We start from the raw sequence: 110,815 nt of genomic DNA, 5'->3' as shown, positions 1-110,815 counted from the left end.
CCGGAGGAGCTTGGCCGCCGCGAGCACCTCGACCGTCGGAGCGTCGCCGGCGCAGCCGAGGACGACGTCGGGGTCGGAGTCCGGATGGGTGCCCGCCCATTCCCAGATCCCGGCGCCGCGTGCGCAGTGCACGGCCGCCTCTTCGCCGTCGAGCCAGACGGGGCTGTCGTTCTTCCCCGCCACGATCACGTTGACGCAGTCCCGGCTGCGAAGGCAGTGCTCGGCGACCCAGAGCAAGGTGTTCGCGTCCGGCGGCAGATAGACCCGGACGACTTCCGGGCTCTTGTTGGCGACATGGTCGACGAATCCCGGGTCCTGGTGGGAGAAACCGTTGTGGTCCTGCCGCCAGACATGCGAGGTCAGCAGATAGGTCAGCGACGCGACCGGCCGCCGCCACGGGATCTCCCGGTGCACCTTGAGCCATTTGACGTGCTGGTTGAGCATCGAGTCGACGATGTGCACGAACGCCTCGTAACAGGAGAAGAGACCGTGCCTGCCGGACAGCAGATAGCCTTCGAGCCAACCCTGGCAAAGGTGTTCCGAGAGTATCTCCATGACCCGGCCGTCCGCGGCGAGATGCTCGTCGACCGGTTCGATCTCGCACAGCCAGGTCTTGCCCGTCACGTCGAACACCGCGTCGAGCCGGTTGGAGGCGGTCTCGTCCGGACCGAACAACCGGAAGTTCGCCGCCTTGCGGTTCAGCGCGAACACGTCCCGCAGCCAGCGGCCGAGCACCCGCGTCGATTCCGCGACCGTACCGCCCGGCCGGACGAGCGGGATCGCGTGCGCGGCCACCTCCGGCAACCGCAGGGGCCGGATGACGAGACCGCCGTTGGCGTGCGGTGACGAACCCATCCGGCGATCACCGTGCGGGATCAGCGCGGTGACCTCGGACGTCGGCCTGCCGTCTTCGTCGAAGAGCAGTTCCGGACGGTAGGAGCGCAGCCATTCCTCCAATTGCCGCCGGTGTTCCGGGTTTTCCCGCGCGTCGGGGATCGGCACCTGGTGCGAGCGCCAGCTTCCTTCGACCTGCTTGCCATCCACAAAGGACGGTCCGGTCCAGCCCTTGGGGCTGCGCAACACGATCATCGGCCAGCTCGCCGGTCCCGCCGGCCCGCTCGCGGCGCGGGCCCGCGTCTGGATTCCGTCGATCTCGTCCAGCGCTCCGTCCAGCGCCGCCGCCATCGCCTGGTGCATGGCCGCCGGGTCGGCACCCTCGACGTAGTGCGGGGCATACCCGTAGCCGCGCAGCAGTTCGTCGAGTTCGGTACCGCTGATCCGCGAGAGCACGGTGGGGTTGGCGATCTTGTGGCCGTTCAGGTGCAGGATCGGCAGCACCGCACCGTCCCGGACGGGATTGAGGAACTTCCCCGAATGCCAGCTGGTGGCCAGCGGGCCGGTTTCCGCTTCGCCGTCGCCGACGACGCAGCCGACGACGAGATGCGGGTTGTCGAACGCGGCTCCGTAGGCGTGCGCGAGGGAGTAGCCGAGTTCGCCGCCCTCGTGAATCGACCCCGGAACCTGCGGCGCGACGTGGCTGGGTACCCCACCGGGGAAAGAGAACTGCCGGAACAGCTCACGCAGACCGCTCTTGTCGTAGGAGACCTCCGGCCAAGCCTCCGAGTAGCTGCCTTCGAGCCAGGTGTTCGCGTACAACGACGGCCCACCGTGACCGGGTCCGGTCACGAACATGACGTCCAGGTTCCGCCGCACGATGGCCCGGTTGAGGTGGACGTACACGAAGTTCAGCCCCGGAGACGTACCCCAGTGACCCAGCAGGCGCGGTTTCACGTGCTCGGGTTCCAGCGGTGTTTCCAGCAGCGGATTGTCCATCAGGTAGATCTGGCAGGCGGCGAGATAGTTCGCCGCCCGCCACTGAGCGTCCACTTGGGACAACTCGGCAGGAGTCAGCACCGCCGGTGCGGCGGGTGCGCCGAGAACGGTCACCGCGACTTCTCCGGCCGGACCACCATCACCGGGCACTCGGCGTGGTGCGCCAGCGCCTGGCTGGTCGAACCGAGCAACTGCCCGGTGAATCCGCCCCGCCCCCGGCTTCCCACGACCACCAGCTGCGCTTTGGCGCTCCACTCCAGCAGGGCGTGCCGAGGCCGGTCCTCGACAAGGACCCGCTCGATCTTGACGTCCGGATATTTCTCCTGCCAGCCCGCGAGACGCTGTGCCAGCAGCCGCCGTTCCTCTTCCTCGATCGACTCCCACTGCACGACGAGCCGCGCCATCCCGTAGGCGTCGTCGTACGTGACGTCCCGCCACGCGTGGACCACGACGAGGTCGGCCTTCCGCCAGGCCGCCTCTTCGAAGCCGATTTCCAGGGCACGCTCGCTCAACGGGCTGCCGTCGAGCCCCACCACGATCGGCCCCTCGGCCGGATAAGCCGTGGTGTTCTTCCGGCCTCGCATGACCACCACGGGGCAATGCGCGTGAGCGACGACCGCCGACGCGGTCGAACCGATCGTCATCTCCCCGAAGAAGCCCTTCCCGGTGCCGCCGACGACCACCATCGCCGCCGACTTCGACGCGTCGATCAAGGTGGGCACCGGCGAGTCCGCGGGCATTCGTGTGTCCACTTCGACCCCGGGCGCCACCGAATGCGCTTGCGCGACGGCCTCCTCCAGAACCCGCTTCCCATCCTCGGCGAGGATGTCGTACCAGGGCGCGGGGCCCGCCAAGCCGGCCCCGTAAGCCAGCTTGTCGACACGCAGGGCGTGCACGATGAGCATCTTCAGCAGTCGTTCTTCGGCGACGGCGGCGGCCCACCGCACGGCCGCCCTGCCCGGCTCGGTTCCGTCCACGCCGACGACGATCTTCCGGTCCGCCGCGTTCATTCTTCGTCCTCCTGGTAGGTCACTTTCGCTTCCACGACACCGGGAACCGCCTCGGCCAGCAGCTTGGCCACGTGACGGTCGGTGTCGTTGTCGTAGGCATCGCCGACCCGCACGACACCGTCGCGCGCTTCGACCGTCCACCTGCCCGGTCCGCCGTAGATCGCCAGGTGATGACGGACGTCCGCCGCGATCGCCTCGTCGGAACGGGCGAAGGCGCGCACGAAGTCGCCTCGCGTGAGGATTCCGACCACCCTGGAACCGTCCACGATGGGCATCGCGCGGATACGTCCGTCGAGCAGCGCCTTGCCGACGTCGGCGGCGTCCGCGCCGGTGCTCATCCCCGTGGCGGGCGTCGTCATCACCTGGGCGACGGTCAGCCCCGGCCTCGGCCGTGCCTCGTGGTCCGGACCCGAGCGGACGTCGTGCGGGAACCGGTTCCTGATGAGGTCGGCCTCGGTCACGATGCCGATCAGCCGATCGTCGTCATCGATCACCGGCAACGCGGTGAATCCCTTCTCCGCCAGCAGCTCGGCCGCGTGCTTGGCCGTGGTACCGGGCGTCACCGTGACGACCGGGGCCGACATCAGATCCCGTGCTCGCATGCTCCCTACTCGCTTCCTCGTCCGGTCGAAGCCGGACGGACGACGGCCACCGGGCATCCCGAGTGCGCGACGAGGGCCTGGCTCGTCGAACCGAGCAACATCCCCTGGAACCCGCCGCGGCCTCGCGATCCGACGACGAGCAGCTGGGCACGTTCGCCGAAACCGAGCAGGGCACGGACCGGTCGGCCGCGCGCGATCACCGTCTCCACGTGCAGGTCCGGGAACTTGGCCAGCCACGGTGCCAGCTGTTCGTCGGCCGCCCGGCGCTCCGAGGACTCGACCGCGTCCGGGTCCACCGTCAAGGCGTGTGCCCGGACCGACTCGTGCTCGGTGACCTCGTTCCACACCCTGACGACGATCAGGTCCGTGCCACGGAGCGACGCTTCTTCGAAGGCGAAAGCCAAGGCGGCGTCACTCGACTCGGAGCCGTCCGTGCCCACGACGACGGGGCCGGTCTCCGGTGGAGCGTCTTCCGGGCGTTTCCCTCTCGCGACGACGATCGGGCAATGACCGTGCTGCGCCAGCGCCACCGCCGTCGAGCCGACCAGCAGACCGGTGAAACCGCCCAGCCCGCGGGAGCCGAGGACGATCATGGTCGCCGCTTGCGACTCGTGGATCAGCGCGGCCACCGGCGCCCATTCCCGCGCCGCGGTCTCGACGACCAGGTCCGGATAGCGCTCGGCCACCGCGTCACAGGCTTCCGCGAGCCATCGCGCCCCCTGTGCCTCGAACGCCGACCGGATCGCGTCGGCGGACGGCACCACGCCGGGCATCCTCACCGGAGGAACCACGTACACGTGGACGAGCCGGAGCCGCTTCCCTCGCTTCTCCGCCTCGCCCGCCGCCCACACCGCGGCCCGCCGGGCGGATCCCGAACCGTCGATTCCCACGACGACCGTGCCTTCAGCCACGCTCGGCATGGCCACTCACCTCTCTCGTCCGAGCAGGCTTCAGAGCGGCCGCGACTTCGCCCGCCCACGCCCGCGCCGCCGACCGATCCCGGTAGTCACCGTCCTTGACCCGGAGCGCCGTCACGACCGCTCGTTCGGCGAACCGCAGCAGACTCCGGTCGATCCGCCCGGGGAACACCCTGTGCTCGCGCGCCCCGGACGACACCATCAGCCGGGCCACGTCCACGGGATCCTCGGCGGGCTTCGGCGGCGTCCCCACCGGGCCGCTGGAGAAGAGCCACACCTTCTTGGCCCGGAGCGCCTCGGCGTGCTTGTCGACGACGTCTTTGGCCGGCTCGAGCCACTGCCCCAGATACACACCGCTGCCCACCAGGACGACGTCGAACTCGTCGACCGTCGTGACGTCCTCGGCCCGCGACACCCGTACGGTCGCGTGGCCGCGCAGCTCCGCGGTGAGGGCGCGGCCGATCTCCTCCGCGATCTCCCAGGTCCCACCGTGGCGGCTGGCCGCCGCTACGAGGATCTTCATTTCGCTCTCCCGTCTGGTCACTTCCCAGCTTCGACCAGCGGAGAGGTGATGAGGAGAGACTGAAGTCCCGTCGGGCCGGGCCCACGGTCCTCGTCGTCACCTGGGAGAGGGCAGCGAGCCATTCCCCGGCGTGGAGGCCGGAACGGTGACGGGTCGCGCGTTCGACGACTGACGGCCCGGCATGAGCACGGCGAAGAAGACCAGCATTCCCAGCGCGACCCAGGGGTAACTCTCCCCGGCGACATGGGTCCACCACGGCGCGTCCGGGCTCGGCGAATAGCGCCAGTGCGGGGCGAGAACCGCGGCTCCACCCGCCACCGTGAGGGCGGGGACGGCCGTCCGTGGCCTGTCCTCCGATTTCAAGGCCAGGGCGAACAGCAGCGGGCACAACCACACCCAATGATGGGACCACGACATCGGGGACAGCAGCGTCCCGGCCGCCGCCGTGGTCAGGAACGCCGGAACGTCGCGGCCCGCACCGCGGTACCGGAAGACGATCACGACGGCGACGGCCACGACGGCCGTGCCCAGTGCGAGCCACCAGAGGGTCACGGACCCGCCGGTGAGGCCGAGCCGGGTCAGCATGCCGCGGAGCGACTGGTTGCCGGCGAGCGAGCCGTTCCCGACTCTGCCCGGCAGCCAAACGGCCGAAGTCCAGTACGTGAAGGAGTCGCGCGGTGCGATCAGCCAGCCGAGCCCGGTACAGACGACGAAGGACGAAACCGCGTTGAGAACCGGTTTGAACTCCTTGCCCAAGAAGAAGAACAGGACGAATACCACCGGGGTCAGCTTGAGCGCGGCGGCGACACCGACCAGGACACCTCGCGGCAGTCGAGGATGGCGGTGCAGGCAGTCGAAGGCGACCAGCCACAGCAGAAGGATGTTGATCTGGCCCCAGAACAACGTCTGCGTGACCGGTTCGAGCTGAACCGCGCACAAGGTGGCGATGGCGGCGATCAGGTGCCGGTGCGGTACGCCCGGTCGCAGCCGGTCGAGCACCAGCAGCATGATGTGGAACAGAAGGCCGACGCTGCCCGCGGTCAGCAGCAGGACACCCAGTGGATACAGGGCGAGAATCGCGCCCAATGGCACCACGGAGAACGGCGGATAAGTGTATCTCGCGGGATTCCCGCCACCATGGAAGTAGCTGTTGTACAGATCTTCACCGTTCCACCAGGCGACCGCTCCGGCCCGATAGATACGGGCATCGGACATCGCGGCGAGACCGCTGTCGGCCGACAAGCCGATTCGCACGGCCACGCCCGCGGCCAGCGCGAGCAGAAGCCATGGTGCGATTCGAGCGATACGTTGCCGCGGCAGAGACACGGAAAAACTCCCGACGAAAACCTGGCTGCTCCCCGCAGCACTTTGAGAAATGTCGAGCGTATAGGCGGAATTCGGCACGTCAGTCCGCCGGCGAGACGAATTGGATTACGCCGAAAGCATGCGCTTTTTCCCGGGCGCTGAAGATCTCGAAGAACGCGAGTCCGCCTGCCACGAAATCCACGGTCAAGGCATGAATGGACGCTTGCACGGCGGTCGTTGGCCTGTGCGAGGGAGGACCTTCGTCTCTACGGCGCGTCCGTCGCCGAGCAGATCATCGACGAATCGATGGACGACGCGGGAGGCGATCATGACGGTACGGCTCGGGATCAACGGCTTCGGCAGGATCGGGCGGGACGTCCTCCGCTGCGTACTGGAGTCGCCGGAAAGCCCGATCCAAGTGGTGGCGGTCAACGACATCACCTCGCCCGGGATGCTGGCGCACCTGCTGGTCCACGATTCCACCTACGGCAGGCTCCGGACACCGGTCGACATCGTCGACGGCGAGGCTCTCCGCGTCGGCGACCACCTCGTCAAGGTGACGGCGGAGGCCGATCCGGCTCGGCTGCCGTGGGGCGAATACGGCGTCGATGTCGTCATCGAGTCCACCGGCAAGTTCCGGACCCGTGAAGCGGCGGGCGTGCACCTGGCCTCCGGCGCCAGGAAGGTCGTGATCTCCGCACCGGGCAAGGACGTCGACGCGACGATCGTGCTGGGGGTCAACGAGGGCGACTACGACGCCGCGAACCATCACATCGTCTCCAACGCCTCATGCACGACCAATTGCGTCGCGCCGATGGTGAAGGTTCTTCACTCGGCGTTCGGTGTCCGGCGTGGACTGCTCACCACCATCCACAGCTACACCGGGGACCAGGCCCTGCTGGATCGCCCCCACAAGGATCCGCGCCGGGCTCGCTCGGCGGCGGTCAACGTGGTGCCCACCAGCACCGGCGCCGCCAAGGCCATCGGACTGGTGATCCCGGAACTGGCGGGCAAACTCGACGGGGTCGCGGTACGTGTACCTGTCGAGGACGGCTCGCTGACCGACCTCACCGTCGAACTCGAACGCCCCGTGACCGCCGGGCAGGTGAACCAGGCGTTCGCCGAGGCCGCAGACGGCGCGCTCAAGGGGATCCTGCGGTACACGGAAGCGCCCGTGGTGTCGCGCGACATCATCGGCGATCCCGCGTCGTGCGTGTTCGACGCCCCCTTGACCAAGGCCGACTCGAATCTGGCGAAGGTCTTCGGCTGGTACGACAATGAATGGGGTTACGCGACCCGCACCGTCGAGCTGGTGGAAATGATCGGACGTAGTCTGTGAAGAAGTCCTGGTGGATCGCGACGACCGCGGGAGCGCTGGTGCTCGCCGCCGTCGTGGTCCTGGTCGTGCGGGAGTCTTCCGGCCCGTCCGGACCGGGTCCGTCCCCTTCGTCCAGTGAAGCCCCCGCGCCGGATCGCCGCGCGATACTGGCCGTCAAGATCGACAACGTGGCGGCCGCCCGCCCGCAGACCGGTCTGGGCACGGCGGACCTCGTGTACGTGGAACCCGTCGAAGGCGGACTGACCCGGCTGCTCGCGCTCTACCGGGGCCGTCCGCCGTCGGTGATCGGCCCGGTGCGCAGCGCGCGAGCCACCGACCTCGGCTTGCTGGCGCAATACGGGAAACCGGCTCTCGCCTATTCGGGCGCCGCGCCCGAGCTGCTGCCGTCCTTGCACTCGGCGCCGCTGGCGAACGCCTCACCGGCGGAGGTGCCGAACGCGTTCTTCCGCGACGAATCCCGTCCGTCACCGCACAATCTCTACCTGCGCCCGAACCTGGTCCCCGACGGTGAGATCGAACCGGAGGGCGCGTTCCCTCCGTCGGGCGCCGCACCCGAATCCGGCCCGCCGTCCGCCACCGCCGCGATCCGCTATCCGGCGGCGGCCTTCACCTTCACCTGGTCCCAGGACATCGGCGAGTACCTGATCGCGGTGGACGGCTCACCGCTGACTTCGGTGGACAGCGGCCAGATCCGCGCCGCGACGATCGTCGAACAACGAGTCGCCGTCCACCTCGGCGAACGCGGGGAAACCGGCACGGTCCCCAACTCCCCCATCGCCCGGACGGTCGGCACCGGGAAGGCGACGGTGTGGCGGGACGGGCAGCGATTCGCGGCGACCTGGGACCGTGCGACCGCGCAGGCGCCGACCCGGTTCAAAACCGCGTCCGGGAAGCCGCTTCCCGTCTCCGAAGGGCCTTTGTGGATCCTGCTCGTCCCCGCATGACACAACGCGGCGGTCAGCTCACCCGCAGCACTGCCGCGCCGTTGACCCGGTCGGCCGCCAGATCCGTGAGCGCCCGGTCCGCCCCGTCCAAGGGGTACGGCACCGTGCTCACCTCGAGGTGATGGGTACCGGCGAACGCCAGGAATTCCCGGGCTTCGGCGCGGGTGTTCGCCGTGACACTGCGCACCTGGCGTTCCTGGAAGAGGTGCCGCTGGTAGTTCAGGGACGGGATGTCGGAGAGATGGATTCCGGCGAGCGCCAGCGTCCCGCCCCGGTCGAGGGCTTCGAGGGCGGGCGGGACCAGTTCTCCGGCCGGCGCGAACAAGATCGCCGAATCCAGCGGCTCCGGCGGCGGATCGGCGGCCGCCACGGCCGAGGCCGCGCCGAGCGCCAAAGCCAGCTTTCTGGTTTCCTCGCTGCGCGTCATCACATGTACGACGGCGCCGCGGGCGATCGCCACCTGTGCGGTCAAGTGGGCACTTCCGCCGAAACCGTAGATCCCGAGGCGGCCGCCCTCGGGGACCTGTGCCCGCTGCAGCGCGTGGTAACCGATCAGCCCCGCGCACAGCAGCGGCGCGAGCTCGTCGTCGGTGTACCCATCGGGCAGCGGCAGGGCATAAGCGGCGGGCACGACGGCGAATTCGGCGTATCCCCCGTCCTCGTCCCACCCCGTGTACCGCGACGCCGGACACAGATTCTCCCGGCCACGACGGCAGTACCGGCACCGGCCGCAGGTTTCGCGCAGCCACGCTATTCCCACGCGGTCACCCACCGCGAAGCCCGAGACACCGCTTCCCACGGCGGCCACTTCGCCGACGACCTCGTGGCCCGGTGTCACCCCGGCCCGGTGCACCGGCAGGTCGCCCTCCGCGACGTGCAGGTCGGTGCGGCAGACCCCGCACACCAGGACCCTGACCAGCAGTTCGCCGTCCGCCGGTCGCGGGACCGGCACCCTCGCCCAGTCGAGCGGGTGCGATGCCATCGGCCCGGGCCGGGAGACCCGCCAGGCGCGCATCTCCATGATCGCCTCCTCCGTCGGAATCTCCTTCCTACACCGATTGTGCGCCTTTCGGCCGTGGGGAAGGACCGAAGGTCACTGCCACCCGGCGAGCCGAAGCGTCACCGTGGAAGCAGAAGGGAGAAGAGAACCATGACCGTGCAGAAGGAAGAGCAGCGAACGCCCGAATCCCCGACACCGCGAGCCGGGCGCGAAATCTTCGCCGAGAAGGTGCAACGACTCGTCCACGAGGGCAACGTCCGGCGCATCGTCGTCAAGGACACCCAGGACCGCGTGATCCTCGACGTCCCGGTGAACGCCGGTGTCGTCGCGGCGGTTCTCGCCCCGGTCGCGACCGCGGCCGGCGCGATCGCCGCACTCGCGGGGCCCTGGTCCATCGCGGTCGAACACCGTGGCGACCCGGCGCCGGAGGAGAAGCCGTCGTGAAACCCGTGCGGTTCTGGGTCGGGCTCGTCTTGGTGGCACTGGGAGTGCTGGGAATCCTCGACGCGACCGGCGTCCTCGAAGCCGGAGGCTTGCTCGCCGCGTGGTGGCCGGCGTCCTTGGTCGGCCTCGGCATCGTCGCGATGCTGTCCCAGCGGCGGGTGTCGATCGGACCGGTCGCCGTGACGGTGATCGGGCTCATCCTGCTCGCGGGCACCCTGGATCTGGCGGAAGGCGGCCTGTGGTGGCCGACCCTGCTGGCCGTGGCGGGTTTCGCCGTGCTCGCCGGACTGCGCCGGGAACACTCTTCCAGGACACCGCTCGTGATGTTCGGTGGAGCGACCACCAGGGAACAGTCCCGCCATCTGCGGCACACCGATGTCTCGGCGATCTTCGGCGGTTCGACGCTCGACCTTCGCCAGGCGAAGATCGACGAAGGCGCGACCGTGGACGCTTTCGCCTTGTTCGGCGGTGTCAAAGTCCTGGTACCGCGGGGCTGGCGGGTCTCACTAGGCGGCCTGCCGTTCATGGGCGGCCTGGAAGACAAGACCAACGGCGCCGGCGATCTCCCGGCGGACGCTCCCGTGCTCGCCGTGAACGGGACCGCGATCTTCGGCGGCGTCGAGGTCACGAACACCGCTGAGAAATGACGAGAGGACTGCGCGGTATCGCCGCGGCCCAAGGGTCGCGCCGGTACCGCGCAGCCGCGTCTTATGGTCGCGGGGTGGATGAAGGGGCCTTTCACCGCATGTGACTCGGTCATGTCGCGAAAGCCACTTTCGGGACATCACACGTCGCGAAAGTGGCTTTCGCGACACACCACCTTTGCCTTACCCGCGACCCCGCGCAGAGCCAGGCAAGTGCTCCGCCTTCACCCGACTCAGGACACCAGTTCGGCGCGTCCGGCGGATGACATCACAGAGCCCTTCGGCCTCGTAGCGCCGGGATGCCAGATGGGACAAAGGGCACGGCGGAGATCGTGCCAGGCGGCCGGCAGCTCGGCCACGCATCGATCCGCGTTGGCCGTCTCCTGTTCCAGCACCACCGCCAAGGTACGGTCCGTGACCTCCAAGGCTCTCACGAGCTCGCGGGCGACGACCGCGTCCTGGAATTCGCCGAGCAGGTCCTGGAAGGCACGCAGTGCGGGCTTGGCGCCGACCGGCAGCACCCCGGCCCCTGCCTCCAGCGCGTACCGCAGCCGCTTGGCCGCTTTCCGCACCCCGTGGACGGCGCGGTCACGTTCCGGGCCGGCGGGGAGCACGGCGACCGCCGCCACGCGGGCGTCGACTTTCTCGGCCACCACACGAGCCAGGTGAGGAAGTACTCGCTTGGCGGGCCGCCGGGCCGCTGTGGGCCACTGCCGCCGGGGTTTCTCGCTCAGCACCACCTCCAGAACGTCCAGCGCGGTGAGCAACTGGAGATACCGGCGGCCGTCGAGCGCGCACCGGACCCGCTCGCGCGCCTCGTCCGACAAGGTGGCGAAGCAGGCGTTCGCCCGCTCTCCGGCCCAAGGCCGTGAACGAGCCCACTGAACTTCGATGTCACGCGCCGGCCCGAGTTCCCCGCCGAGCCAGCGCAATTCGTCGCTCAGCGCCTTGAGCAGCCTCCGCCCGCCCAGCACCCTGGCATACGCGGAGAAGACTCCGCGCAGGCGCCGGGTGGCCACTCGCATCCGATGCACCGCGTCCGGTCCGTCCTGCCGCACGGCGAGGTCCGCGGCGGCGAGGGCCGCGATCTGCGCACGCACGTAATGGAGGGCCACTCCTCGCGCGGAGTCGTCGGGAGGTCGAGACGGTCGCACGATCCGGTGATCGAGCACCGCGTGGAGTTCAGCCGTCCCGCCGTCGCCGATCCGTGCGACGGCAACCAGGTCGTCATCACGGGTATACGCCCGTACCAACCGGGAGAGGGAGGGCGGGACGACCGAGCCTGAACCCGCGAAGCGGACGGGCCCTTCAGGCGTTTCAAGGCACCACTGTCCTTCATGGACACTCAAGGTCAGGTCGTTTCTGAACAAGCGCAGCGAAACAGTGTCGAAGTACACGGTCTCGCTCACGGTTCCGATGGTCGCGCTCATGTACTTTCCTCCCGCAAGGTCGCCGCGTGGTCCGGAACGTAGGTCTGCAACAGCCGATCAGGACGGCGGTAGCCGTTCGACTCCGGGCGCGGCGGGAGTGAAACCGCCTCCTGAGCGACGTCGTGGTAGGGCACGCTCGAAAGGAGATGGGCGATCATGTTGAGCCTGCCGCGCCGTTTCTCCTCGCTTTCGACCACGTACCAAGGCGACTCGACGATGTCGGTATGCACGAACATATCGTCTTTCGCCCGCGAGTAGTCCTCCCATTGCGTCACTGACCGCAGGTCCATCTCGGAGAGCTTCCAGCGGCGCATCGGATCGTCGATCCGGTTACGGAACCGCCGCTCCTGTTCGTCACGGCTGACCGAGAACCAGTACTTGCGCAAGAGGATGCCGTCGCCGACCAGCAGCCGCTCGAAGATCGGACACTGCTGCAGGAACCGCCTGTGCTCTTCGGGGGTACAGAAACCCATCACCCGCTCGACACCGGCACGGTTGTACCAGCTGCGGTCGAACAGCACGATCTCCCCCGCCGCGGGCAGGTGTTCGACGTAGCGCTGGAAGTACCACTGCGTTCGTTCACGGTCGGTAGGTTTCGGCAGTGCCGCGATCCGGACGACGCGTGGATTCAGGTGTTCGGTGACCCGCTTGATCGCGCTGCCCTTCCCGGCCGCGTCCCGTCCCTCGAACACCACGACGAGGCGGATCCCTTCCTGCCGCACCCACTCCTGCAGCTTGACCAGCTCGGCCTGCAACCGCAGCAGTTCGCGTTCGTACACCAGACGCGGGATCCGCGGCTTGTCCTTGGCCATGTCCTCGACGGTACGAATCGAGTCGGAACGGGGATTCGGCCGTACGTCGGCGGCGGAGGGGTCTTTCGTCACCTGCGGCGAGAGCCGTCCGACTCTCGCCGCGCCGCTCCACTATGGATTTCTCCTGCTTCCGTCACCCTGTCCAGCCTCACCCAGGAGGCACCGGCGGCGGAAGGGACCAAAGACCCTCGGCTCCGTCACGCCCAGCGAAGCCGTTCGCCCCTGTGGCCGCGATCCGAAGGAAGCGAGCATGAAGACGACTCGGCCGTTGACCGCGAAGCCGCCAGCGCCGTGCTGCTGACGGCGACCCGGCTGAACCTCGCGTGGGCCGCTACGGGGTCGGCCTGCCGATACCGCTACAGCGCGCGAGAGATGAAATCCGGCAAGGGACCAACCACGAATCCGCATACGGGAGCACATCATGAACGTCGACGAACTGGTGAAGAAGGCCAAAGACGGTCTCGAAAGCAAGATGGTCTACGGCGAGCCGTACCAGGCCGACGGAGTCACGGTGATCGTGGCTGCGTCGGTCGGCACGGGCGGCGGTGGCGGTGACAGCCGTGACGAGAAAGGCCGGTCGGGCGAAGGCGGCGGATTCGGTCTGTCCGCGAAACCGGTGGGAGCGTACGTCATCAAAGACGGCAAGCTGCGCTGGGAACCCGCGGTCGACGTGAACCGGCTCTTGGCCACCTTGGGCATGATCGCGGTGGCGGCGTTGTTCGCGGCCACCCGTTTCGCGAAACTCAAGCACCGCACGCCATCGGTCAGGAGATCTTGCGCCGATAGGTGATCGTGGCGAAGAAGTACGCGACGACGAGGAGACCGGCGCACCAGGCGAGGGCGATCCAGATATCGGTGCCGACCGGCCGGCCGTCGAGCAGGGCGCGGAGGGCGTTCACGATCGAGGTCACCGGTTGGTGTTCGGCGAAGGCACGCACCGGGCCGGGCATGGTGGCGGTGGGCACGAAGGCCGAACTGAGGAAGGGCAGGAAGATGAGCGGGTAGGAGAACGCGCCCGCACCGTCCACGGATTTCGCGGAGAGACCGGGGATGACCGCCAGCCAGGTCAGTGCCAGCGTGAACAGGAGCAGGATGCCGGCCACCGCGAGCCAGGTCGCCGGCCCCGCTCCCGAGCGGAAGCCCATGACGAGGGCGACGCCTATGACGATCACGAGGGAGACCAGGTTGGCGACGAGCGAGGTCAGCACGTGTGCCCACAGCACGCCCGAACGCGCGATCGGCAGGGATTGGAAGCGTTCGAAGATCCCGCTCTTCATGTCGGTGAAGAGTCTGAGCGCGGTATAGGCGACGCCCGACGCGACCGTGATCAGCAGGATGCCGGGCAGCAGGTAGTTCACATACGAATCCGTTCCGGTATCGATCGCGCCCCCGAACACGTAGACGAACATGAGCATCATGGCGACCGGCATCATCGCCGTCGTGATGATGGTGTCCATACTGCGCGTCACATGCTTCACCGATCGTCCCAAAAGGACGGTCGTGTCACCGAAGAAATGCTTGTTCATGGTCTGCCCCTTACTTGTCCGTGCCGACGATGGCCAGGAAGACGTCCTCCAGGGACGGTTGTTTCTCCACGTATTCGACCTCGGCGGGCGGGAGCAGCCGCTTGAGTTCGGCGAGGGTGCCGTTGACGATGATCCGTCCTTTGTGGAGTATCGCGATCCGGTCGGCGAGCTGCTCGGCCTCGTCCAGATATTGCGTCGTCAGCAACACTGTCGTGCCGCGGGCGGCGAGTTCCTTCACCGCGGCCCACACCTCGATTCGCGCCTCGGGGTCGAGCCCTGTGGTCGGCTCGTCGAGGAAGATCACCGGCGGATTCCCGATGAGGCTCATGGCGATGTCCAGCCGCCTGCGCATACCACCCGAGTACGTCGAGACCTTCCGCGCTCCCGCGTCGGTCAGCGAGAACCGCTCCAGCAGGTCGTCCGCGATCTTGCCCGGCCGCTTCAGATGCCTCAGCCTGGCGACGAGCACGAGGTTCTCACGCCCGCTGAGGATCTCGTCGACAGCGGCGAACTGGCCGGTGAGGCTGATGACCTCACGCACGCTCGCCGGGCGCGTGGTGACATCCAAACCATCGACACTCGCCGTCCCCGCGTCCGCCTTGAGCAACGTGGACAGGATTCTCACGACCGTGGTCTTGCCCGCGCCGTTCGACCCGAGGAGAGCGAAGATACTGCCCCTTTCCACGTCGAAATCCACACCCCGCAGGACATGCAGCGTCTTGTACGACTTCTCCAGGCCTCGCACCCGGATCGCCTGAGCTTGTGTCGCCATCAGGGCACCCCCTTCCGCACTACTCATCATCACTGACTACTGGTACATAGTAGCGCTGACTACCGGAACCGCAAGCCTGACGTAGTGGCGCCGTCAAGACAGGGTCGTTCGGCGTGCGAAGGCCGTAAGCGGCTCTTCAGCCGGTGTCATCGGCAGGCTCGGCTATCGGGATGCGTACCGCACGCCGGATCCCGGTGTCCGCTTTGATCAGTTATCCCCTGGGTTTCGCCGGCGCCCTCGCCGCGGCTTTCCTCGCACGGGCGGGCGACGGCTCACCGCAGCCGCTCGTTTCGGTGGTGCTCATGGTCGCGGTGATCGATGCCGTCGCCTTGCTCGGCACCGCACGAGCCGCCTTCGCCACCGCGGCGATCTGCTGGATCCTGCACTCCTGGCTGGTACTGGGGCATCCGTCCGGGCACGACGCCCTCGTGTTCGCGCTCAATGCCCTGGGAGCCACCGGTTTCGCGTGGTTGTCCCGGGACGTCAGGTTGGCATCGGGTTCACCCGGTTCGCTGTCAAGAACCCGTCAACATCCTCGAACCGAAGACCAGGGGAACCCCACGCTGACGGCGTGACCACAACACTCACCCGCCCCGAGAGCGGAACCGACCGCTCCGAACGCCACCGCCTTTCCGTCGTCGGCGGGCTCGCCGCGCTGTCCTTGGACGCGATGGCGTCGGTCGCCTACGGACCCGAGGCGATCGTCATCGTGCTGGCCGTCGCCGGCGGTGCGGGGCTGGGCTTCACCGTGCCGGTCACCCTCGCGATCGCGGTACTGCTGGGCGTGTTGACGCTGTCCTACCGTCAGGTGATCGCCGCGTTCCCCGACGGCGGCGGGGCCTACGGGGTCAGCCGGGCCTACCTCGGACGCCGGGCCTCACTGGTGGCGGCGGCATCGCTGATCGTCGACTACGTGCTCAACGTCGCGGTGTCGGTGGCGGCCGGGGTCGCCGCGCTGACGTCGGCGTTCCCCGGGCTGCTGCCGTACACGCTGTGGTTGTGCCTCGGCGTGCTGGCGCTGGTCACCGGCGTGAACCTGCGCGGCATCGCCGAGAGTGCCCGGGTGTTCGTCGTGCCCACCGTGATCTACGTCGGCGCGATCCTGACCGTGATCGTCGCCGGCCTGTTCCGTTCCGGCCCGGCCGCGGCCGTCGTCGCGCCGGAACACGCGCAGAACCTGCAGGCGGTCGGAATTCTATTGCTGCTCAAGGCTTTCGCGAACGGTTGCGCGGCACTGACCGGAGTCGAGGCGATCGCCAACGCCGTACCGTCGTTCCGCAAGCCTCGTGTCCGGCGCGCACAACACGCGGAGATCGCGCTGGGTGGCCTGCTCGGCGTGATGCTCCTCGGGATCGCCGTGCTGATCGGGAAATTCGGAATCCATCCGGTGGACGGCGTCACCGTGCTCTCGCAGGTGACCACCGCGGCGCTGGGCGACGGCTTCGGTTTCTACCTGGTGCAGTTCTCGACCGTGGTGCTGCTCGCCTTGGCCGCGAACACGTCCTTCGGCGGGCTGCCCGTGCTGGCCCAGTTGCTCGCCAAACACAACAAGCTGCCGCACGTGTTCGCCCTGCGCGCGGAACGCCAGGTGTACCGCTACGGCGTCGGTTTCCTCGCCATCACCGCGGCCCTCCTGCTCGTCATCACCGACGGCGACATGAACACCTTGGTCCCGCTGTTCGCGATCGGGGTGTTCGTCGGGTTCACCCTCTCCCAGGTCGGGATGGTCCGGCACTGGCGGCGGACCCGCCCGGCCGGCTGGCGCGGCAAGGCCACGCTCAACGGCTTCGGCGCGCTGCTCACCGGAGCCGCGGCGATCGTGGTGACGACGACCAAGTTCGGCGAGGGCGGCTGGCTGATCGTCGTCGCGCTGCCGCTGCTGGTGGCGGCCATGGAATGGGTGGAACGCAGCTACCGCCGGATCGGCGAGCGGCTCGGACTCGGCCTGACCCCCGCTCCCCCGCGGCCGCACCGTTCACTCGTCATCGTCCCCGTGCACACCGTCTCCCGCCTGACCCGTGACGCGCTCGCCGCCGCGTTGTCGCTCGGCGACCACGTCGAGGCCGTGCACGTCATCCACCCCGACGACGAACAGGCGGCGCGGGACTTCGTCGCGGACTGGGAGAAGTGGCACCCCGAAGTGACGCTGGTCCAGCTCCACGACGAACGGCGCCGTCTCGGCGAGCCACTGGTGGAGCACCTCCGCACGGTCGGCGACCGGCACGTCTTCGTGCTGATCGCCGAGGTCGAACCGGAACATTGGTGGCAGCGGATCCTGCAGAACCAGCGCGGCGGCGTGCTCGCCCGAGCCCTGCGCCGCCGCTCGGACGCCGTCGTCTGCCGGATGCGTTTCCGGTTGACCGCCCGGTGACCGGCCTCCCCGAACGGCGCCACGGTAGGAATCCGTAAAACCGGATCGGCCTGTCTTGCTCTCCGGTCACGGACACGTTTGGCTGGAGCCATGGGCAGAGGGCACGCGTGGGCCGTTCGCCACGACGACCGTCCACCTCATCCGGCGCCGGTCGGCGATACCTCCGATACCGGCGATTCTCCGGCCGGCCGTTGACCTTTACGGCCCCCGGGCGCCCTCGAACGCGCCCATGAATCCTTTGTGGATGGACCAATGAACGAAAGCCCCACAGTCCTGCTCACCGGAGCGTCGGACGGTATCGGTTTCGAAACCGCCCGCCTGCTGCTCGCTCAAGGTTGCACGGTGATCGCCCATGCCCGCACCCGCGAGGAAAGCGAAGAATCCTGCGACCGGCTGGTGAAATCCGGCGTCGACGCGCGAAGGCTTCGGCCCGCCGTCGCCGACTTCACCGATCTGGGTCAGGTCATCGATCTCGCCGTCACCGTCAGCGAGACCTATCCCCGCCTTGATGTCCTGGTCAACAACGCCGGAATCACCGGGCCGCACGGGCGTGTGCTCACCAAGGACGGCCACGAACAGACCGTCCAGGTCAACTATCTGGCCCCGTACCTCCTGACCCGGCTGCTGGAGGACGCGCTCGATCGCTCCGAGGTGAGCCGCGTGGTGAACGTGTCCTCCTCGCTGCACCGCGGCGGGCGGATCAACTGGAACGACCTCAACTGGAAGCGCCGCTACAACCGCGGGGCCGCCTACGCACAGTCCAAACTCGCTCTCACCATGATGACCACCGCACTGACGGAGTTCCGGCCGAAGGTCCGGGAAGCCGTCAGCGTGCACCCTGGCATCATCGCCACCAGGATGCTTCCGGGATACAGCTACCGCGGCCGTCCGGTCGCCGAAGGAGCCGAACCCGTCGCCCGGCTGGCGAACCCAGGGGCCAAAGTCCTCAACGGCGGCTACTACGACGGGCGGTTGCCCGCGAAAGCCGCGGCCGCCGCCGTCGATCCCAGCGATGTACGGAAGCTGTGGTCCCTCAGCGAACGCCTGACCCTCTTCGACAAGCGACAGCTCTGACAGAGGTGCCCGGGGACGCCGGTCCCCGGGCACCTCCATTTCCGGACTACGCGATCCGCGCGCCGCCCTGTGCGGGCACGACGTCCGTCCACTTCGGACGACCGGTGACGACGAACGTGGTCTGCTTCGCCAGCGAGACCGCGTGATCGGCGAACCGTTCGTAATACCGGCTCAACAAAGCCGCGTCGACCGCTTTCGCGGTGCCGTAGGCCCAGTCCTGGTAGTCGATCACCGTGAAAAGCGTCCGGTGCAGGTCGTCCATGTCGTCGTCGACACTGATCAGCTTCCGGGCCAGCACCGCGTCACGGCTCTGGACGGCCTGCCCGGCCATCACCGCCAGCCACACCGCGATACGGCCCATTTCGACGAACCGCGGCACGAGCACCTGCGGCACCACCCTGGCCGGGTACCTGCGCTGGACGGCCTCGGCGACATGAATCGCCAGCCGTCCCATCCGGTCGAGGTCTCCGACGGCGTGGATCGCCGCCAGCACGACCCGCAGATCGGTCGCCACCGGCGACTGCAACGCCAAGATCGCGTGTGCGTGTTCCTCCGCCTCGGCCTTGGCCCGTTCCAGGGTCGCGCCGTCGGCGATGACCTCGCGCGCCAGCTCACCGTCGGCCTCGACCAACGCCGTTCCGGCTCGGTCCATCATGTCGGCGACCATCCGCGACGTCCGCAGCAGCCGGGCGACGAGCCGGTCGAGTTGTTCGTGGTAGGAGGTACGCATGCACCCGATCCTGGTGCGGCGGGAATCGCTTCTCGGTGACACGAGACCGAATTTCACGGGAACAGTACGCCGATCGCCCCGACGTCGACCTCTCGTTAACGTCCGCCGTCAGCCGACGTGGATTCCCGGCCGGAGTGCCGGATCGCGCTCGCTGGTGCGGATGATCTCGCGGACCACCGGTGCGGTGTCGCCACGGCCGAGGATCAGGTAGCGGAACAGGTGCCCGAGCGGGTTGCCCTCGCTCCATTCGAAATGGCACTGCGGCCGCACCCCGGTGGCGTCGCGCAGCGCGAGCAGGATGGCCGCGATCGCGTTCGGCGCGGCCGGGCTCTCCACACGCAGGACCCGGAATCCTTCGATCTCGACACCGCGGACCTTCAGCACGTCACTGAACCCGGACGGGTCGATGACGTCGATTTCGAGGAACAGGACGTCGGCGGCACCCGGCACCGGGTTCATGCCGCGCTGCTCGGCCTCCTTCGCCCGGTACTCGTCGGCGTCCCCGGCCTGACGACGGTTCGCGATGATGGTCAGCGCGCCGTCGTGAGCGATCGACTCGGTGACGAAGCGGCGGGCGGGCTCGTCGAACTCGATGTGCTCCACCCGCAGTTCCGTGGTGCGGGTGACCCGCGAGATCAGCGACACCACGATGATCCCGAGGACGAAGAACGCGGAGATCGTGAGGCCGTCGGGTTTCTCGATGACGTTCTCCACCAGCGCGTAGATCAGGATCAGGGTCAGCACGGCGAACGCGATCGCGGCCTTGCGCTGCCGCTTCTTCGCCGCGGAGATCGCCACGGCGACCGACGCCGACACCATCATCGCGAGGATCCCGGTGGCGTACGCCCCGGCCTGGGCGTTGACGTCGGCGTTGAAGATGATCGTCACCAGGATGCAGATCGCGGTGTAGACCAGCACCACCGGCCGGACCGCGCGGGCCCAGTCCGGCGCCATCCCGTACGCGGGCAGGTAGCGAGGGACGATGTTGATCAGCCCGGCCATCGCCGACGCGCCGGCGAACCACAGGATCAGGATGCTGCTGATGTCATAGACGGTACCGACCCATTCGCCCATCAGCTCGTGCGCGAGATACGCCAGTGCCCGGCCGTTCGCCTCGCCACCCGGTTTGAACGCGTCGGCAGGGATCAGGACCGTGGTGACGAAACTGGTCGCGATCAAGTAGACCGACATGATCAGCGCGGCGGCGGTGAGCAGCTTGCGGGTGTTGCGGATACGGCTCGCCAGTTTCTGCTCGGCGTTCTCGCCCTTGGCCGCCACCAGCGGCATCATGCTCACGCCGGTCTCGAACCCGGACAACCCGAGCACCAGCAACGGGAACGCCAGGATCGCCGGGCCGATCACCCCGCCGAACCCGCCTCCGCCGGAGGTGAGCGCGTCCAGCCAGCGGTCGAACGCGCCGGGATCGGTGAGCACCTCACCGATCCCGGCGACCACGACGACGGCGTTGAGCACCAGGAAGATCGCGACCAGCGGGATCGCGACCCCGACCGCCTCACTGAACCCGAGCAGGAACACCCCGCCCAGGATCAGCAGCAGGATCACCGTGATCAGCACTTCGTGCCCGTGCAGGAACGACGGGGTGATGGGGTTCTCCAGCGCGTGCACCGTCGCGTCCGCCGAGGACAGCGTGATGGTGATGATCCACGAGGTCGCGACGAAACCCAGCAGTACCAGCACGAAGATCTTGCCGCGCCAGAACGGCAGCAGGTTCTCCAGCATCGCGACCGACCCCTGGCCGTGCGGGCTCTCCTTCGCCACCCGCCGGTACATCGGCAACATGCCCAGCAGGGTCAGCGCGACGATCAGCAACGTCGCCAGCGGTGACAGCGCGCCCGCGGCCAGCGCCGCGATACCGGGCAAATACGACAAGGTGGAGAAATAGTCCACACCGGTCAGGCACATGACCTTCCACCACGACTGCGGCGTCGCGTGGTCCTCCTGGCTCTCCGGCCCCACCGGCTGGACCCGGTGCTCCATCAGCCATCGGCCGAACTTGCCCGTCGGCACCGCCTGCCTGTCCGGACTGTCCACCCGCTCCGGAACAGCGAAATCCGGCACCTCGGTCATACCCCTTGTCCTCCCCGCGTCTCCTGTGCGCCCCTGCACGCCATCTCCACCCGGACGTGGCGGCCGCACATCGACGCGGACACTAACGATCTCGCGTCAAGAATCGCCGATCCGGCCGTAAAGAAAACATCAATGTCGCGCGACAGGCAGAGGCGCCGCTTGCCAAGGCGGCCAGGAAGCCGCTGCTGCTCACGCTGGATCCGGCCGGCCGCTGATGGACTCCTGATAGGCATCCGCGTAGGTGGGCGTGTCCTTGATCAAGTCGTCGCAGAAGGCGGCCACGTCCTCGCCGATGAGTTCCAGCACTCCCTTGCCGGACGCGGCGCCCTCCTCGAAGAAGTCCACGATCCCGGACAGCAGGGGTCCGTCGGCCAGATCGACCGGCCCCACCTTGAACAGGTACTTCTGCATCTCCTTGTAGACGATCTGATAGTCCGGCGGGAGCGCCTTGACCCGCGCCACGTGCGCGCGCCACTGCTTCTTGCCCTCGATGATGTCCTGGATGCCCACGTCAGCCTCCCAGCTGCTTCAGTTTCCTGGCGACGTTCCTGTTCAGCTGCTCACGCCAGCGGTCGCGAAAGCCGCGGCCGCGTTCCTCTCCGGCCAGCGCCGCGCAGAAACCCTCGATGTCGTCGCCTAGCACGTCGTGCACGCTCTGCCCGTCCGCGGCCGTTTCCTCGAGCAGCCCCAAAGCGCCGTCGAGAATCGGCATCAGGTTGCGGCCGGTGAAGTCCGAGTAGAGGGAAAGACGCCCCGTGATCTCTTCCCACGCCGACCGGTAGTCGGCGGGCAATGCCTGCGCCCGGACTTCGAACGCCTTCCATTCCCTGGTGAGATCACTTCCTGTGATGGTCTCCCAGAATTTCATTTCCCGTCCTCCTTGAGCTTGTCGATCCGCGACGTGACGTACTCCCACTTCGCCCAGAACCTCGCGAGTTCCGCGCGCCCCGCGTCGTTGAGCGCGTAGAACTTGCGCGGCGGCCCTTGCTCGGACGGCCGTTTCGTCACCTGGACCAGACCGTTCTTCTCCAGCCGCAGCAGGATGGCGTACACCGTCCCCTCGACCACCTCCGCGAAGCCGAGCTCGTTCAACCGACGCGTGATGGCATACCCATAGGTCTCCTCGCCGCCGACGATCTCCAGCACACAACCCTCGAGCGTGCCCTTCAGCATCTCGGTCAAACCGTCCATCGCACCCCTCCTTGGTACTCAGTGGCACTGGGTACTACTACAAAGTATCACAGAGTACCGGGAGGGTGCGACTCGCTCCTCAAGTACATGAAGGCCCCCTTCCTGTACCTAGGCGCAAGGAAGGGGGCCTTCACGTACTTGGCATGGTGTGAAGGTCGAGTTTCCTCGGCTGAGCCGAGGCAAGGAGGCCTTCATGGACCTGGCCCGCGATCACCCGCCCCCGTAGCCGACCGGGGTGAAGGGAGCCTTCAGCCCAACCACTCCGCTAGCGCGTGAAGGCCCCCTTCCCTCGGCTGAGCCGAGGGAAGGGGGCCTTCACGCGCTTTGAGGGCTCAGGCGACGGCCTTGGACTCGGCCTCCGCGTCCGCCTTCTCGTGCAGGTCGACGCCCCGGGTTTCCGGGAGGGTGAAGACGACCAAGGCGCTGATGGCCATGAGCACCATGCCGTAGACGACGAACAGCGACGGGTGGCCGTTCTTGGCGAAGAGCGTCTGCAGGTACGGCGCGGTACCACCGAAGGCCGCGACCGCGATCGAATACGGCACGCCGACGCCGATGGTGCGGATGCGGGTCGGGAAGATCTCCGCGTAGACCGCGGGGCCGATGGAGGAGAACCCGCCCATGAGGACCAGCGCGATCGACATCGCCACGAACAACTGCCAGGCCTGGTCGCCGACCATCGCGTTCAGCGGGAAGCTCAGCACCAGCAGGCCGATGATCGCGATGAACAGGACCGGCTTCCTGCCGATGCGGTCGGACAGCCTTCCCCACAACGGCAAGGCGATCAGGAAGATCACGTTCGCGAACACACCCGCCCACAGCGCACCGGTCGGGTCGACGCCCCGCACGGTGATCGCGTACGACGGTGCGGCGACGGCCCACATGTAGTAGATGACCGTTGCCCCGACGGTCATCCCGATGACCTGCAGGAGCAGCTTCGGGTTCTGCTTGATCGTCTGCCAGATCCGGCCCTTCTCGGCCTTCTTCCCGGCGGCGTCGTCCTTCGCCGACTCGGCGAGGAACACCCCGGTTTCCCGCATGCGCAGCCGCATGTAGAGCGAGTAGATCCCGAAGACGCCGCCGAGCACGAACGGGATCCGCCAGCCGTAGGAGAGCATTTGCTCGCGGCTCAGCACACCGGAGAGGACCGCGCCCAGCAGTGTCCCGGCGAGCACGCCGCAAGTGCCGGAGAAATAGATCAGGCTCGACCACAGCCCACGCCGGGCGGGCGGGGCGACCTCGGAGATGTAGGTCTGAGCCGAAGGCAGCTCACCGCCGTGCGCGAGGCCCTGTGCCAGCCGCGCCACCACGAGGATCACCGACGCCCACACGCCGATCTGGCCGTAGGTGGGGGAAAAGCCGATGACGAGGCTGCCGCCGGCGGCGATCGCGACCGTCAGCGTCATCGCCAGCTGACGCCCCTTGCGGTCGGCGATCCAGCCGAAGACCAAGCCTCCGAGGGGCCGGGCCGCGAAGCCGACCGCGAAGACCGCCAAGGTGCTCAGTAGCGCCGAAACCTCGTCGTGAGCGTTGAAGAACTGCGCGGCGAAGAACGACGCGAACGTCGCGTAGATGTTCCAGTCGAACCATTCCATCGCGTTGCCCGCGCCGAGCCCGAACAGGGTGCGGCGGCGGTCCGGGATGGTGGCCGTGTCCACGGTCGCGCTCATCGGGTGGCTCCTTCGGCGAAGCGGTCGAGACGGCGGACGGCGAGTTCGGCGTAGACGGTGGCCGCCCTGGACAGCACGGACGGATCGAAGTCGGCGTACGGGCTGTGGTTGTTGGGCGCGGTGTCCGGTTCGAGCCCGGGCATCAGCGCACCGAGACCGAGGAACGTGCCCGGCACCTCGGCCAGCACCCGGGAGAAGTCCTCGGAACCGGCCACCGGATTGGGCAGTTCGGTGTAGTACTGCTCCCCGATCGTTTCGCGGACGACCTCCGCGCCGAACGCGGTCTCGTCGACGTCGGTGACGGTGACCGGGTACTCGCTTTCGAACACGACGTCGGCGGTGACGCCGTGCGCTCGCGCGACGCCCTCGATCGTCTCGCGGATCGCCGTGTCGAGCAGCGCGCCGGTGGCATCCGAGAAACAGCGGACGGTGGCCTCGAAGTCGGCGGTGGCGGGGATGACGTTGCGCTTGGTGCCGCCGCGGATGACGCCGACCGTGAGCACGGCCGGATCGAAGATGTCCAGCCGCCGGGTGACCATCGTCTGCAGCGCGGTGATCATCGCCGCGGTCGCGGAGATCGGGTCCTTGGCGCGGTGCGGCATCGAGCCGTGGCCGCCCTCTCCGTGCACGGTGACGAGCAGCCGGTACGACGCCGACATCAGCGTGCCGGGGCGGCTGGCGAACTGCCCGCTGGGCAGCATGGACGAGAAGACGTGCAGCCCGTAGGCCGCGTCGGCGCGCCTGCCGGCGGCGTCGAGCACACCTTCCCGGAGCATCACGCCTGCGCCGTCCCAGCCCTCCTCGCCGGGCTGGAACATCAAGACGACATCGCCGTTGATGCGGTCGCGGTGGGTGTGCAGCAGCCGCGCCGCGCCGACCAGCGACGTGGTGTGCAGATCATGGCCGCAGGCGTGCATCGCGCCGTTAGTAGCGGCGAAGTCCAGCCCGGTCGCTTCGGCCACCGGGAGTGCGTCCATGTCCGCGCGCAGCAAGACCGTGCGCGGCCGGGCCGAATCCCGGGCCGTACCCTCGCCGCGCAGCACCGCGGTCACCGAGGTCGTGCCGGTCCCGGTGGAGACCTCCAGGCCGAGCCCGTCGAGTTCACGCAGGACCCGCTCCTGGGTGCGGGGCAGGTCGAGACCGATCTCGGGCTCGCGGTGCAGGTCGCGCCGCAACCGGACCAGCTCGTCCTGCAGGCTTCGAGCGTCGTCGTGAAGGTCCACCGGTCGTTCTCCTCTTCGTCGGACGTCCGCGTCTTGGTCGTCGAGTGTGCGAATCCACGTCCGATATCGGGCTAGAATTGTCGGAATCGCTCAACGATCGGCCCCTGGACGTACAAATGGTGATCGATTCGCTGGATGAGGAGGACTTTTCGCTCATCCACGCTCTGCAACTGCGGCCTCGGGCCACCTGGGCGCAGCTGGGCGACGCCCTCGGCTCGTCGCCGGTGACGCTGGCGCGGCGATGGGAGCGGCTGCGCGATGGAGGCGGAGCCTGGGTGACGGCTTATCCGCGCGTGCCCGGGCGGTCCCGGATCCAGGCCGCGTACGTCGAGATCCGCTGCGCGAGCGGCCAGGTGCGGGAACTCATCCGCGAACTGTCCACCTGGCCATCGGTGGTCAGCATCGAGGAGGCTTCGCGCGAGTACAGCCTGGTGCTGACGGTGTTCGGCCTCGGCATGCACGACCTCTCCACCCTGCTGCTGGACGCGATTCCCGGGCTTCCCGGTGTCCTCAATATCCGTTCGCATCTGGTGTCCCGGCTGCACGTCGAAGGCAGCTCATGGCGGGTGGGCGCGCTGGACCGGGGGCGCGTGCAGGCGTTGTCCCAGCTGCCGCCGTCCGGCGGCACGGGCGGACGGCAGACGGCGCTGCAGCCGTGGCGGGAGCCTTACGCCTCGCTGACCGCCGCGCTGGGCGAGGACGGCCGCCGCACCGCCGCGGACCTCGCCCGGCTCACCGGCCGTCCGGTATCGACCGTCCGGCGCCAGTTCGGCCATCTGATCGCCGCCGACGCGCTGACGTTCCGGTGCGAGATCGCGCAGGGGCTCACCCCGTCGCCGATCGTCGTCAACTGGTGGTGCCAGGTGCCCGTCGCGCACGTGCCGACCTGCGTGGACCGGCTGCGGGCGAATCCGGCCATCCGTCAGATCGCGAGCCTGCCCGGACCGGCGAACCTGCTGGTGACCACCTGGATGCGCTCGATCGAGGAATCGATGCGGATGCAGGAACATCTGGAACAGGACCTGGCCCCGCTGTCGATCGTCGACTCGGCACTGATCCTGCGGACGGCCAAACGGATGGGATGGCTGCTGGACGACCTGGGCCGCAGCACGGGCTTCGTCGTCACCATGCCCGCTCGCCGGGAATGAAGCCCCATGGTCTGGGCGCGTGTCGCGAAAGCCACTTTCGGGACATCACACGTCCCGAAAGTGGCTTTCGCGACACGCCCTGGCCACGAGGCTCGCCTGACCACTCACCGCAACAAGCCACATATGCATTACCCCTCAATAACCCGAATCACCACTCACGACCTGTCCGGCCGGGGCGAAGGCTCCTTTCGTCGCATCAGACGCGGCGAAAGGAGCCTTCAGCCCACGCACGACAACGGGGATACCGCGCAGATAGAGGCCTTCGCGACACGCCCTGGCCTGGACGGCGCGGCCTTGCCTTGGCCCTCATGAAAAAGGGGCCACGCGCGACCGGGATTGGCAGCCGGTCGCACGTGGCCTCCGAGGTCCGGCCCGCTGGGGGTTCGAGCCGGAGTTGGTCTCGGCCGCGCACTGCGGCCGAGCGTCTCTAGTTCGGCGTGACGGGCTGGCCGCCGAGGGTCACCTCGATGACCTTGTCCCCGCTGAGCGTGAACTTCACCTTGTCGTTCGGCGCCCGCGTGCGGATCTCGGCGACGAGCGCGTCCGCGTTGGGGATCGACCGGTCGTCCAGCTTCGTCACGACGTCGCCGGATTTGAGGCCCGCCTTCTCCGCGGGGCTGCCCGGCGAGATCTCACCGAGCTGCGCTCCGCCCGTCGGCGCCGTCTGCACTCGCGCGCCGATGAAGGTCTGCGTCGCCTGGCCGGTGTTGATGATGTCGTCGGCCGTGCGGCGCGCCTGGTCGATCGGGATCGCGAAGCCGATGCCGACGTTTCCGCCGCTCTCGCCGCCCTGGCCCTGCGCGGACTTCGGGCTGTAGATCGCCGAGTTGATGCCGATGACCTGACCGGCCATGTTCGCGAGCGGGCCGCCGGAGTTGCCGGGGTTGATCGCCGCGTCGGTCTGCACCGCCGACATCACCGTGGTCTGGTCGCCGTTGCCGCCGGCGCTCACCGGCCGGTTCAGCGCGCTGACGATGCCCGAAGTGACCGTGCCCGTCAGTTCGAACGGCGAACCGATCGCGACCACCGGCTGGCCGACCCGCAGGTCGTCGGAGCGGCCGAGCTCCACCGGGGTCAGGCCGCTGACGCCGCTGACCTTCACCACGGCGATATCCGTCGTGGGGTCGCGGCCGACGACGGTCGCCGTGCCCTTCTTGCCGTCCTGGAACACCGCCTGGATCTGCCCGCCGCCGGCGGCGACCTCGACGACGTGGTTGTTGGTGAGCACGTAACCGTCGGTGCTGAGCACGAAACCGGAGCCCTCGCCCGCACCCGACCGGCCGGACACCTGCAGCTCGACCACGCTCGGCGACAGCTTCTGCGCCACGGATTCGACCGAACCGGCGGGCAGGTTGCCCGTCTGCTGTGCGGGCTTCGGCGCGTCGAGCGCGTTCACGGCGGAGCCGCCGGACCCGTCGCCGGTCAGGTAGCCGACCGTGCCGCCCGCGACACCGCCGACGACGAGCGCGATCGCCGCGACACCGGCGAGCAGTTTGCCCGAGGTGGACTTCTGCGCCTGGCGCTGCTGCGGGACCGCGTAGACCGACGGACCCGGCTGGGTGTACGGCGTCTGCTGGCCGGGGATCTGGTGTCCCTGCGTGTACTGCCCCTGCGTCTGGTGCTCCTGGGTGGGCGCCTGCTGAGTCTGCGTCTGAGCGTGGGGCGACCACGGGTTGTACTGCTGCTGCTCCGCGGGGTAGGCCTGCTGCGCTCCGGTGTGCGGAGTGGCATGGCCGCCGAGGCCGGTCGCGTCCGGCTGCTGCGGCGCGGGCTGAGCCGCCCAGCTCACGCTCTGCTCCGCGTCCGGCCGATCGCCGGCGGGCCGCGCCTTCTCGGCGTCGTGGCCGCTGGGGTCGTTCTCGGTCATGTCTTCACCTTGCGGGATGGTCCTGAGAAGTTCCTGAGCCAAAGCTGTGCATCGCACATGAGTATGGCCCTGTCAGCGGGTGGCGCGCAGCCTGTCCGCGATCTGCTCGGGGGTGGCGTCGTTGATCCACACGGCCATCCCGGACTCCGAACCCGCCAGGTACTTCAGCTTGTCCTTGGACCGCAGGACCGAGAACACCTCCAGGTACAGCCAGCCGAGTTCGCGGTCGCGTTTGGCGGGCGCCTGGTTCCAGGCCGCGATGTAGGGCAGCGGCCGGTCGTAAAGCCCGTCGCAGCGGCGCAGGACTTCGAGGTAGACGTCGGCGAAGTCGTCACGTTCGGCGTCCGACAGCGCGGGGATGTCGGGCACCTGGCGATGCGGCACGATCTGGACCTGCACCGGCCAGCGCGCCGCGGGCGGCACGAACGCCGTCCAATGCTCGCCCGCGACCACGACCCGCTCCCCGGACGCCCGCTCGGCGGCCAGGACGTCCCCCATCACCGGACGGCCGTGCTCGGCCTGGTAGGCGCGGGCGACCTCCAGCAGGCGCTCGGTCTTCGGCGTGACGAACGGGTAGCCGTAGATCTGACCGTGCGGATGGTGCAGGGTCACGCCGATCTCTTCGCCGCGGTTCTCGAACGGGAAGACCTGCTCGACACCGTCCATCGCGGAAAGTTCGGCGGTGCGGTCGGCCCAGGCGTCGACGACCGCACGGACCTGCTTCGCCGTGAGCCCGGCGAAAGACCCGTCGTGGTCGCTGGTGAAGCAGACGACCTCACAACGGCCGACACCCGGCGCGACCGGCACCAGCCCCGCTCCATCCACTGTGGACGAATCACCGAGGACGTTACGGGCGAAGGAAGGGAACCGGTTCTCGAACACCGCGACGTCGTAGTCCGGCTCCGGGATCTCACTGGGCTTCCCGGGCTTCGTGGGGCACAACGGGCACAGATCGGCCGGCGGTTTGTAGGTCCGCGTCTGCCGGTGGGCGGCCATCGCGACCCATTCGCCGGTCAGCGGGTCGCGCCGGATCTCCGAGGCCGCCGCGACCCGAGGCAGGTCACGCGTGTCTTCGGCGGTGCGTTCGGGCGCGCCGGGCGCGTCGAAATAGATGATCTCCCGGCCGTCGGCCAGGTGCCTAACCGTGCGCTTCACGCTTCTTCAGCCTCAGCCGTCTCCGCCGTTTCGGCGATCATCAGCTCACGCGCCTGCTCGGTGAGCGTTTCCCTTGCGTTGTCGGACAAACCGTCGTCCGAGACGACGACGTCGGCCTCTTCGAGCCCGGCGATGGTGGAGATCCCGACGATGCCCCATTTGGTGTGGTCGGCCAGCACGACCAGCTTGCGGCCGGCTTCGACCAGCGCGCGGTCGGTCTCGGATTCGGTGAGGTTCGGCGTGGTGAACCCGGGGCCGTCGGCCATCCCGTGCACGCCGAGGAAGACGACGTCCAGGTGCAGCGAGCGCAGGCTCTGCACGGCGACCGGCCCGACCAGCGCGTCCGACGGGGTGCGGACACCGCCGGTGAGGACGACCGTGCGATCCGGCTGGTTCGCGCCGCGCAGCACGTCGGCGACCTGGATGGAGTTCGTGACGATCGTCAGGCCGGGAACCTCGTCGAGTGCCCTGGCCAGCGTCCAGGTGGTGGTGCCCGCGGAGATGCCGATCGCGGTGCCCGGCCGGACCAGCCCGGCCGCGAGGGCGGCGATGGCCTCCTTCTGCGCGCGCTGGCGCACGGATTTGGCCTCGAAACCGGGTTCGTCGGTGCTCTTGCCGACGATGGAGGTGGCGCCGCCGTAGACCTTCTCGACCAGGCCACGGCTCGCGAGCACGTCGAGGTCGCGGCGCACCGTCATATCGGAAACGCCGAGTCTCACGACGAGATCGCTGACCCGGACCGCCCCGGTCCGGCGCGCCTCTTCGAGGATCACCGCCTGTCGTTGCCGCGCGAGCACGGAGCCTCCGATGACTACACTGGATCAACTACACAAAATCCTACACGATCAAACATGACGCGGCTCAGTGAGCCGCCTGCCACCATGAGGCCATGGCCAGGCTTCGCGACGTCGTCTTCGACTGCCGGCATCCGGCTTCGCTCGCCCGCTTCTGGGCGGCCGCGCTCGACGGCTACGAAGTCGCACCCTACGACGAAGAGGAGCTTGATCGCCTTCGTTCACTGGGGTTTTCCGGTCCCGAAGACGATCCTTCGGTGTTGGTCGAAGCCGCATCGGGGCCTCGGCTCTTCTTCAACCTGGTGCCCGAATCGAAGGTCGTCAAGAACCGCGTGCATCTGGACCTGACCGGAGACGACGTCGAACGGCTCGTCGCCTTGGGCGCGCGTGTACTCGCGCACCCCGAAGACGGATTGGTCGTGCTCGCGGATCCCGAAGGAAACGAGTTCTGTCTCGTTACTTCTTGACGCCTTCGATCGGGACGCCGCGGAAACTCAGCACGAAAAGCGAGACGGCGCCGAAGAACAGCGCGATATCCGCGACGTTCCCGACGAACCAGCCGTTGTAGTCGATGAAGTCGACGACGTGACCGCGCGCGAAACCGGGCTCGCGGAACAGGCGGTCTCCCAGATGTGTCGCCGCGCCGCCGAGCAGCAGCCCGAGCGAGATCGCCCAGCCCGCCGAGCGGACCTTGCGGGAGATCCACAGCAGCGCGACCACCGCGGCCGCGGCCAGGATCGCGAAGATCCAGGTGGAGTTCGCGCCGAGGGAGAACGCCGCGCCCGGGTTGTAGAGCAGCCGGAACCGGATGAAGTCGCCGATCACCGGGATCGGCGCGTGGTCGGTGAGGGCGTCGACGGCCCACCATTTGGTCAGCTGGTCGGCGGCCAGCAGCACCACGGCCACCAGCAGTGTCCACAGCAGACGACGGGGCGGCATCTCAGGCGCGTTCTCGGTGCTCATCACCCGTCAGAGTAATGGCGAGTGCGTTGAGCGCGGCGGGGAAGCCCACGTAGACGGCGAGATGCAGGATGGCCTCGACGGCCTCCCGGAGCTCCCCCGAGTCCCGCGCCTCGCGAAGGACGTCGGCCAGTTCCGGCGCCACGCCGCCCTTCGCCGTGTACACCGCGATCCGCTTGAGCCGGCGGGTCGTTTCGTCGTCCTGCTCCAGGTCACCGCCGACGTTCGCCACGGCGTCGCGGTGGAACCGAAGCTGCGCCTCCGCGTATCCCAAGGCCTCCAGCGCGGCGACCGTCACCAGTTGCCGCTGTGCCGGCGAAAGCCCCGGCCGCTGATAGACACCGCCGTAGACGAAGGCGACGGCTTCCCTGCCGTAGTCCGTCGCCTCGACGGCGTCGAACAGCTCCAGCACGGCGGGGTTCTCGACGCCGCCGAGAAGCCGGAGCAGTTCGAGCCCCTTGTCGTAATCACCCATCAGGCCGGGGCTCCCGGAAGCCGCAAGGTCATCAGCGCGCCGCCGGTGGACGCGCGGCCCGCGTAGACGTCGCCGCCGTGCCGCTGCGCCGCGTGCTGGACGATGGCGAGGCCCAGCCCGGAACCGGGCAGCGTCCGTGCCTCCGACGAGCGATAGAAGCGGTCGAACACCTTCGGCAGATCCTCGTCGGCGATCCCCGGCCCCGAGTCCTCGACTTCGAGCACCGCCGTACCGTCGCCGACCGGGTACAGCCGGACCCCGACCGTCGACCCCTCGGGCGAGAATTTCACCGCGTTGTCCAGCAGGTTCAGCACCGCGCGTTCCAGCGCGCTGGTGTCGCCGGTCAGCACCCACGGCTGGAGCGAGACGTCGAACTCGATCTCGCCCGCGCGGCGGCGTGCCCTGTCCAGCGCGCGCTCGACGACGTCGACCATCTCGACCCGTTCGTGCTCGATCCGCGGCTCGTCCTGGCGCGCGAGTTCGACGAGGTCGCCGATCAGCTGGGTCAGCTCGTCGAGCTGGCCGCGGATGTCGGCCTCGATATCGCTGCGGTCCTCGTCGGACAGCGTCCGCGCACCCGGTCTGCTCGCGGACAGGAGAAGTTCCAGGTTCGTGCGCAACGACGTCAGCGGGGTGCGGAGCTCGTGCCCGGCGTCCGCGACGAGCTGCCGTTGCCGTTCCTGCGATTCGGCGACCGTGCCCAGCATCGTGTTGAAACTCTGGGTGAGGCGGGCGAGTTCGTCGTCGCCGCTGACCGGGATCGGCCGCAGGTCGCCCGTCGTGGCGACGCGTTCCGCCGCCGACGTGAGTCTGTCGACCGGCCTCAGCCCCGCTCTCGCGACGGCCGTTCCCGCGGCCGCGGCGACCAGGATCCCGGCACCGCCGATCAGGAACAGGACCACCGAAAGCTCGTTCAGGGTGCGTTTGGTCGGGCCGAGCGACTGGGCGAGCACCATCGCCTGACCGGCGCCCTGCGGGAGGGCGACGACCCGGCTGTCGGTCTTCGGGTCGGTGCGCAGGGAGAACGCCTTGTCCCCGGAGGCGACGGCGATCTCGTCGTCGCCGTACGGCGGACGGCTGCCGGACTGCGGATAGGTCAGCCGGACCTTCTGCCCCACCGTCAGCTGGCCGATCTGCAGGTCCGCACTGGCCAGGAAGGCGCCGGGGACCTGCTGCAGTTCGGTCTGCACCTGCGGCGAATCGACCGCGGCCTGCGCGCGGGCGAGCAGGTTGTCGTCCACCTGTTGGTAGAGGTTGTCGCGGACGACGAGGTACGCGCCCAGGGACACCAGCGCCACCGCGCCCGCCACCGAAGCGGCCGCGAGCAGCGTCACCCGGCCGCGGAGCGAGAAGCGCCGCGTGCCCCAGCGGTCGCCGCGCGGATCCTTTTCGGATACGTCGACGACCGGGACCGGCTCCGTCACGGCGGGGTTTCCCTCAGGACGTAGCCCACTCCCCGCACCGTGTGGATCAGCCTCGGTTCGTTCCCAGCCTCGGTCTTTCGGCGCAAATAGCCGACGTAGACCTCCAGCGCGTTGCCCGACGTCGGGAAGTCGTATCCCCACACTTCCTCCAGGATCCGGCTGCGGGTCAGAACGTGCTTCGGGTAGGAGAGGAACAGTTCCAGCAGGGCGAATTCGGTCCTGGTGAGACTGATCTCCCGCCCGGCCCGGCGCACCTCGCGCGTCCCCGGGTCCAAGGTGAGGTCCGCGAACGAGAGGACCTCGGCGTTCTGGCCGGCCTGCGGATCCGGGATCGCCCGGCGCAGAAGCGCGCGAAGGCGCGCGAGAAGCTCTTCGAGCGCGAAGGGCTTCGGCAAGTAGTCGTCCGCGCCGGCGTCGAGACCGGACACCCGGTCGGACACGGTGTCCCGCGCGGTCAGCACGAGAATCGGCAGGTCGTCACCGGTGCTTCGCAGGCGTCGAGCGACCTCCAGGCCGTCGAGCCGCGGCATCATCACGTCGAGGACCATCGCGTCGGGTCTGTTGGCGATGATCGCTTCCAGGGCCTGCGCGCCGTCCCCGGCCAGTTCCACCTGGTACCCGTTGAACTCAAGGGATCGCCTGAGTGATTCACGGACGGCCCTGTCGTCGTCCACTACGAGGATGCGCATGGCGACAGTCTTACGCAGAGTGCTGAGACTCGCCTAAGAACACACACAGAACCAACAAAGGAAATCGCGCAGTCCAGAAGACGTTTCAGCCGGTCTCGGGCCCCTTTGCAACAGGTGCGTTCCATCTCCGCCACAAAGCGAGCATCCGGACCCCCACCACGGCGGCGGCTGCTACCACCGTCACCGGCCCCGGCGGTAGTCGCAGAGCGTGACCGATCACGACGAGCACGGCCCCCGCGAGCGCCGCGACCGCGTAGATCTCCTTCCGCAGCACGAGCGGGATTTCCCGCAGGAGAAGATCACGCACCGCACCGCCGCCGATACCCGTCGTCATGCCGACCAAGCACGCCGCGTAGGGAGTGGCGCCCGCGTTCAGCGCGATGGTCGTCCCAGCCGTCGCGAACACCCCGAGCCCGAGCGCGTCCGCGAGCAGCATGGCGCGCCGCAGCTTCGCGATCTGCGGATGGAAGACGAACACGACCAGCGCCGTCCCGCCGCAGACCGCGAGATACGGCCAAGTCCGCAGCGTCGTGGGCGGCGTGATCCCGAGCAGGACGTCGCGGATGACCCCGCCGCCGAGCGCGGTCGTCAACCCGACGACCACGACCCCGAAGACGTCCAACCTGGACCGCACCGCCGCGAGCGCCCCCGAAGCGGCGAACGCGATCAAGCCGAGGAACTCGAGCGCGGTGAGGAGCATTACTGGTCGAGCAGGCCACCGCGGTAGGCCAGCAGCGCGGCCTGCACCCGGTTCGCCGCGCCGATCTTGGACAGGACGGCCGAGACGTAGCCCTTGACCGTGGCCTCGGACAGATGCAGGCGGCCGCCGATCTCGGCGTTGGACAGCCCCTGGCCGATCAGCCCGACGACCTCACGCTCCCGTTCGGACAGCGACGCGAGCAGCTTGCGCGCCGGCTGCGCGGCCCGCTGCTCGTCCCGATGCGACTGCACCATGCGCGCCGCGACCCCCGGATCCAGCACCGCGCCGCCGCGGGCCAGGTCCCTCACCGCCCGCAGGAGAGCCGCCGGGTCGATGTCCTTGAGCAGGAAGCCGTTGGCCCCGAGCCTGAGCGCGAGACTGACGTAGTCGTCGATGTCGAACGTGGTCAACATGGCCACGGTCGGCGGATCCGGCAGGGCCAAAATCGCCCTCAGCGCGCGAATGCCGTCGTCAGGCGCCCGCATCTTGATGTCGAGCAACGCGACGTCGGGGTGGTACCGCCGGGCGACCTCGACCGCTGATCTCCCGTCGCTCGCCTCGCCCACGATCTCGATATCGGCAGCGCCCGACATCATGGCACGCAGGCCCGAACGGACCAGTTCCTCGTCGTCGGCGAACATGAGCTTGATCAACGAAGCCCTCCGGCAGCCGGGGGAGCGGCGTCTCGCGTCCCGTTAACGAAGATTACCTACTGTTGTTCAGGGTTTCGAAACCAGACACGTACGAGTGACCCGCGCGGGTCATCTGTGTCGATCTAGCGCTCGATTCAGACCCTGTTTTCCTGCTGGAGAGTGTGGCCGCTCCTGGACGGATCCGCAGGTCGAGTGTCACTGGACGGCCAATGTCGCTGTCCGGCCGCCGCTCATGAGGCACCTGCCGCGCAACCGCCGTTCGGGGCATTTCGGGCTTTCACCGGGCCGGCCGCTGGGTTGCCCAGGGTGTGACGGCGCCCTCTCGCCTCCTCCGTGTAGCCACACGGTAGGCTGCACCTGGCAGCACATGCCCTCGTAGCTCAGGGGATAGAGCACCGCTCTCCTAAAGCGGGTGTCGCAGGTTCGAATCCTGCCGGGGGCACACTTCTCAACCTCTTGATCCGTCACTGCCTCAACGCTCGCCCTCCGCGATGAGACCAGGATCTTCCTTTACAGCCAAAAGCAGGGTCGATATTCTGCCACGTTCGGGTTCGTTCAACGAGCGAGGGGCACCGTTGAGTACCGCATGGCAAGTTCGCGCAGGCAGGCGCGGTGAACGCGATAAGGAAGCCTTGGAAAGTGGCCTTGTCATAGTCGGCTGGCCGGCCATGACAGACCTTCGCGATTTCACGACGAGATCAGCTCTCAAAGCCGCAGTTGAGAGCAGCTATCCGGACCGTTCGACGTACGTGGTCGGCAACTGGACAGGACAGTTGTGGCGATTTTCAAATGAGATGACCGACGGCGACTTGATTGTCATGCCACTCAAGAGCCGACAGAGATACGCCATCGGCGAGATCACCGGCCCATACGCCTATCGTCGTGATCCTCGCGACGATTTCAGGCATACACGGCCGGTTCGATGGTTGCGAACAGACGTTGCTCGCGATGAATTCGAAGCCGACCTTCGCAGCAGCCTCGGTTCACTACTCACCATATGTCAGCTGGCCCGGCACAACGCCGCACAACGCATTCGCGCGCTCGCCGCCGGAGAGCAGGACCCCGGTTGGCGACATGGCTCGTCGAGCATCGATCCCGACGCTACACGGGCGGACCTCTGGGAGACAGTCGAAACGGGTACGGAACCTGTCCGGCTCACAGTGCGCGAACTGCTGGCGAAATGGGGATTCTCCCGGCGGACCGCTACCTCCCTCGTCTCCGTTCAGTCCGATCTGGCCGAGCGGGGAATTTCGACCAGACCGGCCTTCACCAAGGCCCGGATGGACTCCGTCGTCGAACTGGTGCCGGCCGCGGACGAACCCGAATCGTCGAAGGAACCTTCAGAGAAGGCCGAAGTGGCGGACACGGAGGCACTCGACGAACTTCCGACGAAGTGGCTCGTCCGCGCCGTACTCCCGGACGATCCCAGTATCGAGACCATAAATATGGGAAAGTCGCTCGCAACAGCGATCACCGTCATGCTCGCGAAAGACTATTCTCAGCTGGCTGTCGTGGACGACGACGGCAACTACGCGGGAGCCGTCAGCTGGGAGTCGATCGGACGCGCCCGGCTCGCGAAAGCGGACCCTACGCTGCGTGACGCGACCACGCAGGTCCGGGTGATCGACCATGACGACGAACTGTTCGGCCAGATCGACGAGATCTACCGTCAAGGATTTGTCCTGGTACGTGGCGCCGACCGCCGGACTCTCATCGGCATCGTCACTGCGAACGATTTGGCGAAACAATTCGGCACGCTCGCCCGCCCCTTCTCAATACTCGAAGAGGTCGAACTACGACTGCGGCGCCACACCAAACGATGCCTGCCGGATGCCATATTCGCCAAGTTCGTGCCACGCTGGGCGAAAAGTGGAAACCCGACTTTCGGCGGGTATTCGAGCATGCTCAGAGATCCGGACAATTTCGAGCAGCTGAGCTGGCCACTTGATCACGAAACATTTCGAGAGCTGCTCGACCAGGCTCGTGATATTCGCAACGAACTTATGCATTTCTCGGGTGAAGCCCTACCGGACAACGACCTCGCCTTGATCGAGGGCTTCTGCGCGATCCTGCGAACGGTCGACCAGTCCGGCTAACCCCGGGGACATCGGTATGGGACCGACTACGCGGTCCCATACCGATGAGCGAACCGCGCGAGACGGGTGCGAACCCTGGCGTGACGCCACGCTTCCCGGACCTGGTTGCCTTGGTCAACGCCCCGCGGGACGGCCGTCCGGGTCCGTCATCGTGATGGCACCACCCCGCGCTTGCAGGACCACATCGGCCCGGTACTTGCCGTCGCCGAGGGCGGCGAGGGTACCGAGGCTGACCATCCGTGTGGTGGCACCGTCCCGGTCGAACACCAGCAGATTTCCGTCCTGGACGTAGTCACCGCTGTGAGTGCCATCGCCTTCGACCGTGACGGGCCTGCCGAGTTCGCGTTCGATTCGCGCCCCCGAAGCAGGGCCGGTGAGGATGTGCACCGACGTCCAATCGCCGGGTGCCAGTTCCTTGAGCGGTCGCGAACCGCCCGACTTGGCGAGGTCGCCGATCGTCTTTTCGAGACCTTCGTCGAATTCCACTGTCACTCCTGGGGTGCTCGTGCCACAGCCCATCACGAGGGCGAGCAGGGCGAGCAGAGTCACTATCAAGCGCATGGTCAGTATTGGTCCGGATACGCCGACGGGTCGCCGGGGTCGTGGTCGTCGTTGCGCCCCGGATTGTCCGTGGGCCAAGGCTTGTTCTTGGTTTCGCGGGTCTCGCCAGGAGGCGATTCGTTGGACGATACCAGTGTGTCGTTCTTGTCGATGACCACCATTTTGCCGTCCTTGACCGCCTGTTCGACGAGGTTCGCCATCTCCTCGGGGCTGGCGTCCGGGTTGGCTCGGGCGATCGCGCGGCCGACTTCGTTGTTGTGCAGGTCCATGGCCACCGGAACGTGGTGGCTGCTCGGGTTCCGCTCGTGCGCCGTGGCGAAGTCGCGGGCCCAATCTTCTCCGTACCGCTGGGTCATCATCGCGTTCCAATAGGCGTGGCGGAACGCGTCGGCGTGCCCGTCGGTCAGGCCTTTGCCCTCGAACTTGCCCTCGGCGACATGCAAGGCGTCCTGGCGGATGTCGGCGAACTCCTTGAGCCCCAGCAACCCCTTGCGCATCTGCAGATCGTCGAGCAGTTTTGCTTCGGCTTGGGTGATCTTCTCTTTCGAGAAACCCGCCCGCTCCGCGAGCCAGCCTGTCAGGCCGCTCGGCCACACTGTCGTGCCGTCCGTCTTGACCTGATATTTCGCCAGGAGATCGCGATGCCGCTGTTCATCGGCGATACGATCTTCGCCCGCCGCGGCGGCCGCGGCCAACGTCGTCGCGCCGGCGTCACCGATCTCGCCGGCCATGATGCGCTGAAGCACGGAGTTCAATTCGGTGTCGATCTGGCCGGCGCGGGCCAGGATGGCTTCCATTTCCACTTGCAAGAGCACGCCGGAGAGAAACCCCGCGGCTTCCTCTGTCTCGACGACCTTGCCGTTGTCGATCCGAAAACCGTTCTTGGCGGCGAAGTCCTCGGTCGTCTCGACGCTGCGCACCAGATCGCGCACAGCCTGCTCCGTGTCATCGATGATCTTCACGGCCGCGGACAATCGCGCCGCGAGATCCTCGAGTTCCTGACAGCGGGCGCGGAGGTTTTCGGCCGCCGCGTCCGCCGCTTCCCCGGCCCACCCGGCGGGCTTGGCACCATCGATCTCGTCCTGCAAGCCGAGCACCTGACGGTTCTGCGCGGCCAAGTGGTCACCGATCTGTCCTATCCCGTCAGCCTTCCATTGGCCGACATCGGCCCACGTGACCATCAAGAACCACCCGCCCCGTCGAATCCCTGCTCACCGGCGTCATCTCGAGCGCGGTACGCAGTCGCGGCAGTGGTCAGCGACGCGGCGTAGGAATCCACACCCTTCGCCCAGACGCCGATGGAATTCTCCCAATGCGGACCGAGCTGGGCCGCCGTCTTCGCAGACTCGGTACCGGTCAATGCGCCCGAAAGCGCCGCCACCCGCTCCAGGTCCAGCTCGCGAACAATTCCTGCGGCACGCTTGGCCTGATCGGCCGCGTCCCGCAAGGCTTTCGGATCAGCTTCGAACCCCGCCATAGACCCCTCCCCCTCGGATTGAGGCTACTTGTCCCGTTTGGGAGGTTCAAGCCAACGAGATTGCGCCTCAGGCTTTGTGGAAATCGTCAAGACGACGACCTTCGGCTGACGATTCCGTGGCGGCCAGCCAATGCGGATAGGTGACATAGACAAGTTCCGTGTCTTCCTCGGCCATGTAGACGACCTCGGCACCGGAACGCAGATAGATCACCTCGCCGACCCGAGCCGTCACCGAACCCGAAGGGCCCTCGACGGTGAAGACGCCCGAAGTGATGACGAGAGCTTCGTCGTACGTCATCTTCCAGGGATTCTTCTCGCCTCTGCCGTAGCGGGCGAAGCCGACGGACATGGCCGCGCCGCTGCCTTGCGAGACGACGTCGGCCAGGAAGATCTGCTGGTCGAGTCGCTGGAACCAGGCCGAAGCGTCATCGCTCGTGAAGTGTTCGACGGACATCCCAAGTCTCCTTAAGTGGAACTTCTTCCACTTAGTTAACTGGAAGAAGTTCCACTTGTCCACCGGTTAGGCTCACGAGGTGCTTCCCATCGCAGGGGCCGGGACTCCAGAGCGGGCGGACGCGGCTCGCAACCGGCAGAAGATCGTCCGCGCGGCGGCCAAGCTCGTTGCGGCCAAAGGGATCGACGGGCTCGCGTTGGACGAGGTCGCGGCGGAGGCGGGCGTCGGGATCGGGACCGTGTATCGCCGATTCCCGGACAAGGGCGCGTTGGCGCAGGCATTGCTCGACGAGAACGAGCGCGAGTTCCAGGAGGCGTTCATCAGCGGGCCGCCACCACTGGGGCCCGGAGCACCAGTCGCCCAGAGGCTGAGGGCGTTTCTCGAAAAGTACGTCGACAGGCTCGAGACGCATGGCGAGTTGCTCATGGTCGCGGAGACGGAGACGCCGATGGCTCGGTTCGTGACCGGTGCGTACCGGCTGCACCACAGTCACCTGGTCGCGTTGATCAGCGAGATCGAGCCGGAAGCGGACGCGCATTTCAGGGCCGACGCGCTGCTCGCACCACTGGCAGCCGCGCAGTACGTCTACCAGCGGCAAAGCATGACGCCGGAGCAGATCAAAGCGGGTTTGAGCGACCTGTGCCGGCTCGATGACTAGTGTCGCGGAAAGTCTGGAAGGGGTGGCATGGATCTCGCGGTGAGGTCCGAACTGGTCGAGCAGGTGCGCGCGTTCACCGAATGGGTGGGCGCTGGGCGGAAACTCACCCAGACCGGGCGTATCACCTTGGCCGACGCCAAAACGCTGGTGCCTTTGTTGAGCACCGGTGATGTGCTCGAGCGGACCATCGGCAACCACGTGTACCGGGCCAGGTCGAGCGAGCATCTGCTCGATCTGATGCTCGTCGTGGAGTGCGCCAAAGTGGCGCGGCTGGTCCGGAAGACCGGGCAACGATTGGTTCCGGTGAAGAAGAATCAGGCGCTTCTCGATGACCGGCGGAAGCTGTGGTTCGCGTTGTTCACCGGGTTCGACAAGCTGGGCGAGGCGTTCCTGCACTCGGGATTCGGCGAGTCACTGCTGCGCCCCGAGTTCGAGCACGGCAGCCGCGCCGTGTTGGCGTCGTTGTACAGCGCGGACGGCGCTGTCACCTTCGCGAGTTTGTGTGCGACGGTCTGGAATATCGTGAGCGCACCTTACGTGTTGGAAGATCTCACCGAACTCCAGCTTGAGATGTTGCGGAGCACGAACGACCGTGACACCAAGGAGACGCTCGATGTGCTGCGGCGCTTAGGAGTGGTGGCCCTTGAAGACAAATCGGCCGAGCTGACCGAACTCGGCCGGTCCGGCATGCGACAGCTCTTGGGCGAGCCCGAAGCCGGGGATCCGATCTACCAGGTGAAGATCACTCTGCTGGACAACGAGAGTCTCCCGGTGTGGCGACGGGTGCTGGTTCCGTCGGCCACTCCGCTCGACCGGTTGCACGTCGTAATCCAGGCCGCGATGGGTTGGGAGAACTACCACCTGCACTACTTCCTCGACGGGGAGACGCACTACGGCGAAGCCGAGCCCGAGCTGCAGTACCGCGACGAACGCAAGGTGCGGCTGGACGACCTCGTGAAGCCCGGCGGCCGCCTCGTGTACAACTACGACTTCGGCGACAGCTGGGACCACGAAATCCTCGTCGAGGAAGCCACGGTCGCCACGTCCGATGGGCGTTACCCGAGGTGTATCGGGGGCGAAGCGGCGTGCCCGCCGGAAGACGTCGGCGGAACCGGAGGGTACGCCCGGCTGATCCAGGTCCTCGGGAATCCCGGTCACCCGGAACACCAGGACATCGTCGGCTGGCTTGGCCTCGACGAACCCGGCCAATTCGACCCCGCACGCTTCAGCCTCGAAGAGGCGAATCAGCGCCTCGCCGCGCGTCGATAGGACGGACGCATGCTCGGCTTGGAGAAGTTCGACCTTGGCGACATCGCGATGGCCCTGCAGGACCAGACCGACTACGAGTACTTTCACCTGGTCGATCCACGGACCGGCGAGATGGGTTTCTGGACACAGGACGGCGGGATCGACGGCCGGAACCCCATCGACCTCGATGACGTGGACCTGATGGTCATCGAGCCTTTGCCGTCCTCTGTCTGGTACCAGGACATGGCCGACTTCGCGGCGGGTATCAGTGACGGGCGAGCCGGCGAACGGCTATCGAGGGCCCTCCACGGCAAGGGCGCCTTCCGCCGTTTCAAGAACGAGTTGCACGACCGGTACCCGCACCTTGTTCCCGTCTGGAACGCCTTCAGCGACAACCGCGCGAATCGTCGCGCGGTCGAGTGGCTTGCCGACCATTCCCTTGTCGAGGAAGGCGCCGCTGACCGATTCGCCGCGGAGCATCCGGATCCCGACCTGCCCTGAAAGAGCAGGTCGGGACACGATCAGCGCTCGCCGAGCTGCCATTCCGGCCGCACGTAGTGGCAGGTGTAGCCGTTCGGGATGCGCTCCAGGTAGTCCTGGTGCTCCGGCTCGGCTTCCCAGAAGTCACCGGCCTGGGTCACCTCGGTGACCACCTTGCCCGGCCATTTGCCGGAGGCGTCGACGTCGGCGATCGTCTGTTCGGCGACCTGCTTCTGCGCGTCGTCGGTGTAGTAGATCGCCGACCGGTAGCTCGTGCCGATGTCGTTGCCCTGGCGGTTGCGGGTCGTCGGGTCGTGGATCTGGAAGAAGAACTCCAGGATCTGCCGATACGTGAGCTGCGCCGGGTCGAAGACGATCTCGATGCCTTCGGCGTGGGAGCCGTGGTTGCGGTAGGTCGCGTTCGGCACGTCGCCGCCGGTGTAGCCGACCCTGGTGGAGACGACCCCGGGGTGCCGGCGGAACAGGTCCTGCATGCCCCAGAAGCAGCCGCCCGCGAGAACAGCCTTTTCCGTCACTGTAGATCTCCTTCGGTCGTTGACACCCAGTACAACGTGTCGGCCCCGCCCTGTCATCCCCGTCCAAGTGTGACGGAACGCTTACGTCCACCGTGCGTCTCACGCTAGGTGAAAACCCTTCTCGCGGTCCTCGCAGCCCTCCTCCTCGCCGGCTGCGCGACGCCCCCGCCGAGCCCGACGCCGGAAGACGCCTTCCGCTTCGGCGGCATCTCGATGCCTGCCAGCGGCAAGGTGCTGGAGACGCAGCACGACCGAGGCATCGACTCGCGCTACGTCGTCGTCCTCACCCTTCCGGCGGAGGACGTGCCCAAGCTGCTCGAGGCGTCGAACTTCGCGCCAGGAGTCATGGAGGACGACCGGCTCGTGGACGGCCGCCGCGTGGTCCGCAAGGTCACCGTCGAGGGGACCACGGTGCATATCGAACTGTTCACGACGTGAGCACTCTGCGTGAAAAAGACGGGCCGTTCGGACTCGCCTGGGTGACCCCCTAACGTGTACCTCCACGCACCATCCGCCGGAGGACGCATGGATCCGTTCCGTGTACCGCCCGAGCTGTTCCGTTTCACCGACGGGAGCAGATCCGGGCTCCCCCTGGCGATCCTGCACGCCTTCGGTGAGGCCAACGAGCGGCTGGAGACGGCGCTCGGGATCGACGACGTCCGCACGAGGCTGCGCGAAGTCGGCTGGCTGGAGACGCTGGACGACGAAGACCTCGTCAAAGCACTCGACCAGCTCAAGGGCCAGGGCCACCTCGACGTCGTCCAGAGCCACGTGGGTGACTACCGGACCGCGTCCGAGTACGAGCGCCGCAATCTCCAGTACGCGCTGACCCGGCTGGGTGAAGCGGCGTACGCGGGTGTGGTCCGCGCGAACGAGGTGCTCAACGCGACCGGGGCGCTCCAGACCGCGACGCTCGAAGCGCTGGGCGAGCGGCTCGGTGAGCTCGCGAAGCAGCTCGAAGACGGCACAGACAGGCGCGTGTTCAGCACGCTCGCCGAAGTCGAGGGCCACCTCGAAGCGTTCCGCGACAACACGAAGCGCTTCAACGGCGACCTCCAGCGCCTCCTGCACGCGGAGGCCGACATGGCGACGTTCCACGAGGTCAAGGCGGCCACGGTCGCGTATCTGCAGGAGTTCCTGAACGACCTCGAGCATCACACGCACACCATCGCCACCCGCATCAAGGAGATCGACGACCACGGCATCGAGCGCGTGCACCGGCGGGCGCTCAACGGGGCGGCTCTCCTCAGCCCCGATCAGCGCTGGCTCGACGTCCGCAAGGCGCGATGGGACGGGCTGCGCGCGTGGTTCCTGCCCGAGGACGGGGCGACGCCGCGGGTCGAGGACCTCCACAACCTGGCGCGGCGGGCGATCATCACGCTTCTCCAGGTCCTGGACCGCATCACCGAATCTCGGCGGCGCGCGAGCAGCGCGGTCGCCGATTTCCGTGAGCTGGCGCGATGGTTCACCGTCGTCCCGGCGCAGGAGGACCTGCATCGCCTGTGGTCCACGATGTTCGGGCTGAGCTCCGCGCGGCACGCACATCTCGCCCACGCCGACCCGGAGACCGTCAGCACGACGGCCTCGTGGCTCGACGCGCCGCCGGTCGAGGTGTCGGAGCTGCTCCGCTCCGCGGGCCGCACGGAGCGGTTCACCAGGACCGGGCGGGTCCGCGATGTCACCGCGATCCGGGCGGCGCGGGTCCGGCAGGCCATCGAGGAACGCGCCGAACTCGAAGCGGCGTGGAACATGCTCGACACCGGCGGCGTCGTGCGGCTTTCCGCATTCGAGAAACTGGACCACACCGTTTTCGAGCGGCTGCTGGACCTGCTGGGACAGGCGCTGGGCAGGCCTCCCGGCGCGGAGGGCACCCGGCGGAGCACGACGTCCGACGGGCAGATCGAGATCGTCCTGCGGCCGCCGCGGAACGGCGCGGTCGCCCGCTTGACCACCACGAGCGGCGTCTTCCGCGGCCCCGACTACGAAATCGAGATCAGCACGGCCGGAGGCGGTGCGTGAGCCTCACGAACCAACTGGTCATCGCGGAACGCGAAGAGGTCGCGCGCGGGATCCGGGCCCTGCTGGCCACCCCGCTGATCGGCGAACGCGGCTCCCCCGAGACCTTCGACCTCATCCGGCGCCGCCGGGAACCCATCCGGCAGTGGTTCGACTACTACTGCGGCTGGACGCTCACCGTCGAACCGCGGCTCGGCTACGCCCGGCTGGTCAAGGTCCGCGCGGCCGCCGACCCCACCCGTCCGGCGCGACGGCTGCGCTCCGGGCGCGCCGCGTTCGACCGCCGCCGCTACGTCCTGCTGTGCGTGGTGGCGGCCGAACTGCTGACCGTGCCGGTGACGACGATCGGGCTGCTCGCCGGCCGCGTCGCGCAGGCGAGCGCCGCCGACGACCTCGTCACCACGTTCGACGTCGCCACCAGGGCGGAGCGGCTGGCGTTCGTGGACGTCCTCAAGCTGCTGGAGTCCTTCGGCGTCCTCGAAGCCGCCGACGGCGATCCGGAGTCCTTTGTGGACGATCCGGCGGCGAAGGTGCTGTTCCGGGTCGACGCGACCCTGTTGCTCCGGCTGCTCGCCGCGCCGGTCGGGCCGTCGCAGCTGGCCGTACCCGCCGACGACGTCGCGCTGCGGTTCGAGGAACTGCTGGAAGCGGTGTCGCACGAGCAGCGCTACGGCCTCTCGTCGGGCCGCCACGAGGACACGCCGAGTGCGTCGGACGTCCAGCGGAACCTGTGGCTGCGGCACACGGTCTTCCGCCGTCTCGTCGACGATCCGGTGCTGTACTTCGCCGAGCTGACCGCGGAGGAACGCGCGTATCTCGGCACGCCGACCGGACGCCAGTTGCTGCGGCGAGCCGCGGAGCAGGGCGGATTCGTCCTCGAAGAACGTGCCGAGGGCGTGCTGCTCGTCGACGTCGACGGGCTGGCCACCGACGAGCGGTTCCCGGACGACGGCAGCAACGCCAAGGTCGCCGCGCTCCTGCTGCTCGACGCGCTCGACGAGCCGCGGACCACCGACTACCTGCAGAAGGCGACCGCCAAACTGCTGAAACGCTTCCCGCGCTGGGCCAAGACGTACCGGGGCAAGGACGGGGTGCGGCGGCTGACCGTCGACGCGCTCGCCGTGCTGACCGGCTTCGGCCTGGTCCGCACCGAAGCCGAACTCGTCCGGCCACTCCCGGCCGCCGCGAGGTACACCGACCGCACCGAGGAGGCGCCGTGACCGTGACGAGGTGGATCCCCTCCCGTGCGGGCATCCTCAACATCTGGCGCTACTACGACGAGATCTTCGAGTTCCACGACGGGCGCCTGCTGCTGCGCGGCCCCAACGGGAGCGGGAAGTCGAAGGCGCTGGAGCTGCTGCTGCCGTTCCTGTTCGACGCGAGCCTGCGCGCCAACCGGTTGTCGACCTTCGGCACCAGCGAGCGCAGCATGCACTGGAACCTGATGGGCGAAGGCGCTTCCGGTGCCACGCGCGTCGGGTACGTGTGGCTCGAATTCGGCATGGCGGGCGAAAAGTGGTTCACCTGCGGCGCGCGGCTGCAGGCCAGCACGCACACCAGCACGGTGCACGCCGACTTCTTCACCACCGATCTGCGCGTGGGCGACGGGGTGCCGCTGGTCAACGAGGCGGGTCAGCCGCTGACCAAGAACGCGCTGGAGGAGGCGCTCGGCGAGCACGGGACGGTGCACGACGGCGCGGCCGAGTACCGCGCGGAGATCCGCGCGAAACTGTTCCCCACCTTGAGCGAACAGCGCTACGACGCGCTGATCACCGCGTTGCTCCAGCTGCGGATGCCCAAACTCTCCCAGCGGCTCGACCCGAGCCTGCTGTCCAACCTGCTCTCCCGCGCGCTTCCGCCGTTGGGGCAGCAGGAGATCGCGGATCTCGCCGAGGGTTTCGAGCGGCTCGACGCGCAACGCGAACGGCTGGGCTCGCTGGAGACCGAGGTCGACGCGACCCGCGCGCTCGCCGCGCGGCAGAAGACCTACGCCCAGCGTGTGCTGCGCGCGGGCGCCGCGAACCTCATCAGCGCGACCACGGAACTCGACGAACTCGCCGCGGCCGCCCGCCGTTCGGCCGAGGAGCACGACGAGGTCGCCGCGAAGAAGGAAGCCGCCGAGGAACGGGCGGCGAAGCTCGAGAAGGACGTCGAAGAGACTGAAGCCCGCCTCTCCGGGCTGACCGAATCCGAGTCGTACCGCAAGGGCCAGGAACTCGACAAGCTGCGGCAACGGACCTTGTCCACGCGCGAAAAAGCGGAGGCACTGCGCGCGGACGCGGACCGGCTCCGTGCCGAGGCGGACGCCGACGAGGAGCGCTCGCTGGCGGCGAAGCAGGTCGTGAAACGGCAGGCCGACCTCGTGCGCTCGCTGGAGACCGAGGTCCGCGCCGCCGCGACCCGCGCGAACCTGGCCGGGGTGCACGACGAACTCGTCGCGGGGCTGGACGAACCGGCCCGGCTCCGCCCGTTGCTGCAGGCCGCCGTCCGCGGCAAACGCGACCAGGTCGAGACGCTCGGCCGGGCGCTGGACAAACACGAACGCGCCGTCGGACGGCGTCACCAGGCCGAGGCGGACCTGGATCGCGCGCGAGCGGATTTCTCGCTCGCGCAGGAACGAGTGGACCTCACGACGGCCACGCGGGAACTCGCGCTGAGCGATCTGCGCACCCGGCTCGCCGAATGGGCGATCGGCTGCCGCGAGCTGCGGTTCCCCGACGTGGAAGCGGTCGTCCGGGACGCCGAGGCGGAGGTTTCGCTGCTGGGCAGGCTCGGCGCCGTCGCCGAGACAGTGCTCGAAGACATCATCCGGCGGGAGGCGGCGACCGGTGCCGCGCTGGCCACCGCGCGCGCCGAGCACGACGAACTCCTCGTCGAGGCCGGCGTGCTCGAAACGGAGGACGTCCTCGCGCCCGAGCCGCCGCGCACCCGCACGGCGGACCGGGCCGAGATGAGCGGCGCGCCGCTGTGGCGGCTGGTCGATTTCGCCGGCTCGGTCCCGGAAAGCACGCACGCGGGGATCGAGGCCGCGCTCGAAGGCGCCGGTCTGCTGGACGCCTGGGTGAACTCCCACGGTGTCGTCGACGGGCACGACGTGCTCGCGGAGACCGGGACACTGCCGGTGGCGTCCGGCCGTTCGCTCGCCGACGTCCTCGTGCCGGAACCCGACGCGGAGCTCTCCCCGGCGAAGATCCGCCGGATCCTGGAAGTGATCGCCTTCGACGACACGCTTCCCGCCGGTCCCGCGGCGATCGGCGCGGACGGCGGCTGGCGGATGGGCGGCCTGTCGGGCAGCTGGACGAAGGACGCTCCGGCGTACATCGGTGGTTCCGCCCGGCTGCGCGCCCGCGAACGCCGTATCGCCGGGCTGCGGGACAAGATCTCCCTCCGTGAGAAGACCATCGCCGAGCTGGAGGGCGAACTGGCCGCGCTGCGCGGCAGGCGCGAGCTGATCAAGATCGAACGCGCCGCCCGCCCTGGTCACGACGATCTCCTTGCCGCGACCGGGGAACTGACCACGGCCGAGGCCGAGCTGACCGCCGCCGACGCCGCCGTCCGGCATCTGGAGACCGCCGTCGCCGCGCTGGAGATCGAGGCCAAGACCGCGCTGCACGAGCTGACCGCCCAGGCTTCGGAGTCCGGGTTGCCGACCGAACGCGCGCCGCTGGCCGCACTCGCCACGGCCCTGCGCACCTACTCCGACCAGGGCGAGAACTGGTTGTACGAACACGGGAACCTGCTCACCGCGACGCAGCGGGCCGAGCTGTGCGCCGAACAGGCGGACCGGTCGGAGGCGAACGCGGCCCGGCGCGAGGACGAGGCCGCCGACGCGGAGACCGAGCGGACCAAGCTCACCGCGATGCTCGACGCGATCGACGGGACGGTCGGCACCGGCCAGCGCGAGGTGCTCGCCGAAATCGACGGCCTGCGCACGAAACTGCGTGAGCTCTCGGGCGAACTCCGCGCCGCGAACGCCGACGCCAAGGAGCTCGCGGTGTCGCTGGGCGCACTCGGCGTCCGCCGGACGACCGACGCGCGGGCCCGCGAGGAGGCCGCCAAGAAGCAGGACGCCGCCGCGCTCCGGTTCCGGAAGCTCGCCACGGGGATCTTCCCCGCGGACGGCGGGATCGAGGATCTGCCGAAGTTCCAGGCCACCCTGTCCGCGTCCGAGAGTGTCCGTGCGGCGCTCGACACGGCCCGGCTGGTGGCCGCGGCGTGGCCGTCCGTGCCGCACGCGCCGAGCAATCTCGGCGAGGCGCTGCACCGGCTGTCGGAGGCCGTGCACACCTGCCGGAACACGCTCAGCTCGCGCGCGGAACTCGATCTGGAGACCGACGAGGACGTCCAGATCTTCACCGCGGTCGTCGACGGGCTGCGGGTCGGCGCGGCCGAACTGCTGAAGATCCTTTACGCGGAAGCGGAACAGAGCAGGCACGAGATCACCGATCGCGAGAGCGACCTGTTCGACAAGACACTGACCGGCGACACCCGCCGTCATCTCGCGGCCCGCATCCGGCAGGCCAACGACCTCGTCGACGGGATGAACGCGCGGCTGGAACGCGTGCGGACCGCGTCGAGGGTCGCCGTCCGGCTGGTCTGGCAGGTCTCCCCGGATCTGCCGCCGGGCACCAAGACCGCGCGGGATCTGCTGCTGAAGGATCCGGATCTGCTGACCGCGGAAGACCGGGTGTCCCTGCACAAGTTCTTCCGTGAGCGCGTCGAGCAGGCGAAGGCGGACGACACGGCGACCAGCTGGGAGCAGCAGCTCGCGCAGGTCTTCGACTACACGTCGTGGCACCGGTTCGTGGTCAAGGTGGATCGCGCGAACGGCGCGGGCTGGCAGCTGCTGACCAAGAAGCTGCACGGCGCGCTTTCCGGTGGGGAGAAGGCGATCGCGCTGCACCTGCCGCTGTTCGCCGCCGTCGCCGCGCACTACCAGGCCGCGCCCGAGGCACCGAGGGTGATCCTGCTCGACGAGGTGTTCGTCGGCGTCGACACCACCAACCGGGGGCAGGTGTTCGGCCTGCTGTCCGCGCTCGACCTGGACCTGATGCTGACGTCGGACCACGAATGGTGCACCTACGCCGAACTCGGCGGCGTCGGGATCCACCAGCTCATCACCGGCGGCGACGGCGACGACGCGGTCACCACGGCCCGGTTCACCTGGAACGGCCACGACCTCCAGCCCGCGGGGCATTAGCCTGAGCGGCCCCAAAGCCGGGCGCAGCGGGGGCCTTTCCGCCGTTCTTCCTTGTGCGGCGCGGGAGGGCTCGCTACGTTCCTGCCGGTGGCTGTGCGGATCCAGGTGCTGGGCTCGCTGCGCGTGTGGCTGGACGGCGCGGAAGTCGACCTCGGCCCACCGGCCCGCCGTGCCGTCCTGGGTCTGCTCGTGCTCGCCGGCGGCGAGGCGATGTCCAAGCAGGAACTGGTGGACGCGCTGTGGGGTGAGCGGCCGCCGCGCAGTGCGGTGAACGTCCTCCAGACACACGTCAAACATCTGCGGCGGCTGCTGGAACCCGGCCGTCCGTCGCGGTCCGGGAGCGAGATCCTGCCGCATGTCGGCGGCGGTTACGCGGTGCGCTGGGACGCCGTCGAGATCGACCTGCCGCACGTCCGACGGCTCGTCGCCGAGGCGAACGACGCCCAGCGCGACGGCGAGACCGGCCGTGCCGCGGCGCTGTTCGGCGAGGCTCTGCGCTGGTGGCGTGGCCGGCCGCTGGCCGATGTCCCGTTGCTCGCGACGCATCCGAAGGTCTTGGCCCTGATCGCGGAACGTCGCGCGCTGCTCGCCCGCCACGGCGACGCGATGCTCGCGATCGGTGCCGCCGACGAGGTGCTGACCGAACTGGTCGAAGCCGCCGCGGATCAGCCGCTGGACGAGCCCGCACAGGCCAGGTTGCTCCGCGCGTACCATCTCGCGGGCCAGCGGGCGACGGCTTTCCGCCTCTACCAGGAGGTTCGTGAGCGGCTGCTCGAAGAACTGGGAGTCGAACCCGGACCGGAGCTCGTGGCGGCGCACACCGCGCTGCTCGAAGACGGGGAACCGCTTCCGAGCCCGCGTCCCGCCACCCGGGTCCCCCGGCAGCTGCCCGCCGAACCACCCGGATTCACCGGCCGGGCGACCGAACTGTCCATTTTGGACGAGCTGGTGCCGCGCGGCGGCGGCTCCGGCGGCGCGGTGGCGCTCGCGGCCGTCACGGGGACCGCGGGCGCCGGGAAGACCGCGCTGGCCGTGCACTGGGCGCATCGGGTGAAGGACCGGTTCCCGGACGGGCAGTTCTACGCGAACCTGCGTGGCCATTCCGGCGGCGCGCCCGCGACGGCACTCGAAGTGCTCACCCGGTTCCTGGCCGCGCTGGAGATCCCCGCGGAACGCCTTCCCGCGGACACGGAGACCGCGTCCGCGCTGTACCGGACGCTGATGACCGACCGGAAGGCGCTGGTGGTGCTGGACAACGCCGTCGGCGTCGATCAGGTCCGGCCGCTGCTGCCCGCCGGTCCGGGCTCTCTGGTGCTGGTCACCGCCCGGGACCGGATGGCCGGTCTGGTCGCCTTCCACGGTGCCCGGCGGCTCACCTTGGGCATGCTCGATCCCGGTGAAGCGCTGGAACTGCTCGCGCGGCTGCTCGGCTCCGAGCGGATCCGGGCCGAGTACGAAGCGGCCGCCGAAGTGGCCGGGCTGTGCGCGTATCTGCCGCTGGCGCTGAGGATCGCCGCGGCCAACCTCGCCGACGATCCCGGAAACGGCATCGAGGACTACGCCATCGAGCTGCGCAAGGGCAATCTGCTCGCCGCGCTCTCCGTGCCGGGCGACGAGCAGATCGCCGTCCGGACCGCCTTCGACCTTTCCTACGCGGCCTTGCCCGCGGAAACGCGACGGCTGTTCCGGCTGCTCAGCCTGGTGCCGGGCAACGACATCGGCGTCGAAGCGGTCGAGGTCCTCACCGGTTCGGATCGGGCGGGCCGGATGCTGGACACGCTCGCGGGCGCGCATCTCGTCGAGCAGCACGCGCCGGACCGCTACCACTTCCATGACCTGCTTCGCCGCTATGCCGCCGATCGACTGGCAGCACGGGAATCCCCGGCGGAGCGCGCATCCGCCCGCCGCCGCCTCCACGAGTGGTACCTGCGTGGCGTCGACAGCGCGGCGAAACTGCTGTACCCGCACATGTTCCGCATCCCGCTGTCCGTGCCCGACGGCCCGGTTCCCGCCGCGGCCAAGGAGAACGCGGCGGACTGGCTGGAAACCGAACTGGGCAGCCTCGCCGCCGTCGCCGAGGACGCGTCGCGGACCGGGCCGCTTTCGGTGGCCTGGCTGCTGGCCGACGCCCTGCGCGGTTATTTCTGGATGTCGTTGCGCCAGGTGGAATGGCGGACGACCGCCGGGGCCGCGCTGTCCGCCGCCGAGGAGGACGGCGATCTCCGTGCCCGCGCGTCCGCCCGGTTCAGCCTGGCGGACCTGGGTTTCCGCCAGGGGCGGTATCGGGAGGCCGTCCGGGACTACACCGGCGCGCTCGTGCTCGCCCGGCGGGCCGGGTGGACGGAGGCGCAGGCCGCGGTGCTGGGCAATCTCGGCTGCGTGTACTGGCAATCCGGACGGCTCCCGGCGGCCGCGGCGCGGTTCTCCCGGGGTCTGGAGCTGAGCAGGCGCGCCGGAACACCCGCCGGGGAGGCCGTCGCGCTGGGCAATCTGGGGCTGGTGCAGTGGGAGATGGGCGATCTGCCCGGGGCCGCCGGGCATTACGTCCAGGCACTGCGCCGGTATCGCGGCATCGGCTCGCGCTACGGGGAGGCGATCAACCTGGCCAACCTCGGGCAGACGCAACACGCCCGCGGCCGGGTCACCGAGGCCGCCGGGCTGCTCGCCAAAGCGCTCGCGCTGCATCGCGAGGCCGGAAATCGCGCCGGGGAAGCGGAAACGCTCGGCAGGCTGGCCTCGGTGTACTGCGATCTCGGCCGTCGTGCCGACGCGCTCGACCACGCGCGCGAAGGACTGCGGCTCGCGCGGGAGACCGGCGAACCGCGCGGCGAAGGCGAAGCGCTCGTCGCGCTCGCGAGCGTGCACCAGCGCGCGGGGCACCGGCAGGAGGCCGTCCGCCGGTACCGGCAGGCGCTGGTCCTGTTGCGGGAGACCGGCGACCGGTATCCCGAGGTCGACGCGCTCATCGGGCTCGCCACCGTCACCGGCGACCTCGGGCAGGCCCGCCAAGCGCTCGCCCTCGCCGAGCGAGCGGGCTATCGCGCGTTGCGAAGACGGGCGTCGGCCGCGGTGGATTCGATCCTCGTGACCTAGACCGCTATGTCGCTACTGGTGTCATAGGTGCCCGCCGGGTGGAAGGTCACGACGACCCACGGGTTGACGCCGTCTTCCTTGCCCGCGCCGTCCTGGCAGGAGAACTCGCTCATGTCGAACGCGCTCCACCTCTTGTCCGGCAGTTCCGTCATCGACTCCTCGATGCGGCCGACCCAGCGGCAGGCCGGACTGTGCACCCGCGGCGACACCGACGGTTCCGCCCAGACGATGCTCCCGCCCTCTGCGCACCACGAAAGGCCGAACGTGTAGGTCCACCTCCCCGGATCTTCGAGCACGACCGGCTTGATGGCCTTGACGCCGGAACCACATTCCCGGGCCGCGTCCGCCTCGCCGGGTGTGGCGAACGTGAGACCGGCGCAGAGGATCGTCGAGCAGACAAGGACGTTCATCGCTCCCACTGTTCCGCCGGATTCGCTCGTCCGCAAGCCGCCGGATGCCGGGTCCAATCGACGTCCAATGGCCGTCCAGTGCCGCCGAATAGCTTGTGCTCGCACAGTTTCCGCAGAGGGGAGTACGGATGAGGGCACGACTCAAGAAGGTTTTGACCGCGGCGGCCACCACGGTGACCGTCGCGGCGGCGCTGGTCGTCGGAACCGCGACCGGGAGTTCGGCGCAAGACGCCGGGCTGCGCGCGTTCGCGATCTCGTCGGACGGCAAGCTGATGGCCACCTTCAACACCAACACGCCCCAAGTCCTCGACTGGGTCCAGCTCGTCAAGGGGCTCACCTGCGATGAGACCTACCTGATCGGGATCGACTTCCGGGTGCAGGACGGCCTGCTGTACGGGGTGGGGAACAAGGGCTGCATCTACACGATCAAGGTCCCGCCCGCGGTGCCCAACGTCATCGTCACGAAGGTCTCACAGCTGAGCGTTCCGCTGTACGGCAAGGACTTCGGCGTCGACTTCAACCCGGCCGCCGACCGGCTGCGGGTGATCAGCGACAACGGCCAGAACCTGCGGCACAACCTCGCCGGCAACGCCACGGTCGAAGACGCCTTCCTGACCACACCGCCCGCCCCGGGGCGGACCTACGGCGTCACGGCCGCCGCCTACACGAACAACGATCTCAACCCCGACACCGCGACCACGTTGTTCGACATCGGCACGGCCACCGATCAGGTACTCATCCAATCGCCCGCCAACAACGGGCTCCTGGTCCCGACCGGCGCGCTCGGCGTCGACACCGGCCCGATCGCGGGATTCGACATCTACAGCGATCTGACCAACGGCAAGACGACCTCGGTGAGCGCGTTCGCCGTGCTCAACCCGGCCTCCGGGCCGTCGGGTTTCCACAGCGTCAATTTGCTGACCGGCGCGGCGACCAAGGTCGGCGACTTCCCGTTGCCGATCGCGGATGTCGCGGTGGCGCTCGACACGAACTGAACGGGGAACGCCGCTGTCCGGTGTCCGGTCTTTGGGACTGGGCACCGGATGGTGGCGCGTTGCCGTTTCCGGAAATCGGTAATGCTTCGGTTGTGCGCAGGGTCGGGAATTGTCGGTGGTCGGTCGTATGTTCGCGGGGTGGATACTCATTCCGCGCCTGTGGCGCTCCTGGAAAGCCTCACCGATCCTTCGGTGCTGGCGGCGGTGAATGATGCCGCGAATCTGTTGGACGACAAGGATTCGGTGGCGTTGGCGCAAGCCGCGTCGGCCGGGATCGCGCGACTGGAGGCGGTGCGGTTCCGGGCATTGGCGCAGCTGAACCGGCACCGCGACGGCGCGCGGAGTGTGACGCAGGAGGCCGCGCTTGAGTTGTCCCTTGTAGACAGTCATGCCGGTGCGATGGTCGCCGCGGCCGACGCGTTGACCACTCGTCTGCCTCGCACCCTGAACCTGATGGATGAGGGAAAGCTTGCCGGTTTCAGCGCGATGAAAGTCGCTTCGTCGACCGTATGGCTCTCCGACGAGGACGCCCGTACGGTCGACGCACTGCTGGAGGACCGGATCGCGGACAAGAACCCGGATCAGGTCCGGAAAGCCGCGAACCATGCGGCGAACACCATCGACCCCGACGGGGCCGGTAAACGAGCCGAGCGGCATCGTGAAGGCCGTCGCCTCACTATGCGGCACGGTGAGACCGGGGTCGCCTCGATTGAGGTCGAGGACGGACCGGTGGAGAAGGTCACTGCCGCGTATCAGCGGATCGACCGGGAAGCACGCGCTCTCCGAACCGGTGGCGAGACTCGTACTTTGGAGCAGTTGCGGGCGGATGTCGCGCTGGATCTGCTGCTGGGCGGCCAGGGTGGGGCGGGTGAGCGCAGCGAAGTGTTCCTGTATATGGACTTGTTCACTTACCTCGGTTTGAATGATGATCCGGCGGAGCTGGCGGGGCATGGCACGATCCCCGCAGCGTTGGCCCGGCACATCGGTAGCGGTGAGAACAGTGTGTTGCGGCGGATCATCACCGATCCGTTGTCCGGGCAGGTGCTCGATCTCGGTCGTGATCGTTACCGGCCGACGGCGGGTCTGGGCGAGTTCGTGCGGGTGCGGGACCGGGAATGCCGAAGACCCGGGTGCCATCGCCCGGCTCAAGCGTGCGACCTCGATCATGCGGTGCCGTGGCAGCACGGCGGGCACACCGCTGACACCGAACTCGTCGATCTCTGCCGCCGCGATCATCGGTTGAAAGACGAACCCGGCTGGACCTACCACCTCGCCCCTGACGGCACCCTCACGATCACCACTCCCACCGGGCAGCGCTACGACAGCACACCGCCGCCACTTCACGAACCCCGCCCGGCAGCCGACGAACCACCACCGTTCTGAGGCCGTCGCCAGAATTCGGCGACAAGCAAGTTACGCGCGAAGAGCATCAGCCACGGACAAGTCACACCGTCCAGTGCATCGCCAGAAAACGGCGACAGATGGGCTGTGCGTGAAGGGCTCGGCCTCAGCCGGAAACCGCCGCTGACAACTCTCACCGTTTCGGTCCGTCGCCAGAAAACGGCGACAGGCGAGTAACGCGCGAAGAGCTTCAGCCGCCGACCAACCACACCGATCCTGCGCGTCGCCGGAAACCGGCGACAGGCAGGAGATATGCCCACCGGCAACCGACCAGTTACCGAAAAACGGCCACAACCCGGCACCCCACAGCCACCGCTCAAACCTCCCCCCCGGTCGGACCCGGCAAATCGACCCCTGACCCGATCCCCAAAGCCGCCGCGATCGGCACGCTCACAGGCATGGAAACCGACTACGTCTTCCCGGGCCGCCGCATCGCCGCGCTCTCGATGATCCTCGGCCCGATCCTGCTGCTCACCGGGACCTTGTTGCGGTCACGCTTCAACTTCTTCTTCCCCGACCAGCTGAAAGCGATGAGCGAACATCCCGCGCTCATGACCGCCGCGTACACCTGTTTCCTGGCGGGCAATGTGCTGCTGTGGCCCGCGATCGTCGCGCTCGCCACCAAGATCGGCCGTACCAGGCCGGCCTTGGCCGCCTGGGGTGGCCTGTTCGTCCTTTTCGGACTCTTCGAGCGGACCTTCCACGCCGGGATCGACCAGGCCGCGCAGGGGCTCACCGAACGCCGCGGAGCCGGTTTCGCCGGAACCGTGGTCAGCGAGTCGTACCAGGATCTGCATCTGTTCAGTTTTCTGTCGTTCACGATCATGTTCGGCTGGTACGTGCTCGCGTTCGCCGCCTATCGGGCGAAAGTGCTCGGCGTCGCCGGGTCGATCGGGCTGGCGACGATGGGACTTCTGCCGCTCGGCGTTCTGAAAGGCACCGAAATCGTGTCGATCATCGGCACCACCGGACTTTGTCTCGCGTTGGTTCCGGCCGGTGTCCGCACATTAATGGAAAGTCCCAAACCCGGCCGCCGGACGGTGTTGCTCGCGGCGATCGCCGTTCCGATTCTGGGCGGCCTCGCCCTCGCGAGCGCGCTGGGCTGAACTCAGGCCAGCCGCGCGGGCGCTTTCCCTTTCCTGCCACCGGATTCGTGTTCGCGCCCCGCCGGGAGGCAGCTCATCAGCAGTACGACACCGACAGCGCCGAGAAGCATGTGCCCGGCGAGGATGCACAGCCCACAGAATCCGATCCACAATGAGATCTTCATTCTCAGAGGGTAGGGCCATTCTCGGGGACGGGGCCCGGACTTGGGAAAGACTTAAGGTCTCCTTTGGGAAAAGGGTCTGTCCGGCGTACGCGCGTAATGCACCACCAGCGACACCGTCGCGGTCAGGAAGACCACCTGCATCAGGCTCCGCGGCACCAGTTCGTCCATCGTCGAGACCACCGGACCGTGCAGGGCCTTGTACACGTTCGCCGGGAACATCCCCAGTAACAGCAGAGTCAGCCCGGCGGACGCCCACGGCGCCGTCCGCGACCACAGGACCCCCGCGGCGCCCGCGAGTTCGAGGGCACCGGTGACGGTGACCAGCAGCTCCGGTGCGGGCAGCGCGGGCGGCACCATCGCGACGAGTTCCTCCCGCATGCCGATGAAGTGCGCGAGACCGGTGGTGACGAACAGTGCCGCGACCCCACCGCGCACGGCCACCGGCCAGGGCTTGAGCCGCTGGACGCCGAAGACGCCCAGCAGGGACAACGTCGCCGTGACGGCGATCAGCATCAGTACGGGTACGAGACCGGGATCCATGACCTTGCCTTCCGGGCAGCGAATCTTTCCATTGCCAAGATGCGCTGTTGCAGGCCATCTTGTCAATGACTAGATTCGACGTCATGAGTCCCTATCACCACGGCGACCTCCGCCGGGCCGTGCTCGACGCCGCCGTCGCGGCCATCACCGAACACGGCCCGGCGGGGATCAGCCTCCGCGACCTCGCCCGGCGCGCGGGGGTCTCGCACGCCGGGCCGGTGCACCATTTCGGGGACAAGGCCGGGGTGCTCACCGCGCTGGCCGCCGAGGGGTTCGACCTGCTCGCGGACGCGCTCGCGGCCGAGGGTGACCGGGGCTTCGTCGAGGTAGGGGTGGCGTACGTGCGCTTCGCGATCGAGCATCGCGCGCATTTCGAGGTGATGTTCCGCCCCGAGCTCCACCGTGAGGACGACGAGGCGCTGACCACCGCCCGTGACCGTGCGGGGGCCCTGCTGACCAGCGGCGCGTCGTCGGTCAGCGACGACGCGATGGCGGGGGTCGCCGCGTGGTCGTTGATGCACGGTTTCGCGAATCTGTGGCTCACCGGCGCGCTGCGCGCCGAGCACCTCGAGGATCCGGACGCCGCCGCCCGGTCGATCGCCCGGATCCTGTTCCCCTGATCAAACCTGCGCGGTGGGCATCACGGTGACCTGCTGAAGGTTCACCCGCGCCGGGAGCGCGGTCAGGAACGCCACGGTCTCGGCGATGTCCTCCGGCTTCAGCCAGGTCAGCGTCTCGCGCGCGCCGTCCAGCCACTCCAGCGCGCCGGCGTCGGTGACGTGCCCCTGTAGTTCGGTCTCGACCAGGCCCGGCTCGATCGCCGCGACCCGCACCCCCTTCGGACCGAGGTCGGCGCGAAGGTTCTTCGACAGGTGCGTCACGTATGCCTTCGAAGCGACGTACACGGCGAAGGACGGGAAGACGGCCTGCGCGCCGATGGACGAGGTGTTCACCAGGTCCGCGACACCCTTTTCGGCCGCCGAAGCGACCAGATGCGGGACGAAGGCGCCGATGGCGTTCATCAGGCCGGTCATGTTGACGTCGATCATGCGCTGCCAGTCGCCGGTGGCGAGCTCGTCGATCGGCGCGGCCAGCATCACGCCGGCGTTGTTGAACAGCAGATCCGCACGGCCCAGTTTCGCTTCGACCTCGGCCGCCGCGGCGCGCATCGCCTCGGCGTCGGCGACGTCGGCCGCGAGCACGAGCGCGGTGCCGCCGTCCCGCTCGATCTCCTTCGCCAGTGTTTCCAGCCGGTCGGCCCGGCGGGCGACGAGCGCGACCGCCGCACCGGAGGCGGCGAGCCGCCGCGCGGCCGCTTCGCCGATCCCGCTGGACGCTCCGGTGACGACGGCGACCCTGTTCGCGTGCGGTACCGGGGAGTTCGTCATCTCTGTTTCTCCTAAGTGGACTCGGGTGATGAGTCCAGAAAACCGGGCCACGCGCGGAGATGGCACGGTCTGTTCAGCCTGGGTCCGGCAGTACCAGTCAGGCCGCGCACGGAACTGTTACGTGCTCATCGAGGTCCGCGGACACGGACCGGCCACCGTGATCGGCATGCGAATCCGATCCCTCGCGCTCGCGCTGACCGTGATGACGGCCACCGCTGCCCCCGCGTCGGCCGTCATCGGCGGCACCGAGTCCACCAAGCCCTACGAATTCATGGTCTCGCTTCAGTACGACTCTCCCCGCCCGGACGGGCACCGGTGCGGGGCGGTGCTGATCGCACCCCAGTGGGCGGTCACCGCCGGCCATTGCGCCAACACCCCGAACGGCGCGACGGCCGGCGTCCCCCGCGGCTGGAAGGTCCGCGTCGGCTCGCTGGACACCACCACCGGAGGCGAGGTCGCCGACATCGACAAGTTCTACCGGCGCCACCTCTCCTACAACCCGCCCGGCGAGGACATCGCGCTGCTGCACCTGCGCGAACCGGTGCGAGCCAAACCCATTCGGCTCGCCGCGAGCAGCCCGGCCGTCGGAGCCCCCGTCCGCATCCTCGGCTGGGGCGCGGCTTCGACCGGCTGCGGCGACTTCGCCGACCCGAAATGTTTCCCGAGCAAGCTGCGTGAAGCGGACACCGAGGTCGTGCCGCTCGACCGCTGCTGGGACGACGACGGGAAAACCCTGCCGTTGTGCGTCGGCCGCACCGATCCTCCGGTCGGGCCGGGGACGACGGACTCCGGAGGCCCCGCCCTGGTCCGGTCGGGCGACGGCTGGGCGCTGGCGGGAACGGTCATCGGACCGGGTATCCGGGGCGCCGACTTCCCCGACATGTACACCGATGTCGCGAAGAACGCCGCCTGGATCAACGGCATCGTGACCGGCACCGACGTCCCGCCGGACGACCCCGGCCCGAACGTGGAGGGCACGGCCGCGGTGGGCGACTGCGTGGGCGCGGTGGTGCGCCCCGCCACCGCGCGTGCCGGCGACCCGGCGCTGGTGCTGACCAACGGCCATTGCGTACCGAGCGGGCGGCCCGCACCGGGGAAGGCCCTGGTCGACCGGCCCGCCGACCTGCCCCGCCCGGTCACCATCGCCGGCCGGGACGGCTATCCGAAGAGCAGCGCCGGCGCCACCCGATTGGTGTACGCGACGATGACCGGCACCGACGTCGCGCTGTACCGGCTGGACAAGACCTACGCGCAGCTGGCCAGGGAGGGCGCGAAGGTCTTCCGGCTGGCCACCACCCCGATGCGCGCCGGAGACCGGCTGCTCATGGCCTACTCCGGCGGCCGCCCGCAGTGCACGGTCGAGGCCGTGGTGCCGCATCTGCGAGAGGCCGGATACCAGCAGGACGACGCGGTCCGCTACGCCCAGAGCGACACCTGCTTGAGCAGGCCCGGCCGCTCCGGTTCGGCGCTTTTGGCTCTCGACGCGAATACCGTGATGGGCATCAACAACACCCACAACCGGGACGGTGGGCGATGCACCGAGGGCAACCCGTGCGAGGTCGGCCGGGACGGCACCGTGACCGCGGTGCAGGGCCGCGGCTACGGCCAGCAGGTCCATCGGATCTCGGCCTGCCTGGCCAAGGGCTCACGGCTCGACCTGTCCCGCCCCGGCTGCCGTCTGCCCGCCTGACCTGCGACGAAATGCGCGGAAAGAAAAAAGCCGGAAAGATCGCCGTCGCTGTCGAATCGGCGGGTCGCCCTTCGTATAGGGAGTGAAAGTCCGCACGAACGAGGAGGACGCCATGACCCAGTACCTGATCAGCCTCTACCACCCCGACGGCCCCCTCCCGCCGCCGGAGTTCCTCGAGCCGGTGACGCGCAAGATCCAGGCGCTCAACGACGAGATGAAGACCGCGGGGGTGTGGGTGTTCGCCGCCGGCCTGCACCCGCCGACCACCGCGACCGTGCTGCGGGCCTCGGAGAACGGTCAGATCGCGACGCTCGACGGCCCGTACCTCGAAGGGAAGGAACATCTCGGCGGTTTCACCATCGTCGAGGTGCCGGATCTGGACGCCGCGCTCGACTGGGGCCGCCGGATCGCCGAGATCACCTATCTCCCGGTCGAGGTCCGGCCGTTCCAGGGTGTGGAAGACCCTTCGTGCGTGCCCTGACCTCCGAAGACATCGGCCGCGTCTTCGCACAGGAGTACGGCCGCGCGGTATCCGTGCTGGTCCGCGTCTTCGGCAGCATCGACATCGCCGAAGACGCGGTCCAGGACGCCTTCGCCGAGGCGGTGGACCGGTGGCCGTCCAGCGGTCCACCGCCGAGCCCGGCGGGCTGGATCATCACGACCGCCCGTAACAAGGCCGTCGACCGCCTGCGCCGGGAAGCCGCGCGCGACGACAAGCACGCCCAGGCCGCGCTGCTCAACGCGGACAGCGAACCAGTGGAGGAGGGCCCGGTGCGCGACGACCGCCTACGGCTGATCTTCACCTGCTGTCACCCCGCGCTGGCCGTCCCCGCGCAGGTCGCACTGACACTGAAACTGCTGGGCGGCTTGACCACCGGCGAGATCGCGCACGCGTTCTTCGTCCCCGAGACGACGATGGCCCAGCGGCTGGTCCGGGCGAAGGGCAAGATCCGCGACGCGAAGATCCCGTATCGCGTCCCTGGCGACGCCGACCTGCCGGACCGGCTGCGTTCGGTGCTCGCCGTGATCTACCTCGTGTTCAACGAGGGATACGCGGCCAGCTCGGGTGAGCGGCTGGTGCGGGAGGATCTGTGCGCCGAGGCGATCCTGCTCGGCAGGCTGCTGGCGGGCCTCATGCCCGACGAGCCGGAGGCCACCGGGCTGCTGGCGCTGATGCTGCTCACCGAGTCCCGCCGCGCCGCCCGCACCGGTGAGGACGGCGACGTCGTGCTGCTGGCGGAGCAGGACCGGTCACGGTGGGACCGGTCTTTGATCACCGAAGGGCAGGCGCTGGTCCGTGCCTGCCTGCGCCGGAACCAGCCGGGGCCGTACCAGATCCAGGCCGCGATCAACGCCGTGCACAGCGACGCCGCCGACACGGCGAGCACGGACTGGTCGCAGGTCGTCGAGCTGTACGACCTGCTGCTCGCGATGAATCCGACGCCGGTCGTCGCGCTCAACCGGGCCGTCGCGGTCGCCGAGGTACGCGGCCCGGCGAAGGCGCTCGACGTGATCGACGCCCTCGACCTGGAGGGATACCACCTGTATCACGCCATCCGAGCCGATCTGCTGCACCGCGCGGGCCGCACGGCGGAAGCCGCCCAGGAGTACGAAGAGGCGATCCGGCAGGCGGGGAACAGCGCCGAACGACGGCTGCTGGAACGAAAGCTGGCCGCGCTCAGTCGTTGATCAGCCGCGCCGGGCCGGGCCCCTTGGCGGCGAGGAAGTCACCGGGGTTCACCAGCACGCACTGGTCGAAGGACAGGCAACCGCAGCCGATGCATTCGGTGAACCGGTCCCGCATGCACTCCAGCTGCTCGATGCGCTTGTTCAGCTCGGCGCTCCAGCAAGCGGAAGCCCGCCGCCAGAACGCGTGGTCCGGCGCGGCGCCCTCGGGCAGGAAGTCGAGCACGCCGCCGATCACCTCCAGCGGGATGCCGAGATGGTGCGACGCGCGGATGAACGCGACGACGCGGAGCACGCTGCGGGGGTAGCGGCGCTGGTTTCCGCTGGTCCGCCTGCTGCTGATGAGACCCTGACGTTCGTAGAACCGCAGGGCGGAGGTGGCGACACCGCTGCGCCGCGACAGCTCCCCGATGGTGAGTTCGGCCGGGAGTTCGGACATGCCGATGATCCTAGCTTGACTTGAACCCTTGTTTAAGTTTCATGCTGAAGGCATGACAGTACAGGGGACCTCCGAAATGACCATCCACAAAGTACAGTGGCCGACGCCCGATGACGCGACCGTCGTCGTGGCGCGGGAATGGCCGGACGCCGACGCGGCACGGGCGGCGTACAAGAGCCAGGAAGGGCTCGTTTCCTTCACCGCGTACGAAGGCATCGATCACGACGGCGCCTTCACTTACGAGCAGTGGACCAGCGAAGAAGCCATCCAGAACCTGGACGGCGCGCCCGTGTTCCGCCTCCACCGCGGCCACCGCGGCGAAGGAGTGCCAGGCTGCCTCGTGATCGTCTCGGTCGAGTTCGAAGGGCCCGACGAGCGGCGGCAACGCGACTGGATCGACCTCGTCTTCGAAGCGCTGGCATCCGAACCCGCGCACCCCAAGGGCGGGATCTCGGGGTACTTCCACGTGAGCACCGACGGGACCCGCGTACTGAACTACGCCGAATGGGTCAGCGCCGAAGCCCATCTCGCCGCCCTCGCGGCCCCCGGCGCCGACGGTATCGGGACGACGGACGCGTGGAAGAAGGTGCATACCTTCCCGGGGGTATCGGGCGGGTCGGTCAAGCGGTACCGCCCGATCTTCTCGGCGGTGGCGGCATGAAGCCGATCCTGGTCGCCGGAGCGACGGGCAACGTCGGTTCGCAGGTGGTCGCCAGGTTGCGGGAGCGGGACGTCCCGGCCCGGCCGCTGAGCCGGAATCCGCCGCCGGACGGCGTCCGCGGCGATCTGGCGAAACCGGAAACGATCGCGCCGGCGCTCGACGGCGTCGACACCGTGTTCCTGATGCTCTCCGGCGCCGCCGAGGCCCTGGTCCCCACGGTGTCGTTGCTCGGAGAACGGGTGAAGCGCGTGGTGTTCCTTTCTTCGGGCGCCGTCGACGATTCCTTGGCGGAGCAGGACAACGCCATCGGCGCCTGGCATCGCACCGTCGAGGAGGCGATCGAAGCCACGGGCCTGGAGTGGACCTTCCTGCGGCCGCACGCGTTCGCGACCAACGCACTCGGCTGGGCGCCGTCGATCCGCGCGGACGGCGTCGTCCGCGGCGCGTACGGCGAGGCGTCGATGCCGCTGATCCACGAGAAGGACATCGCCGCGGTGGCCGTCGAAGCACTGACCGGCGACGGGCACGCGGGGGCCAAGTACACGCTCACCGGCACGCGGCCGATCACGCAGGCCGAACAGGTCCGCATCATCGGCGAGGCCGCGGGTCGTCCGGCGCGCTGGGAGGAGATCCCGCTCGACGAAGCACGTGCCGCCATGCTCACCAAGATGCCGGACTTCATCGTCGACACGATGCTGACCGGATTCCGGGGATTGCTGGCGAAACCGGGCGAAGTCACCTCGACCGTCCAGGACGTCACCGGCAGGCCGGGGCTGGAGTTCGAGGTCTGGGCGGCCGATCACGCCGCGTCGTTCCGCTAAACTCGGATTCGTGCCGACACCGGTTCATGCCGCGGTGGTCCACTAACCGCCGTTCCTGAAATCACCCCACGGAGCCCGCGGGGTCTCTTCGCCGCGGGCGAAAACAGGAACGGAAACCATGAACCCCCTGTCCACAAAGGACGGTGGTCGGCGCTGGCTGACCACCGTCGGCACGAAATGCCCCGAACGCCTCGTCGCCGTCGACGATCGCATCACCGCCGACGAGGCGTTCCGGCTGGCCGCGTCCGGCACCGGTCTCGTCTGGTGCGGCGACTTCCCCGGCGCGCGGAACCTCCTCGCCGCGTTGTCCCGCCGTTGCGGTACGGCGGCCGGGAAACCCTTTCCGGACCAGCGGAACCATCGGGCACGCCGGGCGCGGATCCTCGGCAGGCTGCTGGTCCCGCTGGATCCGGGCCATGTCCTGCCGGTGCGCCGCGGGCCGGACGTACGCGAGGCCTGCGCCGCGGTCTACGGGCCGTCCGAAGCCGCGTCTCTGGTGTCCTTGCGCGAGCTGCTCGGCGTCATCGGCGCGCACGAATGGCGCGTGAAGGGTGTCGAGATCCCGGCGCTCGGCGCGAGGATCCACCCGCACCACGGCGTCTTCTCCCCCGTCCGCGGCGAGTACGTCGATCTGGTGGCGAGAACTCCTTTGCCCGCCAAGGAACTGGCGTTCGACATCGGCACCGGGACCGGTGTGCTCGCCGCGGTCCTCGCGCACCGGGGAGTCGAACGCGTGGTGGCGACGGACAACGAACCCCGCGCGCTCGCGTGCGCGCGGGAGAACTTCGCCCGGCTCGGCTTCAGCGGAATCGAAACCCTTGAGGCGGACGTGTTCCCGCCGGGCCGCGCACCGCTGATCGTCTGCAATCCGCCCTGGCTGCCCGCCCGCGCGCGCACCCCGCTCGAACGCGCCGTGTACGACCCGGGAAGCCGGATGCTGAAGGCGTTCCTCGACCGGCTGCCGCGGCACCTCGAACCCGGCGGGGAGGCGTGGCTGATCCTGTCCGACCTCGCCGAACTGCTGGGCCTGCGCCCGCGCGAAGAGCTCCTCGACGCGTTCGAGCGGTCCGGCCTCGAAGTCCTCGGCAGGGAGGACATCCGGCCGAGGCATCCGCGGGCCAACGCGAAGGAGGTGACCTCGCTGTGGCGACTGAAAACGGGGCGGCTCACAACCCGAGCAGCGCCCGTGCCTGACTGATGAACACGCGGGCGGCGGGGCTGACCGGCCCCTCCGTCCGCCAGGCCAGCGCCAGTTTCGCCCGCAGCCCGGCCGGCCGCGTGATCTTCATGGCGTGCAGCTTCGTGTAATGCGTCGCCAGCGACATCGGCACCACGGCGACGCCGAGGCCGCGCCCGACCAGTTCGGCGACGACGTTCGGATCGCCCGCCTCCAGCGTCACCCGCGGCTGGGCGCCGTCGGCGAGGAACGCCGCGTCGACGATCGCGCGCATGCCGGTGCCCTTCGGCAGGCTCACCAGCGACCGGCTCTCCAGCTCCGACAACGTGATCGTGGCCTGCCCGGTGAGCGGATCCTCCGGCCCGGAGATGGCGACCAGCGGCTCGTCGAGGACGACCTCCAGGCCGATCCCCGGCGGCGGTTCGCCGGAGACCCCGATCAGCGCGACGTCGAACCGGCCGTCGGCGACGCCCGCGAGCAGGACGTCGGAGGTCGCCTCGGCGAGCGTGATGTCTACCGCCGGATGACGCTCGTGGAAGCGGGCGAGCAGATCCGGCAGGTTGACCGGGCCACGCGAGGACACCATGCCCATCGCGACCTGGCCGCGGACCAGCCCGGTGAGATCGTCGACCGCCTGCCGCACCCCGGCGACGGCGGCGAGCGCGGCCCGCGCGTGCGGGAGCGCGGCGGCACCGACCTCGGTCAGCCGCACCGCCCTGGCCGACCGGTCGAGCAGCGGCTGCCCGAGTTCGCGTTCGAGGCGGCGGATCTGGGCACTGACGCCGGGCTGCGCGACGTGCAGCCGCTCGGCGGCGCGGGTGAAGTTCGCTTCCTCGGCCACCGCGACGAAGTATTCGAGCTGACGCAGTTCCATAACCAATGATTCTAGTTGCCAGACAAACCAGATCTTGGACTTCTGACCGAATCGGGCTCACGCTGGTCTCATGACCACGATGCTCCGCTCCGGCGACCCGGATTACGACCACGAACTCGCCGGCTTCCAGACCGCGGTGCCCCGCCGTCCCGACGTCATCGTGCCCGCCGCGTCGGCCGCCGACGTCGTCGAGGCCGTCCGTCACGCCGCCGAGCACGATCTCCCGATCGCCGTCCACTCCACCGGGCACGGCGTGGGCGTCCCCTTCGAAGGCGGCGTCCTCGTCACCACCCACCGCATGACCGGGATCCGGATCGAAGACGGCGTCGCACGGGTCGACGCGGGCGTGCGCTGGGGTGCGGTCATCGAGGCCGCCGCGAAGCACGGGCTCGCGCCACTGAGCGGCTCCTTCCCCGGCGTCGGTGTCGTCGGCTACACCCTCGGCGGCGGGTTCAGCCTGCTCGGCCGCAAGTACGGACTGGCCGCCGACCAGGTGACCGCGATCGAGGTCGTGACCGCCGACGGCGAACTCCGCCGCGCCACCCCGGACACCGAAAGCGACCTGTTCTGGGCCCTGCGCGGCGGCCGCGACAATTTCGGGATCGTCACCGCGCTGGAGTTCCGGCTCGTCCCGGTCACCCGGCTGTACGGCGGCAGCCTGCAGTTCGGCACCGAATCGCTGTCCGCGGTGCTCCACGCCTGGCGTGACTGGGCGGCGGACCTGCCGCGCGAGATGACGTCGTCGCTGGGCATGGTCCCGATGCCGGATCTGCCGATGGTGCCCGAGCCGCTGCGCGGGCAGCACGTCGCGCAGATCCGGATCGCCTTCCTCGGCGACGCCGCCGAGGGTGAACGCCTGGTCGCCCCGCTGCGCGCCGCCGCCCCCCTGCTGGGTGACACGCTCGCCGAGATCCCCTTCACCGAATCCGGGAAGATCGCGAACGAGCCGCCGTTCCCGCACGGCTACCGCGCCGACAACGCCACCGTGTCCGAACTCGACGACACGATGCTCGACGCGATCCTCGAACACGCCGGCCCCGGCGCCCCCGTGCCGACCGTCGTCCTGCTGGACCTGCTCGGCGGTGCGCTGTCCGACCTGCCCGAGCACCCCGGGGTCGGCTGGGACCGCGAAGCCCGCTTCACCGTCCGGGCACTGTCCGTAGTGGACGACGCGAGCATGGCGGAGATCAAGGCGGCCCACGGGAAGCTGTTCGACGCGCTGAAGCCCAAGTCGACCGGCAAGCTCCTGACCTTCGTCTACGGCGACAGCGGCGCGGGCGACGAAGCGTCCAAGGTGTACTCACCGGCCGATCTGCGGCGGCTCGCCGAGGTCAAGGCGGCCGTCGACCCGGCGAACCGTTTCCGGCTGACCCATAACGTCGAACCGGCGCGTGACGCTGGGTGATCTCCGAAATCCGCTGGTAGGAGGCCCCGATGCGGGGCGAAGGCGCAGTGTGCGGCACCCGTATACTTCCGGGCCGATACCGCCATTAGGGGGCACTGTGCGCACTTTGGACCATGACGAGTTCCTCGCCATGCGCCGGTTCCCCGCGCTCGACGGGCTGCGCGCGATCGCGGCCACCATCGTGATCCTCTTCCACTTCGCGGGTCCGAAGTGGAGCTGGCTGTCCGGCTGGGTCGGCGTCTACATCTTCTTCGTGCTGTCCGGTTTCCTGATCACGACGCTGCTGCTGCGTGAGCAGGACCGGACCGGCCGGATCTCGCTTTCGGCGTTCTACCTGCGGCGCGTGTTCCGGATCCTGCCGCCGTACCTGGTGATCCTCGGCGGGATCATCGTGTTCGTGTGGCTGCGCGGGGAGTTCTTCACCCGTGAGTTCCCGCACGCGCTGAAGTACTACCTGACCTTCTTCAACGAGTTCTTCCCCGCCAGCAGCCCGAACGGCCCGGACAACTTCTTCAGCGGCTCGTGGACGCTGGGCATCGAGGAGAAGTTCTACCTGTTCTGGCCGTTCCTGCTGGTGGTCGCGGGAGCCGTCGGGCTGGCCGCGGCCTGGCGCAAGCTCGCGCTGGCGTTCGCCGCGTTCGCGCTGATGGCCGGGCTGGTCGGGGTCACCAGCGGCTGGGTGCTCAACGGGCCGCAGGTGCCGATCTACCGGTCGACCGTGCACTACGCGATCCTGCTGATCGGCTGCGTGCTGGCGATCGCGATGCACTACCGCCGGTCCTACGCGGTGATCAAACCGCTGACCCATCCGCTCGCGGCGATCCCGGTGTTCGGCGCGTTCGCCCTGCTGCACGTCAACATGGAAAGCCTGTGGTGGGAGACCGGCAGCAACCTCGGCCTGCTGATCGCCTACGGCCTGCTGTCGGCGATGCTGCTGGTGGTGCTGGTCTCGCCGGGGCCGCTGCGCTGGCTGCTGGCGACGAAGGTGATGCGGTTCGTCGGTGAGCGCTCGTACTCGCTCTACCTGCTGCAGGGCCCGGTGCACTTCGCCGTGGTCGCGGCGATCCCGCCGCTGGGCGAGCACCGGATGATCAGCGCGCTGACCGTGTTCGCGGTCGGGCTCGGGATCGCGGACCTCATCCACCGCTGGGTGGAGCAGCCGATGATCCTCACCGGCAAGAAGCTGATCGCGCGCCGCCAGGAGCGCAAGGCGCTGCGCGCGGCCGAAGCCGAACTCAAGCGGCCGAACGCTGTCGAAGCCCCCAGCGGCGCGCGCTGAATCAGCGCGAGAGGGTGACGATCGGGATCACCCGGTCGGTCTTCTTCTCGTAGTCCGCGAAGCCCGGCATCGTGCTGACCATCTTCGCGTACAGACGGTCGCGCTCGGCGCGGTCTTCGAGCACTACGGTCGCGGTCGCCTCGAACTTCTCCGTGCCGACCTCGATGGTGACCTTCGGGTTCGCGACGATGTTGTGGTACCAGGCCGGGTTCTTGTCCGCCCCGGCGTACGACGCGGCGATGACGTACTTGCCGTCGTCCTCCGCGTACACGAGCGGCGACGTGCGCGGCTCGCCGCTCCTCGCCCCCGTGGTGGTGAGGAGCAGCAGCGAGCCGCCCTCGAACATGCCGCCCACCTTCCCCTCGTTCTCGCGGAACTCCTTGATGATGTTCTTGTTCCAGTCGAGCGTTTCGGACATCGCTTCCTCCAGTGTCGATCTCTCCGCCGAGGCTACTCAGCCTTCACGGGCCTTGCGGCGCTGCTCCTCGGCGCGCTCCCGGCACTTACGAAGGAATTCTTCGTCGTCAGCGGCGCTCGTCGCGGCGAACCTGCCCGGCCGGTCGTACTCCGGGAACGCCGGCGTCTCCCTTTCGTACCGTCCGCGCGGCGCGCGGGCGGCGTGCTGCGGGCGCCCGGCGACCAGCCAGACGATCGAGCCGATCAACGGGACGATCAGCACCAGCAGCAGCCACATCCCCTTGGGCATGTTGCGGCACGATCCCTCGTCCGTGGTGATCACGTCGACGATGCAGAAGATCCACAGACCGAGCGTGAGAACGCCGAATAAACCATTGAAATACAGCATCGAAAGACTCCCCAGTTCCAGATGACCGGGGTAAGTCTTAGCACAGGAGGGCGTCGAGAATTCCCGCGGCCACCTGCCGCGCCCGCGTTTCCCCGGGGCATTGTTTCGGCCCTGCTCCGAACGGGTGCTCCGACAGGTCCACCTCGACCACCTCGCCGCCGACCCACCGCCGCGTGACCCGGACCGGCGGATCCTCGCGCAGGATCCGGTCGAGCAGGCTTTCGGCGTCCTCACCGGGCCGATGGGCGGCCAGCGCCTTGCCGAGCAGCTTGGCCGTCGCGTCGCAGGCCTGCACCAGGAGCCCGATCCGCGCGGCCGTCCGCTCATCGGCGTCACCGCCGCAGACCTCGACCAGCCGCCGCATGGCTTCTTCGGAGTCGGCACCGATTTCCGTATGCGGATGGTAGGCGCCGGAAACCGTCGCGATGTCGCGGGAAACGTCGGGCAGACCGAGTTCCGCGGCCAGTACGGCGACCGGGACCGTCCACAGGATCCGCTCCACCTGCTCGTCCCGCATCGCCTTGGCGAACGCGAAAGCCTTGTCCCGCAAGGACCCCATCGGCGCCAGCTCGGCGAGGACGAGTGCCCGCCGCCGCGCGTGGTCCTCCGGGCGGCTGAACCGGGCGACGTTCGCCCGCAACCACCGGACGCCACCCGGCTCGACGTCCTGGGGCACCGGCGGAACGGGGGCTTCGATCAGTGGATTCTCCATACCGTGACGCTAAGTGCGGAACGCTTCGGTCACGGCCGAAACATGAGCGCATCGTCGTTGTTATGGTGACCGGGTGACGGCCGTGTCGGAGGCAACCGAAGTCGACGGCGCGGGGCGAACGGCGCAACCGCGCCAGTTGATCGTGACCGTGTACGGCCTCTACTCACGCGGCGAGGGCGGCTGGCTCTCCGTCCGCTCCCTGATCGACCTGCTGGCCGGGGTGGACGTCGAGGAACCGGCCGTCCGGTCGTCGATCTCCCGGCTGAAGCGGCGCGGGATCCTGTCCGCGGTGCGCCGGGACGGGGCCGCCGGATACGAGCTTTCCGAAACCGCGCTGGCGATCCTGCGCGAAGGCGACGAGCGGATCTTCCGCCGCGAACGCGCCACCCCCGGCGACGGCTGGCTGCTCGCGGTGTTCTCCGTCCCGGAGGCCGAACGGCACAAAAGGCATGTTCTTCGCACGCAACTGGCCCGGCTCGGCTTCGGGACCGCGTCGTCCGGCGTCTGGATCGCGCCCGCGCACCTGCGTGACGCGACCTCCGACATGCTCCGGCGGCTCGAACTCGAGGAGTACGCCGATCTCTTCCACGCCGAGCACCTCGCGTTCGGCGACGTGCGGGAGAAGATCCGCGACTGGTGGGACCTAGACCAGCTCGAAGCGCTGTACACCGCCTTCGTCGACGAGCACGCGGCCGCGCTCCGGCGGTGGCAGCGGCGCAAGACCACCGACGAGGCCGAAGCGTTCGCCGACTACGTCCGGGTGCTGACCGACTGGCGGCGGCTGCCCTACCTCGACCCGGGCCTGCCCGCCGAACTACTGCCGCCGGGCTGGGCCGGGATCCGGGCAGCGGACCTGTTCTTCACACTGCACGCGCGGTTGGGCGAGGCCGCGGCCGCGCACGTCTCGCGCACACTGCCCTAAACGACCGCGAAGCCCTGCACCTCCACCAGCGCCTCGGCGTCCCAAAGCCGGCTGACACCGATCCCCGCCATCGCGGGGTACTCCTTCCCCGCCAGCCGCTTCCACACCGCGCCGATCTCGCGCGCGTGAGCCCGGTAGTCGTCCATGTCGACGATGTAGACGGTCACGCTGCACAGATCCGACGGCTCCCCGCCCGCCGCGCGCAACGCGGTGAGCAGGTTGGACAGCGCGCGTTCGAACTGCTCGACCACGCCGTCGCCGACGATGCGGTTCTCCTCGTCCAACGCCGTCTGACCGGCGAGGAAGACGAACCGGCCACTCGCCGCGACGGCGTGCGAGAAGCCGGAGGGACGGCCGAGCTCGGGCGGGTTGATGCGCTCCATACGGGTCAGCATATCCCGTATCGTTGACGGTCGTACATACCGCGACATACCCTGAGCGGCGTGCGTATCGCGGTGTTAGGCGGCGGCCCGGCGGGGCTCTACTTCGCCACGCTGGCGAAACAGCTCCATCCCGATCATGAGATCACCGTCTGGGAGCGCAACGCGCCCGACGACACCTTCGGGTTCGGGGTGGTGTTCTCCGACGAGACCCTCGGCGGCATCGAGCACGCCGATCCGGTGATCCACGCCGCCATGCGCCGCGAGTTCGCGCGCTGGGACGATATCGACGTCCACTTCCGCGGCACGGTGCACACCTCCGGCGGGCACGGGTTCGCCGCGATGAGCCGCAAACGGCTGCTCGGCATCCTCCAGGAACGCTGCGCGGAGCTCGGCGTCGACGTCCGTTTCCGCACCGAGGCACCGAGCGCGGCCGAGGCGAGCGCCGAGTACGACCTCGTCGTCGCGGCGGACGGCGTCAACTCGCCGACCCGGAACGCTCTCGCCGAGAGCTTCCGTCCGAGCCTGCAGACCAGGCGCTGCAAGTACATCTGGCTCGGCACGGACCTCGTCTTCGACGCCTTCAAGTTCCACGTCCTGGAAACCCCGCACGGGATCATGCAGATTCACGGCTATCCGTACAGCGACACCGCGAGCACGTTCATCCTCGAACTGCACGAGGACGTCTGGCAGCGCGCGTTCGGCGAGATCGCCGCCACCTCGCTGGCGCCGGGTGAGAGCGACGAGAAGTCGATCGAGGTCATCCGCGAGCTGTGCGCGGACGTCCTCGGCGAGCACCAGGTGTTCGCCAACAACTCGAAGTGGACCGCCTTCGCCACCGTGCGCTGCGCGAGCTGGCGGCACGAGAACGCCGTCCTGCTCGGCGACGCCGCGCATACGGCGCATTTCTCCATCGGTTCCGGCACGAAACTCGCCATGGAGGACGCGCTCGCGCTCGCCGCCTGCCTGCACGAACAGTCCGATATGGACAGTGCGCTCGAAGCCTACGAAGCCGAACGTCGCCCCGTCGTCACCTCGACCCAGCGCGCCGCGCAGGCGAGCCTCGAATGGTTCGAGAACATGGGCCAGTACACCCATCAGGAGCCGGCACAGTTCGCGTTCAACATCCTCACCCGCAGCCGCCGCGTCACCTACGACAACCTCCGGCTGCGCGATCCCGAATTCGCCGCCGAGCTGGACAGCTGGTTCGCGTCCACTTTGGACTCCGATATTCGGCCGCCGATGTTCCAGCCGTTCCGGATCGGGAACCTGGACCTGCCGAACCGCGTCGTCGTCTCGCCGATGGACATGTACTCCTCCGAAGACGGCGTCCCGACCGACTTCCACTTGGTACATCTGGGAAGCAAGGCGCTCGGCGGCGCCGGGCTGGTGATGACGGAGATGGTCTGCGTCTCCGAGACCGGCCGGATCACCCCGGGTTGCGGCGGCCTGTACACCGGGGAACAAGAGCGAGCGTGGAAACGGGTCACCGACTTCGTCCACGGGCACTCGCCCGCGCGGATCGGCGTCCAGCTCGGCCATTCCGGGCGCAAGGGCTCCACGAAACTGATGTGGGACGGCATCGATCAGCCGCTGCCCGAGGGAAACTGGGAGATCTGCGCCCCGTCCGCGATCCCGTACCGCGAAGCGAACCAGACCCCGCGCGAGCTCACGAAGGCCGAGCTGGCCGAGATCCGTGACCAGTTCGCGCACTCCGCGGCCGCCGCCGCGCGCGCCGGATTCGATCTTCTCGAGTTGCACTGCGCGCACGGCTACCTGCTGTCGTCGTTCCTGTCCCCGCTGACCAACCGGCGCACCGACGAATACGGCGGCTCGCCGGAGAACAGGCTGCGTTTCCCGCTCGAAGTCTTCGACGCCGTCCGCGCGGCGTGGCCGGCCGAGCGGCCGATGACGGTCCGCATCTCCGCGACCGACTGGTACGACGGCGGAATCGACGTCGACGACGCCGTCGAGATCGCCCGCGCGTTCGCCGAGCACGGCGCGGACGGTATCGACGTGTCGACCGGCCAGGTCGTCAGCGAGGAGAAACCCGAGTACGGCCGCAGCTACCAGACGCCGTACGCCGACCGGATCCGCAACGAGATCGGGCGCGAGTACGGGATCGCGGTGATCGCCGTCGGCGCGATCTCCTCCTACGACGACGTCAACTCGCTGATCCTCGCGGGCCGCGCGGATCTGTGCGCGCTGGGCCGGACTCACCTTTACGATCCACAGTGGACACTGCACGCCGCCGCCGAGCAGGGCTATCCGATGCCGTGGCCGAAGCAGTTCGCGGCGGGCAGCCGGAAACCGCAGGGCGGCCGCACCGACGGGCCGAAACCACGGCTGGAACTGCTGCGCTCGGGAGAACCCGGCACCGCGCACGCCCGCTGGCGACCTGGGAGCGACCGATGACCGCCTTCGCATTGAGCCCCGATCAGCAGGCCTTCGCCGAAGAAGTCCGGCGGCTGGGCGCCGAAAAGCTCCGCCCGCTGGCCGAATCCGGTACCGAAGGCGCGGTCAACCGGCCGCTGCTCAAGGAAATGGGCGCGCTCGGCCTGCTCGCCCGGCTGTTCCCCGGTGCCGACGGCGGCAGCCCGAGCCGGGAGGCCGCCGCGACGGATCTCTGCATCCTGCGGGAATCGCTCGCGAGCCAGAGCACCGAGGCCGAGACTGCGTTGGCGCTGCAGGGTTTGGGCACGTACCCGGTGTTGCAGTCCGGGCAGGACTCGCAGGTCGCGAAGTGGGTTCCCGCCGTGGCCGCGGGCGACGCCGTCGCCGCTTTCGCGCTCACCGAGCCGAACGCGGGTTCGGACGCGGCGGCGCTGGAGCTCGCCGCCGAACCCGACGGCGACGGCTGGCGTCTCACCGGCGAGAAGATGTGGATCTCCAACGCCCCCGAGGCGGATTTCTACAGCGTTTTCGCCCGCACCACACCGGAAGCGGGATCGCGTGGTGTCTCGGCGTTCGTCGTCCCCGCCGATCGCGCCGGGCTGTCGGGCGAGCACCTCGACCTCGTCAGCCCGCATCCCATCGGCACCCTGGTCTTCGACGGCGTCCGCGTGGAGCGGGACGAACTGCTCGGCGAACAAGACCGCGGCTTCGGCGTGGCGATGCGGACGCTGGACCTGTTCCGCCCGAGTGTCGGCGCGTTCGCCGTCGGGATGGCGCAGGCCGCGCTCGACGCCGCCGTCGCCCACGCCCGGACCCGGGTGGCGTTCGGCGGGCCGTTGCTGAAGCAGCAGACCGTGGCACACACCCTCGCCGAAATGGCGACCCGCACCGAAGCGTCGCGTCTGCTCGTCTACGCCGCGGCCGCCGCGTACGACGCGGGCGAGCGGAACCTCGCCGGCCGGGCCGCGATGGCGAAGCTGTTCGCCACCGAGACCGCCCAGTACGTCGTCGACTCGGCCGTGCAGATCCACGGCGCCCGGGCACTGCGGCGAGGGCATCTGCTCGAACACCTCTACCGCGAGGTCCGGGCGCCGCGGATCTACGAAGGCGCGTCCGAAGTGCAGCGGACGATCATCGCGCGATCGCTGGCTTCTTCTTAGCGGGACGCCGGTCGAGGTACCACTGCGTAGCGAGCAGGACCAGCGTCGGGCTCAGCCAGGCGCTGATCGCGGCGACCGATTGCGAGAAGGCGATCTCGCTGCCGCCGAACGTGGTCTCCAGCCGAGGTTCCAGCGTGATCATCGCGATCGGCGTGACCACCCGGCTGACGATGATCGACATGGTCAGCGCGAAACTGCGGATCATCCAGCGGCGGTGATCGGCGAACCGGCGTTGCCGTGCCGCGCGCCAGCCGGCGAACGTGCACCCCAGCCACAGCACCCCGGCCACGACGTTGGCCACCCTTGTGGCCGGCCCGAACGGGCTCATCGCGCCGACGGTCAGCGCCAGCAGCCCGGCCGGAAGCACCCCGGCGAAGACGTACACCCGGCCGATCTTCCGGTGCACCGCCGGGTACTTCGCCCGGAACCACGGCCAGATCTGGAGCAGCGCGCCCGCCATCGCGATCGAGCCGAACAGCACGTGCGCCGAAAGGAACCAATAGTGCGAGGTGAACCCCGGCGGCTGCGGCACCCGCGACCGCGACGGGTCCAGCGACAGATACGGCGGCATCGAAAAGGCCAGGAACACCACGACGATTACGGCCATCGGCGCGACCCAAGGCCTTCTCCACCACGTTTTCCGTGGCGCCGTCTCCGGCCGGTCACGTCGTTCTAGCCTGACGGTCATCACTGTCCCCCACGTTTCCGGTAGCGGCAAACAACTTTCCGCTGCCGAACCTAGAACGCGGGGCGACCGGGAAGAATGGAGCGAGCCGCCGGTTCGAGGGTGGAGCAGGCCCTACCGCCGGCTGCCGCGCACCCGCTGGACGACGTCGCGGTAGGCCAGCCCGCTCTGCTTGATCGTCCGTACCTGCGTCTCGCGGTCGACCCGGACCAGGCCGAGCCGTTTCGCGTAGCCGTACGCCCATTCGAAACTGTCCAAAAAGGACCAGGCGAAATAGCCCCGGACGTCCGCGCCCGCCTGCCGCGCGGCGGCCGTCGCGGCGATATGCGAGGCCAGGTACGCGGTGCGGTCGTCGTCGCGGACGAAGCCGGTCTCGTCGGGGACGTCGGCGAACGCGGCGCCGTTCTCGGTGACGTAAAGCGGCAGCCCCGGATAATCCCGGCCGATCCGGACGAGCAGTTCGGTGAGCTTGTGCGGCAGGATCTCCCAGCCCAGCGCCGTCGACGGCGCCCCGAACGGGACCTTGCGGAACGCGGGCATCCCGAAGTGCTCCACCGCGTCCCCGTTCTCCTCCACCCCGGAATACCGCGTCCCGAAGTAGTAGTCGATACCGAGGAAATCGAGCGGTGCCGCGATGATCGACGGATCCCACGGCTCGGACGGCAGACGGATGCCCTGGCGCGCGAGGGTCTCCAGGACGTCCTCCGGGTACCTGCAGTGCACGAGCGCGTCGAGGTAGAACCGCGTCCCGAGCCCGTCCTCGAAACGGGCGGCTTCGCGATCGGCCTCGCTGGGCGTGGCCGGGTCGGCGGTGCTCAGGTTGAGCGTGATGCCGAACTTCGTCCCGGACGGCGCGAGTTCCCGCATCCTCCGCACGGCGAGACCGTGGCCGAGCAGCAGGTGATGGGCCGCCGCCATGCCCGCCTTCGCGTCCCGGCGGCCGGGCGCCATCACGCCGTGGACGTAACCGTGCATGGCCGTGCACCACGGTTCACTCAGGGTGGTCCAGTGGCGGACCCGGTCGCTCAGCCGCTCGAACACGAGCATCGCGTAGTCGGCGAACCGGACGGCGGTGTCGCGCGCTGGCCAGCCGCCCGCGTCTTCGAGGTGCTGGGGCAGATCCCAGTGGTACAGCGTCAGCCAGGGATCGATGCCGTTGTTGAGCAGCTCGTCGACCAGCCGGTCGTAGAAGGCGATCCCGGCGGGGTTGACGCCGCCCCGTCCGCGCGGCTGCACGCGGGGCCAGGAGACGGAGAACCGGTAGGTGTCGACGCCGAGTTCCTTGAGCAGCGCGATGTCGGCGGGCATCCGGTGGTAGTGGTCGCAGGCGATCTCGCCGGTGTCACCGTTGTCGACCGACCACGGCGACTGGGCCCAGGTGTCCCAAATGGACGGTGTTCTTCCGTCTTCGGCGACCGCGCCTTCGATCTGGTACGCCGAGCTGCCGACACCCCACCGGAAGTCCGGCGGCAAGCTGCCGATGAGCTCGTCGTCCCCCGTCATGACTCTCTTCCCGCCTTATTTCACCAGTTGATACATGGCGGAGGCTAAGGTCGTGGGGCATCCTGGAAAGGTCCGCCGCCATAAGATGGGTATCCGCATGCCTGCCAAGCGCACCACCGTCCGTGACCTGCGGCGGCACAACCGTTCCCTCCTGCTGTCGAAACTCTACTTCGACGGCCCGCTCAGCCGCCACGAATTGAGCGGTCTGACCGGTTTGAGCGCCGCGACCGTCAGCAACGTGACCGCCGAACTCGGCGAAGAACGCCTCATCATCGAAGCCGGTCTCGTAGAGTCCGACGGCGGCAGGCCGCGCGTCCTGCTCCGCGTCGACCCGGCGTACGGCCATGTCGCGGGCGTCGACATCGGCGAGACCGGGGTGAAGGTCGAGCTGTTCGACCTCACCATGAACCGGCTCGCCACCGTCGAGCACCCACTCGCCTCCCCGCGCCCGGACGCGGCCGCGGCGGTCACCCAGGTGGCGTCCGGACTCCGCGAAGTGATCGCGGAATCGGGTATCGACGAGGCGACCGTGCTCGGTGTCGGCGTCGGCGTCCCCGGCACCGTCCACCAGGGCGAGGCACTCCGCGTGCACGCGCCCACGATCGGCTGGAAAGAGGTCCCGCTCACCGACCTCCTGCGCGCGGAGGGTGTCGAGCTGCCGCTGTTCGTCGACAACGGCGCGAAAACCCAGGGCCAGGGCGAAATGTGGTTCGGTGCCGGCCGCGGCGCCCGGCACGCGGTGATCGCCCTGATCGGCTCCGGGGTCGGCGCGGCCGTGGTCACCGACGGCACCACGTACCGGGGCTCCACCAGCAGCGCGGGCGAATGGGGCCACACGACCATCGTCTACGGCGGGCAGGAATGCCGCTGCGGAGCACGCGGCTGCCTGGAGTCCTACGTCGGCGCGGAGGGCGTCCTCGCCCGCTACCGCAAGGCGCGTGGCGGAAAGACGGCCTCGGACGAGGACGAGCAGACGCAGTTCGCGGCCCTGCTGGAGTCGGCGGGCAAGGCCAAGGCCGCGGCCAAGGTGCTGGAAGAGACCGCCGGCTACCTCGGCGCCGGGATCGGCAACCTGATCAATCTGTTCAACCCCGAGCGGATCGTGCTGGGCGGCTGGGCGGGGCTCGCGCTCGGCGAGCGGTATCTGCCCGAAATCCGGCGCGCGGCGGGCGAGCACGCGCTGGCGCACGTGTTCGACCAGACCGAGATCGAACTCGGGCAGCTCGGGCCGGACGCCGTCGCCATAGGAGCCGCCACCCTCCCGGTCGCCGCCCTCCTCGACCAGGGTGCGGACCCGCGAACGGCCGGGTCGAAGCGGGGCACGGCCGCCTGAGCCTTAATTCGGGCTCGAAAAATAGGTCTTGTCGCAGTGGTAGAGACCATGCATACTTTGTTGTCAGGCACAACAAAGTAGTTTCTGCCTGCGAAGAGAGGCGACAACGATGTCCATCTCCTCCCTCTTTCGCTGGACGGCGCTCCTCGCCGCCGGCGTTCTCCTCGGCTCACTCCCGGCCACCGCGCGGCCCCCGGCCGCCGAGGCCGCGGTCATGGCCGCGACGTTCACCGACGACTTCAACGGGCCCGCCGGCGCGGGTATCGACACCTCGAAGTGGCATTTCGAGACCGGCGACAACGTGAACAACCACGAGCGGCAGTGGTACACGTCCGGGACGAACAACGCGGCGCTCGACGGCCAGGGCAACCTGGTCATCACCGCGAAGAAGGAGAACCCCGGCAACTACAACTGCTGGTACGGGCGCTGCGAGTACACCTCGGCCCGGCTGTCCACGCAGGGCCAGTTCACCCAGACCTACGGCCGGTTCGAAGCGCGGATGAAACTGCCACGCGGCCAGGGGATGTGGCCCGCGTTCTGGATGCTCGGCGCCGACATCGGCAACGTCGGCTGGCCCAACAGCGGCGAGATCGACATCATGGAGAACGTCGGCTTCGAGCCGAACACGGTGCACGGCACCCTCCACGGCCCCGGTTACTCGGGCGCGGGCGGCATCGGCGCGGCCTACAACGGCCCCAACTTCTCCGACGACTTCCACACCTACGCCGTCGACTGGGCACCGAACCAGATCAAGTGGTACGTGGACGGGAACCTCTACCAGACCCGCACCCCCGCCGATCTCAACGGCAACCGCTGGGTCTTCGACCATCCCTTCTACCTGATCCTGAACCTCGCCGTGGGCGGCTACTGGCCGGGTGACCCGAACTCCAGCACCGTCTTCCCGCAGCGGCTCGTGGTCGACTACGTGCACGTCAACTCCAGCGACACGGCCGGGCGGACCGGCCGGATCACCGGGATCGGCGGCAAATGCGTCGATGTCGCCGGGGCGAACACCGCCAACGGCACCCCGATCCAGATCACCGACTGCAACGGGAACGCCGCGCAGAACTGGACCGTCGGCGGCGACGGGACGATCCGCGCGCTCGGCAAGTGCATGGACGTCTCCGGCGGCGGGACCGCGGACGGCACGGCCGTGCAACTGTGGGACTGCAACGGAACCGGCGCGCAGAAATGGGCGATCAGCGGCGCGCGCGACATCGTGAACCCGCAGGCGGGCAAATGCCTCGACGCCACCGGGAACAGTTCCGCGAACGGGACCAGACTCCAGATCTGGACCTGCGGCGGTGGCGCGAACCAGAAGTGGACGACGCCGTGAAACGGCTGCCCTTGCTCGGCGCCGCGGTGATCGCGGCGGCCACGCTCGTCGCCACGCCGGCGCAAGCCGCCGGGGAGACCGTCAACATCTGGCTCACCACCACGAACGACTCGCGCGGCGTGAACGTCACGCGCGGGCTCCAGCAGCAGTCACCGGTCAACTTCGCCGCGGGCACCGGAACGGGCCAGCAGACCATCACCGTCGACGAGAACACCACGTACCAGCAGTTCGAGGGCGCGGGCGCGTCGTTCACCGACACCGCCGCGTGGCTGATGAAGGGTAGCGGCGCGCTGTCACCGGCGACACGCGACGAGACCATGCGGAAGCTGTTCGATCCTGTTTCGGGCATCGGCGTCAACTTCATCCGCAACCCGCTCGGTTCCTCGGATCTGGCGCGATTCAGCTACTCGTTCGACGATCTCCCCGCCGGGCAGACCGATCCGAACCTGACGAAGTTCTCGATCGGCCACGACCTCGACAGCATCCTGCCGCTGACCAAACAGGCCAGGGAGATCAACCCGGCGACCAAGGTGATGGCGTCGCCGTGGAGCGCGCCGCCGTGGATGAAGGACAACGGCGATTTCAAACTGGGCTGGCTGAAGGCCGAGTACTACCCGGCGTACGCCCAGTACTTCGTCAAGTACATCCAGGCGTATCAGGCACAGGGTGTCCCGATTCATTACGTGTCGGTGCAGAACGAGCCGACGTGCTGCGCGAGCTATCCGTCGATGAACTGGAACGGCGCCGGTCTCCAGTACTTCACGAAGACCAACCTGTTACCCGCTTTGAAGGGTGCCGCTCTGTCCACAAAGGTGCTCGCGCTGGACTGGAACTGGGACAAGTACGCGGAATTCGGCGCGCCGACGATGGACGACGCGGCGATCCGCACCGACCCGAACTTCGGCGGGATGGCGTGGCACGGCTACGGCGGCGACGTCGCTCAGCAGACCGCCGTGCACAACCAGTACCCGAACGTGCCCGCGTACAGCACCGAGCATTCCGGCGGGACCTGGGTGAGCCATCAGCAGGCCGAAGACATGGCGAACATCGTCGACTACACCCGGAACTGGAGCAAGAGCTTCATCAAGTGGAGCCTCGCGGTGGACCAGAACATGGGGCCGCACAACGGCGGCTGCGGCACCTGCACCGGGCTGATCACCGTCCACAATGGAGATTCGCGGCACGGGCAGGTCGACTACACCGTCGAGTACTACACGACGGGTCACCTGACGAAGTTCGTGAAGCCGGGCGCGTACCGGATCTCGTCCAACGACAACTCCGCGGTGCGGAACGTCGCGTGGAAGAACCCGGACGGGTCGAAGGTGCTGATCGCGTACAACACCAGTGGCGCGAGCCAGAACGTACGCGTCAACTGGGGCGGGCAGTCCTTCACATACCCGCTGCCCGCGTCGACGTCGGCGACGTTCACCTGGTCGGGGACGCAGTCGGGCGGCGGTGTCCGCACCGGCGCGATCACCGGGCTCGGCGGCAAATGCGTCGACGTCGCCGGGGCGGACAGTGCCAACGGGACGGCGGTGCAGCTCTACGACTGCAACGGCTCCGTCGCGCAGCAGTGGTCGTTCCAGGCCGACGGCACGGTGCGGGCGCTGGGCAAATGCCTCGACGTCACCGGGATGTCCACCGCGGACGGCGCGCGGCTGCAACTGTGGGACTGCGCGGGCGGGGCGAATCAGCGATGGGCGGCCAACACCGCCCGCGACCTGGTGAACTCCGGTTCGGGCAAATGCCTTGACGCGACCGGGAACTCCTCGGCCAACGGCACCCGCCTGCAGATCTGGACCTGTACCGGCGCCGCCAACCAGAAGTGGGTCACCCCCTAGGCACCCCCGCATTCAGTCCTCTGAACGCGATTGGGAACGTTCGGCGTAGGCCTCGACGAGCTGGTTTTCGGCGTCGGTGAGGTACTGCGCGAGGAGCTTTTCGGCGCCGAGGCCGTCGCCGGCCTCGATACGCGCGAGGATCTCCGCGTTGCGCTTGAGGTACGGCTCGTGGAAGCGCCGCGGGTCGGCCATCATGTGGAACACCAGCCGCAGCTCGGCCAGGATGCCGCGCATCAGTTCGTCGATCCGCTCGCTGCCGCTCAGTTCCGCGATCGCCGAATGGAACCGGATGTTCGCGGTGCCGAGGTCCTGCCAGCGCTCACTTCGCTCGGCGATCCTGCCGTCCTCGACCAGGCGCGCGAGCTTCGCGAACGTCGGGGGCTTCTCCGTCACCGCCCGGACCGCCGAGCACTCGACGACCTTGCGCACCTTGTAGAGATCGACGACGTCCTCGACGGGCAGCACCCGCACGAAGACACCGCGGTTGAGCTCATGGGTCAGCAGGCGTTCGTGCGTGAGCAGCCGGAACGCCTCGCGCAGCGTGTTGCGGGAGACGCCGAGCGCCGAGCCGATGTCGTGCTCCGACAGCCGGACGCCGGGCAGGAAGAACCCTTCCGCGATGCGCGTGCGGAGGACGCCCGCGACCCGTTCGGCCGTACTGGTGCGGCTCACCATGCCGCGATCCGCTTCGAGTCCTTGAACCGAGGCAGGACCACCCTCCGCGATCGTCACGTGACCGATCCTAACCGGCTACAAGAGGTCAAGCCAAGGATCCTCTTGTGGAATTGTTGAACAATACCTACAGTGGCTACCCATGTGACCCGTGCCACGATGGATTCACCCTCTGGAGGTGCCGATGGACGCGACAGCCACTACCGAAGACACACGCCCCTTCGCCTGGTTCCGCACGCTCGGTTCGCGAGGCCGCCGGGCCTTCGTCGGCGCGTTCGGCGGATACGGGCTCGACTCGTTCGACTACCAGACCCTTCCGCTGGGTCTGGCCGCGATCACCGCCTACTACGGCCTCTCCGGGGGCGAGGCTGGGCTGCTCGGCACCACGACACTGGTGGTCTCGGCGATCGGCGGGATCGGCGCGGGCGTCCTCGCCGACCGCATCGGCCGGGTCCGCACCCTCCAGATCACCATCGCGATGTACACGGTCTTCACCGTGCTCTGCGGGTTCGCGCCGAACTTCGAGACGCTCCTGGTCTTCCGCGCCCTGCAGGGCCTTGGCTTCGGTGGCGAATGGGCCGCCGGCGCCGCGCTGGTCGCGGAGTACTCGCAGGCGAAGTATCGCGGCCGGACCGTCGCCTTCGTGCAGAGCGCGTGGGCGGTCGGCTGGGCGCTGTCCGTCGTCGTCTACACGGTGGTCTTCAGCATCTGGAGCCCGGACATCGCCTGGCGCGTCATGTTCTGGACCGGGGTCATCCCGGCGCTGCTGGTGCTCTGGGTCCGGCGGAACGTCCAGGACGCGCCCGTCGCGGAAGCGGCCCGCGCCACGAAGAAGGAACGCGGCTCGCTGGCGGGCATCTTCAAACCGGACCTGCTGCGCACGACGTTCTTCGCCGCGCTGCTCGCCACCGGTGTCCAGGGCGGTTACTACACGCTCGCGACCTGGCTGCCGAGCTACCTGAAGACCACCCGCGGCCTCACCGTCATCGGCACCGGCGGCTATCTCGCGTTCCTGATCTCCGGCGCCTTCATCGGATACGTCACCGGCGGCTATCTCACGGATCTCCTGGGCCGCAAGAAGACGTTCCTGCTGTTCTCGGTGCTGTCGGCGGGCCTCATCGTCGCCTACACGCAGATCCCGGCGGGCGCGAACACGCTCGTACTGTTCCTCGGCTTCCCGCTCGGGTTCTCGATGTCCGCGATCTTCAGCGGGTTCGGCGCGTTCCTCGCCGAGCTGTACCCGTCGGCGCTGCGCGGGACCGGGCAGGGCTTCACCTACAACCTCGGCCGGGCCATCGGCGCGACGTTCCCCGCCGTGGTCGGTTTCCTCGGCGCGGGCGGCGCGATGGTGTTCGGCGCGGTCGGCTACGGAATCGCCGTGCTGGCGCTGCTCGGCCTGCCCGAGACTCGCGGCCGCGAACTTCTGTGACCACAATCGGAAGAGGAGGCACCGCGATGACCACCTTCGACGACCCGGCGACGTTGTCCCCCGGCGAGGCCCGCGCCCTGTTCCGCGCGGGCACGGCCCGCCCGACCACCGGCTGGGCGAACGGGTTCACCCAGACCAATCTGATCGCCGTCCCCGAGGACTGGGCGTACGACGTCCTGCTGTTCTGCCAGCGGAACCCGCAGCCCTGTCCGGTGCTCGACGTCAGCGATCCGGGCGACCCGTCGACCCGGCTGGCGCCCGGCGCGGATCTGCGCACCGACCTGCCGCGTTACCGCGTCTGGCAGAACGGCGTGCTGTCCGGCGAGCTCGCGGACGCGAGCGGGTTGTGGCGCAGCGACATGGTCGCCTTCTCGATCGGGTGCAGTTTCACCTTCGAATCGGTGCTGGCCGCGGAGGGAATCCCGCTGCGGCATGTCGATCAGGGCCGCAACGTGGCGATGTACGTGACGAACCGCGAGTGCGTCCCGGCCGGGCGGCTGCACGGGCCGATGGTGGTCTCGATGCGGCAGATCCCCGAAGACCGGGTGGACGACGCCGTGCGCATCACCCGCGGGATGCCCGCCGTGCACGGTGCGCCGGTGCACATCGGCGATCCCTCCGTGCTCGGCATCGCCGACCTCGGCAAGCCCGACTTCGGCGACCCCGTCGACGCGGCACCCGGTGACGTGCCGGTGTTCTGGGCGTGCGGCGTGACCCCGCAGGCGGCGCTGATGGCCTCGCGGCCGCCGTTCGCGATCACGCACGCGCCGGGCTACATGTTCGTGACCGACAAACTCGACAGTGAGTTCAGGGTGGCCTGATGGACTTCAGCCGTATTGACCTCAACAGCGACCTCGGCGAAGGCTTCGGCGCCTGGAAGATGGGTGACGACGACGCCATGCTCGACATCGTCACCAGCGCGAACGTCGCGTGCGGCTTCCACGCCGGCGACCCGTCGGTGATGCGGCGCGTCTGCGAGCGCGCGGCGGAGCGGGGCGTCGTCATCGGCGCCCACGTCGCCTACCGCGATCTGGCAGGCTTCGGGCGGCGGGCGATGGACGTCGCCCCCGACGACCTGGCCGACGACGTGCTCTACCAGATCGGCGCGCTCGACGGATTCGCCCGCGCGGCGGGAACACGGGTGCGGTACGTCAAACCGCACGGGGCGCTGTACAACACGGCGGCGGTCGATCCGGAGCAGGCGGCCGCGGTGGTCGAGGGGATCCGGCGATTCGGTCCCGGGCTCGCGCTGCTGTGCCCGCCGGGATCGGAAATGGCCGAGCAGGCGGAAAAGGCCGGGTTCCCCGCGTACGCCGAGGCGTTCGCGGACCGCGCGTACACCTCCGAAGGCCTTCTCGTCTCCCGGAAACTGCCTGGCGCCGTGCTCCACGACGCCGACGAAGTGGCCGCCCGGGCGGTCGCGATGGCGACCACCGGCAAGGTCGTCGCCGCCGACGGGACCGAGCTGGCGCTTCAGCCGCATTCGCTGTGCGTGCACGGCGACACGCCCGGCGCCGTCGACCTGGCACGGCGGATCCGCGCGGGACTCGGCGCGTCCGGTGTCCACATCGGATCGTTCCTCGAGGCCGCGTGATGCGAGTGCTGCCCTATGGGGCGCGTGCGGCCATGGTCGACTTCGACGATCCGTCGGAGGTGCTCGGGCTGCACGCGTCACTGGAGCAGGACCCGCCGGACGGTGTCCTCGAACTGGTCCCGGCCGCGCGGACCATGCTCATCCGGTTCGACCCCGGCCGCACCCACCACGACCGGCTCGCCGAAGACGTCCTCCATCGGTCCACAGTGGACATCAAACCGCGCGAGACCGCCGAGATCGTCGTGCCGGTGCACTACGACGGCCCGGACCTGGCCGACGTCGCGGCCGCCTCCGGTATGTCCGCGGAAGCCGTCGTCCGGCGGCACGAGGACGGGACCTATGTCTCGGCGTTCTGCGGCTTCGCCCCGGGTTTCGCCTATCTGACCGGGCTCGACCCCACGCTGCACCTGCCGCGCCGGACGAGCCCGCGCACCCGGGTGCCCGCCGGCTCGGTCGCGATCGCGGGCGAGTACACGGCGGTGTACCCGAACGCCTCACCCGGCGGCTGGCAACTGATCGGGCGCACCACGCTGCCGGTGTGGGACGTCGAGCGGGAGCCGCCGAACCTGCTGGCGCCGGGCACGAGGATCCGGTTCACTTCATGACCGCGAAGATCGAAGTGCTCCGGCCCGGCGTTTTCACCACCGTGCAGGATCTCGGGCGACCGGGGCTGGCCGCGATCGGCGTCGGCCGGTCCGGCGCCGCCGACCGCGGTTCGCTGCGGCTGGCGAACCGGCTGGCCGGGAACCCCGAGGGCAACGCGGCCCTGGAATGCGTTCTCGGCGGCCTCGCCCTCCGATTCTCGGCTCCGGCGACCGTCGCCGTCACCGGCGCGCCGTGCTCGATCACCGTCGGCACGCGGGCTTTCGGCCCCGGCTCGCCGATCCCGGTCGGCCCCGGCGAAGAACTCGTCCTCGGAATGGCTTCTCACGGTTTGCGTTGCTATGTCGCCGTGCGCGGCGGCATCGACGTCCCCGCGGTGCTGGGCGCGCGGGCGACCGACACACTGGGCAAACTCGGCCCGCCCGCGCTCTCGGCCGGGATGACCTTGCCGGTGGGACAGCGGGTGCTGCCCCACCCCGGCGTGGATCTCGCTCCCCGCGCTCCCTTGCCGGACGTGCCGGTGCTGCGAGTGACTCCGGGGCCTCGGGTTTCGTGGTTCGTTCCCGGCGCATTGTCCACTTTGGTCTCCACTGGTTACGTCGCCACCGCCGACGTCGATCGGGTGGGTGTACGGCTGGACGGTCCCGTGTTGTCGCGGGCACGTGGTGGCGAATTGCCGCCCGAGGCCGCCGTGCCGGGGGCGTTGCAGGTACCTCCTTCCGGGCAGCCGATCCTGTTCCTGGCCGACCATCCGGTGACCGGCGGCTATCCGGTGATCGCGGTGGTGGAGGAAGCGGATCTGGATCTGGCCGCGCAGGTGCGGCCGGGGCAGCGGGTGCTTTTCCGGCTGGTTTGAGGGGTTTTGGTCCGTGCTGCCGAATCCTGGGCGATGACCTCAGTCGGCTGTTCCGGTGGACGATGTGGCTCATCGGCGGCAGAGCCTGCTGGCTCAGGGCTATGAACGCGTGCATGTCGAGAATGAATACTGGGACGGTCCGGTGTCAGGCGAGGACGAGACAGAGTCAGGTGAGTACCTGATCTGGCCGATCACCCGATCCACGCTCGAAGCGGAGATCGAGCACTATCTGATCTTCGCGGAGTGGCTGCGCGACGGCCAGGTTGGTCCCCACCCCGGTAACCCCGCCGAAGAATGTTCGCTTCGGCGAGCTCGACGAGATTTTGGCTCCGCTGCGCAGAGTTCCGCGGACATATCAGAGGAGGATCGCGTCCTGGGCATCCTTCGACGAACATCGTTACCGTCTCGACGGACCAGGGTATCTGGTCCGGTGGAGTCAGAAATCACGTGAGTGAACTCCACTGGCTCTCAGAACCGGTGAGCGAGTGAAGTGTTGCGGGCTGACTTGTCAGCCCTGATCGGCCGTCGTGGTCGCTTGTGACGGTGCGCGATTCCGTTCGTCCTGTTCCAGGATGGCGTTAACCCGGATCTGCCTCAAGTAGCCACGAGCAGGCCGATGTCCGCCGCTGCCCGGGGCAAGACAAACGCGGCCCAGTCCTCTCAATGCGTGATGTGGCTGGGCGAGTCGGATTTGGAGGCTTCATGGGGGTTCGGCCTATGTCCTGAGGTGCATGGTGTTGCGCCTCGGTGTCCCGGTGGGGTCGAGATAGGCGGGTGGGGTGAATTCCGGTAGTCCGTCTTGGGCGATCTGGACTTTCCATTCGCTGCGGTGGATCAGTCGGTGGTGTTTGGTGCAGAGTAGGACGAGGTTGTCGATTTTCGTTTCGCCGTGGTGTCGCCAGAAAACAATGTGGTGTGCGGTGCACCGGGGTACGGGCATGTCGCAGCCCGGGAAGGCGCAGCCGCCGTCGCGGAGGGTGAGCGCGTATTTCTGGGCCAGGGACACGGTGCGTTTGGAGCGGCCGATGTCCAGCGGTTCGCCCGCTGTCCCGAGAACCCCGGGGCGGACGCGGGCGTCGCAGGCGAGGATGCGGGCGTCGGTCGCGCTGATCGGCCCCACCAGATCCAGGTGGGCTTCACCGATGTCCCGGATCAAATCGTCGTAGGACATGGTGACCAGGATGTGCGTGGCCTCGCCTGCTTGTCCGGGGAGATTCCGGCTGGTGGTCTTCAACCGCACATAGTCGGTGAAGGCATCCCCGTAGCGTTCGTCTTGGGTGCGGGGGTCGCGGACCCCGTCGATGGCCTTGTGGGGTTTGGCCATCGGATCCAAATCCGACTTCAACCGAGCGTAGGTTTCCAGATCAAGCCGCGCCTTGAGACCCAAGGTGCCGTCACGATGTTTCACGAACCGTAGTTCCGGGCGGGTCTCCTTCGGATCCTCATTGCGGGGCTCCTTGCCGTCCGGGTCGAGCTTGTCCAGCAGGCGGCGTCCGGCGCTGGCGATCTGCCGTGGCCCGGCACGCCTAGCCAGCTCGACCAGGATCTTCTCCCCGTTCCGGACGTCTTCCTCAGGCACAGTGGAGGGAATCCGGGCGAGGGTCTTGATGATGGCATCGATCTGACCGCCGCCGATCGCACCCTCCGCCGCCGCCTCGGCCGTCAACGGCGCCAAGGGCGGTTCAGGGTCGCCGCCGATCGAGGGACCGGGATGCAGGGCCAGCACCCGGTCGGCGCGGGCGTCGGCTTCCTTCTCCGACACCAGGAAATCCTCGTAAATCAGCCCCGCCAGCGTCGAATGACCACTACAGCCACGGATCCCGCGGGTATTGATTTCCGCGAGGATCGCGTTCTGCTCGGCATCCAACTGGCGTTTCAACACTTCGAGTTCTTGTTTGCGGGCGTGCAGCGTCGCCGTGTCGACGCGCCACCACTCGGTGGACGTCTTCGGAGAGGCATCGTCGCTGGACACAAGATCAACGCTACGCCGAATCGAACACCTGTGCTATAGCATATTCAGACTATATCGCTCTCCGATAGTGCATAAAAATTCACCGCTCCCAATAAGGAACAACGGTCGCGCCTAATGGCCAAAGGAGACCTAGCGCGCAGGAAGTCCCGAAACCCGCAAAGTGATGTTCAACCGCCCCGCCAAACCCAGCTCCGGATCAGCGGTCCCCGGCAAAACCCGAGGCACCCCATGGAAAGCCAGCCGGGACTCGCCGCCGAACACGAACAGATCCCCCGAGCGCAGATCCACATCCGTATAAGGCCGCCCGCGATCGGTCGTGTTCCCGAACCGGAAGACGCAGGCGTCCCCGAGGCTCAACGACACGACGGGCTCCAGCGAAGCCTCGTCCTTGTCCTGATGCTGCCCCATTTTCGCGGCGGAATCATAGAAGTTCACCAGCGCGATGTCCGGCTCATACGACGAAACCCCGTAGGCGTCGGAGACGGCTCGCCGTCCGAGATCGCCCAGCCAGCCCGGAAAGGGGAGCACCGGGGAGCCGTCTTCGGTCACCTTCGAATACCGGTACGGATGCCAGTGCCAGCCGAGGCACACCGTCCGCACCGACATGACGCCGCCGTTCGGCAGCCGCGTCCGCCGGTAGCCACGCCAGCCGCGGCAGGCTTCGACCAGGCGTCGTTGCTCGGCGAGATCGAGCCAGCCGGGAACGTGCACCGCGCCGGGCGCGACTTCGGTACGCGGGCGAGGGATCAGCGCGTCCACGTGTCGAGTGTGCCAGGACGCGCGCCGATGACCCGGTGGCCCCGCACCATGACGCCGGCCGCGGCGAACCAGCGCAGCACGCGCAGGCCGAATCGTGGCCCCACCGGGGCATCCATGACCGTCACGGCCAAGCAAGCTGCCATAAAGCGGTCGGAAATGCCACCTTTCGGACTACTCCGATCGGCCGGTTGACCACAACGCGTTCACCCGGTCACTGTGCGAATTCGACCACGGTCACCCCGGCCCGCGCGGGCACCGGATCGTTCATCTCCGCGAGCACCGCGGGGACGTCGTCGAGGCCGACCCGTTTGCCGATCATGCCTTCGAGGTCGATCCCGGCCGTCTCCACCACCCGCAGCATCTCGGGGTACTCGTGCGCCTGCAGGCCGTGGATGCCGACGATCTCCAGTTCCCCGCCGATCACCCGGTGCATCGGGATCGGCGCGATGCCCTGCGCGGGCGGCATCAGGCCCGCCTGGACGTGCCGTCCGCGTTTGCGGAGGCTCCCGACCGAGGCGGCGCAGGTGGCCGGCGAGCCGAGGCAGTCGAGCGAGACGTGCGCGCCGCCGCCGGTCAGCTCCCGGACGCGCGCAGAGACCGCCTCGTGGCCGTCGAACGAGGAAGGGTCGACGGCCACAAGAGCGCCCATCCGCGAGGCCAGCGCCCTGGCCTGCGGGGACGGGTCGACGGCGACGACCGACGCACCGGCCGCGACGGCCAGCAGGATCGCCGAGATGCCGACGCCACCACAGCCATGGACCGCGACCCACTGACCCGGCCGGACCGCGCCCTGGCGCAGCACGGCCCGGAACGCCGTCCCGAACCGGCAACCCAGCGCCGCCGCCTCGGCCGACGACAGCGAATCCGGCAGCGCCACGAGGTTGACCTCGGCGTTTTCGATGGCGACGTACTCGGCGAACGAACCCCAGTGGGTCGCGCCCGGCTGGAACTCGCGGTCGCAGATCTGCTGGTCACCGGCGGCGCACTGGGCACAGGTGCCGCAGGCGCAGACGAACGGCACCGTGACCCGGTCACCCGCCGACCAGCCTCGGACGCCCTCGCCGAGCGACGCGATCCGGCCGGCGAGTTCGTGCCCGGCGACGTGCGGCAGCTTCACCGACGTGTCGTGCCCCTGCCAGGAGTGCCAGTCGCTGCGGCACACCCCGGTCGCCTCGACGGCGATCACCACCCCGCCCGGCGGCGCGACCGGATCCGGCACCTCGCGTACCTCGGGCAGCACCCCGAACTCCTCGAAGACGACCGCCCGCACCCGCGCTCCCTACGTGTCCCGGCCTCTCTGCATCATGAGACCCTCGCCGGGCACCGTACACCGGGCCGCCCGACCGCGCGGCGGCCCGAGAAGCCGCGACAGCGACTCCGGCGGCACCCCGAGGACCTCCTCGAGATTCTTGAGCACCAGCAGGGATTCCGGTCGTTCGGGACGGCAACGCCCCGACTGCCAATGGCTCAGTGTCGCGAGGCTGACCGAGCACCCCCGCCCTCTCAGCCGGTACCGGATCCGATCGAGCCCGAGACCCCTCGCCCTGATCGCCGCCCTGAGGGCGTCCGCGAACGGCCCGGTTTCCAAAAGCCGCCTGAGTTCACGTCCTTCCGCCACCCCCCGGTCGATGGTGTGTGTCCGCTGACCGGTCATCTTCATCGCCTTCGCACGCTCGCTAGCCACCCGGAATAGCGCAGCCTAGGCGGGCGAACACATGATCGGAAGGGCCTTAGATCACCTTTCCGCGCGGCATGCGGGTGACGTGCGGGCGTGCCGAATTATGCAGGGACGTAGGGAAAATTCCCACCGTGCGGCCCGGCCTGAACGCGTCCACAGTGGACACGGGGCTCAGCGTAGCGCGACCGACAGGGCCTGCGCGATCTCCTTGCCGATGGCGTGTGTCGCCGCGTCGGGCGGCGAGCCGACCTTGACCACCATCGGGCCGCCGAACGGCTGGCGCTCCACGACCTCGATCCGCTCGCCGAGGCCGATCGAATGCTCGGTCAGGTAGCGCAGGAGTTCCGGATCGGTGTCCCAGACACGGACGATCTCGCCGACCGCGCCGGGCGGGAGGTCGTCGAGGATGCGCATCGGCATCTCCTCGACGCTGCCGTCGGGGGCGGGGATGGGGTCGCCGTGCGGGTCGCGCATCGGGTTGCCGAGCTTCGCGGCGATCCGCTCGACGAGCCGGTCCGACACCGCGTGTTCGAGCGCGTCGGCCTCGGCGTGCACCTCGTCCCAGGTGTAGCCGAGTTCGGACACCAGGTAGGTCTCGATCAGCCGGTGGCGGCGAAGCACCGAGCGGGCCAGCAGCCTGCCCTCGGTGGTCAGCTCGATCCCCCGGTACGGGACGTGCGCGACCAGGCCCAGCTGGGACAGTTTGGTGACCATGCCGGACGCCGAGGACGGGCTGACCTCCAGCCGTCCGGCCAGCGACGTGTTGGTGACGGCCTCACCGCGCTCCACCAGCCCGTAGATCACCCGGACGTAGTCCTCCACGGACGACGACCTGCGACTTGCCCCTTCACCCATGGTTGCGAGTTTACGGCTTGCCGCTTGGCCGCGGCTCACCCAGCGTGCGGCCGCCAGCGGTACCGGATCCAGCCGGGGACGGGGTCGGCGCCGAGCTGGGCGTAGAACGCCTCACCCTTCTCGTTGCCCTCCTGCATGTCCCATTCGACCCGGCCGGGGGTCCGCGCGCTCAGCTCGTCGAGCAGCTCCCGCCCGAGGCCGAAACGACGGTGCTCGGGGCGCACGAAGAGATCGTCGAGCCAGATCCCCGGCCGGGCCTCCCAGGTGGAGAAGTTCCAGCTGCAGAAGGCGAAACCCGCGACCTTGCCCGGCTCACCCGGCGGGGTGGCCAGCAGCACCCAGGCCTTCGGATCGGGCCCGAAGAGGAATCCGGCCATCTCCTGCCGGTCGAGCTTCAGATCGTGTTTGTCCTCGTAGACCGCGTGCTCCTCGATGAGCGCGCAGATCTCCTCGATGTCGTCCGCGACCGCGTCCCGCACCGGCATGGGTCTCAGCTCCGTTCGTAGACGATGTCGCCGCCGACGGCGGTGGCGACGACGTGGATCGAATCCAAAGCGGACTCGTCGGTCGGGTCGGCCGAGAGGACGGCGAAGTCCGCGAGCTTGCCGATCTCCAGCGTGCCCAGGTCCTTCTCGGCGAAAGCGGCGTACGCGGATCCGTAGGTGTACGCGCGCAGGGCTTCGGCGGGGGTGAGCCGCTCATCGGGCCCCAGCACGACACCGGACGCGGTCTTCCGCCGCACCATGTCGGCCAGCGCGAGCAGCGGCGCACCCTCGACGACCGGGCGGTCCGAGCTGGCGGGCAGCACGCATCCCGCGTCGAGCAGGCTCTTGAGCCGGTAGCACCACGGCTCGCGTTCCGGGCCGAGCGCGGCCCGCATACCGTCGCCGATCTCGTTGACGAACCGGCCCTGCGGCGAGGCGATCAGCCCCAGCGACGCCAGCCGCTTCAGCTCCTCCGGCCGCAGCACCGCGCAGTGCTCGATGCGGTGCCGGTGGCCGGGGCGCGGATCGGCCTTCAACGCGGCTTCGTAGGCATCGAGGACGACGGTGATCGCGCGGTCGCCGATGGCGTGCGTCGCGATCTGCCAGCCGGCCTTGTGCGCGGCGGCGATCGTCCGCGCGATCTCGGCTTCGGGCACCTGGAAGTAGCCGACGTTGTCCGTTTCGCCGGCGAACGGCTCGTGCATCGCGCAGGTGCGGCCGATCAGCGAACCGTCGGCGAACAGCTTCATCGCGCCGATCCGCAGCCATTCGTCGCCGAAGCCGGTGCGCATCCCCAGATCGAGCCCGAAGCCGGCACCCGCGTCGAGGTCGTGCAGCACACTCGCCGCGACCATCACCGTGCTCCGCACCCGCAGCACCCCGCGTTCGCGCGCCAGCTGATACGCGGCCAGCTCGGCGGGGGTCTCCCCCACGAGACCCCCGCCGATCCCGGCCTCCTGGACGCTCGTGATCCCTTCGGCCAGGTATCGCCCGCTCGCCCTGTCCAGGCCGCGGACGACCCGCTCGACCGGCGTCGGATAGGTCAGCGGCCGCAGCATGAGCTGGGCCTGTTCTCGCAGAAGCCCCGTCGGCGAACCGTCCTCGTCGCGGACGACGTCACCACCGACGGGCACGTCGCCCAGGTCCAGCCGCTCCAGCACCGCGGAGTTGACCACGGTCATATGCCCGGACGTGTGCTTGAGCCGCACGAGATGCCCGGGAGCGGCGCGGTCGAGGCCCTGCCTGGTCGGATGGCCGCCCACGAGTTTGTTCTGGTCGTAGCCGCTGCCGATGATCCAGCCGCCCGGCGGGGTTTCGGCCGCGCGCCGCGCGACGGCGTCGTACACCTCGTCGACGCTGCGGCAATCCGAAAGGGCGACGTCGTCGAGAGCCATGCCGAACCAGGCCATGTGGTTGTGCGCGTCGTGGAATCCGGGCACCACCACCGAGCCACCCAGATCCACGCGCCTTTTCGCGGAAAGCGCGGCCGCATCGTGACCTAAAGCCACAATTCTGCCGTTCAGCGCGGCAAGCGCTACGGATTCCCCTGTACCGGTGAGGAACCGGGCGTTCTCGTAGACCGTGTCGACCCGCATGGATTCGACCCTATCGATCGATCGATCGGTCGTCTAGGCTCGGCGTATGAGCACCGTGGACTACGCACTCGACGATGGCATCGCAGTGATCTGGTTGAACCGCCCGGAACGGCTCAACGCGGTGGTCGCCGAACTGGTCGACGACCTGCTGGAGGCGCTCGACGCGGCCGCCAAGTCGGACGCGCGCGCCGTCGTGCTGGCCGGACGGGGACGCGCGTTCTGCGCGGGTCACGACCTGAAGGAACCCACCCCGGAGGGTGATTCACGCCCGCGGCTCGACCGGCTACAGGACGTGACACGTCGCCTTCGCGGCCTCCGCCAGCCCGTCATCGCCGCCGTCCACGGCTACGCGATCGGCGCGGGCGCCGAGTTCGCGATGGGCTGCGACCTGATCCTCGCCGCCGAAGACGCGGTGTTCGCCTTCCCCGAGGTCTCCCTGGGCCTGAGCGTCACGGGTGCGGCGTCGCGGTTGCTGCCGCTGCTGGTCGGCCCGCTGAAGGCCAAGGAACTCCTGCTGCTGGGCGAACGGGTGAGCGGCGCCGAGGCGTACGAACTCGGCCTGGTCAACGCCGCCCTGCCGGCCGACGACCTGATGGACACCGCGCTCGCGTGGGCGGCCAAGATCGCCGCGCATCCGGCGGCCGCGGCCACGATGGCCAAACGCGCCCTCGATTCCGGCATCGACAGCTCGCTCGACGCCGCGCTCGAACTCGAAGTCAGCCACGCGCTGATCACCGAACACTCCGCCGAGGTCGCCGCTTCGGCCCAGGCCTTCCGGAGCCGGACATGACCTCGCTCGCCGGGATCGACACCCTGACCGGGCTGACCACGAGGGCCGCCGCGCTCTGGCCGGACAAGACGGCGTGGATCTTCGACTCCACCGGGGAGAGCTTCACCTTCGCCGACGTCGACGCGCGCAGCACGGAGTTCGCCCGCGCGCTGCTCGATCTCGGCGTGGCACCGGGCGACCGGGTCGCGGTGATGCTGCGCAACCAGCCCGAATTCCCGTTGCTGTGGCTGGCCTTGGCCAAGATCGGCGGCGTGCTCGTCCCGGTCAACACCGGGTACCGCGAGTTCGACGGCACGCACGTGCTGCGGCATTCCGGCGCCAGGTTCGCCGTCGCCGCCGAGGAATTCCTGGAGCTGCTGAACAAGATCGCGCCGGAAACCTCGCTGGAACGCGTGCTCACGCCCGGTGAACTCACCGGCTCCGGCGGTGTCCCGGGTTTCGCGAGCGAAGGCGAACGCCCGGTCAACATCCAGTACACATCGGGTACCACAGGCGCGCCCAAGGGCTGTGTATTGCCGAACAGGTATTGGGCGACGCTGGCTACCAGCCTGGCCACGGACTTCCCCGCGGTCGGCGCGGACGACGTCATCCTGACCGCGCAACCGTTCCACTACATCGATCCACAGTGGAACGTGGCGCTGGGGCTCGCGGGCGGCGCGACGCTGGTGGTGCTCGACCGCTTCCACCCGTCGACGTTCTGGGAGAAGATCCGCGAACACGGGGTCACCTGGTTCTACTGCCTCGGCCTGATGCCCACCCTTCTGCTGCGCCAGCCGGAAAGCGAGCTCGACAAGGCGCACCAGGTCCGCGCGATCTGCGCTTCGGCCATCCCGCGCGACCTGCACGCCGCGCTCGAAGCACGCTGGGGCGCGCCGTGGTTCGAGGCCTTCGGCATGACCGAGACCGGCGGCGACATCCGGATGTACCCGGCGGATCACGAGGAGACCGTCGGCACCGGCTGCCTCGGCAGGCCGGCGCCCACCCGCGAGGTGATGATCGCGGACGCGGATGGGAAACCACTGCCACGCGGGGAAACCGGCGAACTGCTGATCCGCGGGGTCGGCCTGATGCACGGCTACCACGACGATCCCGAAGCGACCAGGCGCGCTTTCGACGGCGGCTGGTTCCACACCGGCGATCTGGCCACAATGGACGGCGAAGGCCGCGTGTACTACGTGGGCCGCACCAAGGACATGATCCGCCGCAGCGGCGAGAACATCTCCGCCGACGAGGTCGAACGGGCACTGCAGCTGCATCCCGCGGTCAAACTCGCCGCCGTCATCGCGGTGCCGGACGACATCCGGGGGGAAGAGGTCAAGGCGTACATCGTCCTTGACGAGAACGAGGGGCACCGGTGCGAACCGGCCGAGCTGGCGGAGTTCTGTTCGGCGAAACTGGCGTATTTCAAGGTTCCCCGGTTCTGGGCCATCGCGGCGGAGCTGCCGATGACACCGTCGGAGCGGGTCGCGAAGGGTGAGCTCAAGAAGGCGGAGGACCTCCGCGCCGGTTCGTGGGACAGGACCACCGAGTCATGGTTGTGAACACCCGCGAACGAGTCCGGCAGGCGGCGGTGAAACTGTTCGCCGCCAAGGGGTTCCATGGCACCGGCATCCGGGATCTGGCGCAGGAGGCGGAGCTGTCCTCGGCCAGCCTGTACCACTACATGGGCACCAAAGAGGATCTGCTGGTCGCCATCATGAACGAGTCGTTGCGGCGGCTGCTCGACGCGGCCGAGCTGGCGACCGCCGGGCTCACCGATCCCGTTTCACGGCTCGGATCCCTGGTGGCGCTGCACGTGCTCGCGCACGCCATCCAACCGGATGACACCCGCGTGGTGGACAACGAGGTCCACGCGCTCACCCCCGACGCGAGGGCCGGAGTGGTGGGCCTGCGCGACGCCTACGAAAAGCTGTGGGCGGACGCCATCGAAGACGGTGTCGCGGCAGGTGTCTTCCGCACCGATCAACCTTCGGTCACCCGGCTCGCGCTGGTGGAGATGTGCAGCGGGGTCGCGCGCTGGTATTCGCCGAAGGGGCCGCTCACCCTGGATCAGCTGGCCTCCCATTACGCGGAGCTGGCGCTGCGGGCGCTCGCCTGCGAACGGCAGCTGGACGTCACGGCGTTGCAAAACTGCCGTGAAGTGGTCTCGGGAGTGTGGCGAGTGCCCGTTTAGCGGCGACTTTAGGCCGGTACGCCTTGCTCAGACGGCTTCTCTGGGGGACGCTCGAAGGGTGACTGAGCAAACGATCCAACTCGAACTGGACGACTCGGGTCTCTCGCCGGCGTTGCCGGTGCCTTCGAACCCCCGTGATCAGGTGCAGGACGTCCCCTACCGCCCGGTGGGCTTCCGCGACGACGACCTGCCCACGGCCCTCGAACGGTGCGCGACATGGCTACGCCAGGCTCAGGAGTGGCTCGGGGAACCGGTCGATGTGCTGGCCGTCCATCTCGACTATGACGACCGCAAGGGTTCGCCCTACTACGACGTGAAGCTTCTCTGCAACGAGGAGGACCTGGCCGGGGTCCCGATCGCGATGCGGAACCAGAAGGACGACTAAGGCCAACGCAATGAACGGGCCGTTCCTTGCGAAATTTGCAAGGAACGGCCCGTTCATTGCACGGGCGAGTGTCAGCCCAGCGTGCCGCCGACCTTGACGTGCCCCTTGAGCAGGTTGCGCGCGATGGTCCGGCGCTGGATCTCGTCGGTGCCCTCGTAGATCCGCAGCAGCCGCAGTTCGCGATACCACCGCTCGACCGGCAGTTCCCGCGTGTAGCCCATTCCGCCGTGGATCTGCAGGACGCGGTCGACGATCTCGTTCGCCTTCACCCCGCCGTACAGCTTCGCCATCGACTGCGCGTGCCGCGAGTCCAGCTTCTGGTCGACCTGCCAGGCGGCGTGCAGCACCAGCCAGCGCAGCGCCTCCAGCTCGGTGCCGGAATCCGCGATCATCCACTGGATGGCCTGGCGCTCGGCGATCTTCTGCCCGAACGTCTCCCGCGTGTTGGCGTGCTCGATGGCCATCGAGATCAGCCGCTCGCAGGAGCCGATGGCACGCGCGGGCAGCAGGTAGCGGCCCGCGCCGATCCACTGCATGGCCAGGTCGAACCCGTGCCCGAGCTCGCCGAGGATCTGTGTCTCCGGCACGCGGACGTCCTCGAAGACCAGCGCCGCCGGGCCCCATTCGCCCATGGTGTCGATGTATTCGGACTTCCAGCCCGCGTCGCGGTCGACGAGGAAGCAGGTGACGCCGCCGTTCGCGCCCTTCTCCGGATCGGTGATCGCGAAGACCATCACGAAATCGGCCTCGTTGCCGCCGGTGATGAAGGTCTTCTCGCCGTTGATGACCCAGTCCGTGCCGTCCTTGCGGGCGGAGGTCCGGATGGCCTTGGCGTCCGAGCCCGCGCCGGGTTCGGTGATCGCGAAGCACGACTTGCGCTCACCCGAGATCGTCGGGAGCAGGTAGCGCTCCTTCTGCTCGTCGTTGGCGTAATACAGGATGTTGTCCGCGGCACCGCCGAAGCGGAACGGCACGAACGTGCGGCCGAGTTCGGCCTCCAGCAGCGCGGTCATCACCGCGGACAGGCCCATGCCGCCGTATTCCTCCGGCGTCTGCACACCCCAGAACCCGGACTCCTTGGCCTTCAGCTGCAGCTCGCGCAGCTCTTCACCGGTGAGACCCGGCTGACCGGCGCGTTCACGGCGCAGCACCTCCTGCTCACGCGGCATGAGGTCGCGCTGGACGAACGTGCGGACCCAGTCGCGCACCTCGCGTTCCTCGACGCTCAGAGAGAAATCCATGGTCAGCCCGCTCCTGTTCGACAGTGACTAAGCGCTCGCTTAGTCCAGCGTACCGCTTCGGTTGTCGTTCGCCGAGGAGATGTCATAAGTTTTCGCAACCTGTTCCCGTCTCGTCGAAGGGCACCCATGAGCACGGCAGCACCCGCGACGAAGCGGGATCGCACGCACTACCTCTACATAGCCGTCATCGTGGCGGTGGGGCTCGGCATCGCGGTCGGCATCCTGTTCCCCGAGGTCGGCAAGGAACTGAAGCCGCTCGGGACCGGGTTCGTGAACCTGATCAAGATGATGATCTCGCCGATCATCTTCTGCACGATCGCGCTCGGCGTCGGCTCGGTGGCGAAGGCCGCCAAGGTCGGCCGCGTCGGCGGGCTCGCGATCGGCTACTTCCTGATCATGTCGACGGTCGCGCTGGTCATCGGCCTGGTCGTCGGCAACATCCTGCAGCCCGGCACCGGCCTGCACCTGACGCCCGAGATCGCCGAAAAGGGACAGGACCAGATCGCCAAGAGCGAGGGCACCGTCGAATTCCTGCTCGGCATCATCCCGAAGACGCTGGTCTCGGCGTTCACCGAGGGCGAGGTGCTGCAGACGCTGCTGGTCGCGCTGCTCGCCGGGTTCGCGCTGCAGAAACTGGGTGACAAGGGCGAGCCGATCCGCCGCGGCATCGAGCACATCCAGCGGCTCGTGTTCCGGATCCTGGCGATGATCATGTGGGCGGCTCCGGTCGGCGCGTTCGGCGCGATCGCCGCCGTCGTCGGCGACACCGGCTGGAAGGCTCTGCAGAGCCTCGCGGTGATCATGCTCGGCTTCTACATCACCTGCGCGCTGTTCGTGTTCGTGGTGCTCGGGCTGATCATCGGCCTGTTCGCCAGGGTCAACATCTTCAAACTGCTGCGCTACCTCGGCCGCGAATTCCTGCTGATCCTGTCGACGTCGTCGTCGGAGTCGGCCCTGCCGCGGCTGATCGCGAAGATGGAGCACGCCGGCGTCTCCAAACCGGTCGTCGGCATCACCGTGCCGACCGGGTACTCGTTCAACCTCGACGGCACCGCGATCTACCTCACGATGGCGTCCATCTTCATCGCGGACGCGCTCGACAAACCGCTGACCATCGGCGAGCAGATCTCGTTGCTGGTGTTCATGATCATCGCGTCGAAGGGCGCGGCCGGGGTCACCGGCGCGGGGCTCGCGACACTGGCGGGCGGGCTGTCCTCGCACCGGCCGGAGCTGGTCGACGGCGTCGGGTTCATCGTCGGCATCGACCGGTTCATGTCCGAGGCCCGCGCGCTGACGAACTTCGCGGGCAACGCCGTCGCGACCGTCCTGATCGGCACCTGGACCAACGAGATCGACCGGGAGCAGCTGGACCGTACGCTGAACGGCGAATCACCGTTCGACGAAGCGACCCTGCTCGACGAAAACGGGAGTGACGAGACGGTGGAATCGGGTAAGAAGGAGACGTGATCGAATGCGCGGTCCGCTGGTCGGAGCCCCTCCCCGCTGAACCCCGGTTCCTGGCCCTGCTCGACGAGCTGGAGCAGGGCCGGTACGCGAACTACCGCCAGGACATCGACAAACGCCGGTTCCTGACCGGCCGGGTACTGGCGAAGACCGTCGCCGCCGAGCGGCTGGGCCTGGCCGTCGAGGCCGTGAGCTTCGACGCGACCTGCGAAGACTGCGGCAAACCGCATGGGCGGCCCCGTGTCCCCGGCGCGCCGCTGATGCTGTCGATCTCGCATTCCGGCGACCTCATCGGCGTCGCGGCCACCGCGGGCACCCCCGTCGGCCTCGACGTCGAGACGGCCACCAGGCGGGCCGAGGACTCGCTCATGGAGTACGCGCTGACCCCCACGGAGCTGGCCGCGATCTCCGGACTCTCCGACGACCAGCGCGCGACGGCGTTCTTCACCTACTGGACGCGCAAGGAAGCGGTCATGAAGGCCACCGGGAAGGGCCTCAAGATCCCGCTGCAGAGCATCACGTTCTCCGGATACGACGAGCAGGCCCGGCTGGTCCGGTCGTCCCACCAGGCCCTCGACCCGGACCGGACCCGGCTCGCGGACCTGAAGGCGACCGAGGGCTACCGGGCCGCCGTCGCGCTGATCACCTCGGACGACATCTCGGTCACCGAAGACTTCGCGCCCCTCTGACCGCACGCGAAACGCGTCAGATCTCCAGGCCCATGGCGGCGAGCAGGGTGCGGAACTTCGCCGAGGTCTCGTCGAGTTCGGTCCGCGGGTCGGAGGCGGGCACGATGCCGCCGCCGGCGTACAGCCGCATGGCGGTGTCGGCGATCTCCGCGCACCGGATCCCGACGGCCCATTCGCCGTCCCCGGCCGCGTCGACCCAGCCGACGGTGCCCGCGTAGTACGCGCGATCGAACGGCTCCAGCTCTTGGACCAGCGAGCGCGCGGCATCGGTCGGGGTGCCGCAGATCGCGGGCGTCGGATGCAGCGCGGCGGCGAGGTCGAGCGCGGTGACGTCCTGGTCGTTCAGCTCACCGGTGACGGTGGTCGACAGATGCCAGATCGCCGGAGTCGAGACGAGTTCGGGCCCGCGGACGTCGAGGGTGCGGCAGAACGGCCGCAGGATCTCGACGACGGATTCCACCACCACGGCGTGTTCGACGTGGTCCTTCTCGGACGCCAGCAGCGCCTCACCATTCGCCTTGTCGATCGCCGGGTCGGCCGACCGGGGCATCGACCCGGCATGCGGCCGGGAAACGACGGCGCCGCCGGTGCGGGACAGCAGGAGTTCGGGGGTCGCGCCGACCAGCGTGCGCCCGTCGGGCAGCTGCGCGGCGTAGGTGGTGTGCCGGGGATTCCCGTTCGCCAGGTTCCGGACGACTTCGGCGACCGGCACGGCCTCGGCGAAGTCGAGATCGAGCGCGCGGGCCAGGACGACTTTGCGCAGGTCACGGTCGCTCAGCGCCGCGACGGCCGTGCGGACGGCGGCCAGATGGGCCTCCGGCTCGGGCACGGGAGTGACCTTGACCGGCCGCGGAAGCGAGGTGCGCGGCGGGACGGCCGCGTGGTCGGACGACGCGCGGTGGACCGCGCGCGGGAGCACCAGATGCCCCGGTGTCGACGTGGTGTCACTGGTGTCGAAGGGCAGCACTCCGACCGCGATCGAAGCACCCGAGTCGGTGAACAGCCCGGGGAGCGCCCCGGACAGCCGCGACGGCTCGGTGTCGGTCGCGGTGGCCACGGCCCCGCTCGCGAGGAGCGCGTGCCGTGCCGTGGCCAGGAGGAAGTCGCCCCGCTCGTAGCGGGCGGCCAGGTCTGCCGGGGTCGCCGGTGCGGTACTGGTCGTCACCCCACCAGCGTCCCAGGCTCCGGCTGAGACCAGGGGAAAGTGTTGCCCGGGCAACAGCCTCTCAGACAACACCTTCCCCCGGACAACCTGTGACCTGGGCGGAAGCGTTACTTCAGCGCCTCGAGAAGAGCCTCGCGCTGCCGCTCGCCCAGGCCGGCGGCACGCCGGTCCGGGTCGATCCCGGCCTGCTCCAGCAGGGCGGCGACCTTGACCGCGCCCAGGCCGGGCACGGCCTTCAGCAGCTGCGTGACCTTCGTCTTGCCGATGGTCTTGTTCTCCTTGGCCTGCTTGAGCACCTTGTCGATGCTCTCCTTGCCGGACTTGATCGACGCAAGCAGCTCGGAGCGCGCTTTGCGAGCCTCAGCCGCCTTGGCGAGGGCATCGGCGCGCTGCTCCGGAGTCAACGTGGGCAGAGCCAACGTAGTAGTCCTTTCATCTCAGGTCTCCGCTTTCGCGGCCGACGGCCTTTAACCATGCTTGCAAGAGCAAGCGCTGGCCAGCCGTCTCTGTACCACGGCTCCAGTAAACGCCACCCGTTCCTCGGCCGTGAAACCGACACGCACTTATTACCCCTCGACCACGCCATGGGCAACCCGCCCCAGCCTGCGGAAACACGCCGTTCGAGCGGCGATTCGCCGATGTTCATCACCCTTATGAGCGATGTCGCCACTTCGCACAGTCAGCCATTTTTCGTTTCATGGTAAGAAAAGTACGAATTATTGATGATCTTGGCCCGAACCGGCGAACACCCGTTAGCGCGACACTGTGACCGAACGGTTGCCTGCGATGTTACTGACCGGTTCACCCCTCCCGGATTAGAGTCGGCGCAACCCCAGTTCACCGGAGAACGAGCACCACGGGAGTACGCGATGTTGAGCACGATGCAGGACGGGCAGCTGTCACTGGGCAGGCTGCTCCGCCACGGCACCACGGTGCACTCCGAGAGCGAAGTCATCACCTGGACCGGTTCAGAAGCCCGCCGGGAGACCTACGGCGAACTCGGCAAGCACGCCGCCCGCCTGGCGAACGCCCTCCGGAGCCTCGGCATCACCGGCGACCAGCGCGTCGGCACCTTCATGTGGAACAACGCCGAGCACATGGCCGCGTACCTGGCCATCCCGGCGATGGGCGCGGTACTGCACACCCTGAACATCCGGCTGTTCCCGGAGCAGCTCGTCTTCGTCGCCAACCACGCCGAGGACCAGGTCGTCATCGTCGACGGCACGCTCGTCCCGCTGCTGGCCAAGCAGCTGCCCGAGCTGAAGACCGTGCGTCACGTCATCGTGGCCAACGGCGACGCCTCCACCCTCCCCGCGCCGGACGGTGTCCAGGTGCACTCCTACGGCGAACTGCTGGCCGGACAGCCGGACACCTTCGACTGGCCCGAGGTGGACGAACGGTCGGCGGCCGCGATGTGTTACACCTCGGGCACCACGGGTGACCCGAAGGGGGTCGCGTACTCCCATCGGTCGATCTGGCTGCACTCGATGCAGGTCACGATGTCGGACAGCATGCGGCTGGCCCAGCACGACAAGGCCCTCGCCATCGTCCCGATGTTCCACGCGATGGCGTGGGGCATGCCGTACGCGGCGCTGATGGTCGGCGCCTCGCTGCTGATGCCGGACCGCTTCCTCCAGCCCGCGCCCATCGCCCAGATGCTCGCGGCCGAGAAGCCGACCTTCGCCGGCGCCGTGCCGACGATCTGGCAGGGCCTGCTCTCCCACCTCGACGCGAACCCGCAGGACATCTCGCATCTGCGTGAGGTCGTCGTCGGCGGATCGGCCGCGCCGCCGTCGCTGATGCACGCCGTCGAAGACCGCTACGACGTGCCGATCCTGCACGCGTGGGGCATGACCGAGACGTCGCCGCTGGGCAGCGTCGCGCGTCCGCCCGCCTCCGCGACCGGCGAGAAGGCGTGGGACTACCGCTACACCCAAGGCCGCTTCCCGGCGTCCGTCAGCGCCAGGCTGATCGGCGACAACGGCGAGGAACTGCCGTGGGACAACGAAAGCGTCGGCGAGCTCGAAGTGCAGGGCCCGTGGATCGCCGCGTCGTACTACGGCGGCAAGGCAGGCGACGAACCCGACCCGGAGAAGTTCCACGACGGCTGGCTGCGCACCGGCGACGTCGGCAAGATCAGCCCCGACGGCTACCTGACGCTGACCGACCGCGCGAAGGACGTCATCAAATCCGGCGGCGAGTGGATCTCGTCGGTCGACCTGGAGAATCAGGTGATGGCGCATCCCGCGGTGGCCGAGGCGGCCGTGGTCGGTATCCCGGACGAGAAGTGGGACGAGCGCCCCTTGGTCGCCGTCGTGCTCAAGGAGGGTGAGAACGTCACGGCCGAAGACCTCCGCGAGTTCCTGTCCGACAAGGTCGCGAAGTGGCAGCTTCCGGAGAATTGGACCTTTGTGGACGAAGTCCCGAAGACCAGTGTCGGCAAGTTCGACAAGAAGCGGCTGCGGGCGTTCCACTCCGAAGGCAAACTCGACGTCAGTCAGCTCTAACGGGTTAATCTCCCGCGCGCCTGCGCTTCAGTGAAGGCCATCTTGAGGGACTCTGGTCCCGGAAGATGGCCTTCACGGCGTTCGGCGAAGGGTTTTGTTGGTGCGTAAGACAAGCAGGCGGGCGTTCCTGGCACTGGCGGGGACGACGGCGCTCTCCGCCTGCGGGTCCAACACCGTCCAAACAGGAAACCCGCCGCCCTCGACGGCCTACTCCGCCGGGGTGACCAAGCCGAAACCGAAGCCGGTGGACCTCGCGCAGTGGTACCACCCGTATCCCGAGGCGGGCGTCCAAGAAGCCGTCACGCGCTACGCGGCCGCGTACCAGAAATCCAAGGTCGCGGTGCAGTGGAATCCCGACGACTACGAAACGAAACTGACCGCCGCGCTGCAGGCCGGCCCGGTCCCGGACGTCTTCGAAGGCCAGGTCACCGTCGAGCGCGTCCGGCAGAACCTCCTCGTCCCGCTGGACGACATCGTCGGTCCCGTGCGCGGGGATTTCAATCCCTCGGTGCTCGCCGCACAGTCGGTCGACGGCAAGACGTACGGCATCCCGCAGGCACTGGACACCCAGGTCCTCTTCTACCGCAAGAGTTTCCTGCAGGAGGCCGGAGTGCAGCCGCCGCAGACGCTCGACGAACTCGTCGACGCGGCGAAGAAACTCTCCAAGGACGGCGTCAAAGGACTGTTCGCCGGCAACGACGCGGGTGCGGCGGCGCTCGCCGGGCCGCTGCTGTGGTCGGCCGGGCTCGACTATGTCAAGGACGGGAAATCCGTCGGCTTCGACGATCCGCGCACCGCCACGGCCTTCGCGAAACTCCACGAGCTCAACGGTTCGCTGCTGCTGGGCGCCGCGACGGACTGGCCGGATCCGCTCCCGTTCATCGACGGGCTCACCGCCATGCAGTGGACCTGGCTGTGGAACCTGCCGAAGATCCAGGACACCCTGAAGGACGACTTCGGTGTTCTGGCCTTCCCCCGGCTCGACGCGGCGGGCGCGCCGTCCGTCCCGGTCAGCGGGTTGAGCGCGATGGTGCATTCCAAGAGCCTGAATCCCAATGCCGCCAAGGACTTCGTCAAATGGCTGTGGCTGGAACGCGTCGACTTCCAGCAGGAGTTCGCCACCAGGTTCGGTTTCCATCTGCCCGCGCGGCTGAGTGTGCTCGACAAGGTCGCCACGGCGGCCGACGCCGCGAAGCTGGTCAAGGAGAACGGGCGCGCCGCCGGTCCATTGTGGACATCGGCGGCGAACACCGCGCTCGTCGACGCGCTGGGCCGGATCGCCCGCGACGGCGCCGACCCGGCCACCGAGACCAAGGCCGCCGTCGAGGCCGTCAAAGCCGAACTGGGTCGCCTGTCCGCGTGAGCCGCCGCGAACGGACGTAAGCGACGATCAGCACGATCGACAGGAGCACCGCGCCACCGTCGGTGACCAGTGAGGGCAGCACGCCCGGCCAGCCGTGTTCGGCGATCGCCGCCCGGTGCACTTCGAACGGCACGACGTACACGCCGAAGGCTTGGGCGACGTTGAACGCGAGCACCGGCCAGAACAGCCAGCGCCATTGGAACCACACCAGCAGTCCCAAGGCGTTGCCGGCGATGAAGACGTTCCCCACCAGCCGCAACGCGCTCAGGTACGCGGGCGCGTCAGCCGTGTCCGCCCCCTTGAGCCGCATGCTCGCCTCGATCAGACCCAGATCGATGATCACGTAGTTCTGCAGTGTCGTCCCGAGCACGAAGACGATCGAGCAGAGCACCGTGACCAGGCGGATCTTCGGTGTCCAGAGCATCACTTCCCCCGTTCTCTATCAGTGATAGAGACCAATCTATCACTGATAGAGTCCACGGGTGGCACGCAAAGGCTCGCTCGACCTCGCCAAGATCACCGAGGCGGCCGTCGAACTGCTCGACGAAGCCGGCCTCACGGAGCTGACGACCCGGCGGCTGGCGGCGAAGCTCGGCGTCAGCTCACCGACGCTGTACTGGCATGTGAAGGACAAGGCGGAGCTGCTGGATCTCGTCGCCGAAGCGATCTGCGCCGATGCCTTCGAGATCGATCGATCGCTGCCGTGGCGCGACCAGCTCGCGAGCGGGCTCCGCCAGTTCCGCGCCCTGCTGCTGCGCCACCGGGACGCGGCCGCCCTGTTGCGCGAACGGCCGCCGACCGGGCCGCACCGGCTGGGCCATATCGAGACGACCGCGCGGATCCTGCTGGAGGCGGGCTTCTCCGAAGAGGACACCGCCGGGATTTCGCGGCTGCTCACGGCACACGTACTCGCGTCGGTCGAAACGCTGCCCGCGCGGAAGCCGGACGAAGGATTCCTCGCGCGACTAGAGGCATATCCCCATGCGGGCAGGCTGGGCCCGGCTTTCGCGCGGCAGAGCGGCGAGGACGTCTTCGAGCTGGGTGTCGAGGTGATCCTCGACGGGCTCACGGCCCGGCTCTAGTCGCCGGACACACCCCAGATCGCCAGCTCGACGGCGACGTCGTTCTCGTAGAGCAGCGCGCAGTTCGCGCTCCAGCGCGGCCGGCGCTCGTACGGCAGCCGCCCGGCCTTGTCGAGTTCGTCGAAGTCGGCCACGGACGGCTCCTCGGTGCCGAACGCGGCGACGAGTTCGGCGTCGGCCAAGGGCCGGATCGTGCCGAAGTCGTCCTCACCCGTGGCGCTGATGAACTCGTGGACGTCGAGCACGGAATGGGTCCCGGACTCCTGGACGCTCTCCACCTCGTACAGCTCGTCGATCGAATCCGGGCGGCCGAGTTCGTCCTCTTCCCAGAGGTAGTCGCCCTCCTCGAAGACACGCGCCTTCATCGCGTCCAGCGCCGCTTCCGGGTCGCCGTCGAACCGGCCGCGGACGGACCAAGCCGAAGCACCCACCGGGCCACCTCCTCGCTCGTCGAGCGGTCAGCGTAACCAGCCCGCTTCGCTACTCACGTATTCGGCCGAACGTGACAAATCTTCGCATTACCCTTTTCTGGCGTTCACCCCACGGCTAACGTCTTCCGGCATCGTCCTTCCGCGACACCCACCCGCGACGACTAGGGGCACCGCCATGTCCGACATCTCCAGGCGCACCTTCACCGCGGCGGGCGCCGCCGGCGTCGGCCTGCTGCTGTGCACGCCGACCGCCAACGCGCTCGACCGCGCGCTGGCGCGCACCGCGTCCCGCGCGGTCCGCACTGCGGGCACCACTCTGGAAGCCGCGGCGGCCCCGCTGACCGGCGGTCCGGGCTACACGCGGCTGACCGCGGGCCCCGGCTGGCCGCTCGTGGTCCGCGGCGATCTCGCCGCGCCGAAGTCCGGCCGCGACGACCGGCGCCGCGCGATGGCGTCCTTCGCGCAGTTCACCGACCTGCACTTCACCGACGCCGAAAGCCCGGCGCGGTTCGAGTACCTGCACCCGTTCGTCGGCTCGGCGCACCGGCCGCAGGAAACCCTCGGCCCGGTCGCGACGACGGCGCTGGTGGAGCGGGTGAACAGCCTGAAGACGGGCCCGTTCACCGGGCGGGCGATCGACTTCATGGTCACCACCGGCGACAACACCGACAACCACGAGCTGATCGAGCTCGAATGGTTCCTCAAGGTGCTCAACGGCGGCACGGTGAACCCGACCTCGGGCGACCCGGACGTGCACGAGGGCGTCCAGACATCCGGGTCTTCGCACTACTGGAACCCCGGCAAGCCGCTGGACGACGCGTACACGAAGAAGGGCTTCCCGCAGCTGCCCGGGCTGCTCGGCGCGGCGTCGAACACCTTCACCTCGCCCGGCCTCGACGTCCCGTGGTTCTGCACCTTCGGCAACCACGACGACAGCATCGTCGGCACGGTGCCGGATCTGCCGGGGATGGACGCCTGGTACACCGGCCGGTTCAAGGTGATCGGCAAGGACGAGACGACGTCGCAGAAGCTCGCCAAGGCGATCGGGTCCGGCTCCGGCGTGCCGATCACGGAGCTGTTCGGCGGTTCCGGCACGATCCGCGAGATCACCCCGGACGAGCGACGGCGGCCGTTCAGCACCGCGGAGTTCGTCCAGCACCACCTCGACTCCGCCAACACCGGCCCCGGTCCGGTGGGCCACGGGTTCAGCGGGAACAACGCCGACGGGCGGAACGTGTACTACACCTTCCGCATCGCGCCGGGCATCGTCGGCATCAGCCTCGACACCACGACGATGGCGGGGCTGGCCGACGGATCGATCGGGCTCGGGCAGTTCACCTGGGTGGAGAACACGCTCAAGCGCAACAGCTCGACGTACTACGACTTCTTCGGGCGCAAGGTCACGCAGAACGTGACGGACGAGCTGTTCATCCTGTTCAGCCACCACACCAGCGACACGATGGGCAACGTGCTGCCGGACGCGCGGCATCCACTGGAGCTCCGGCTCAACGGCGACACGTTCGTCTCGCTGCTGCACCGGTTCCCGAACGTGCTGGCGTGGGTCAACGGGCACACGCACCACAACAAGATCACCCCGCACGCCGGCAAGACCGCGAAACAGGGCTTCTGGGAGATCAACACCGCTTCGCATATCGACTTCCCGCAGCACGCGCGGATCATCGAGGTCGCCGACAACGCCGACGGCACGTTGTCGCTGTTCACGACCCTGATCGAGGCGGAAGCGCCGTACGAGGTGCCGTACTCGGACACGTCGACGCAAGCGCTTGCGTCGCTGTACCGGGAGTTCTCGTACAACGACATCCACGCCTCACTGGGCGCGGTCGGTACCGCTCAAGACCGGAACACGGAACTGCTGCTGCCCCACCCGCTCGCCTGACCCCCCGGGCGTTTCGTGAGTGGCAAGGATGGTTCCAACCAAGGGTGTCTTGGCTACCTACCGACTTCCGGCTGCCGCCGATCCCAGGCCCCGCGCCGTGAAGGTTCTGGAGGTATGTCGCGAAAGCCACTTTCGGGACATCAGACGTCGCGAAAGTGGCTTTCGCGACCCCCGGTCAAGGTTGGCTCTGACCATCCATGCCACTCACGAGGTCCGTTACCTCAGGGGTAATCGACACGGGGCGCGGTGCCGGGCACGCTCGGCGTCATGACCGACGTAGAAGGCACCGCGCTCTTCCACCGGACCATGCCGTTCACCGAGCGGCTCGGCATCGAGGTTCTGGAGCACTCCCCCGCCGCCGTGCGCGCCCGGATCGCCTGGGACGAAACGCTCTGCACACTCGGCGGGGTGCTGCACGGCGGCACCCTGATGGCGCTCGCCGATTCCGCGGGCGCGGTCTGCGCGTTCCTCAACCTGCCCGAGGGCGGGCAGGGCACGACCACCGTCGAGTCGAAGACGAACTTCCTGCGCGCGGTCCGGTCCGGCCACGCCACGGCCACCGCGAAGCCGTTGCACGCGGGCCGCAAGCTCATCGTGGTGGAAACCGAGGTCCGCGACGACGAGGACAAGCTGGTCGCGAAAGTGACACAGACTCAGGCCGTCTTGTAGGCAACTGTTTACATACCTCGCGCGACCCGCGAAAATCCCTTCCCTACTGGGTGGAATCGAGGGATGGAGCCGGAATGCGCATACGAGGGCTGGTCACGCTGCTGACGATCGCGACGATGACCGCGGTGACGGCACAGACGGCGGAGGCGGGTCCCGGTCGTCCGGACGACGAGTCGATCGACTACCACGAATGGTCCGGTCACCCCGGTTTCCGCGACGGCA

113 protein-coding genes and 1 tRNA gene (2 of these 114 only partly in view) are annotated in these 110,815 nt (G+C 68.6%); 56 read left to right on the top strand and 58 right to left on the bottom strand.

The window, feature by feature from the left end:
- The 6 genes from ACIBTM_RS12590 to ACIBTM_RS12565 form a co-directional block, all read right to left on the bottom strand.
- Window positions 1-1,947, bottom strand: partial view of a phosphoketolase gene (locus ACIBTM_RS12590; RefSeq protein WP_395876597.1) — the 5' portion only. Its footprint begins 441 nt before the window's first position; the window shows 1,947 of its 2,388 coding nt (coding positions 1-1,947); it begins with the start codon at window positions 1,945-1,947; its stop codon lies off the left edge, out of view.
- Window positions 1,944-2,843: a universal stress protein gene (locus ACIBTM_RS12585; protein WP_395876596.1), complete on the bottom strand. Its 900-nt coding sequence runs from the start codon at window positions 2,841-2,843 to the stop codon at window positions 1,944-1,946. The genes ACIBTM_RS12590 and ACIBTM_RS12585 overlap by 4 nt, the downstream gene beginning before the upstream one ends.
- On the bottom strand, window positions 2,840-3,445 hold the full coding sequence (locus tag ACIBTM_RS12580) for an HPP family protein (RefSeq protein WP_395876595.1): 606 nt from the start codon (window positions 3,443-3,445) through the stop codon (window positions 2,840-2,842). The genes ACIBTM_RS12585 and ACIBTM_RS12580 overlap by 4 nt, the downstream gene beginning before the upstream one ends.
- Before the next feature lie 5 nt (window positions 3,446-3,450).
- Complete coding sequence (locus tag ACIBTM_RS12575; protein ID WP_395876593.1) at window positions 3,451-4,365, bottom strand: universal stress protein; 915 nt, start codon at window positions 4,363-4,365, stop codon at window positions 3,451-3,453.
- A complete protein-coding gene (locus ACIBTM_RS12570; protein ID WP_395876592.1) occupies window positions 4,349-4,885 on the bottom strand; it encodes a flavodoxin domain-containing protein in 537 nt (178 codons plus the stop codon). Before ACIBTM_RS12570 ends, ACIBTM_RS12575 begins: the two co-directional genes overlap by 17 nt.
- 96 nt (window positions 4,886-4,981) lie before the next feature.
- Entirely contained in the window at window positions 4,982-6,211 is a 1,230-nt protein-coding gene (locus ACIBTM_RS12565) for a glycosyltransferase 87 family protein (RefSeq protein WP_395876591.1), read from the bottom strand.
- Between the two features lie 307 nt (window positions 6,212-6,518).
- Between ACIBTM_RS12565 and gap the strand changes: the two genes are divergently transcribed.
- Together gap and ACIBTM_RS12555 are read left to right on the top strand one after the other, a co-directional pair.
- Window positions 6,519-7,529 (top strand): type I glyceraldehyde-3-phosphate dehydrogenase, encoded by a 1,011-nt coding sequence (gene gap, locus ACIBTM_RS12560; protein ID WP_395876590.1) that lies wholly within the window; start codon window positions 6,519-6,521, stop codon window positions 7,527-7,529.
- Entirely contained in the window at window positions 7,526-8,473 is a 948-nt protein-coding gene (locus ACIBTM_RS12555; RefSeq protein ID WP_395876588.1) for a DUF3048 domain-containing protein, read from the top strand. The genes gap and ACIBTM_RS12555 overlap by 4 nt, the downstream gene beginning before the upstream one ends.
- Window positions 8,474-8,486: 13 nt before the next feature.
- Here ACIBTM_RS12555 and ACIBTM_RS12550 read toward each other — a convergent pair whose 3' ends face one another.
- Window positions 8,487-9,488 carry a zinc-binding alcohol dehydrogenase family protein gene (locus ACIBTM_RS12550; protein ID WP_395876794.1) on the bottom strand — a complete coding sequence of 334 codons (1,002 nt, stop codon included), beginning with the start codon at window positions 9,486-9,488 and terminating at the stop codon, window positions 8,487-8,489.
- A gap of 135 nt (window positions 9,489-9,623) precedes the next feature.
- On the opposite strand from ACIBTM_RS12550, the gene ACIBTM_RS12545 reads away from it, so the two are divergent.
- A complete protein-coding gene (locus ACIBTM_RS12545) occupies window positions 9,624-9,917 on the top strand; it encodes a DUF4342 domain-containing protein (RefSeq protein WP_395876587.1) in 294 nt (97 codons plus the stop codon).
- Window positions 9,914-10,564, top strand: a complete 651-nt coding sequence (locus tag ACIBTM_RS12540; protein ID WP_395876585.1) for a LiaF transmembrane domain-containing protein — start codon at window positions 9,914-9,916, stop codon at window positions 10,562-10,564. The genes ACIBTM_RS12545 and ACIBTM_RS12540 overlap by 4 nt, the downstream gene beginning before the upstream one ends.
- 230 nt (window positions 10,565-10,794) lie before the next feature.
- Here ACIBTM_RS12540 and ACIBTM_RS12535 read toward each other — a convergent pair whose 3' ends face one another.
- Both ACIBTM_RS12535 and ppk2 read right to left on the bottom strand, forming a co-directional pair.
- Entirely contained in the window at window positions 10,795-11,991 is a 1,197-nt protein-coding gene (locus tag ACIBTM_RS12535; protein ID WP_395876583.1) for a CHAD domain-containing protein, read from the bottom strand.
- Complete coding sequence (gene ppk2, locus ACIBTM_RS12530; RefSeq protein ID WP_395876582.1) at window positions 11,988-12,803, bottom strand: polyphosphate kinase 2; 816 nt, start codon at window positions 12,801-12,803, stop codon at window positions 11,988-11,990. Before ppk2 ends, ACIBTM_RS12535 begins: the two co-directional genes overlap by 4 nt.
- A 421-nt stretch (window positions 12,804-13,224) precedes the next feature.
- On the opposite strand from ppk2, the gene ACIBTM_RS12525 reads away from it, so the two are divergent.
- A complete protein-coding gene (locus tag ACIBTM_RS12525) occupies window positions 13,225-13,593 on the top strand; it encodes a spore germination protein GerW family protein (protein WP_395876580.1) in 369 nt (122 codons plus the stop codon).
- Here ACIBTM_RS12525 and ACIBTM_RS12520 read toward each other — a convergent pair.
- Both ACIBTM_RS12520 and ACIBTM_RS12515 read right to left on the bottom strand, forming a co-directional pair.
- Window positions 13,568-14,329 carry an ABC transporter permease gene (locus ACIBTM_RS12520; RefSeq protein ID WP_395876579.1) on the bottom strand — a complete coding sequence of 254 codons (762 nt, stop codon included), beginning with the start codon at window positions 14,327-14,329 and terminating at the stop codon, window positions 13,568-13,570. The two genes, ACIBTM_RS12525 and ACIBTM_RS12520, sit on opposite strands and share 26 nt — an antisense overlap.
- Before the next feature lie 10 nt (window positions 14,330-14,339).
- Window positions 14,340-15,101: an ABC transporter ATP-binding protein gene (locus ACIBTM_RS12515; RefSeq protein WP_395876578.1), complete on the bottom strand. Its 762-nt coding sequence runs from the start codon at window positions 15,099-15,101 to the stop codon at window positions 14,340-14,342.
- Window positions 15,102-15,271: 170 nt separating this feature from the next.
- Between ACIBTM_RS12515 and ACIBTM_RS12510 the strand changes: the two genes are divergently transcribed.
- From ACIBTM_RS12510 to ACIBTM_RS12500, 3 genes are all read left to right on the top strand, one after another.
- On the top strand, window positions 15,272-15,676 hold the full coding sequence (locus ACIBTM_RS12510; RefSeq protein WP_395876577.1) for a hypothetical protein: 405 nt from the start codon (window positions 15,272-15,274) through the stop codon (window positions 15,674-15,676).
- Window positions 15,673-17,472, top strand: coding sequence for an APC family permease (locus ACIBTM_RS12505; RefSeq protein WP_395876576.1), 1,800 nt, complete (start codon window positions 15,673-15,675; stop codon window positions 17,470-17,472). Before ACIBTM_RS12510 ends, ACIBTM_RS12505 begins: the two co-directional genes overlap by 4 nt.
- Before the next feature lie 252 nt (window positions 17,473-17,724).
- Window positions 17,725-18,546, top strand: coding sequence for an SDR family NAD(P)-dependent oxidoreductase (locus tag ACIBTM_RS12500; RefSeq protein WP_395876575.1), 822 nt, complete (start codon window positions 17,725-17,727; stop codon window positions 18,544-18,546).
- Window positions 18,547-18,592: 46 nt separating this feature from the next.
- On the opposite strand, the gene phoU is transcribed toward ACIBTM_RS12500, so the two are convergent.
- From phoU to ACIBTM_RS12465, 7 genes are all read right to left on the bottom strand, one after another.
- Complete coding sequence (gene phoU, locus ACIBTM_RS12495; protein WP_395876574.1) at window positions 18,593-19,276, bottom strand: phosphate signaling complex protein PhoU; 684 nt, start codon at window positions 19,274-19,276, stop codon at window positions 18,593-18,595.
- A 108-nt stretch (window positions 19,277-19,384) separates the two neighbouring features.
- Complete coding sequence (locus tag ACIBTM_RS12490) at window positions 19,385-21,364, bottom strand: amino acid transporter (RefSeq protein ID WP_395876572.1); 1,980 nt, start codon at window positions 21,362-21,364, stop codon at window positions 19,385-19,387.
- 189 nt (window positions 21,365-21,553) lie between these two features.
- Complete coding sequence (locus ACIBTM_RS12485; RefSeq protein ID WP_395876571.1) at window positions 21,554-21,874, bottom strand: DUF1048 domain-containing protein; 321 nt, start codon at window positions 21,872-21,874, stop codon at window positions 21,554-21,556.
- Between the two features lies 1 nt (window position 21,875).
- A complete protein-coding gene (locus ACIBTM_RS12480) occupies window positions 21,876-22,232 on the bottom strand; it encodes a DUF1048 domain-containing protein (protein ID WP_395876570.1) in 357 nt (118 codons plus the stop codon).
- Complete coding sequence (locus ACIBTM_RS12475; RefSeq protein WP_395876569.1) at window positions 22,229-22,555, bottom strand: PadR family transcriptional regulator; 327 nt, start codon at window positions 22,553-22,555, stop codon at window positions 22,229-22,231. The genes ACIBTM_RS12480 and ACIBTM_RS12475 overlap by 4 nt, the downstream gene beginning before the upstream one ends.
- A 332-nt stretch (window positions 22,556-22,887) precedes the next feature.
- Entirely contained in the window at window positions 22,888-24,225 is a 1,338-nt protein-coding gene (locus ACIBTM_RS12470) for an MFS transporter (protein ID WP_395876568.1), read from the bottom strand.
- Window positions 24,222-25,448, bottom strand: a complete 1,227-nt coding sequence (locus ACIBTM_RS12465; RefSeq protein ID WP_395876567.1) for a M20 family metallopeptidase — start codon at window positions 25,446-25,448, stop codon at window positions 24,222-24,224. Before ACIBTM_RS12465 ends, ACIBTM_RS12470 begins: the two co-directional genes overlap by 4 nt.
- Window positions 25,449-25,564: 116 nt before the next feature.
- On the opposite strand from ACIBTM_RS12465, the gene ACIBTM_RS12460 reads away from it, so the two are divergent.
- Window positions 25,565-26,596, top strand: a complete 1,032-nt coding sequence (locus ACIBTM_RS12460; RefSeq protein ID WP_395876566.1) for an AsnC family transcriptional regulator — start codon at window positions 25,565-25,567, stop codon at window positions 26,594-26,596.
- A 427-nt stretch (window positions 26,597-27,023) separates the two neighbouring features.
- On the opposite strand, the gene ACIBTM_RS12455 is transcribed toward ACIBTM_RS12460, so the two are convergent.
- The 3 genes from ACIBTM_RS12455 to ACIBTM_RS12445 form a co-directional block, all read right to left on the bottom strand.
- Complete coding sequence (locus ACIBTM_RS12455; RefSeq protein WP_395876565.1) at window positions 27,024-28,463, bottom strand: trypsin-like peptidase domain-containing protein; 1,440 nt, start codon at window positions 28,461-28,463, stop codon at window positions 27,024-27,026.
- A 72-nt stretch (window positions 28,464-28,535) separates the two neighbouring features.
- Window positions 28,536-29,618, bottom strand: coding sequence for a galactose-1-phosphate uridylyltransferase (gene galT, locus ACIBTM_RS12450; RefSeq protein WP_395876564.1), 1,083 nt, complete (start codon window positions 29,616-29,618; stop codon window positions 28,536-28,538).
- Window positions 29,615-30,415, bottom strand: coding sequence for a DeoR/GlpR family DNA-binding transcription regulator (locus ACIBTM_RS12445; protein WP_395876563.1), 801 nt, complete (start codon window positions 30,413-30,415; stop codon window positions 29,615-29,617). Before ACIBTM_RS12445 ends, galT begins: the two co-directional genes overlap by 4 nt.
- A gap of 92 nt (window positions 30,416-30,507) precedes the next feature.
- Here ACIBTM_RS12445 and ACIBTM_RS12440 point away from each other — a divergent pair, with 92 nt between their 5' ends.
- Entirely contained in the window at window positions 30,508-30,879 is a 372-nt protein-coding gene (locus ACIBTM_RS12440; protein ID WP_395876562.1) for a VOC family protein, read from the top strand.
- On the opposite strand, the gene lspA is transcribed toward ACIBTM_RS12440, so the two are convergent.
- From lspA to ACIBTM_RS12410, 6 genes are all read right to left on the bottom strand, one after another.
- Complete coding sequence (lspA, locus tag ACIBTM_RS12435; protein ID WP_395876561.1) at window positions 30,869-31,375, bottom strand: signal peptidase II; 507 nt, start codon at window positions 31,373-31,375, stop codon at window positions 30,869-30,871. The genes ACIBTM_RS12440 and lspA overlap by 11 nt on opposite strands.
- Window positions 31,353-31,847 carry a carboxymuconolactone decarboxylase family protein gene (locus tag ACIBTM_RS12430; RefSeq protein ID WP_395876560.1) on the bottom strand — a complete coding sequence of 165 codons (495 nt, stop codon included), beginning with the start codon at window positions 31,845-31,847 and terminating at the stop codon, window positions 31,353-31,355. The genes lspA and ACIBTM_RS12430 overlap by 23 nt, the downstream gene beginning before the upstream one ends.
- Window positions 31,847-33,271 (bottom strand): HAMP domain-containing sensor histidine kinase, encoded by a 1,425-nt coding sequence (locus ACIBTM_RS12425; protein ID WP_052120752.1) that lies wholly within the window; start codon window positions 33,269-33,271, stop codon window positions 31,847-31,849. The genes ACIBTM_RS12430 and ACIBTM_RS12425 overlap by 1 nt, the downstream gene beginning before the upstream one ends.
- Window positions 33,268-33,960 carry a response regulator transcription factor gene (locus ACIBTM_RS12420; protein ID WP_037340466.1) on the bottom strand — a complete coding sequence of 231 codons (693 nt, stop codon included), beginning with the start codon at window positions 33,958-33,960 and terminating at the stop codon, window positions 33,268-33,270. Before ACIBTM_RS12420 ends, ACIBTM_RS12425 begins: the two co-directional genes overlap by 4 nt.
- A gap of 85 nt (window positions 33,961-34,045) precedes the next feature.
- Window positions 34,046-34,660 (bottom strand): trimeric intracellular cation channel family protein, encoded by a 615-nt coding sequence (locus tag ACIBTM_RS12415; RefSeq protein WP_395876559.1) that lies wholly within the window; start codon window positions 34,658-34,660, stop codon window positions 34,046-34,048.
- Entirely contained in the window at window positions 34,660-35,313 is a 654-nt protein-coding gene (locus ACIBTM_RS12410; protein WP_005155565.1) for a response regulator transcription factor, read from the bottom strand. Before ACIBTM_RS12410 ends, ACIBTM_RS12415 begins: the two co-directional genes overlap by 1 nt.
- 369 nt (window positions 35,314-35,682) lie before the next feature.
- Here ACIBTM_RS12410 and ACIBTM_RS12405 point away from each other — a divergent pair.
- A tRNA-Arg gene (locus ACIBTM_RS12405) sits at window positions 35,683-35,755 on the top strand.
- 133 nt (window positions 35,756-35,888) lie between these two features.
- Window positions 35,889-37,409, top strand: coding sequence for a CBS domain-containing protein (locus ACIBTM_RS12400; protein ID WP_395876558.1), 1,521 nt, complete (start codon window positions 35,889-35,891; stop codon window positions 37,407-37,409).
- A 114-nt stretch (window positions 37,410-37,523) separates the two neighbouring features.
- On the opposite strand, the gene ACIBTM_RS12395 is transcribed toward ACIBTM_RS12400, so the two are convergent.
- From ACIBTM_RS12395 to ACIBTM_RS12380, 4 genes are all read right to left on the bottom strand, one after another.
- Window positions 37,524-37,970, bottom strand: a complete 447-nt coding sequence (locus ACIBTM_RS12395) for a hypothetical protein (RefSeq protein WP_395876557.1) — start codon at window positions 37,968-37,970, stop codon at window positions 37,524-37,526.
- Between the two features lie 2 nt (window positions 37,971-37,972).
- Complete coding sequence (locus tag ACIBTM_RS12390; RefSeq protein ID WP_395876556.1) at window positions 37,973-39,151, bottom strand: DUF6973 domain-containing protein; 1,179 nt, start codon at window positions 39,149-39,151, stop codon at window positions 37,973-37,975.
- The gene (locus ACIBTM_RS12385) at window positions 39,151-39,447 is read right to left on the bottom strand and encodes a hypothetical protein (RefSeq protein ID WP_395876555.1); all 297 of its coding nucleotides are present in this window, start codon (window positions 39,445-39,447) and stop codon (window positions 39,151-39,153) included. Before ACIBTM_RS12385 ends, ACIBTM_RS12390 begins: the two co-directional genes overlap by 1 nt.
- Window positions 39,448-39,514: 67 nt before the next feature.
- Window positions 39,515-39,901, bottom strand: a complete 387-nt coding sequence (locus ACIBTM_RS12380) for a cupin (RefSeq protein ID WP_395876554.1) — start codon at window positions 39,899-39,901, stop codon at window positions 39,515-39,517.
- A 79-nt stretch (window positions 39,902-39,980) separates the two neighbouring features.
- Between ACIBTM_RS12380 and ACIBTM_RS12375 the strand changes: the two genes are divergently transcribed.
- Genes ACIBTM_RS12375 through ACIBTM_RS12365 form a run of 3 tightly spaced genes read left to right on the top strand, consistent with a single transcriptional unit; the run spans window position 39,981 to window position 42,308 of the window.
- Complete coding sequence (locus tag ACIBTM_RS12375; RefSeq protein WP_395876553.1) at window positions 39,981-40,559, top strand: TetR/AcrR family transcriptional regulator; 579 nt, start codon at window positions 39,981-39,983, stop codon at window positions 40,557-40,559.
- Between the two features lie 27 nt (window positions 40,560-40,586).
- Window positions 40,587-41,828, top strand: a complete 1,242-nt coding sequence (locus tag ACIBTM_RS12370; protein ID WP_395876552.1) for a plasmid pRiA4b ORF-3 family protein — start codon at window positions 40,587-40,589, stop codon at window positions 41,826-41,828.
- A 9-nt stretch (window positions 41,829-41,837) separates the two neighbouring features.
- Window positions 41,838-42,308 (top strand): UPF0158 family protein, encoded by a 471-nt coding sequence (locus tag ACIBTM_RS12365; protein ID WP_395876551.1) that lies wholly within the window; start codon window positions 41,838-41,840, stop codon window positions 42,306-42,308.
- A gap of 20 nt (window positions 42,309-42,328) precedes the next feature.
- Here ACIBTM_RS12365 and msrA read toward each other — a convergent pair whose 3' ends face one another.
- The gene (msrA, locus tag ACIBTM_RS12360; RefSeq protein WP_395876550.1) at window positions 42,329-42,823 is read right to left on the bottom strand and encodes a peptide-methionine (S)-S-oxide reductase MsrA; all 495 of its coding nucleotides are present in this window, start codon (window positions 42,821-42,823) and stop codon (window positions 42,329-42,331) included.
- Window positions 42,824-42,931: 108 nt separating this feature from the next.
- Between msrA and ACIBTM_RS12355 the strand changes: the two genes are divergently transcribed.
- The 5 genes from ACIBTM_RS12355 (at window position 42,932) to ACIBTM_RS12335 (ending at window position 53,132) form a co-directional block, all read left to right on the top strand.
- Window positions 42,932-43,261 (top strand): hypothetical protein, encoded by a 330-nt coding sequence (locus ACIBTM_RS12355; RefSeq protein WP_395876549.1) that lies wholly within the window; start codon window positions 42,932-42,934, stop codon window positions 43,259-43,261.
- An 87-nt stretch (window positions 43,262-43,348) separates the two neighbouring features.
- Window positions 43,349-44,842 (top strand): TIGR02677 family protein, encoded by a 1,494-nt coding sequence (locus ACIBTM_RS12350; protein WP_395876548.1) that lies wholly within the window; start codon window positions 43,349-43,351, stop codon window positions 44,840-44,842.
- A complete protein-coding gene (locus tag ACIBTM_RS12345; RefSeq protein WP_395876547.1) occupies window positions 44,839-46,059 on the top strand; it encodes a TIGR02678 family protein in 1,221 nt (406 codons plus the stop codon). The genes ACIBTM_RS12350 and ACIBTM_RS12345 overlap by 4 nt, the downstream gene beginning before the upstream one ends.
- Entirely contained in the window at window positions 46,056-50,039 is a 3,984-nt protein-coding gene (locus tag ACIBTM_RS12340) for a TIGR02680 family protein (protein ID WP_395876546.1), read from the top strand. Before ACIBTM_RS12345 ends, ACIBTM_RS12340 begins: the two co-directional genes overlap by 4 nt.
- An 87-nt stretch (window positions 50,040-50,126) precedes the next feature.
- The gene (locus ACIBTM_RS12335; RefSeq protein ID WP_395876545.1) at window positions 50,127-53,132 is read left to right on the top strand and encodes a BTAD domain-containing putative transcriptional regulator; all 3,006 of its coding nucleotides are present in this window, start codon (window positions 50,127-50,129) and stop codon (window positions 53,130-53,132) included.
- Here ACIBTM_RS12335 and ACIBTM_RS12330 read toward each other — a convergent pair.
- Entirely contained in the window at window positions 53,129-53,542 is a 414-nt protein-coding gene (locus ACIBTM_RS12330; protein WP_395876544.1) for a hypothetical protein, read from the bottom strand. The genes ACIBTM_RS12335 and ACIBTM_RS12330 overlap by 4 nt on opposite strands.
- Before the next feature lie 128 nt (window positions 53,543-53,670).
- Between ACIBTM_RS12330 and ACIBTM_RS12325 the strand changes: the two genes are divergently transcribed.
- The 3 genes from ACIBTM_RS12325 (at window position 53,671) to ACIBTM_RS12315 (ending at window position 57,044) form a co-directional block, all read left to right on the top strand.
- A complete protein-coding gene (locus ACIBTM_RS12325; RefSeq protein WP_395876543.1) occupies window positions 53,671-54,537 on the top strand; it encodes a DUF4394 domain-containing protein in 867 nt (288 codons plus the stop codon).
- 159 nt (window positions 54,538-54,696) lie between these two features.
- Window positions 54,697-55,920, top strand: a complete 1,224-nt coding sequence (locus tag ACIBTM_RS12320; RefSeq protein ID WP_395876793.1) for a DUF222 domain-containing protein — start codon at window positions 54,697-54,699, stop codon at window positions 55,918-55,920.
- Window positions 55,921-56,336: 416 nt separating this feature from the next.
- Entirely contained in the window at window positions 56,337-57,044 is a 708-nt protein-coding gene (locus ACIBTM_RS12315; RefSeq protein ID WP_395876542.1) for a hypothetical protein, read from the top strand.
- A 2-nt stretch (window positions 57,045-57,046) separates the two neighbouring features.
- Here ACIBTM_RS12315 and ACIBTM_RS12310 read toward each other — a convergent pair whose 3' ends face one another.
- Complete coding sequence (locus tag ACIBTM_RS12310; protein WP_395876541.1) at window positions 57,047-57,208, bottom strand: hypothetical protein; 162 nt, start codon at window positions 57,206-57,208, stop codon at window positions 57,047-57,049.
- Between the two features lie 51 nt (window positions 57,209-57,259).
- Window positions 57,260-57,748 (bottom strand): DoxX family protein, encoded by a 489-nt coding sequence (locus ACIBTM_RS12305; RefSeq protein ID WP_395876540.1) that lies wholly within the window; start codon window positions 57,746-57,748, stop codon window positions 57,260-57,262.
- Between the two features lie 83 nt (window positions 57,749-57,831).
- Between ACIBTM_RS12305 and ACIBTM_RS12300 the strand changes: the two genes are divergently transcribed.
- Window positions 57,832-58,368, top strand: coding sequence for a TetR/AcrR family transcriptional regulator (locus ACIBTM_RS12300; RefSeq protein ID WP_395876539.1), 537 nt, complete (start codon window positions 57,832-57,834; stop codon window positions 58,366-58,368).
- Here the strand turns inward: ACIBTM_RS12300 and ACIBTM_RS12295 are convergent, their stop codons facing one another.
- A complete protein-coding gene (locus tag ACIBTM_RS12295) occupies window positions 58,369-59,136 on the bottom strand; it encodes an SDR family oxidoreductase (protein WP_395876538.1) in 768 nt (255 codons plus the stop codon).
- Between the two features lie 166 nt (window positions 59,137-59,302).
- Between ACIBTM_RS12295 and ACIBTM_RS12290 the strand changes: the two genes are divergently transcribed.
- From ACIBTM_RS12290 to ACIBTM_RS12280, 3 genes are all read left to right on the top strand, one after another.
- Window positions 59,303-60,826: a trypsin-like serine protease gene (locus ACIBTM_RS12290; RefSeq protein ID WP_395876537.1), complete on the top strand. Its 1,524-nt coding sequence runs from the start codon at window positions 59,303-59,305 to the stop codon at window positions 60,824-60,826.
- Between the two features lie 112 nt (window positions 60,827-60,938).
- Window positions 60,939-61,307: a YciI family protein gene (locus ACIBTM_RS12285; RefSeq protein ID WP_063277450.1), complete on the top strand. Its 369-nt coding sequence runs from the start codon at window positions 60,939-60,941 to the stop codon at window positions 61,305-61,307.
- Window positions 61,295-62,515 carry an RNA polymerase sigma factor gene (locus ACIBTM_RS12280; RefSeq protein WP_395876536.1) on the top strand — a complete coding sequence of 407 codons (1,221 nt, stop codon included), beginning with the start codon at window positions 61,295-61,297 and terminating at the stop codon, window positions 62,513-62,515. Before ACIBTM_RS12285 ends, ACIBTM_RS12280 begins: the two co-directional genes overlap by 13 nt.
- Here the strand turns inward: ACIBTM_RS12280 and soxR are convergent.
- Window positions 62,505-62,951 carry a redox-sensitive transcriptional activator SoxR gene (soxR, locus tag ACIBTM_RS12275; protein ID WP_395876535.1) on the bottom strand — a complete coding sequence of 149 codons (447 nt, stop codon included), beginning with the start codon at window positions 62,949-62,951 and terminating at the stop codon, window positions 62,505-62,507. The genes ACIBTM_RS12280 and soxR overlap by 11 nt on opposite strands.
- Window positions 62,952-63,027: 76 nt before the next feature.
- Between soxR and ACIBTM_RS12270 the strand changes: the two genes are divergently transcribed.
- From ACIBTM_RS12270 to ACIBTM_RS12260, 3 genes are all read left to right on the top strand, one after another.
- Window positions 63,028-63,612 carry a hypothetical protein gene (locus ACIBTM_RS12270; protein ID WP_395876534.1) on the top strand — a complete coding sequence of 195 codons (585 nt, stop codon included), beginning with the start codon at window positions 63,028-63,030 and terminating at the stop codon, window positions 63,610-63,612.
- Window positions 63,609-64,433, top strand: coding sequence for an NAD(P)H-binding protein (locus ACIBTM_RS12265; RefSeq protein WP_395876533.1), 825 nt, complete (start codon window positions 63,609-63,611; stop codon window positions 64,431-64,433). The genes ACIBTM_RS12270 and ACIBTM_RS12265 overlap by 4 nt, the downstream gene beginning before the upstream one ends.
- A gap of 118 nt (window positions 64,434-64,551) precedes the next feature.
- Window positions 64,552-65,631 (top strand): methyltransferase, encoded by a 1,080-nt coding sequence (locus ACIBTM_RS12260; protein WP_395876532.1) that lies wholly within the window; start codon window positions 64,552-64,554, stop codon window positions 65,629-65,631.
- Here the strand turns inward: ACIBTM_RS12260 and ACIBTM_RS12255 are convergent.
- Complete coding sequence (locus ACIBTM_RS12255) at window positions 65,600-66,484, bottom strand: LysR family transcriptional regulator (RefSeq protein ID WP_395876530.1); 885 nt, start codon at window positions 66,482-66,484, stop codon at window positions 65,600-65,602. The genes ACIBTM_RS12260 and ACIBTM_RS12255 overlap by 32 nt on opposite strands.
- A gap of 70 nt (window positions 66,485-66,554) precedes the next feature.
- On the opposite strand from ACIBTM_RS12255, the gene ACIBTM_RS12250 reads away from it, so the two are divergent.
- Together ACIBTM_RS12250 and ACIBTM_RS12245 are read left to right on the top strand one after the other, a co-directional pair.
- On the top strand, window positions 66,555-67,889 hold the full coding sequence (locus tag ACIBTM_RS12250; RefSeq protein WP_395876529.1) for an FAD-binding oxidoreductase: 1,335 nt from the start codon (window positions 66,555-66,557) through the stop codon (window positions 67,887-67,889).
- A 97-nt stretch (window positions 67,890-67,986) separates the two neighbouring features.
- Complete coding sequence (locus tag ACIBTM_RS12245; protein WP_073845179.1) at window positions 67,987-69,168, top strand: acyltransferase; 1,182 nt, start codon at window positions 67,987-67,989, stop codon at window positions 69,166-69,168.
- A 1-nt stretch (window position 69,169) separates the two neighbouring features.
- Here the strand turns inward: ACIBTM_RS12245 and ACIBTM_RS12240 are convergent, their stop codons facing one another.
- Genes ACIBTM_RS12240 through ACIBTM_RS12230 form a run of 3 tightly spaced genes read right to left on the bottom strand, consistent with a single transcriptional unit; the run spans window position 69,170 to window position 70,685 of the window.
- Window positions 69,170-69,586 carry a nitroreductase family deazaflavin-dependent oxidoreductase gene (locus tag ACIBTM_RS12240; RefSeq protein ID WP_395876528.1) on the bottom strand — a complete coding sequence of 139 codons (417 nt, stop codon included), beginning with the start codon at window positions 69,584-69,586 and terminating at the stop codon, window positions 69,170-69,172.
- Window positions 69,587-69,622: 36 nt separating this feature from the next.
- Window positions 69,623-69,973 carry a PLDc N-terminal domain-containing protein gene (locus ACIBTM_RS12235; protein WP_395876527.1) on the bottom strand — a complete coding sequence of 117 codons (351 nt, stop codon included), beginning with the start codon at window positions 69,971-69,973 and terminating at the stop codon, window positions 69,623-69,625.
- A gap of 37 nt (window positions 69,974-70,010) precedes the next feature.
- Complete coding sequence (locus tag ACIBTM_RS12230) at window positions 70,011-70,685, bottom strand: oxidoreductase (RefSeq protein WP_395876526.1); 675 nt, start codon at window positions 70,683-70,685, stop codon at window positions 70,011-70,013.
- A gap of 73 nt (window positions 70,686-70,758) precedes the next feature.
- Between ACIBTM_RS12230 and ACIBTM_RS12225 the strand changes: the two genes are divergently transcribed.
- Window positions 70,759-71,607, top strand: coding sequence for a PaaX family transcriptional regulator C-terminal domain-containing protein (locus tag ACIBTM_RS12225; protein WP_395876525.1), 849 nt, complete (start codon window positions 70,759-70,761; stop codon window positions 71,605-71,607).
- Here ACIBTM_RS12225 and ACIBTM_RS12220 read toward each other — a convergent pair.
- Complete coding sequence (locus ACIBTM_RS12220; protein WP_395876524.1) at window positions 71,604-72,002, bottom strand: RidA family protein; 399 nt, start codon at window positions 72,000-72,002, stop codon at window positions 71,604-71,606. The genes ACIBTM_RS12225 and ACIBTM_RS12220 overlap by 4 nt on opposite strands.
- A gap of 48 nt (window positions 72,003-72,050) precedes the next feature.
- Here ACIBTM_RS12220 and ACIBTM_RS12215 point away from each other — a divergent pair, with 48 nt between their 5' ends.
- Together ACIBTM_RS12215 and ACIBTM_RS12210 are read left to right on the top strand one after the other, a co-directional pair.
- On the top strand, window positions 72,051-74,402 hold the full coding sequence (locus ACIBTM_RS12215) for a bifunctional salicylyl-CoA 5-hydroxylase/oxidoreductase (protein ID WP_395876523.1): 2,352 nt from the start codon (window positions 72,051-72,053) through the stop codon (window positions 74,400-74,402).
- The gene (locus tag ACIBTM_RS12210; protein ID WP_395876522.1) at window positions 74,399-75,541 is read left to right on the top strand and encodes an acyl-CoA dehydrogenase family protein; all 1,143 of its coding nucleotides are present in this window, start codon (window positions 74,399-74,401) and stop codon (window positions 75,539-75,541) included. Before ACIBTM_RS12215 ends, ACIBTM_RS12210 begins: the two co-directional genes overlap by 4 nt.
- Here the strand turns inward: ACIBTM_RS12210 and ACIBTM_RS12205 are convergent.
- Both ACIBTM_RS12205 and ACIBTM_RS12200 read right to left on the bottom strand, forming a co-directional pair.
- The gene (locus ACIBTM_RS12205; protein WP_395876521.1) at window positions 75,513-76,148 is read right to left on the bottom strand and encodes a DUF2306 domain-containing protein; all 636 of its coding nucleotides are present in this window, start codon (window positions 76,146-76,148) and stop codon (window positions 75,513-75,515) included. The genes ACIBTM_RS12210 and ACIBTM_RS12205 overlap by 29 nt on opposite strands.
- Before the next feature lie 192 nt (window positions 76,149-76,340).
- Window positions 76,341-77,729 (bottom strand): GH1 family beta-glucosidase, encoded by a 1,389-nt coding sequence (locus tag ACIBTM_RS12200; protein ID WP_395876520.1) that lies wholly within the window; start codon window positions 77,727-77,729, stop codon window positions 76,341-76,343.
- A gap of 85 nt (window positions 77,730-77,814) precedes the next feature.
- Here ACIBTM_RS12200 and ACIBTM_RS12195 point away from each other — a divergent pair, with 85 nt between their 5' ends.
- The 3 genes from ACIBTM_RS12195 to ACIBTM_RS12185 all read left to right on the top strand — a co-directional run bounded on the left by ACIBTM_RS12195 (window position 77,815) and on the right by ACIBTM_RS12185 (window position 82,239).
- The gene (locus ACIBTM_RS12195) at window positions 77,815-79,062 is read left to right on the top strand and encodes an ROK family protein (RefSeq protein ID WP_395876519.1); all 1,248 of its coding nucleotides are present in this window, start codon (window positions 77,815-77,817) and stop codon (window positions 79,060-79,062) included.
- Window positions 79,063-79,171: 109 nt separating this feature from the next.
- Window positions 79,172-80,398, top strand: coding sequence for an RICIN domain-containing protein (locus tag ACIBTM_RS12190; RefSeq protein WP_395876518.1), 1,227 nt, complete (start codon window positions 79,172-79,174; stop codon window positions 80,396-80,398).
- Complete coding sequence (locus ACIBTM_RS12185; RefSeq protein ID WP_395876517.1) at window positions 80,395-82,239, top strand: ricin-type beta-trefoil lectin domain protein; 1,845 nt, start codon at window positions 80,395-80,397, stop codon at window positions 82,237-82,239. Before ACIBTM_RS12190 ends, ACIBTM_RS12185 begins: the two co-directional genes overlap by 4 nt.
- A 12-nt stretch (window positions 82,240-82,251) precedes the next feature.
- Here the strand turns inward: ACIBTM_RS12185 and ACIBTM_RS12180 are convergent, their stop codons facing one another.
- The gene (locus tag ACIBTM_RS12180; RefSeq protein WP_395876792.1) at window positions 82,252-82,914 is read right to left on the bottom strand and encodes a GntR family transcriptional regulator; all 663 of its coding nucleotides are present in this window, start codon (window positions 82,912-82,914) and stop codon (window positions 82,252-82,254) included.
- A gap of 181 nt (window positions 82,915-83,095) precedes the next feature.
- Here ACIBTM_RS12180 and ACIBTM_RS12175 point away from each other — a divergent pair, with 181 nt between their 5' ends.
- Genes ACIBTM_RS12175 through ACIBTM_RS12150 form a run of 6 tightly spaced genes read left to right on the top strand, consistent with a single transcriptional unit; the run spans window position 83,096 to window position 87,844 of the window.
- Window positions 83,096-84,340 (top strand): MFS transporter, encoded by a 1,245-nt coding sequence (locus tag ACIBTM_RS12175; RefSeq protein WP_395876516.1) that lies wholly within the window; start codon window positions 83,096-83,098, stop codon window positions 84,338-84,340.
- A gap of 26 nt (window positions 84,341-84,366) precedes the next feature.
- Window positions 84,367-85,161, top strand: coding sequence for a putative hydro-lyase (locus ACIBTM_RS12170; RefSeq protein WP_395876515.1), 795 nt, complete (start codon window positions 84,367-84,369; stop codon window positions 85,159-85,161).
- 14 nt (window positions 85,162-85,175) lie between these two features.
- Window positions 85,176-85,934 (top strand): LamB/YcsF family protein, encoded by a 759-nt coding sequence (locus tag ACIBTM_RS12165; RefSeq protein WP_395876791.1) that lies wholly within the window; start codon window positions 85,176-85,178, stop codon window positions 85,932-85,934.
- On the top strand, window positions 85,934-86,539 hold the full coding sequence (locus ACIBTM_RS12160) for an allophanate hydrolase subunit 1 (RefSeq protein ID WP_395876514.1): 606 nt from the start codon (window positions 85,934-85,936) through the stop codon (window positions 86,537-86,539). The genes ACIBTM_RS12165 and ACIBTM_RS12160 overlap by 1 nt, the downstream gene beginning before the upstream one ends.
- The gene (locus ACIBTM_RS12155) at window positions 86,536-87,393 is read left to right on the top strand and encodes a biotin-dependent carboxyltransferase family protein (RefSeq protein ID WP_395876513.1); all 858 of its coding nucleotides are present in this window, start codon (window positions 86,536-86,538) and stop codon (window positions 87,391-87,393) included. Before ACIBTM_RS12160 ends, ACIBTM_RS12155 begins: the two co-directional genes overlap by 4 nt.
- A gap of 55 nt (window positions 87,394-87,448) precedes the next feature.
- Window positions 87,449-87,844: a hypothetical protein gene (locus ACIBTM_RS12150; RefSeq protein WP_395876512.1), complete on the top strand. Its 396-nt coding sequence runs from the start codon at window positions 87,449-87,451 to the stop codon at window positions 87,842-87,844.
- Window positions 87,845-88,108: 264 nt separating this feature from the next.
- Here ACIBTM_RS12150 and ACIBTM_RS12145 read toward each other — a convergent pair whose 3' ends face one another.
- From ACIBTM_RS12145 to ACIBTM_RS12110, 8 genes are all read right to left on the bottom strand, one after another.
- Window positions 88,109-89,365: a DUF222 domain-containing protein gene (locus ACIBTM_RS12145; protein ID WP_395876511.1), complete on the bottom strand. Its 1,257-nt coding sequence runs from the start codon at window positions 89,363-89,365 to the stop codon at window positions 88,109-88,111.
- A gap of 129 nt (window positions 89,366-89,494) precedes the next feature.
- Window positions 89,495-90,124: an alpha-ketoglutarate-dependent dioxygenase AlkB family protein gene (locus tag ACIBTM_RS12140; protein ID WP_395876510.1), complete on the bottom strand. Its 630-nt coding sequence runs from the start codon at window positions 90,122-90,124 to the stop codon at window positions 89,495-89,497.
- The gene (locus ACIBTM_RS12135) at window positions 90,112-90,249 is read right to left on the bottom strand and encodes a hypothetical protein (protein WP_395876798.1); all 138 of its coding nucleotides are present in this window, start codon (window positions 90,247-90,249) and stop codon (window positions 90,112-90,114) included. The genes ACIBTM_RS12140 and ACIBTM_RS12135 overlap by 13 nt, the downstream gene beginning before the upstream one ends.
- A gap of 86 nt (window positions 90,250-90,335) precedes the next feature.
- A complete protein-coding gene (locus ACIBTM_RS12130; RefSeq protein ID WP_395876509.1) occupies window positions 90,336-91,394 on the bottom strand; it encodes a zinc-dependent alcohol dehydrogenase family protein in 1,059 nt (352 codons plus the stop codon).
- A 9-nt stretch (window positions 91,395-91,403) separates the two neighbouring features.
- Window positions 91,404-91,784 carry a transcriptional regulator gene (locus ACIBTM_RS12125; protein WP_395876790.1) on the bottom strand — a complete coding sequence of 127 codons (381 nt, stop codon included), beginning with the start codon at window positions 91,782-91,784 and terminating at the stop codon, window positions 91,404-91,406.
- Between the two features lie 189 nt (window positions 91,785-91,973).
- Entirely contained in the window at window positions 91,974-92,657 is a 684-nt protein-coding gene (locus ACIBTM_RS12120) for a metal-dependent transcriptional regulator (protein WP_395876508.1), read from the bottom strand.
- A 35-nt stretch (window positions 92,658-92,692) separates the two neighbouring features.
- Complete coding sequence (locus tag ACIBTM_RS12115) at window positions 92,693-93,142, bottom strand: GNAT family N-acetyltransferase (protein WP_007028633.1); 450 nt, start codon at window positions 93,140-93,142, stop codon at window positions 92,693-92,695.
- A 5-nt stretch (window positions 93,143-93,147) separates the two neighbouring features.
- Entirely contained in the window at window positions 93,148-94,737 is a 1,590-nt protein-coding gene (locus tag ACIBTM_RS12110) for an amidohydrolase (RefSeq protein WP_395876507.1), read from the bottom strand.
- A gap of 46 nt (window positions 94,738-94,783) precedes the next feature.
- Here ACIBTM_RS12110 and ACIBTM_RS12105 point away from each other — a divergent pair, with 46 nt between their 5' ends.
- Genes ACIBTM_RS12105 through ACIBTM_RS12090 form a run of 4 tightly spaced genes read left to right on the top strand, consistent with a single transcriptional unit; the run spans window position 94,784 to window position 98,085 of the window.
- Window positions 94,784-95,527, top strand: a complete 744-nt coding sequence (locus ACIBTM_RS12105) for an enoyl-CoA hydratase/isomerase family protein (RefSeq protein ID WP_395876506.1) — start codon at window positions 94,784-94,786, stop codon at window positions 95,525-95,527.
- The gene (locus ACIBTM_RS12100; RefSeq protein ID WP_395876505.1) at window positions 95,524-97,068 is read left to right on the top strand and encodes an ATP-dependent acyl-CoA ligase; all 1,545 of its coding nucleotides are present in this window, start codon (window positions 95,524-95,526) and stop codon (window positions 97,066-97,068) included. The genes ACIBTM_RS12105 and ACIBTM_RS12100 overlap by 4 nt, the downstream gene beginning before the upstream one ends.
- Entirely contained in the window at window positions 97,059-97,700 is a 642-nt protein-coding gene (locus ACIBTM_RS12095; protein ID WP_395876504.1) for a TetR/AcrR family transcriptional regulator, read from the top strand. The genes ACIBTM_RS12100 and ACIBTM_RS12095 overlap by 10 nt, the downstream gene beginning before the upstream one ends.
- Window positions 97,701-97,758: 58 nt before the next feature.
- Entirely contained in the window at window positions 97,759-98,085 is a 327-nt protein-coding gene (locus tag ACIBTM_RS12090) for a hypothetical protein (protein ID WP_038508013.1), read from the top strand.
- A gap of 71 nt (window positions 98,086-98,156) precedes the next feature.
- Here the strand turns inward: ACIBTM_RS12090 and ACIBTM_RS12085 are convergent, their stop codons facing one another.
- Complete coding sequence (locus ACIBTM_RS12085; RefSeq protein WP_005155959.1) at window positions 98,157-99,326, bottom strand: acyl-CoA dehydrogenase family protein; 1,170 nt, start codon at window positions 99,324-99,326, stop codon at window positions 98,157-98,159.
- 126 nt (window positions 99,327-99,452) lie between these two features.
- On the opposite strand from ACIBTM_RS12085, the gene ACIBTM_RS12080 reads away from it, so the two are divergent.
- The gene (locus ACIBTM_RS12080) at window positions 99,453-100,793 is read left to right on the top strand and encodes a cation:dicarboxylate symporter family transporter (RefSeq protein ID WP_395876503.1); all 1,341 of its coding nucleotides are present in this window, start codon (window positions 99,453-99,455) and stop codon (window positions 100,791-100,793) included.
- Complete coding sequence (locus ACIBTM_RS12075) at window positions 100,790-101,479, top strand: 4'-phosphopantetheinyl transferase family protein (protein ID WP_395876502.1); 690 nt, start codon at window positions 100,790-100,792, stop codon at window positions 101,477-101,479. Before ACIBTM_RS12080 ends, ACIBTM_RS12075 begins: the two co-directional genes overlap by 4 nt.
- Before the next feature lie 16 nt (window positions 101,480-101,495).
- On the opposite strand, the gene ACIBTM_RS12070 is transcribed toward ACIBTM_RS12075, so the two are convergent.
- Both ACIBTM_RS12070 and mihF read right to left on the bottom strand, forming a co-directional pair.
- On the bottom strand, window positions 101,496-102,644 hold the full coding sequence (locus ACIBTM_RS12070; RefSeq protein WP_395876501.1) for an isochorismate synthase: 1,149 nt from the start codon (window positions 102,642-102,644) through the stop codon (window positions 101,496-101,498).
- Between the two features lie 107 nt (window positions 102,645-102,751).
- Entirely contained in the window at window positions 102,752-103,063 is a 312-nt protein-coding gene (gene mihF / locus ACIBTM_RS12065; RefSeq protein ID WP_005155963.1) for an integration host factor, actinobacterial type, read from the bottom strand.
- A gap of 450 nt (window positions 103,064-103,513) precedes the next feature.
- Between mihF and ACIBTM_RS12060 the strand changes: the two genes are divergently transcribed.
- Together ACIBTM_RS12060 and ACIBTM_RS12055 are read left to right on the top strand one after the other, a co-directional pair.
- On the top strand, window positions 103,514-105,151 hold the full coding sequence (locus ACIBTM_RS12060) for a long-chain fatty acid--CoA ligase (RefSeq protein ID WP_395876500.1): 1,638 nt from the start codon (window positions 103,514-103,516) through the stop codon (window positions 105,149-105,151).
- A gap of 100 nt (window positions 105,152-105,251) precedes the next feature.
- Window positions 105,252-106,514: an ABC transporter substrate-binding protein gene (locus tag ACIBTM_RS12055; RefSeq protein ID WP_395876499.1), complete on the top strand. Its 1,263-nt coding sequence runs from the start codon at window positions 105,252-105,254 to the stop codon at window positions 106,512-106,514.
- On the opposite strand, the gene ACIBTM_RS12050 is transcribed toward ACIBTM_RS12055, so the two are convergent.
- Window positions 106,483-106,938, bottom strand: a complete 456-nt coding sequence (locus tag ACIBTM_RS12050; protein ID WP_395876498.1) for a hypothetical protein — start codon at window positions 106,936-106,938, stop codon at window positions 106,483-106,485. The two genes, ACIBTM_RS12055 and ACIBTM_RS12050, sit on opposite strands and share 32 nt — an antisense overlap.
- Before the next feature lie 58 nt (window positions 106,939-106,996).
- Between ACIBTM_RS12050 and ACIBTM_RS12045 the strand changes: the two genes are divergently transcribed.
- Complete coding sequence (locus ACIBTM_RS12045) at window positions 106,997-107,596, top strand: TetR/AcrR family transcriptional regulator C-terminal domain-containing protein (RefSeq protein WP_395876497.1); 600 nt, start codon at window positions 106,997-106,999, stop codon at window positions 107,594-107,596.
- On the opposite strand, the gene ACIBTM_RS12040 is transcribed toward ACIBTM_RS12045, so the two are convergent.
- The gene (locus tag ACIBTM_RS12040; protein ID WP_125693870.1) at window positions 107,593-108,027 is read right to left on the bottom strand and encodes a hypothetical protein; all 435 of its coding nucleotides are present in this window, start codon (window positions 108,025-108,027) and stop codon (window positions 107,593-107,595) included. The genes ACIBTM_RS12045 and ACIBTM_RS12040 overlap by 4 nt on opposite strands.
- Before the next feature lie 175 nt (window positions 108,028-108,202).
- On the opposite strand from ACIBTM_RS12040, the gene ACIBTM_RS12035 reads away from it, so the two are divergent.
- The 3 genes from ACIBTM_RS12035 to ACIBTM_RS12025 all read left to right on the top strand — a co-directional run.
- Entirely contained in the window at window positions 108,203-109,924 is a 1,722-nt protein-coding gene (locus ACIBTM_RS12035; RefSeq protein ID WP_395876496.1) for a TIGR03767 family metallophosphoesterase, read from the top strand.
- A 267-nt stretch (window positions 109,925-110,191) separates the two neighbouring features.
- Window positions 110,192-110,593, top strand: coding sequence for a PaaI family thioesterase (locus ACIBTM_RS12030; protein ID WP_395876494.1), 402 nt, complete (start codon window positions 110,192-110,194; stop codon window positions 110,591-110,593).
- A gap of 74 nt (window positions 110,594-110,667) precedes the next feature.
- Window positions 110,668-110,815, top strand: the 5' end (the start) of a protein-coding gene (locus tag ACIBTM_RS12025) for a C39 family peptidase (RefSeq protein WP_395876493.1). It continues 1,118 nt past the right edge of the window; the window shows 148 of its 1,266 coding nt (coding positions 1-148); the start codon lies at window positions 110,668-110,670; its stop codon lies beyond the right edge, outside the window.

The organism is Amycolatopsis sp. NPDC049868 (genome assembly GCF_044461365.1).
In the GTDB taxonomy this organism is placed as follows: Bacteria; Actinomycetota; Actinomycetes; order Mycobacteriales; family Pseudonocardiaceae; genus Amycolatopsis.
The sequence above is the reverse complement of the archived record's forward strand: the minus strand, read 5'-3'. Positions and strand labels throughout refer to the sequence as shown.

Excerpts from the sequence above, each read along its gene's own strand:
- ACIBTM_RS12440 (WP_395876562.1), top strand. The coding sequence starts at position 30,508 with ATGGCCAGGCTTCGCGACGTCGTCTTCGACTGCCGGCATCCGGCTTCG.
- ACIBTM_RS12480 (WP_395876570.1), bottom strand. The coding sequence starts at position 22,232 with ATGAAATTCTGGGAGACCATCACAGGAAGTGATCTCACCAGGGAATGG.
- ACIBTM_RS12125 (WP_395876790.1), bottom strand. The coding sequence starts at position 91,784 with ATGAAGATGACCGGTCAGCGGACACACACCATCGACCGGGGGGTGGCG.
- ACIBTM_RS12415 (WP_395876559.1), bottom strand. The coding sequence starts at position 34,660 with ATGCTCCTCACCGCGCTCGAGTTCCTCGGCTTGATCGCGTTCGCCGCT.
- ACIBTM_RS12550 (WP_395876794.1), bottom strand. The coding sequence starts at position 9,488 with ATGCGCGCCTGGCGGGTCTCCCGGCCCGGGCCGATGGCATCGCACCCG.
- ACIBTM_RS12290 (WP_395876537.1), top strand. The coding sequence starts at position 59,303 with ATGCGAATCCGATCCCTCGCGCTCGCGCTGACCGTGATGACGGCCACC.
- ACIBTM_RS12175 (WP_395876516.1), top strand. The coding sequence starts at position 83,096 with ATGGACGCGACAGCCACTACCGAAGACACACGCCCCTTCGCCTGGTTC.
- ACIBTM_RS12500 (WP_395876575.1), top strand. The coding sequence starts at position 17,725 with ATGAACGAAAGCCCCACAGTCCTGCTCACCGGAGCGTCGGACGGTATC.
- ACIBTM_RS12315 (WP_395876542.1), top strand. The coding sequence starts at position 56,337 with ATGGAAACCGACTACGTCTTCCCGGGCCGCCGCATCGCCGCGCTCTCG.
- ACIBTM_RS12385 (WP_395876555.1), bottom strand. The coding sequence starts at position 39,447 with ATGGCGGGGTTCGAAGCTGATCCGAAAGCCTTGCGGGACGCGGCCGAT.
- ACIBTM_RS12085 (WP_005155959.1), bottom strand. The coding sequence starts at position 99,326 with ATGGATTTCTCTCTGAGCGTCGAGGAACGCGAGGTGCGCGACTGGGTC.
- ACIBTM_RS12520 (WP_395876579.1), bottom strand. The coding sequence starts at position 14,329 with ATGAACAAGCATTTCTTCGGTGACACGACCGTCCTTTTGGGACGATCG.
- ACIBTM_RS12420 (WP_037340466.1), bottom strand. The coding sequence starts at position 33,960 with ATGCGCATCCTCGTAGTGGACGACGACAGGGCCGTCCGTGAATCACTC.
- ACIBTM_RS12230 (WP_395876526.1), bottom strand. The coding sequence starts at position 70,685 with ATGGAGAATCCACTGATCGAAGCCCCCGTTCCGCCGGTGCCCCAGGAC.
- ACIBTM_RS12030 (WP_395876494.1), top strand. The coding sequence starts at position 110,192 with ATGACCGACGTAGAAGGCACCGCGCTCTTCCACCGGACCATGCCGTTC.
- soxR (WP_395876535.1), bottom strand. The coding sequence starts at position 62,951 with ATGTCCGAACTCCCGGCCGAACTCACCATCGGGGAGCTGTCGCGGCGC.
- ACIBTM_RS12260 (WP_395876532.1), top strand. The coding sequence starts at position 64,552 with ATGAACCCCCTGTCCACAAAGGACGGTGGTCGGCGCTGGCTGACCACC.
- ACIBTM_RS12470 (WP_395876568.1), bottom strand. The coding sequence starts at position 24,225 with ATGAGCGCGACCGTGGACACGGCCACCATCCCGGACCGCCGCCGCACC.
- ACIBTM_RS12575 (WP_395876593.1), bottom strand. The coding sequence starts at position 4,365 with ATGCCGAGCGTGGCTGAAGGCACGGTCGTCGTGGGAATCGACGGTTCG.
- ACIBTM_RS12430 (WP_395876560.1), bottom strand. The coding sequence starts at position 31,847 with ATGGGTGATTACGACAAGGGGCTCGAACTGCTCCGGCTTCTCGGCGGC.
- ACIBTM_RS12390 (WP_395876556.1), bottom strand. The coding sequence starts at position 39,151 with ATGGTCACGTGGGCCGATGTCGGCCAATGGAAGGCTGACGGGATAGGA.
- ACIBTM_RS12265 (WP_395876533.1), top strand. The coding sequence starts at position 63,609 with ATGAAGCCGATCCTGGTCGCCGGAGCGACGGGCAACGTCGGTTCGCAG.
- ACIBTM_RS12250 (WP_395876529.1), top strand. The coding sequence starts at position 66,555 with ATGACCACGATGCTCCGCTCCGGCGACCCGGATTACGACCACGAACTC.
- ACIBTM_RS12120 (WP_395876508.1), bottom strand. The coding sequence starts at position 92,657 with ATGGGTGAAGGGGCAAGTCGCAGGTCGTCGTCCGTGGAGGACTACGTC.
- ACIBTM_RS12380 (WP_395876554.1), bottom strand. The coding sequence starts at position 39,901 with ATGTCCGTCGAACACTTCACGAGCGATGACGCTTCGGCCTGGTTCCAG.
- ACIBTM_RS12325 (WP_395876543.1), top strand. The coding sequence starts at position 53,671 with ATGAGGGCACGACTCAAGAAGGTTTTGACCGCGGCGGCCACCACGGTG.
- ACIBTM_RS12310 (WP_395876541.1), bottom strand. The coding sequence starts at position 57,208 with ATGAAGATCTCATTGTGGATCGGATTCTGTGGGCTGTGCATCCTCGCC.
- ACIBTM_RS12155 (WP_395876513.1), top strand. The coding sequence starts at position 86,536 with ATGACCGCGAAGATCGAAGTGCTCCGGCCCGGCGTTTTCACCACCGTG.
- ACIBTM_RS12510 (WP_395876577.1), top strand. The coding sequence starts at position 15,272 with ATGCGTACCGCACGCCGGATCCCGGTGTCCGCTTTGATCAGTTATCCC.
- ACIBTM_RS12180 (WP_395876792.1), bottom strand. The coding sequence starts at position 82,914 with ATGGTGAGCCGCACCAGTACGGCCGAACGGGTCGCGGGCGTCCTCCGC.
- ACIBTM_RS12035 (WP_395876496.1), top strand. The coding sequence starts at position 108,203 with ATGTCCGACATCTCCAGGCGCACCTTCACCGCGGCGGGCGCCGCCGGC.
- ACIBTM_RS12105 (WP_395876506.1), top strand. The coding sequence starts at position 94,784 with ATGAGCACCGTGGACTACGCACTCGACGATGGCATCGCAGTGATCTGG.
- ACIBTM_RS12095 (WP_395876504.1), top strand. The coding sequence starts at position 97,059 with ATGGTTGTGAACACCCGCGAACGAGTCCGGCAGGCGGCGGTGAAACTG.
- ACIBTM_RS12370 (WP_395876552.1), top strand. The coding sequence starts at position 40,587 with ATGGATCTCGCGGTGAGGTCCGAACTGGTCGAGCAGGTGCGCGCGTTC.
- ACIBTM_RS12050 (WP_395876498.1), bottom strand. The coding sequence starts at position 106,938 with ATGCTCTGGACACCGAAGATCCGCCTGGTCACGGTGCTCTGCTCGATC.
- ACIBTM_RS12200 (WP_395876520.1), bottom strand. The coding sequence starts at position 77,729 with ATGACGGGGGACGACGAGCTCATCGGCAGCTTGCCGCCGGACTTCCGG.
- ACIBTM_RS12285 (WP_063277450.1), top strand. The coding sequence starts at position 60,939 with ATGACCCAGTACCTGATCAGCCTCTACCACCCCGACGGCCCCCTCCCG.
- ACIBTM_RS12330 (WP_395876544.1), bottom strand. The coding sequence starts at position 53,542 with ATGAACGTCCTTGTCTGCTCGACGATCCTCTGCGCCGGTCTCACGTTC.
- ACIBTM_RS12080 (WP_395876503.1), top strand. The coding sequence starts at position 99,453 with ATGAGCACGGCAGCACCCGCGACGAAGCGGGATCGCACGCACTACCTC.
- ACIBTM_RS12270 (WP_395876534.1), top strand. The coding sequence starts at position 63,028 with ATGACCATCCACAAAGTACAGTGGCCGACGCCCGATGACGCGACCGTC.
- ACIBTM_RS12195 (WP_395876519.1), top strand. The coding sequence starts at position 77,815 with ATGGGTATCCGCATGCCTGCCAAGCGCACCACCGTCCGTGACCTGCGG.
- ACIBTM_RS12235 (WP_395876527.1), bottom strand. The coding sequence starts at position 69,973 with ATGCTGTATTTCAATGGTTTATTCGGCGTTCTCACGCTCGGTCTGTGG.
- ACIBTM_RS12525 (WP_395876580.1), top strand. The coding sequence starts at position 13,225 with ATGAACGTCGACGAACTGGTGAAGAAGGCCAAAGACGGTCTCGAAAGC.
- ACIBTM_RS12210 (WP_395876522.1), top strand. The coding sequence starts at position 74,399 with ATGACCGCCTTCGCATTGAGCCCCGATCAGCAGGCCTTCGCCGAAGAA.
- ACIBTM_RS12580 (WP_395876595.1), bottom strand. The coding sequence starts at position 3,445 with ATGCGAGCACGGGATCTGATGTCGGCCCCGGTCGTCACGGTGACGCCC.
- ACIBTM_RS12395 (WP_395876557.1), bottom strand. The coding sequence starts at position 37,970 with ATGCGCTTGATAGTGACTCTGCTCGCCCTGCTCGCCCTCGTGATGGGC.
- ACIBTM_RS12220 (WP_395876524.1), bottom strand. The coding sequence starts at position 72,002 with ATGCTGACCCGTATGGAGCGCATCAACCCGCCCGAGCTCGGCCGTCCC.
- ACIBTM_RS12255 (WP_395876530.1), bottom strand. The coding sequence starts at position 66,484 with ATGGAACTGCGTCAGCTCGAATACTTCGTCGCGGTGGCCGAGGAAGCG.
- ppk2 (WP_395876582.1), bottom strand. The coding sequence starts at position 12,803 with ATGGCCAAGGACAAGCCGCGGATCCCGCGTCTGGTGTACGAACGCGAA.
- ACIBTM_RS12100 (WP_395876505.1), top strand. The coding sequence starts at position 95,524 with ATGACCTCGCTCGCCGGGATCGACACCCTGACCGGGCTGACCACGAGG.
- ACIBTM_RS12535 (WP_395876583.1), bottom strand. The coding sequence starts at position 11,991 with ATGAGCGCGACCATCGGAACCGTGAGCGAGACCGTGTACTTCGACACT.
- ACIBTM_RS12295 (WP_395876538.1), bottom strand. The coding sequence starts at position 59,136 with ATGACGAACTCCCCGGTACCGCACGCGAACAGGGTCGCCGTCGTCACC.
- ACIBTM_RS12300 (WP_395876539.1), top strand. The coding sequence starts at position 57,832 with ATGAGTCCCTATCACCACGGCGACCTCCGCCGGGCCGTGCTCGACGCC.
- ACIBTM_RS12475 (WP_395876569.1), bottom strand. The coding sequence starts at position 22,555 with ATGGACGGTTTGACCGAGATGCTGAAGGGCACGCTCGAGGGTTGTGTG.
- ACIBTM_RS12570 (WP_395876592.1), bottom strand. The coding sequence starts at position 4,885 with ATGAAGATCCTCGTAGCGGCGGCCAGCCGCCACGGTGGGACCTGGGAG.
- ACIBTM_RS12190 (WP_395876518.1), top strand. The coding sequence starts at position 79,172 with ATGTCCATCTCCTCCCTCTTTCGCTGGACGGCGCTCCTCGCCGCCGGC.
- phoU (WP_395876574.1), bottom strand. The coding sequence starts at position 19,276 with ATGCGTACCTCCTACCACGAACAACTCGACCGGCTCGTCGCCCGGCTG.
- ACIBTM_RS12115 (WP_007028633.1), bottom strand. The coding sequence starts at position 93,142 with ATGCCGGTGCGGGACGCGGTCGCGGACGACATCGAGGAGATCTGCGCG.
- lspA (WP_395876561.1), bottom strand. The coding sequence starts at position 31,375 with ATGAGCACCGAGAACGCGCCTGAGATGCCGCCCCGTCGTCTGCTGTGG.
- ACIBTM_RS12515 (WP_395876578.1), bottom strand. The coding sequence starts at position 15,101 with ATGGCGACACAAGCTCAGGCGATCCGGGTGCGAGGCCTGGAGAAGTCG.
- gap (WP_395876590.1), top strand. The coding sequence starts at position 6,519 with ATGACGGTACGGCTCGGGATCAACGGCTTCGGCAGGATCGGGCGGGAC.
- ACIBTM_RS12240 (WP_395876528.1), bottom strand. The coding sequence starts at position 69,586 with ATGTCCGAAACGCTCGACTGGAACAAGAACATCATCAAGGAGTTCCGC.
- ACIBTM_RS12160 (WP_395876514.1), top strand. The coding sequence starts at position 85,934 with ATGCGAGTGCTGCCCTATGGGGCGCGTGCGGCCATGGTCGACTTCGAC.
- ACIBTM_RS12305 (WP_395876540.1), bottom strand. The coding sequence starts at position 57,748 with ATGGATCCCGGTCTCGTACCCGTACTGATGCTGATCGCCGTCACGGCG.
- ACIBTM_RS12110 (WP_395876507.1), bottom strand. The coding sequence starts at position 94,737 with ATGCGGGTCGACACGGTCTACGAGAACGCCCGGTTCCTCACCGGTACA.
- ACIBTM_RS12585 (WP_395876596.1), bottom strand. The coding sequence starts at position 2,843 with ATGAACGCGGCGGACCGGAAGATCGTCGTCGGCGTGGACGGAACCGAG.
- ACIBTM_RS12060 (WP_395876500.1), top strand. The coding sequence starts at position 103,514 with ATGTTGAGCACGATGCAGGACGGGCAGCTGTCACTGGGCAGGCTGCTC.
- ACIBTM_RS12205 (WP_395876521.1), bottom strand. The coding sequence starts at position 76,148 with ATGGCCGTAATCGTCGTGGTGTTCCTGGCCTTTTCGATGCCGCCGTAT.
- ACIBTM_RS12170 (WP_395876515.1), top strand. The coding sequence starts at position 84,367 with ATGACCACCTTCGACGACCCGGCGACGTTGTCCCCCGGCGAGGCCCGC.
- ACIBTM_RS12365 (WP_395876551.1), top strand. The coding sequence starts at position 41,838 with ATGCTCGGCTTGGAGAAGTTCGACCTTGGCGACATCGCGATGGCCCTG.
- ACIBTM_RS12455 (WP_395876565.1), bottom strand. The coding sequence starts at position 28,463 with ATGACCGAGAACGACCCCAGCGGCCACGACGCCGAGAAGGCGCGGCCC.
- ACIBTM_RS12460 (WP_395876566.1), top strand. The coding sequence starts at position 25,565 with ATGGTGATCGATTCGCTGGATGAGGAGGACTTTTCGCTCATCCACGCT.
- ACIBTM_RS12490 (WP_395876572.1), bottom strand. The coding sequence starts at position 21,364 with ATGACCGAGGTGCCGGATTTCGCTGTTCCGGAGCGGGTGGACAGTCCG.
- ACIBTM_RS12545 (WP_395876587.1), top strand. The coding sequence starts at position 9,624 with ATGACCGTGCAGAAGGAAGAGCAGCGAACGCCCGAATCCCCGACACCG.
- ACIBTM_RS12350 (WP_395876548.1), top strand. The coding sequence starts at position 43,349 with ATGGATCCGTTCCGTGTACCGCCCGAGCTGTTCCGTTTCACCGACGGG.